Raw genomic sequence first — 115,343 nt, 5'->3', positions numbered from 1 at the left:
CTGCCTCGTCGCCATCGAGGAGCGCTACGCACGGCGGCTTTACAGTGTCGCGGCCACGAGCCAGATAGACCATGTACGGAATCGAATCAGCGCCACCACACGCGACAATCGTCACCTCGTTCAGATCGAGTCCACCGCCGAAGTCACCTGTGACGGCAAGGGCGGTCGATAGTCCCGCAAGCAATACCTGATCCGCCTGACCCTCAACGAAGAGGTTCTCCCCGCCTATGAAGGCGGTCTCCGCCACGTAGGCTCCGAGTGCCGATCGAAGCGGCTCATAGCGATTGTTTGCCGCATCGCGAACGACGCGTGTGCCTTCCGCTTCGACGCCCTTGTCGAGCACGCGAATGCGGTGCGGCGCATTCTTGTCGATGAGGAACGGGGAGTGGGTAACGTAGACAACCTGGCTCCCGTCACCGCCCGCTTCCGGTAGCGCATAGTCGTGAAGGATCCGTAGGAGATCTTGTTGCCCGATGCTCGAGAGGAAGGCGTCGGGCTCGTCCAGCAAGAGAAGATCCGGCTCTGCATGCCGAATGCGATGTGCGGCGAGCTGGACAAAGTAGCTAAGGAAGTACCTCAATCCTTGACTCCGCTCCTGAAAGGAGTACTTGGAGCCGGTGCGATCGCGAACCGTGAATGCGAGTTCGTGCTCGCGCGCTTCGACGAGCAGATCGAAGTCTCGATCCTGTGTCCACCACCGCTGGATGTTCAGGTTCTCCTTGATCGCTGAGTTCATCGCACCGATCAATGCCTCAACTTGCCCTTCGCGGCCGTCGGCGATCGCGCTTTGAAGCTCGCTGAATGCCTTCTCGTCGATTCCCGCGGCATCGACGAGAAGGCTCCTCGCGAGCTCATACTCGTCTCGCCGCCGCGCTTCGGCGGCGATGGCATCTGGATCTGGACTCTTCTGGAGGAAGCTCTGCAGGCTGGCAGGCAGCGACGTGAAGTCCATCGCTGGGAGCAGATTTGCGACCGTCGTCAGAATGGTTGCGCGCTTGCGCCGGTCATGGATCGGGGCCCGCGCAACGCCGGCAAGCTCCGCAATTGAAACGCTGTCAGGTATCGCGAGATTCGTCTTCAATTCATAGAACGTAGGAAGCGCCGACTCGAGACTTGCCAAGTCGGTCGCAGTCAGTTCGATGCGGTTGCCGTTGACGACCAAGAACGCCGGATCGGCACCGAGACGGTAGAGCTCGAATGTACCCGCGTCGGGGAGCCCCGAGATCGCGGGCAGATCGTCCGTCGGCTCAATTAGGAACTCACCGCCGAAGTGAGGGAGACGAAGCTCTCCGGCCTTGACCGAGTACAGCTCGCTGTGGCGGCAGAAGTCTGCCCGTTCGATGGGTGAGCCCGTCAAGAGTGCCTTGACCGCTGAGAGAAGCTGGCTCTTGCCGGATTCGTTGGCCCCGACGATTGCTGTGATCTCCTCATCGATCGGCACACGCACAAACGGGTACCACGGATCGATGTTGTCCCACGCGGGCCGCTCACGATTCTCCCGGCCCTTGCCTCATAGTCGTGATTGAACGACCGGAAAAACCGCACATCTAGCCTGGTCAGCCTCATCGGCGTAGCGCCTCTCCGCGCGTCAGACGCGCCCCGCGTCCGACGACCCCAAGTCGCCAGATCATTGAGATCAAGGATACGAAGAGCCTCCGACGTTGAGAGATGTCGTTGACCAGCGCGCAACGCGTCCACACCCGGCATGCGCCAGAGTTCCGTTACCGCTGCGTTACCGCCAGCCTTGTCCAGGCAAAGCAGAAGCCCCGCGATCCCAGTATTCCCAAGGGTTCGCGGGGCTTCGACGCTGGCGGTGACGGTGGGATTTGAACCCACGGTAGGGGGTTACCCTACACAACTTTTCGAGAGTTGCACCTTCGGCCGCTCGGACACGTCACCGTCGTCCAGTCTACGACACGCATCCGGATGCCGACGACCACCGCAGACCTAGCCGACGGCGATACGGAACCGGCGCCCGTTCACCTGCGTGGCCTCGATGCGCAGGAACACGTACTTCTCGGTCGGGTTCGCGCTGATCAAATCCAGGATGCCGGAGGCCTCGATCTCGTCGTCGGCATCCATCCGGGTCGCCACCCCGCGCAGGACCACGCTCCAGGCGACGCCGTCTTCCACGGCGTCCACCTCGAACGCGACGCGCGGATCGTGCGCGATGTCGACGAGCTTCGACCCCGGCGCCGACCTGACGAAGAGCGCATCGCCGTGCACGAGGTGGTTCACCGGGAACACGTCGGGTGCGCCGCCCGGGTCGAGCACGACGAGCCGGCCGTAGGCCGCATCGCGCAGCACGTCCCAGCACTCGGCGAGACGCAGCCCCTCGACGTCGGCCGACAGCGGCCGCCTGATCGGCGTGCTCATGCTCCTATCCTGCCCGCCCGCGGCGCCGGCGGCCAGTGGCCACCCACGACAATCCCCCCGCGGACCGCACGGGGGAACACCCCGTCGCCGATAGACCCGGCTCACGGTGATGGCCCCGGCATCCGCTCCCTGCAAGACTGGGGCCATGAGCGTGATCGAGAACTCGAAACTCACCGTCGTCGGCGCCGGAGGCGTCGGATCGTCCGTGGCGTACGCCGCACTCATCCGCGGCTCGGCGCGCCACGTCGCGCTGTACGACATCGACGCCGCCAAGACCACGGCGGAGGTGCTCGACCTCGCCCACGGCGCGCAGTTCACCGGGTCGAGCGACATCGTCGGCGGCGACGACATCTCGGTCGCGGCCGGCTCGCACGTCGTCGTGATCACCGCCGGCGCCAAGCAGAAGCCCGGCCAGACGCGGATCGAGCTTGCGAGCGTGAACGCCGGCATCCTCAAGGTCCTCATGCCGCGGCTGCTCGACGTCGCCCCGAACGCGACGTTCGTGCTCGTCACCAACCCCTGCGACGTGCTGACCGTGCTCGCGCACGAGGCGAGCGACCTGCCGTACCAGCGCATCTTCGCCTCGGGCACCGTGCTCGACACGTCGCGACTGCGCTGGATGATCGCCCAGCGCGCCGGCGTGTCGATCGCCAGCGTGCACGCCTACATCGTGGGCGAGCACGGCGACTCGCAGTTCCCGCTGTGGTCGCATGCGACGATCGGCACCGTCCCGATCCTCGACTGGGTGCCGCTGGACGGCCAGCCGAAGTTCACCGTCGATGAGCTCGACCGGATCGCGATCGACGTGCGCGACGCCGCCTACAAGGTCATCCTGGGCAAGGGCGCCACGAACTACGCGATCGGGCTGTCGAGCGCACGGATCGTCGAGGCGCTCCTCGGCGACGAGCACTCCGTCATGCCGGTGTCGACCGTGCTGAACGACTTCCACGGCGTCAGCGGCGTGGCCCTCTCGGTGCCGTCGGTCGTGTCGGCCGCGGGAGCCGAGCCGATCCGCGAGGTCGACTTCTCCGACCACGAGCTGGGCCTGTTCCGCCGCTCGGCCGACGCGCTGCGCGAGGTCGCCGACTCGCTGCGCTGACCTGCCTCGGTGGATGCCGGGCGCCGTCCGGTCCCCGGTTCGCCGGCCACAATCCGTCGCCGGCACCCGCACTTCGTGACAGGCGAATGGATGCCGGGCGGTCGGACCGGCGATGTCGGATGCCGCGACTAGCCTGGCTGCATGGCTTCCAAGCGCACCGCCACCACGAGCGCCTTCCGCTGCACGGAGTGCGGCTGGACGAGCGCGAAGTGGGTCGGGCGCTGCGGCGAGTGCCAGCAGTGGGGCACCGTCGTCGAGGCCGCGGCGCCGGCGCGCACCGTCGCGCCCCTGGCTCCGATCCGCTCGGCCCGGCCGATCACGCAGGTCGACACGCGCGAGACGCCGCGGCGCACCACCGGGGTGGGCGAGTTCGACCGGGTGCTCGGCGGCGGCATCGTCCCCGGGGCGGCCATCCTGCTCTCGGGTGAACCCGGCGTCGGCAAGTCGACCCTGCTGCTGGAGGTCGCCGCGCAGAGCGCCCGCGCCGGCCGCCGCGTGCTCTACGTCAGCGCCGAGGAGTCGCTCGGCCAGGTGCGCCTGCGCGCCGAGCGCACCGGTGCGCTGCACGACGAGCTGTTCCTCGCGAGCGAGACCGACCTCGCGACGATCCTCGGGCACGTCGACGAGACCGAGCCCGAGCTGCTGATCGTCGACTCGGTGCAGACGGTGGCATCCAGTCTCGTCGACGGCTCGCCGGGGCATCCGGGCCAGGTGCGCGAGGTGGCCTCGACCCTCATCCGTGTGGCCAAGGAGCGGAACCTCCCCGTCATCATCGTCGGGCACGTCACGAAAGACGGCCAGGTCGCCGGTCCCCGCGTGCTCGAGCACCTCGTCGACGTCGTCTGCCACTTCGAGGGCGACCGGCAGACCTCGCTGCGGTTCGTGCGCGCCCTGAAGAACCGGTTCGGTGCGACGGACGAGGTCGGATGCTTCGAGCAGACCAGCCGCGGCATCACCGAGGTGCCCGACCCCAGTGCGCTGTTCCTCGGGCACGGCTCCCTCGAACCCGGCACGTGCGTCACGATCGCCCTCGAGGGCCGGCGCGCGCTGCCGGTCGAGGTGCAGGCGCTGACCCTTCCGGGTGCCGGCCCCAACCCGCGCCGCATCGTCAGCGGCGTCGACGGCGCCCGGGTCGCCATGGTGCTCGCGGTGCTCGAGAAGCGCGCCGGCATCAAGGTCTCCGACCAGGACGTGTACGTGTCGACCGTCGGCGGCGTGCGGCTGACCGAGCCCGCGGCCGATCTCGCGATCGCGCTGGCCGTCGCCAGCGCCGTCACGGGCCGGGCGACGCCCCCGCAGCTCGTCGCGATCGGCGAGCTGAGCCTCGCCGGCGAGGTCCGCGCCGTCACGCAGCACGAGCAGCGCCGCACCGAGGCCGCGCGGCTGGGGTACCGCGCGATCGTCGACACGGCATCCCGGGATCTGAGGGGCGCGCTCCGCGACCTCCCGCGCCTGCACCCCGTGCGCAACGGCGACGAACCCGGGTTCTAGCCGGCGCCGCACCCGACGGCCCCGGCGACGACTCCCCCGTCGCCCCGTCACCTCCGTCGCCCCGTCACCTCCGTCGAGCGTCGCCCCGTCACCCGTCACCCCGTCGCCTGTCACCCCGCCGCCCCCGTCGCGAAAAACGGAAAAACCGCGAAAAACGGATGCGTGGGGCTCCCGGCATCCGTTTTTCGCGACATTTCCGTTTTTCGCGGCAGCACCGGAACCCGCGGAAAGGCGGGACCCGGAACACGGCAACCCCGGAACGGCGGGACCCGGAACACGGCAAAGCCGCAACACCGGAACCCGCGGAAACAGGGAAAGGGAGAGCTCTCCGATCCCCCCATTGGGGACTGGGAGAATCGAGAGGGCCCGTGCTCACTGGCCGATCAATGTCCGGTTTTTCGGGCCGCTGGGGAAAGGCTTCGATTCGCCGTTGCTAGGGACAACGGGGACTCGACCAGGAGCTTCTTCAAGGGTACGCACAATGCCTGCTTTTGTGCCTCTCAACTGATGAGAATGCTCTCAGAAACAGCAATATTGGAGCCTTCTCACAGACGGTCCCCGGCGTCAGCGCAACTCGAACATCGTGGTGTCCGCCGCCTGGATGCCGCCGATCGACACCGCCAGGTGGTAGTAGCCCGCCGTCGCCTGCGGGCGCGACGAATCGCACGTGTCCACCGACGAGCGCGTGCGGTCCCAGACGAGCGGCGTCACGCTCGACACCGTCTGTCCCGCCGCCAGCTGCACGACCTGATCGCTCGATTCCGACTGGCAGTCGGTCGAGCGCCACCACGTGTCGCTGCCGCTCGTGATGACGAACGCCTGCGTCGCGGTGCCGACATTGATCAGGCACGGAGCATCGGAGTGGTTCGACAGTGTGATGGACAGCTGGGGCAGCTCGCCGGCGCCGTACGAGTCCTTGTCGGTGACGGCGAGCACCGTGATCGACGAGGTGGAGCACGCGGCGACCGTCGCCTCGGTCCCGGTCGCCTCGGGCGTTTCCGCGGGGGCCGGCGATTCGGTGGCGGTGGGCGTCGGCGCGGGGGTCGTCGTCGTGGCGCGGGGGGATGCCGGGGGCTTCGCGGCATCCGCGGCCCCGTTCCACGGCTGCCAGATCGCCAGGGCGACCCCCGCGACGATCAGGAGCACGACGGTCAGCAGGAGCGCACGGCGACGCCGGTACACCGCCGCCGAATGGCGACGCCGACGCCTGGGAGTGCTCACGGGTCCAGGCTATGCCGCGGCATCCATCGCCTCGCCGTGACGCGCGGGCGGCCGCCCGACGCGGCCCGCTTCAGGCGAGGTGCTTGAGCATGCGGGTGTTGCCGAGGGTGTTCGGCTTGACGTGGGCGAGGTCGAGGAACTCGGCGACGCCCTCGTCGGGGCTGCGCAGCAGCTGCGAGTAGACGTCGGGGTCGACCACCTGTTCGCCGATGGGCGCGAAGCCGCGCCTCGTGAAGAAGTCGACCTCGAAGGTGAGGCAGAACAGGCGCGTGAGGCCCAGTTCGCGGGCGTTGCGCTCCAGCGCGCCGACGACGGCGCCGCCGACGCCGTGATGCAGCCACTCCTCGGCCACGATGAGGGTGCGGATCTCGCCGAGATCCTCCCACATGACGTGCAGCGCGCCGCAGCCGATGAGCTCTCCGCAGGTCTCGGCGACGACGAACTCCTGCACCGCCTCGAAGAGCGTCACGATCTCCTTGCCGAGCAGGATGCGGCGGCGCACCCAGGGTTCGAGCAGACCCAGGATGCCGCGCACGTCCGACGTGCGGGCCGGACGCACCGTGTACGAACTCACCGCACCACTGTATCCGCGGCGGTGCGGCGAGCCTGGCAGGTATGGCGTCGGGGCGTTTCATCTCGGCGCTGCGCGCCTCGCTCAACGACCGGCGCAGGCCGCCGTAATGCGCCCGCAACAGGGATGCACGATGCTGGACCCATGTCGATCAAGGTCGCGCTGGAGCACTACACCGGCTACGAGTTCGCGCACCCGGTGAACGTCGCCCCGCACGTGGTCCGGCTGCGCCCCGCCCCGCACTCGCGCACCCCCATCGAGGCGTACTCGCTCGACATCCAGCCGAAGAACCACTTCCTCAACTGGCAGCAGGATCCGTTCGGGAACTGGCTCGCGCGCATCGTCTTCCCCGAGAAGGTCGACCGGCTGGAGATCACCGTCGGCATCGTCGCCGACCTCAAGGTCATCAACCCGCTCGATTTCTTCATCGAGGAGTACGCCGAGCGCTTCCCCTTCTCGTACGACCCCGCCCTCGCGATCGACCTCGCACCGTACCTCCGGCCCACGGGCGACAGCGCCGGCGCCGCCCGGTGGCGCGAGAACCTCCCGCCCCTGCCCGGCGACGGCGTGCCGACGGTGCTGTTCCTGTCGCAGCTGAACAGCGCCGTGCACGACGCCGTGGCCTACTCGGTGCGGATGGAGCCGGGCGTGCAGACGCCCGACCACACGCTGGCCGCCGGCATCGGATCGTGCCGCGACAGCGCGTGGCTGCTGGTGAGCCTGCTGCGGCAGTACGGCCTCGCCGCCCGGTTCGTCTCGGGCTATCTCGTGCAGCTCGCGAGCGACCGGGAATCGCTCGACGGGCCGAGCGGGCCGGCGCAGGACTTCACCGATCTGCACGCCTGGGCCGAGGTGTTCATCCCGGGCGCGGGCTGGATCGGCCTCGACGCGACGAGCGCCCTGTTCGCCGGCGAGGGCCACATCCCGCTGTCGGCGACGCCGCATCCGTCCAGCGCCGCGCCCATCACCGGGGCGACCGATCCCGTCGAGGTGACGTTCTCGTTCCGCAACGAGGTCCGGCGCATCCACGAGGATCCGCGCACGACGAAGCCGTACACCGACGAGCAGTGGGCGCGCATCGACGCGGCCGGCGAACTCGTCGACGAGCACCTGCGCGCCGGCGACGTGCGGCTCACGCTCGGCGGCGAGCCGACCTTCGTCGCCCTCGATGACGCGACCGCCGCCGAGTGGAACACCGACGCCGACGGCCCGCACAAGCGCGAGCTGGCGAACCTGCTCGCCGAGCGCCTGCGCCAGACCTACGCCCCCGGCGGCATCGTCCACCGCGGGCAGGGCAAGTGGTACCCGGGCGAACCGCTGCCGCGCTGGAACATCGCCCTGCAGTGGCGCACCGACGGCGAGCCGCTGTGGCAGCATGCCGACCTCTTCGCCGACCCGTGGGCGGGGACGGATGCGAGGGATGCCGGTGCCGCGCGGGCGGAGGCCCTCGCCCGGCGCGTGACGGCCCTGCTCGGACTTCCCGAGGAACAGGTGCTCCCCGCCTACGAAGATCCGCTCGCGGCGCTCGCCGCCGAGCTCCGCCGCCCCGACGGCCCGAGGCCGGACGGCGAAGACCCGGGCGCCGCCGACGTCGCCGCCCTCGACGCCGCCGAGGCCGCGGCGGGCTTCGTGCTGCCGATCGTCACCGGCGAGGAGTGGTCGAGCCCGGCGTGGCGCTTCCGCCGGGGGCGGCTCGTGCTCGCCGCCGGCACGAGCCCGATCGGCCTGCGCCTTCCGCTGGATGCCGTCTCGTGGGTCGACCCGGAGTGGGAGGGCGAGCCGTCGTACCTCGAGTCCGGCCCGCCGCTGGCTCCCGGCATCCCGCGCGTCACCGTCACAGACCCTGCGGGAGCCCCGACGACGGCGCTCGCCTTCGAGGCCCGCGACGGCCACGTGCACGTCTTCCTGCCGCCGACGCAGCGGCTGGAGGACTACGCCGCGCTGCTACGCGTCGTCGAGGCCGCCGCGGTCGACGTCGGCACGACCCTCGTGCTGGAGGGCTACCCGCCGCCGCCGGATGCCCGGCTGACCCAGGTGGTCGTGACGCCCGACCCGGGCGTCATCGAGGTCAACGTGCAGCCCGCCTCGTCCTGGGCCGACCAGCGCGCGCTGACGTTCGACCTGTACGAGCAGGCCCGGCAGGCGCGGCTGTCGACCGAGAAGTTCGACCTCGACGGCACGCACACCGGCACCGGCGGCGGCAACCACATCACGCTCGGCGGTGCGACGCCCATCGACTCGCCGCTGCTGCGCCGGCCCGACCTGCTCGCGAGCCTCGTGACGTACTGGCAGCGGCATCCGTCGCTCTCGTACCTGTTCTCCGGGCGCTTCATCGGCCCCACCAGCCAGGCGCCGCGCTTCGACGAGGGGCGCCCCGAGGCGGTCTACGAGATGGAGATCGCGCTGCAGGAGATCCGGCGCCTCGCCGCCGAGACCGCCGAGCCGCGGCCCTGGCTCGTCGACCGGGCGCTGCGGCACCTGCTGACCGACCTCACCGGCAACACGCACCGCGCCGAGTTCTGCATCGACAAGCTGTACAGCCCCGACTCCAGCCGCGGGCGCCTGGGCCTGCTCGAACTGCGCGGGTTCGAGATGCCGCCGCATCCGCAGCTGGCGCTCGTGCAGGCACTGCTCGTGCGCGGGCTCGTCGCGATGTTCTGGGAGAAGCCGCTGATCGCGCCGCTCGTGCGCTGGGGCACGGCGCTGCACGAGGATTTCCTGCTCCCGCACGGCGCCCGGCGCGACATCGGCGAGGTCGTCGCCGACCTGCGCGCCCACGGCATCCCGTTCGAGGAGAGCTGGCTGGAGCCGTTCGTCGAGTTCCGCTTCCCGCGCATCGGCGTCACTCAGCTCACGCCGCAGCTCACGCTGGAGCTGCGGCAGGCCATCGAGCCGTGGCACGTGCTCGGCGAGGAGGCGACCGGCACCGGCACGGCGCGCTACGTCGACTCGTCGGTCGAGCGCGTGCAGGTGACGGTGGCGGGCGTCGACCCGGCGCGCCACCTCGTGGCCTGCAACGGCGTCGCGGTGCCGCTGAGCTCCACCGGCCGGCAGGGCGAGTACTACGCGGGCGTGCGCTACCGGGCGTGGCAGCCGTGGTCGGCGCTGCACCCGTCGATCGCGGTCCACGCGCCGCTCGTGTTCGAGGTCGTCGATGCGGATGCCGCCGCCTCGCTCGGCGGCGCGACCTACCACGTCGTGCACCCCGGAGGCCGCGCCTACGCGCATCCGCCGGTCAACGCGAACGAGGCCGAGGCGCGCCGGTCGGGCCGCTTCGCGCCACACGGCCACACACCCGGTAGGTTCGATGTGGCGGCGGCGCGCGAAGCGGGGGCGCGCGCAGCCACGACGGACTACCCCCGCACCCTCGACCTTCGGAGGGCCCCGCGGGCGTGAGTGTGCTCCGTGACTACGCCACGGCGGTGTCGCAGCCGACACTGCCGCTGTCCGTCGTGCCCGACACCGGCCGCTACGACGAGGTCGTCGGCGCCGACGGGGCGCTGCGGCCGGCCTGGCAGTCGCTGGCCTCGCTCGCGCTGGCGCTGACGCCGGAGGAGCTCGACCGCGTCGACGGCGAGATCACCCGCTTCCTCGCCGACGACGGGGTGTCGTACCTGCGCCCCGACTCGGGCGCGCAGCCGTGGCAGCTCGACCCCATGCCGCTCGTGATCGACGCGGCGAGCTGGGCGCGGCTCGACGTCGGGCTCGCGCAGCGGGCCGAGCTGCTGAACGCGATCCTCGTCGACCTCTACGGCCGGCAGACCCTGCTGCGCGAGCGGATCGTGCCGGCATCCATCGTGCTCGGGCACTCGGGGTTCGTGCGCTCGATCGCCCGCCCCAGCGCCTTCGACCCGCATCCGCTGGTGCTGTCCGCCGCCGACCTCGGGCGCGACGCGCAGGGCCAGTGGCATGTGCTCGCCGACCGCGTGCAGGCGCCGTCGGGGCTGGGGTTCGCGGCCGAGAACCGCCGGGTCATCTCGCAGGTGCTGCCCGACCTGTTCCAGGAGAGCAGCCTGCACCGCATCGACCCGTACTTCGCGGCGCTGCGCGCGGCGCTGCTGTCGTCGGTTCCCGAGGGCGTGACCGACCCGCGCGTCGTGATCATGTCGCCGGGCACGTTCAGCGAGACCGCGTTCGACCAGGCCTTCCTGGCGAACGCGCTCGGCTTCCCGCTCGTGCAGGGCAGCGACCTCGTCGTGCGCGACGGATGGGTCTGGATGAAACCGGCCCGCTGGCCCTCGCGCCCGCCGACCGATCGCATCGACGTCATCATCCGGCGGGTGGATGCCGAGTGGTGCGACCCCCTCGAACTGCGCGGCGACTCGCGACTGGGCGTCGCGGGTCTCTCCGAGGCGGTGCGCCGGGGCCGCGTGCGCATCGTCAACGGCCTGGGTGCGGGCGTGCTGGAAAATCCCGGGCTGCTGCCGTTCCTCGGCGCCGCGTGCGAGCGGCTGCTCGGCGAGCAGCTGCGGCTGCCCTCGGCGCCGACCTGGTGGTGCGGCGACCCCGACGCGCGGGAAAGCGTGCTCGCACGGCTGCGGGCCGGCGACCCGAGTCTCATCGTGCGCACGATCGACCAGCCCCGCAAGCTCTTCGCCTCGGTGCCGCCGGCCGAGCTCGCCGCCCGCATCGAGGCCGCACCGCACCGCTTCGTCGGGCAGGATCTGCTGTCGCTGTCGCAGGCCCCCGTGTGGCGTCCGGCCGGCGAGGCGTTCGCCCTGCCGCTGACGTTCCGGGCGTTCACGCTGCGCTACGGTTCGACCTACCGTCCGATGCTGGGGGGCCTTGCCACCGTGCGCGAGCACCCCGAAGCCCCGCCGCGCACGAAGGATGTGTGGGTGCTCAAGGCGGCCGTGGGCGACGCCGACCAGAACCTCGCCGAGATCACGACCCTCCCCACCGCCCGCACCGTGCCGACCCTTGCCCCCCGGGCGCTCGCGGACATGTTCTGGATCGGCCGCTACGCCGAACGCACCGAGGATCTGCTGCGGCTGGCGCTGACCGCCCAGGTCGAGGCCGACCAGCCCGGTGCGCACCGCGACGGGAGGATGGACGAGAGCGTCCGCACGCTGATGGGCGTGATCGCCCGGCTCGCGGGGTCCGGCCGGGCGGGCGGCGACCCCGAAGCCGAGTTCCGCGGTCTGCTGCTCGATGCCCACCGCCCCGGCACCGCCGCGCACTCCATCGCCCGGCTGCGCGTGGCGACCGAGGGCGTGCGCGACCAGCTCTCCGGCGACACGTGGCGCGTGTTCTCCAACATCGAGCGCGCCAGCCGCGCCCTGCGCAGTGCCCCGCATCCGCACCGCACGGCCGAGTCGGCCGGCCGCATGCTGGCGGCGATGCTCTCGCTCTACGGCATCACCGCCAATATGATCCGCGACAGCGGTTGGCACATGATCGAGGCGGGGCGATTCCTCGAACGCGGGCTGCAGCTCATGCACCTGCTGTCCGGGCTCGCCGAGCAGCGCGACGTGCGCGCCGAACGCGAGGTGCTCGAGGGTCTGCTGCTGTCGGCCGAGAGCGTCGTGACGTACCGCCGCCGCTACCGCGGGTCGCTGCGCGTCGCCGACGTCCTCGACCTGCTGCTGCTCGATCGCGAGAACCCGCGCTCGCTCGCGTTCGCCCTCGACGCGCTGCGCGGGCACCTCGCGGCGCTCCCGGCATCCACCGGGTCGACCCGGGCCGAGCGCCTGCTCGACCACCTCGCATCCGACGTCTTCGCCGCCGACCTCGCCGACCTGGGGCGGGTGCACGACGGGCGGCGTGCCGCACTGCAGGCGACGCTGGCCGACATCGCCGGCCGCCTCGAACAGCTCGCCCTCGCCGTCGACGAGCACCACTTCGCGAGCGGACCGCCGCCGGTGCCGCTGTCGGAGCTGTCACTGGTCGAACTCATGGAGGCCCGCGCATGAGCCGGTACCGCGTGTGGCACCGCACCGCGTACACGTACGCGAAGCCGGTGCAGGACAGCGTCGGCCTGTTCCACCTCGTGCCGCGGAACCTGCCGTGGCAGACCGTGTCGGACGCGGGCGTGACCGTCGACCCCGTGCCCGGCGATCTGTCTCCGGATACCGACTACTTCGGCAACGCCGCCACCTACTTCCACGTCACCGACCCGCACGACGAACTGTCGATCGTGGCGAGCAGCGACGTCGCGGTCTCGACGCCTGCGTACGATCCCGACGCGCTCGCGCAGCCGTGGGAGCTGGCCCGGCCGCTCGTGCACGGCGACCTCCCGGGAGCCTGGCGCGCGGCGGAGTTCGCACTGGAGTCGGCGCGGGTCGGGCACGTCGCCGCCGCGACCGCATACGCGGTGCCGTCGCTGACGCCGGGACGCCCCATCGGAGAGGCCGCGACCGACCTCATGCAGCGGATCTTCCGCGACTTCGACTACGACAAGACGGCGACCACCGTCACCAGCACCGTCGCCGACGCGATGCGGCGCCGCGCCGGGGTCTGCCAGGACTTCGCGCACGTCGCGCTGGCGTGCCTGCGCGGGCACGGCCTCGCCGCCCGGTACGTGTCGGGGTATCTCGCCACCCAGCCGCCGCCCGGCAAGGAGCGCGTGTTCGGCGCCGACGCCTCGCACGCGTGGCTCGCGGTGTGGCTGCCCGGCACCGACCAGTGGCTCGCCATCGACCCGACCAACGACCAGTGGGCGAACGACCGTTACGTCACGGTCGCCTGGGGCCGCGACTACGGCGACGTCTCGCCGGTCAAGGGCATCATCTACACGAAGGCGAAGAAGTCCACGCTGCGCGTGCAGGTCGACGTCGCGCCGCTCCCGGGCTGAGCCCGCGCCGGGGATGGCCGGGCGCGCGGGGGTGGCCCGGGGATGGCAGAGGTAGCCGGGGGTGGGCACGCACCAACTCCGCAGGATGCCGCGTACTCCGCATCCGGAACCGGTTTCAGTTGCGGAGTATGCGCACATCTGCGGAGTACGTGGGTGGCTGCGCGGGCTCCGGGCTCGCGCGCGTCCGCGCTCGCGGCGGCGCGGCGGGCGGCACTCGCGGGGCGGGCCAAGACTCACGCGGCGAGGTGGCACCCGGCGGCGATCGCCCGTTGGACGAGCCGCTCGACCTGTGCCCACTGGTGCACGATCTGCGCGTACGAGAACCGGAACACGGTGTAGCCGCGCAGACGGAGCTCGGCATCGTGGGCGATGTCCTTCGCCCGCTGCGCCGACGACGAGTGGTGCTCCCACCCGTCGATCTGGAGCACGAGCCGCTCGCCCACGAGCACGTCGACGGGCTTGCCGGCGATCCACACCTGCTGGCGCACCCGCACCCCCATCCGGCGCAGCGGCCGCACGACGAGCACCTCCAGCCCGGAGTCGGCGAGGCCCGTCGTCTCCTGTGCGAGCTCCGCCGCCGCGTTCGAGGTCCAGGGGATGGCGCGCAGGGCCTCCGGCGCGAGGCCCTCCGCGCGGGCGGCAGCCTCCCACAGCACGAGAGCCGTATCTCGTGGCAGGCACAGCGCGATGTGGGCGAGCGCGTCCTCGATCGAGCCGACCAGGGTCCGCTCCCCGGGCACGAGCGGCCGCGTCCAGTGCGCGACCCCCGGCCACGGTGAACGCGGACCCGTCGAGCCCGGCACGAAGTGCAGGTGCGGCCGGTCGTCCACGCCTTCCGGCATCCACCACCCTCGGTACCGGGCCAGGGTGACGCACGTGATCCGTCCGCCGCGCAGCGCGGCTTCGCGCAGGTCGGGCGGCGCCGACGGCGACGCGAACCAGCTCCGCCGCAGCACCTCCGCCCCGCCTGCGGCCACGAGCGCGCGCAATTGGCCGTTCGTGTAGCCGCTGCGCAGCACGTCGCTGCGGTGGACGATGCGGCCGTGCAGCTGCTCGCTCAGGTCGTGGAGGGTTCTTGGTGCCATTTCAGCATCCTCGCCCCCGGGCGACGCTCGTGGGCGCCCCAATGGCTGATCCGTGGACAGTTCGGGAAAACAGCCGGTTGGGGAGGAGGTTATGAACTCCGCAGGATGCCGCATACTCCGCATCCGAAGCCGCCTTCGGCTGCGGAGTACGCGCACGACTGCGGAGTACGTGCACGGCGCGGCGGTGCGAACCGCTGCACGGCGGACCCGTGCTGTGCGACGCTGGGCGGGTGAGAACCTACACGTGCCGCGTCTGCGCGAGCCCGCTCTACTTCGAGAACTCCGTCTGCGTCTCGTGCGGCACGGCGCTCGGGTACGCCCGCGCGGAGCGCGAGCTCGTCCCGGTGGATGCCGGGGGCACCTACACCGACCCCGGCGGCCTCGTCTGGCACGTGTGCCGCAACCTCAATCTCTCCGGCTGTGCGTGGCTGGCGCCGCTGGCCGGCGGCCAGTGCGCCGCGTGCGACCTCACCCGCATCCGGCCGGCCGACGACGACCCCGAGGGTCTTGCGGCGTTCCCCGTCGCCGAACGGGCCAAGCGCCACCTCATCGCCGAGCTCGACGGGCTCGGGTTCCCGGTGGTCGGCAAGGGCGAGGATCCGGCCGGCGGGCTGGCGTTCGACCTGCTGTCGTCGACGCGGCAGCAGGTGGTCATCGCGCACAGCGACGGCATCGTCACGATCGACCTCGCCGAGGGCGACGACTCGCACCGCGAGCGCATCCGCGCCCAGCTCGACGAGCCCTACCGCACGATGCTCGGGCACCTGCGCCACGAGGTCGGGCACTACTACCAGTGGCGGCTCGTGGAGAGCGACCCCGCCCTGCTCGCCCGCTCCCGGGAGCTGTTCGGCGACGAGCGCGCCGACTATCCGGCCGCAGTCGCACGCCACTACGCAGACGGCCCGCCGCCCGACTGGCCGCAGCGCCACATCTCGGCGTACGCGACGATGCATCCGTACGAGGACTTCGCCGAGACCTGGGCGCACTACCTGCACATCGTCGACACGGTCGAGACCGCCGTCGCGACGGGGCTGCTGCCGGCCACCGACGCGATCGGGTACCCGAGCTTCTCGGCGTTCGTCACCGACGTGTGGATCCCGCTGTCGACGGCGCTGAACCTCGTGAACCGCTCGATGGGCGCCGCCGACCTCTATCCGTTCGTGCTGCCCGCACCCGTGCGGGACAAGCTCGACTTCGTCGCATCGCTGCGGCCGGTGGCCGCCGGCGGCTGACGGCGTTTCGTCTGGGCCCTACGGGCCTCGCTCACCGACCGGCAGCCCCGCCCCGGTCGTTGAGCGAGCGAGCGCAGCGAGCGAGACGAAACGCCCGCAACGACAAGGGGACGGATGCCGCGGCATCCGTCCCCTTGTCGAAGAGCGCCTACGTCGTCGCGGCGATGTCGGGCGTCGCCTCGATCTCGCCCGCGGCGCCGACCCCCACCGCGACCTTCTCGCCGCGCGGGCCGTGCTCGAACACGAAGGCGCCGTTCTCGGCGTCGACCTTGACGTGGTCGCCGGCGACGAGCTCGCCGTGCAGGATGCGCTCGGACAGCTGATCCTCGACCTCGCGCTGCATGGCGCGGCGCAGGGGCCGGGCACCGAGGGTCGGGTCGAAACCGATCTCGATGAGGCGATCCTTGGCGGCATCCGTCAGCTCCACCGTCATGTCGCGGTCGAGCAGGCGCTCGGACAGGCGCTTGGTGAACAGGCCGACGATCTGGCGCAGCTCGTCCTTGTTCAGCTGCGGGAAGACGATGACGTCGTCGACACGGTTGAGGAACTCGGGCTTGAAGTGGCGCTTGAGCTCTTCGTCGACCTTGCCCTTCATCCGCTCGTACGTCGTCTGCGCGTTGCCCTCGACCTGGAACCCGACCGGGCCTCCGGCGATCGCCTGCGAACCGAGGTTGGTCGTCATGATGATGACGGTGTTCTTGAAGTCGATGACGCGGCCCTGACCGTCGGTCAGGCGCCCCTCTTCGAGGATCTGCAGCAGCGAGTTGAAGATGTCGGGGTGGGCCTTCTCGATCTCGTCGAACAGCACGACCGAGAACGGCTTGCGGCGCACCTTCTCGGTGAGCTGGCCGCCCTCTTCGAACCCGACGAACCCGGGAGGGGCGCCGAACAGGCGCGAGACGGTGTGCTTCTCGCCGAACTCGCTCATGTCGAGCGAGATGAGGGCGCCCTCGTCGTCGAACAGGAACTCGGCGAGCGCCTTGGCCAGCTCGGTCTTTCCGACGCCGGTGGGGCCGGCGAAGATGAACGAACCGCTCGGGCGCTTCGGGTCCTTCAGACCCGCACGCTGACGGCGGATCGTGCGGCTGAGCGCGGCGATCGCCTCTTCCTGTCCGATGACGCGCTGGTGCAGCGCCTTCTCCATGAAGACGAGGCGGCTCGTCTCCTCTTCCGTGAGCTTGAACACCGGGATGCCGGTGGCCTGCGCCAGCACCTCGGCGATGAGACCCTCGTCGACGACGGCGTGGCTGGCGACGTCGCCGGAGCGCCACTGCTTCTCCAGGCGCAGGCGCTCGGCGAGCAGCGACTTCTCCTCGTCGCGCAGCGACGCGGCCTTCTCGAAGTCCTGCTCTTCGCTGGCGCGCTCCTTCTGCTCGCGCACCGAGGCGATCTTCTCGTCGAACTCGCGCAGCTCGGGCGGGCTCGACAGGATCGACAGGCGTAGCCGCGCGCCCGCCTCGTCGATGAGGTCGATCGCCTTGTCGGGGAGGAACCGGTCGCTGATGTACCGGTCGGCGAGGTTCGCGGCGGCGACGATGGCGCCGTCGGTGATCTGCACCTTGTGGTGCGCCTCGTACCGGTCGCGCAGCCCCTTCAGGATGTTGATGGCGTGCGGCAGGCCCGGCTCGGCGACCTGGATCGGCTGGAAGCGGCGCTCCAGCGCGGCATCCTTCTCGAAGTGCTTGCGGTACTCGTCGAGGGTCGTGGCGCCGATGGTCTGCAGCTCGCCGCGGGCGAGGAGGGGCTTGAGGATGGATGCCGCGTCGATCGCGCCCTCGGCGGCGCCCGCACCGACGAGGGTGTGGATCTCGTCGATGAAGACGATGATGTCGCCGCGCGTGCGGATCTCCTTCGTGACCTTCTTCAGGCGCTCCTCGAAGTCGCCGCGGTAGCGGGAACCGGCGATGAGCGAGCCGAGGTCGAGCGAGTAGACCTGCTTGTCCTTCAGCGTCTCGGGCACGTCGCCCTTGACGATGGCCTGCGCGAGACCCTCGACGACGGCGGTCTTGCCGACGCCGGGCTCGCCGATGAGGACGGGGTTGTTCTTGGAGCGGCGGGAGAGGATCTGCATGACCCGCTCGATCTCCTTCTCGCGCCCGATGACCGGGTCGAGCTTGTTCTCGCGCGCGGCCTGGGTGAGGTTGCGTCCGAACTGGTCGAGCACGGCGGAGCCGCCCTGCGCACTGGCCTGCGCGTTCTGCTCGCCGGCGCCGGTCGCGACGCCCGCGGGTTCCTTGCCCTGGTAGCCGCTCAGCAGCTGGATGACCTGCTGGCGCACCTTGTTCAGGTCGGCGCCGAGCTTGACGAGCACCTGCGCGGCGACGCCCTCGCCCTCACGGATGAGGCCGAGCAGGATGTGCTCGGTGCCGATGTAGTTGTGGCCGAGCTGCAGGGCTTCGCGCAGGCTCAGCTCGAGCACCTTCTTGGCGCGCGGCGTGAAGGGGATGTGGCCGGTCGGCTGCTGCTGGCCCTGGCCGATGATGTCCTGCACCTGCTCGCGCACGGCATCCAGCGAGATGCCGAGGCTCTCCAGCGCCTTGGCGGCGACGCCCTCGCCCTCGTGGATGAGGCCGAGCAGAATGTGCTCGGTGCCGATGTAATTGTGGTTGAGCATCTTCGCCTCTTCTTGGGCGAGCACGACCACACGACGGGCACGGTCCGTGAATCTCTCGAACATCGTCGACTCCTCGGCTTTCCGGGCGCTGATCTTCTGCGCCTTATGTCGAGGGTAACGAGCCACGGATGCCGGCATGCCCGTGTTCGCCGTCGGCGTGACGCCCGGCCGGTCGTTGAGCGACGAGCGCAGCGAGGAGACGAAACGCAGCGCCCCACCCTTGACAGCATGCCGCGGCATCCATATCGCTTTTCGATAACAACGTTTATCGATATGGAGGATGCCGTGGTCACGACGCGGGCCGATCCCGATCCCGAGCCGAAGCACGCCGATCGTCGGCAGCGCGAGACGGAGGGTCTCGGATGAGCGCGGCGGTCGCAGTCGCGCGGCCGGGGGCGCTCGGCGGCATCCGGGTGGTGGGGTTGATCGTCGGGATCGTCGCGGCGGCGCTCGGGATCGGTGGCACGATCGTGACGATCATCGGGCCCAGCGTGGAACTGCTACCGGAGACCTCATTCGATGGCACCCGACTCATCTCGCTGCCCCTTCCGTTGCGGATCGTGCATGCCGCCTTCATCCTGCTCGCGCTGCTGACGGTCGCCGCGATGGCGCTGCTGCTCGCCGACCTCGCGGGCCGGGTCCGACGCGAGGTGCGCTTCGTCCCGGCGGTCTCGCGCACCGCGGCGGCGCTGGCGATCGTGCTCGGTGTGGGTTCGTGGCTCGCGCAGTCCGCGGCATCCATCGCGCGCTGGTCGGGGGTGCGCTACGACGAGGGCGTCGATCCCGCGACCGCGGATATGTCGACGCTCCCGATCGACTGGGTCGTCACCGCCCAGACGCTCGCTCCGAACTGGACGCTGCTGGGGCTTGCGATCGTGCTCGGCGTCCTCGCCTCCATCATCCGCGCGGGCGAACGGCTGCAGCGCGACACCGAGGGGCTCGTGTGAGTCCCGCCGACGAGGACGAAGCCACCGGCATCCACTGCCGGCTCGACGAACTGCTCGCCGAGCGCGGGATGACGCTCGCGCGGCTGTCCGAGCTGGTGGGGGTGTCGGTCGTCAACCTGTCGATCCTGAAGAACGACCGCGCGCGGGCGATCCGCTACTCGACGCTGTCGGCGATCTGCGGCGCCCTCGACTGCGAGGTCGGCGACCTGCTCACCCGCGCCCCCTGACCCGCGCCCCGTCGCCCCCCGCGCCCCGTCGCGGTTCGGTCGCGGCATTTTGCGGGTGCTGCGCCGACGCATCCGCAATCTGCCGCGACGGAACACAGGCGGCACGCACCGCACCCACCTCAGTCGCGGCAATGTGCGAGTGTCGGATGCCGGCACCCACAAAAAGCCGCGACCGAACATCGTGCGAACGCACGCGGCTCACCGCGAGGCCGCAGCGACGGCGAGACGTACGCGCTCCACGGTGCGCATGGGGTGAAGGAAGACACCCTTCTTCGTCACGCGGATGACGCGCCACCCGGCTTCGACGAGGCGGTCCATACGGGCGATGTCGGCATCCCACTGCGCAGGATCGGTGAGGTGGTACTCGCCCTCGTACTCGATCGCGATCCGCAGGTGCGGGTACGCCAGGTCGACCTGCCCGAGCCACTGGCCACCTTCGACGACGTCATAGTTCACCGCGGGCGCAGGCAGACCGGCATCCAGCAGGATCAGCCGCAACCAGGTCTCAGGGCGCGAGCGCGACCTGTCGCTGATCAGCGGCAGCGCCGCACGCAATCGGTCGATCCCGGTGCGACGACCCGCATCCATCGCCGCGCGCAGTTGCGCGATCGTGCCGAGCGGGGGTGCATCGTTCTCGTGCATGGGCACGCGGACGATCGCATCGCCGACGGCGACGAGGTCTTCGACCCTCGTCAGCACCCCGCCGAGCAGCGCCCAGGTGGTCGCCGGCGTGCACACCGCGAGCCCGGTGTCTGCATGCATCCGCGCGTGCGCCAGCTCGGGCCTGATCGCGTGAGCGTTGATTCCCTGACTCTCGGGCGCACGCCGCGGCCACGTCACGGCGACGTCGAGGGGGCGTCCGGCGACGACGCCATACGGCAGCGGAAGGTTCCAGATGACTGCGGCGGTGACGTGGCTGAAGAACTCGTTCTCGCTCATGCGATGCAGGTACTGGCGGGCACGCTCGAGCAGCATCGCCTCCGCGGTCTCCGGCGTCGGATCGGTCTTCAGGGTGCGCACGCCGTGAAACGGGGTGCACAGGTCGTCGGCACGTAGCCGCGATGGCGAGACGCCGACGTCGAATGCGGCACCGACGGAGAACGCGGCACCGAGTGAGCGGGGAAGGTCAGATCGCTGCATGCGCTCAGGATGCTCCACGCACGCGACGCGCGAGCCGCTATCCACAGGTCAACATCCAACGTGCGCGAAATCACCCCCTGGGGAGGAGGAGATGAACGCGCCGCCGCCGCCGTGCCGTCGCCACCGTGCCGCCGCCACCGCCGTGCCACCGCCGTGCCACCGCCGCCGTTCAGTCGCGGCAAATTGTGGGTGCCGCTGCAGCGCACCCACAGATTGCCGCGACTCAGCTGGGCCGAGCGCACCCCTCTCGTGTTCGGTCGCGGCATTCTGCGGATGCCCGACGCCGATACCCACAGAACGCCGCGACTGAACTGAAGGTGGTCAGGGGTTCGGCGAGGCTTGGGGCGTTTCGTCTCGCGGCTGCGCCGTCCGCTCAGCGCCCGGGGTGCCCGCAGGCGCGCTCAACGTCCGGGATGCCCGCGGGCGCGCTCAACGTCCGGGGGCGCCCGCTTCACGCCCGCGACCGCTCAACGCCCGGCGAGCGCGGCGCGGCGCGCTCGACGCCCGAGAACGCCCGAGAACCCCAACCCCAGAGCGGCCGCTACTGCAGGGCCGAGGTCAGCCGCGCGAGGTTGTCGAGCACCGTGGAGCGCAGCGGCTGCTGCATCCACTCCTCCAGCGTCAGCTCGCGCGAGTCGGCGCGGTACTGGTCTTCGACCGCGCGCAACTGCGCGACGAACTCCTCGCCGCGGACGAGCATCGACATCTCCATGTTCAGACCGAACGAGCGCATGTCCATGTTGCTCGACCCGATGACGGCGACCTCGTCGTCGATCGACATCGACTTGGAGTGCAGGATGTAGGGCCGCTGGTACATCCAGATTTTCACGCCCGCGCGCAGCAGCGCCTCGTAGTAGCTGCGCTGCGCGTGGTACACCATCGCCTGGTCGCCCTCTTCGGAGACGAACAGTTCGACATGGATGCCGCGCTGGCACGCCGTCTGGATCGACGTCAGCAGACCCTCGTCGGGCACGAAGTACGGGCTGACGATGATGATCTTGTGTTGCGCCGCGAACAGCAACCCCATGAACAGCTTGAGGTTGTTCTGGAACTCGAATCCGGGTCCGGAGGGGATGATCTGGCAGTCGAGGTCGCCCGTGCCGGGGTGCACGTCGAACAGCTCGCCGCCGGCGACGATCTCGTCGGTCTCGCTGTACCAATCGCTCAGGAAGACGGCATCCACCGATGCGACGACGGGACCGTCGATGCGCGCCATCATGTCCACCCAGTGCAGTCCGCGGCGGATGTTCTTCGGCAGGTTGTACGTGGAATCGGTCACGTTCTGCGACCCGGTGAAGGCCACCTCGCCGTCGACGACGAGGAGCTTGCGGTGGTTGCGCAGATCGGGCCGCTGATACTTCCCCTTCAGCGGCTGCACCGGCAGCATGAGGTGCCACTGCGCCCCCATCGCGTCGAGTCGGCGCAGCGTCTGCGTGTAGAACGGCTTGCCGCGGTTGGCCCAGTGGTCCAGGAGCACGCGGACGATCACGCCGCGGGATGCCGCATCCTCCAGCGCGGCGAAGAACCCTTCGGTGGCCTCGTCGGCCTGCAGGATGTAGAACTCGACATGCACGTAGCGCTGGGCCCCGCGGATCGCGGCGGCCATCGCGTCGAGGCTCTCCTGGTAGTCGGAGATGAGGGTGGCGCCGTTGTCGCCGGCCAGCGGCATGGCGCCGAGGTTGCGGTTCAGGCGCACGAGCGAGCGGAACCACTCCGGTGCGTTCGGGCGCAGCGTGCCGAACTCGAGCCCACGGCTGGTCTCGTGGATGTAGTCGTTGATGAGCTGCTGCTTCTTGCGGCGCTTGCGCGGCAGCCGCGGGTTGCCGATGAGCAGGAACAGCAGGACGCCGATATAGGGAATGAAGTAGATCGCCAGCAGCCATGCCGTCGCCGCCGTGGGCCGGCGGTTGCGCGGGACGATGATGATCGCCAGGATGCGGATCGTCAGGTCGACCAGCGCCAGCACGACGACCCACCAGGTCCACGTCCAGTCGACGGAGATGGTCAGCATCCGGCGCTCAGCCTCCCACGGGCGGCAGGCCGCGCTTGGCGCGCTCTTCGGCTTCGATCTTCGCGTAGGTGCGACGCTCAGTGCGGTCCATGCGCAGGATCGATCGGAGGATGAACGCGAACAGGCCGAACACGACGATCGTCGGCAGGATCGACCAGACGACGGCCAGCCAGTACGAGTCCATGGCTCCCATCGTACGCGGCGCGTCGGACACGGCTTCAACTCCTCCTCCCCAACCGGCCGATTTCGGAATCTCTCCACAGATCGGCCGATCCGGCTCCCACGCGGGGCGCCGACGCGCCAGGCTCGGCTCATGTCCACCATCGTTCGCGCCGCGGATGCCGCGCAGTTCCTGTCCCTCCTCCCCCAGCTCGTCGGATGCCGTCCCGCGCGAAGCCTCGTCGTCGTGCCGATGTCGGGCGCGCGAAGTCTCGGCGCGCTGCGCGTCGACCTGCCGCCGTCGGGCGTCGCCGACGCGACGGATGCCGTCGCTGCGACGGCCATCGGCATGGCCTGCCGCATCCCGCCGGTCGACGGGGTCGTCGTCGTGACCTACACGGATGCCGCCCTCGCCGACTCGCCGACACCGCATCGGGAACTCGTCGAGGCGGTCGCCTCCCGGGCGGAGGCGTGCGGGCTGACGGTGCGCGACGCCCTGATCGTCGCCGCCGACGGGTGGGGGTCGTACCTCGACGACGCGCCCGCGCGGCCGTTGAGCGAGGTGGAGGGCGAGCCGGCGCCGATCGGCGATCAGGTCTCGGGTGCTCGCCTTCCCGAGCCCGCGCCCGCCCGGCGCCGGGCGGTCGCGCAGGCACTGCGATCGCTGGAGTCGGCGCTGTCGGCGGTCTGCGGCATCCCGCCGAAGCCGGCCACGCGCGGCCGGGCGGGCGTCGGCCCGGAGCCGCGCATCGATCCGGCCGCGCTGCAGGCGGCGTGCCGGCTCGATGATCTGCCGTCGTTCTTCGAGGAGGTGCTGGGCTCCTCCCGCGCCGCGGCGACGACGGCCGCCGACGCGCGCCCGGAATCGGTCGACGCCGCGGCGCTGGCACCCATCGATGCCGCGGCGCTGGCGCCCATGGATGCCGCGGCGCTGGGCTGGTGCCTCGAGCGGCCGTCGCTGCGCGACGTCGCGATCGTGCAGTGGGCGAGCGACCTCTCCGGCGGCGACGAGGCGCTGGAGGCGCAGCGGCGCTGGGAGGACGGGGCGGAGTACCCGACCGATCTGGCCTCGGTGCTGTGGGGCGAGGGTCCGAAGCCGGATGCCGGTCGCCTCGAGCGCGCCCTGGAACTCGTGCGCGAGGTCGCCGCGCTCCTGCCGAAGCGTCGGCGGGCGGGCGCCCTCGCGGTGTGCGCCTGGCTGTCGTGGGCGCTCGGCCGCTCGTCGCACGCCGACCGCTACGCGGAGCACGCCCTGCACCTCGACCGCACGCAGGGGCTCGCCGACATCGTGCGCTCGTTCGTCGCGGCAGCCCACCTCCCCGACTGGGCGTTCACCCCGTGAGCCGGGTCAGTGGAGGAAGGCGAGCAGCAGGGCGACGGCGATGAACAGGATGCCGAACACGATGTCGATCGTGCGCTGGCCGCGCACCGTGCGCGAGAAGCGCCGGAACCCCTGCGCGGCGAGCGCGAAGAACCCCCACATCACGGCGACGTCGACCGCGACGACCGTGACCGCGACGGTGAGGTACTGCGGGAGGAGCGGATCGGCCGGCCGGATGAACTGCGGCAGGAACGCGAGGAAGAACACGATCGCCTTCGGGTTCAGCAGATTCACCCACAGCCCGCGCCGGAACATCGACCAGCGCGACTCGGCGCGCGCCCCACCCGCGGCCCCCGGGCTCGTCGCGGGGCCGTCGCCGGGCTCCCCGGCATCCCGCGCGTCGACGGGCTCGGCCGGCTCGGCGACCTCGGCGGCCACCGCCGGCCGGCGCAGGATCAGCCGCAGGCCCAGATACGCGAGGTACGCGGCGCCGCTGTAGCGGATGATCTCGAACAGCACGGGCGACGACGCCACGAGCACGCCGACGCCGAGCGCGACGATCGCGATGTGCACGATGAGGGCGGCCTGCTGGCCGAGAATCCCCCAGATCGCACGGCGGAATCCGTGGTTCAGCGCGTTGCCCATCGTGTTGATGGCGCCCGCGCCGGGCGTGAAGCTGATGACGACGCACGCGAGCAGCAGCGTGAGCCAGAGCGAGAACGACACGCTACTTGACGAGAGGGAAGAGGATCGTCTCCCGGATGCCGAGCCCCGTGATCGCCATGAGCAGGCGGTCGATGCCCATGCCCTGCCCACCCGTCGGCGGCATGCCGTGCTCGAGTGCGCGCAGGAACTCCTCGTCGATGCGCATCGCCTCCAGATCGCCGCGTGCGGCGAGCTTCGCCTGCTCGACGAACCGCTCGCGCTGGATGACCGGGTCGATCAGCTCCGAATATCCGGTCGCCAGCTCGAAGCCGCGCACGTAGAGATCCCACTTCTCCACGACCCCGGGGATCGAGCGGTGCTCACGCACGAGCGGGCTCGTGTCGATGGGGAAGTCCATGACGAAGGTCGGGCGCTCCAGCGTCGGCTTGACGAAGTGCTCCCACAGCTCCTCGACGAGCTTGCCGTGGGTGGGATGCGGCGGCAGTTCGACGCCCGCAGCCTCGGCCATCGCGACCAGGTCGGCGAACGGCGTGGCCGGCGAGACCTCGCGACCGGCGGCCTGCGACAGCGACCCGTACATCGACAGCCGCTCCCACTGGCCGCCGAGGTCGTAGACCGTGCCGTCGGCCCACGTGACGGTGGTCGAACCCGCCACGGCGATCGCGGCGTTCTGGACGAGCTCCTGCGTCAGGTCGGCCACACCCTGGTAGTCGGTGTACGCCTGGTAGAACTCGAGCATCGCAAACTCGGGGCTGTGCGTCGAGTCGGCGCCCTCGTTGCGGAAGTTGCGGTTGATCTCGAACACCCGGTCGATGCCGCCGACCACCGCCCGCTTGAGGAACAGCTCGGGCGCGATGCGCAGGTAGAGATCGGTGTCGAACGCGTTCGACCGGGTGACGAACGGGCGCGCCGACGCGCCCCCGTGCTGCACCTGCAGCATCGGCGTCTCCACCTCGACGAACCCGTGCGCGGCGAAGGTCTGGCGCAGGCTGGCGTTCACCTTCGCGCGAGCGCGCACCGTCTCCCGGGCCTGCTCGCGGACGATGAGGTCGAGAAAGCGCGAGCGCACGCGGCTCTCTTCGCTCAGCTCGGTGTACAGGTTCGGCAGCGGCAGCAGCGCCTTCGCCGCGATCGCCCAGTCGGCGACCATGATCGACAGCTCTCCGCGGCGGCTGGAGATCACCTCGCCGGAGACATACACGTGGTCGCCGAGGTCGACGAGGTCCTTCCAGCGCTGCAGCGACTCCTCGCCGACGGCGGCGAGCGACACCATCGCCTGGATGCGACTGCCGTCCCCCGACTGCAGGCTCGCGAAGCAGAGCTTGCCGGTGTTGCGGCTGAAGACGATGCGGCCCGCGACGGCGGCGGTGACACCGGTCTCGGCGCCGGCATCCAGGTCGGCGAAGCGCTCGCGCAACGCCGGGATGGTGTCGGTCACCGGAACCGCGACGGGGTACGCGCCACCCGCGGCATCCGTCCGCTCCGCGATGAGGCGCTCGCGCTTGGCCAGGCGCACGGCCTTCTGCTCGTGCGCCTCTTCGGCGGAGAGTTCAGGCTCGGGCGCCTCTGCGGCGGGCGCGGCGGTGTTCTCGGTCATGCGGGCGTGGCTCCTCGGATCGACGTCCCAGTTTATCGGCGGCCGCCCGCGCCCCCGCACCGGTCACGTACCTCGTTCAGTCGCGGCAACCTGCGGGTGCCAGACACCACAACCCACACATCGCCGCAACCGAACAAAGAGAGCCACCAGCCGACCCGACTCAGTCGCGGCATTCTGCGGGTGCCAGACACCACAACCCACACATCGCCGCGACCGAACAAAGAGAGCCACCCGCGCCCCCGCACCAGTCACATCCCCCGTTCAGTCGCGGCAACCTGCGGGTGCCAGACACCACAACCCACACATCGCCGCGACCGAACATAGAGGGCGACCAGCCGACCCGACTCAGTCGCGGCAACCTGCGGGTGATAGAAGCCGCGACCCACACTTCGCCGCGACCGAACAAGGAGAGCCACCCGCGCCCCCGCACCGGTCACGTACCCCGCTCAGTCGCGGCATTCTGCGGGTGCCAGACACCACGACCCACACATCGCCGCGACCGAACAAAGAGAGCCACCAGCCGAACCGACTCAGTCGCGGCAACCTGCGGGTGCCAGACACCACAACCCACACATCGCCGCGACCGAACATAGAGGGCGACCAGCCGACCCGACTCAGTCGCGGCATCCTGCGGGTGCCGGATGCCGCGACCCGCACTTTGCCGCGACCGAACCGGGCGTGGTGCGCTGAGGGGCTCAGGCGCCGGCGTCGGTCAGGGCGCGGTCGACGGTGGAGTGCACGAGCGCGGAGAGGTAGCGGCCGGGCTCCTCGACGCCGGCCCGACGCAGCAGGGCCGAGGCCTGGGCGACGATGGATGCCGAGAACTCGGTGGCCGTCGCGATCGCCTCGCCGTAGGCGGCGCGATCCGCTTCGGCGACGACGACGGGCTCGCAGCCGAGCTCGACGGCGAGCGCCTGTGCGATCGGCAGCACGGGGGCCGGCGCGGTCACGGCGGCGTACGACCCGCCCAGGGTGCGCAGGTCGATCGTCGTCCCGGTGAAGGCCATCGCCGGGTGCACCGCCAGCGGGATCGCGCCGCGGCGCGCGGCCGGCTCGAGCACCCCGGTGCCCCACGCCGCATCGGTGTGCAGCACGAGCTGGCCGATCTGCCAGCCGTCGACCTCCGCGAGCCCGGCCACGAGCCCGGGCAGCTCGTCGTGCGGCACGGCGAGCACGACCAGCTCGCTGCGGCGCAGCACCTCTTGCGCGTCGAGCACGGGTACGCCGGGGAGAATCGCCTCGACCCGATCGGGGTCGGACCCGCTCGTGATGCCGGTCAGCGCGTGCCCGGCCCCGGCGAGCGCCGCGCCGATGACCGGTCCGACGCGGCCCGCACCGATGATCCCGACGCCCAATCGCGCCGAGCCCTTCACGGTCGCACCTCGCCGGTTCCGGATGCCGATGCGCCGGGGACCGGCGAGGCATCACGCGCAGCCGACTCAGACGCGGTCAGCGACGGGGATGCGGTGGCCGCCGGCGACGGCGTGGAACCCGCCACCGCAACAGGCGCCGCGGCATCCGCCGCTGGTCCCGCCACGGCATCCGGCGCTGGTGCCTCCACCGCATCCGCCGCTGGTGCCGCCACGGCGTCCGCCGCCGGCCACGCCCCAGCATCCGGCGCCGCCCCTGCCCCCGCAACCCGCACAACGGGCGTCGGCGGCCCCGCATCCGCGGCATCCGGCGCAAGAGCAGCGCCCACGGCATCCGGCGCAAGCACCCCCTCCGGCGCGAGCGCCGCATCCTCGTCCCACCGGTGCGAACGGTCGGCGGCCGCGGCGCGCACCGCCCCGGCGGCGACCCGCTGCCACAGGGCGTACGCGTCGTCGCGGTCGAGCACTCCCAGCGCGCCGGACACCTGGCCGAGCACCGTGTGCCCGACGATCCCCGCCACGCGCAACGCGCGGGCGAGTAGCCCCTGCGACAGGCGCACCGACTGCAGTCGTGCGAGCGGGAGGATGACGAGGTCGCGGCGGAGCATTCCGCGCCGCAGCAGCAGGGCGTCGCGCGTGAGGAGGAAGCCGTTGCGCCGCCACGACAGCGGGCGCAGCCACCATGCGCGCCGCGGCGTCGTCGTGTACGGGTCGCGGTGCCACGCGATGCCGGCGGCCACGGCCCCAGCCCCAGCCCCAGTCGCAGCCCCAGCGCCAGCCGCAGCCCCAGCCCCAACCCCAGTCGCAGCCCCAACCCCAGTCGCAGCGCCAGCCCCAGTCGCAGCCCCAGCCCCAGCCCCAGCCCCAGCCCCAGTCGCAGCGCCAGCCCCAGCCCCAGCCCCAGCCCCAGACGCGGCGCCGGGAGCGGCATCCGACCCCACCCCGGAGCCCGCGCCGCGCGATCGCCCCGACCCGAGCAGACCCGGCACGATCAGTTCGCGCCACTGCGCCGCCGAGATGCTGGGCAGGAACAGCCCCAGCACGCGCTCCACATCGTCGCGGGTGCCGATGGGCAGCACCTCGGCCGCCTGCTGCGCCTGCGAGTCGCTGACGGAGCGGCCCGACAACCGGTTGACGCGGATCGCCCACCAGCCGAACGGCCGCCACAGCAGCGGCTGATGGATCTCGAACGCGTGCACGCGCCCCGGCGGCAGGATCTCGGTGATCGTCGTGAACAGCCCGAACGTGATGCGCACGCCCGCCGGCGTCGGCGCGATCGAATACCGCAGCGACCGGGTGATCTGCCGGAACCACAGCGCACCGAAACCGATGAGCATCGGGATGATCGAGAACAGCACCCACGGCGCGCCGAGGACCGAGCCGGCGATCATGACGCCGACCAGAAAGAGCAGCAGCAGCGTCGACCCCGACAGCAGCCGCGCCGCGACGAGCCGTCCCGGCGGGATGTGCACGACGGATGCCGGCTCCGCCACGGGCTGCTCGGCTCCCTCGATCAACCCCGTGATACCCGCGGCGACCGCGTCGGCGGCCGCGCGGGTCAGTGCGGCCGCCGACGGCGTCGCCGCACCGGCCGCCCGGGCACGGGCGAGCTGCCGGCCGGAGGCCAGCCGCAGGATGTCGGCGCGCACCGCCTCGGCATGGGCGGTCGAGAGGTACTCCAGCATGACGTTGGCGTCCAGGCCCGCCCCGACCACCTCGAGCTTGGCCGCACCGAGCAGCCGCGCGACCATGGGACGCGTGAGGTTGACGCCCTGCACGCGGTCGAGCGGGGCACGCCGGTGCGTGCGGAACAGGATGCCGCTGCGCACCTCGACGTCGTCGTCGGTGATGCGGAAGGTGTGGAACCGCCACGAGACGTAGAACGCCGCCAGCAGCACGAGCAGCACGCCGAGCACGACCAGCAGCGCCACGAGGATGAGGTTGTTCGCAACGACGAAGTCGACCGGATCGCCCTCGTACTCGTCCCAATCGGGAGCCTCTGCGCCGGTCAGCCCGGGGATCAGCCAGCCGATCACGCGGTCGCGCAGGTTCGCCACGACGATGCCGATGACGACCAGCAGGAACAGCCCGCCGCGCAGCACCGGCGTCAGCGGATGCAGCCGATGCCACTCCCCGTCGCTGAGTCGCGACCGCGCCTCGGGCGTTTCGTCTCGCGGCTGCGCCGCTCGCTCAACGACCGGAGGGATCGGCTGCGCCGCTCGCTCAACGACCGGGGGGCTCGGCTGCGCCGCTCGCTCAACGACCGGGGGCCCGGCCTCGCCGCCGTCGCTCATAGGCCCGTCCGCCGGGTCTCGGCGACGGCGATGAGGGTGTCGCGCAGTCGCTCGGCGGCCTGCTGGCTGAGCCCCGGGATGGTGACGCCGGTGGCCGCGGCGGCCGTCACGAGCTTGAGCTGTGCGATGCCGAAGCCCCGGTCGAGCGGGCCGTGCGTGATGTCGACGAGCTGCATCCGGCCGTATGGCACCGCCACCATCCGCTGCCACAGGATGCCGCGACGGAACACGAGATCGTCGGTGCGCAGCTGGTAGCCGATGGAGCGGGCCTGCCGCGGCAGGATCGCGAGGGTCCACCCGATGGCGACGATGGCGACGGCGGCCGGGATCCACACCCAGGTCTGGTGGAGCACGAGCCAGAGGATGAGCGCCGCCGCGATCACGACGAGAAGCAGGGCACCGTGGGAGATCAGCTGCACCGTGACGTATTTGCGCGAGATCTGCTGCCAGGCGCCGTCGAGCGGCAGGCGGTTCGCGCTGCGGGGCTCGAGGATCGCGCCGTAGGTGCCGGCATCCGGCGCGGGGTCACTCGTGATGGGAGAGTCCGAGTCCGGGCTCAGGGGGTCCGGGCTGTTCGTCATCGTCGTCCTTCCGAATCGTGCACAGGTGCTCGGCGACAAGTCCCGTCCCGACGAGCACGAGCCCGCCCACGATCGCCGCGATCACCGCACCCGCCGAGCCTAGCGAGGGGGCCACCGGCCTGGTGACGAGGAACACCAGCAGCCCCGTCGCGACACCCGCCACGATCGCCCCGACGATGCTCGACGCCTTCGCCAGCACCGCCACGCGCACGGCGCGGAACGGGTCGACGCGGCCGCCGCCGTCTCCCCGCGTCGCGCGGCGGATCGGCAGGGCGAACAGCACGAGCGCGATGCCCAGCAGCACGAGCAGCACCGGCAGCAGCACCGAGGGGGTGAACGTGGGGCGACCGGATGCCGTCAGCAGCTGATCGGCGCCGAATCCCACGAACGCGCCGACCGCGAAGCCGGCGACGAGCACCCCCGCTCCCGTCCGCTTCATGCGTCACCCGCTTCCGGGGCAGAGCGTAGCCGCGCGCGCAGCTCGGCGACCCGTCCGGCACCGGGCAGGACGGCGTCGGGGTCGAGCGCCAGCCACGGCGCGAGCACGAAGTCGCGCTCCGCGGCGCGCGGATGCGGCAGCGTCAGCACGGGGGTGTCGCTGCGCACGTCGCCGTACGCGATGAGGTCGAGGTCGAGGGTGCGGTCCTGCCAGCGGGCGTCGCCGGGCTGGCGCGCCGGCCGGCCGTGGCGCTGCTCGATGGCGTGCAGGTAGCCGAGCAGCACGGTGGGCGCGAGGCGGGTGGTGACGAGGGCGACGGTGTTGAGGTAGGCGGGGGCGGCAGCATCCGGTCCGTCGAGGGTGAGGGCGACGGTCTCGATGGGGTCGGCCGCGACGACGTTACTCGTCAGGGGCAGCCGGGCGAGGTCGTCGAGCGCGGCGGCGAGCGTCGCGGCCCGGTCGCCGAGGTTCGCGCCCAGCGCGACGACCGCGACCGTGTCGGCATGCGCGCGTCGCGGGGTCTCGCCATGGTAGCCCTGCGCGAGGCGGCGGTTCATTCCGCGCCCCCCTCGAAGCCCGCGAAGCCCGCGACGCGGTCGGCGGGGCGGGCAGCACGACGGACGGTGACCGAGACGTCGGCGAACGGCACCGCGATGGGCGCCTGCGGCTTGTGCACGGTCACGGCGACCATCCGCACGTCGCCGCGCGTGAGCAGGTCGTCGGCGATGCGCACGGCGAGCCGCTCGAGGAGGTTGACGGGGTCGCCCGCGACGATCTCGACGATGCGCTCGGCGACCTCGCCGTAGTGGATCGTGTCGGCGACGTCGTCGCTGGCCGCGGCGCGCTGCGTGCTGAGGAAGAGGGTCGCATCCACGACGAACTCCTGCCCGTCGTGGCGCTCCTGCTCGTACACGCCGTGGTAGCCGAACGCGCGCACGCCGGTCAGCGTGATCTCGTCCATGAAGTCCACCGTCACACCCCTCCCTCGGTCCAGGCGTTCCAGACCGCCAGAGCGTCGCGCGTCGCGGCCACGTCGTGCACGCGCACGCCCCAGGCCCCGGCCTGTGCGGCGAGCGCGCTCGTGACGGCGGTCGCGAGGTCGAGGCGCTGCTCGTCGGGCGCCGTGCCGGTGCCTTCCGCCAGCGTCTCGGACAGGAAGCGCTTGCGGCTCGCGCCCACGAGGACGCGCGGGCCGAGCGCGACGACGCGGTCGAGTGCGCGCAGCGCTTGCCAGTTCTGCGCGCCGCGCTTGCCGAACCCGATGCCCGGGTCGACGATGAGGCGGCTCGGCGGGATGCCGGCCGCCGCCGCCGCGCGGACACGGTCGCCCAGCTCGACGACGAGCTCGCGGGCGACGTCGGCGTACTCGGCCCGCGCGTACATGTCGGCCGAGGGCCCGCCAGTGCTGCAGGACGAGGTCGGCGTCGGACGCGGCCACCGTCGCCAGCATGCCGGGGTCGGCCTGCCCGCCCGACACGTCGTTGACGATGCGGGCGCCGGCGGCGATCGCGGCCGCCGCGGTCGCCGCGTTCATCGTGTCGACGCTGACGATCGCGCCGTCGGATGCCAGGGCCGCCACGACCGGCAGCACGCGCTCCTGCTCGAGCTCGACTGCGACGCGCTCGGCGCCCGGCCGCGTCGACTCGCCGCCGACGTCGACGATGCCGGCCCCCGCGGCGATCAGGGCGCGACCGTGGGCGATGGCGGCATCCGTCGTGGCGAACCGCCCGCCGTCGCTGAACGAGTCGGGCGTGACGTTGACGATGCCCATGATCACCGTCACGACGCCCTCCCGATGAGGAGCATGAGCTCGGCGCGCGCCGCGGGGTCGGCGAACGCGCCGCGGGCGGCGATCGTCACGGTCGCGGCGTCGAGCTGACGGCCGCCGCGCATCGTGACGCACTCGTGCACGGCGTCGAGCACGACGAGCACGCCGCGCGTGTCGAGGGCGCCGGCGATCGTGTCGGCGATCTGTTCGCCGAGCCGCTCCTGCACCTGCGGGCGGGCGGCGAGCACGTCGACGACCTTCGGCAGCGCGCCGAGACCCACGACCTGCTCGCCGGGGAGGTACGCGAGGTGCGCGCGACCGGCGAACGGCAGCAGGTGGTGCTCGCACACCGACCGGAACCGGATGTCGCGCAGCAGCACCGCCCCGGACGGCAGCGTGTCGGGCGCGGGCCCCGCGACACCGAGATGGTGTGCGCGAGGGGGGCGGCGGCATCCTCCCCCACCCCCGCGAAGAACTCGGTGTAGGCGTCGGCGACCCGCTGCGGGGTCGCCTTCAGGCCCGGGCGGTCGGGATCCTCCCCGATCGCCGCAAGCAGCTCCCGCACGGCGGCGGCGACGCGGTCACGATCGACGGACACGTGACGAGCCTATGCCGTCGGCGACTCACGCGGTGGCCGGACGGGCCTGACCGCTGGGGCGACGCTGCGAGGCCGGCGCGCCGGAGGGCTCGTTCTCGGCGGAGGCCGACGCGGCGAGCCCCGCCTCGTCCTGCCGGCGCGGCATGTCGATCGGCGGCAGCGTCGACACCGGGCGGTCGTCGCTGGAGAGCCACTGCGGACGCTCCGGGAGCTTGCGCACCTCGGTGAAGATCTCGGCGATCTCCAGGTGGTCGAGCGTCTCCTTCTCCAGCAGCGCCAGCGCGAGCTTGTCGAGGATGTCGCGGTTCGCGTTGAGCACCTCGTACGCCTCGTTGTGCGCCTGCTCGATGAGCGCGCGCACCTGCTGGTCGACGCGCTCGGCGACGCGCTCGCTGAAGTCGCGGCCGTGACCCATGTCGCGGCCCATGAACACCTCGCCCGACGACGAGCCGAGCTTGACCGGGCCGACGTCGGTGGTCATGCCGTACTCGGTCACCATCTTGCGGGCGATGCCGGTGGCCTTCTCGATGTCGTTGCTCGCGCCGGTGGTGGGGTCGTGGAAGACGATCTCCTCGGCGACGCGGCCGCCCATCGCCCACGCGAGCTGATCCTGCAGCTCGTTGCGGGTGACGGAGTACTTGTCCTCCAGCGGCATGACCATCGTGTAGCCGAGAGCCTTGCCGCGCGGCAGGATCGTGATCTTCGTCACCGGGTCGGAGTGGTTCATCGCCGCCGCCACGAGCGCGTGACCGCCCTCGTGGTAGGCCGTGATGAGCTTCTCCTTGTCCTTCATGACGCGCGTGCGGCGCTGGGGGCCGGCGATGACGCGGTCGATCGCCTCGTCGAGCGCGCGCATGTCGATCAGCTGCGCGTTCGAGCGCGCCGTCAGCAGCGCGGCCTCGTTGAGGACGTTGGCGAGGTCGGCGCCCGTGAAGCCCGGCGTCTTGCGCGCGATGACCTCGAGGTCGACGGATGCCGCGAGCGGCTTGCCCCGTCCGTGCACATCGAGGATGCGCTGGCGGCCCTTGAGGTCGGGGGCGTCGACGCCGATCTGCCGGTCGAAGCGGCCGGGGCGCAGCAGCGCCGGGTCGAGGATGTCGGGGCGGTTGGTCGCCGCGATGACGATGACCGACTCCTTCGGGTTGAAGCCGTCCATCTCGACGAGCATCTGGTTCAGCGTCTGCTCGCGCTCGTCGTGACCGCCGCCCATGCCGGCGCCGCGGTGGCGGCCGACGGCGTCGATCTCGTCGATGAAGATGATCGCCGGGGCGTTGTTCTTGGCCTCGTTGAACAGGTCACGCACGCGGCTCGCGCCGACGCCGACGAACATCTCCACGAAGTCCGAGCCCGAGATCGAGTAGAAGGGGACGCCCGCTTCGCCCGCGACGGCGCGCGCGAGCAGCGTCTTGCCGGTTCCGGGAGGGCCGTACAGCAGCACGCCCTTCGGGATGCGGGCACCGACGGCCTGGAACTTCGCGGGCTCCTTGAGGAAGTCCTTGATCTCCTGCATCTCCTCGATGGCCTCGTCGGCGCCGGCGACGTCGGCGAAGGTGACCGTCGGGGTCTCCTTCGTCACGAGCTTCGCGCGCGACTTGCCGAACTGCATCACCTTGCTGCTGCCGCCCTGCGCGGCGGAGAAGAAGAACCAGAACAGCAGCCCCAGCAACAGGATCGGGATGATGAGCGACAGGATGCTGTCCCAGATGGTCACGCGGGGGACGACGTCGTTGAAGCCGTCCTTGGGGTCGGCGGCATCCACCGCGGCGAGCACTTCGGCGGCGCGCGCGTCGACGTAGTAGAACTGCACCGACGAGGCGCCCTCGAACGGCGTCGACAGCTCCAGATCGACGCGCTGGTCGCCGTCGGTGTTGGTCACCTTGGTCACCGTCGTGCCCTTGAGAAGGGTCAGCCCCTCCTGCGTCGTGATCTGCTTCGCGCCGGTCAGCGTCGAGATCAGCGACAGGCCGACCATCAGCAGCACGCCGATGAGCAGCACGTACACGAACGGGTTGCGCGTGATCTTCTTGAGGTCCATGGTCCGTTCAGGCTACCCCGCGGGGCTTATGCGCGGTCTGTGCATTCGCCCACGGCGGAATGGGCCTACGAGTAGACGTGCGGGGCGAGCACGGCGACGTCGCGCAGGTTGCGGTACCGCTCGTCGAAGTCGAGGCCGTACCCCACGACGAAGTCGTTCGGGATGTCGAAGCCGACATAGCGGCAGTCGATCTCGACCTTGGCGGCATCCGGCTTGCGCAGGAGAGCGAGGATCTCGATGGATGCCGCCCCCCGCGACGCGAAGTTCTCCAGCAGCCAGCTGAGGGTCAGGCCCGAGTCGATGATGTCCTCGACGATGAGGACGTGCTTGCCGGTGAGGTCGGTGTCGAGGTCTTTGCGGATCTGCACGACGCCGCTCGACTTCGTGCCGGCGCCGTAGGAGGAGACGGCCATCCAGTCCATCGGCGCCTCGCGCGTGAGCGCGCGGGCGAAGTCGGACATCACCATGACGGCGCCTTTGAGCACACCGACCAGCAGCAGATCCTTGCCGGAATAGTCGGCCTCGACCTCGCGGGCGAGCTCGTCGAGCCGGTCCAGGATCTGGTCCTCGGTGACGAGGACGCTGGACAACTGGTCTGCGATGTCGGTCGCGCGCATGCACCGAGCCTAGCCGTGCGGGAGGGCCGGGGCAGGCAATATGCTGAGCGCCACGGGCAGAGCCGCCCGCGGAACCAGAGGGGGATCCATGTCCGGCATCGACGACATTCTCAAGAACCTGCCCATCGATCAGATCGCATCGCAGCTGGGGGTGGATGCCCAGACCGCTCGGACCGCGATCGAGCAAGGCGGCGGCGCCATCCTGAGCGGACTGCAGAAGAACGCGTCGACGAGCGAGGGCTCGGCGGCCATCGAGGCGGCGCTCGGCACGCACGCCGGGACGCTCGCCAACGGCGTCGACCTGAGCGCCGTCGACACCGCCGACGGCGAGAAGATCCTCGGGCACGTCTTCGGCGGCAACCAGCAGGAAGTCGCCAAGACCCTGACGAACGACTCGAAGACGGCGGGCATCGACTTCTCCCAGCTGCTGCCGATACTCGCCCCGATCGTCATGGGGATGCTCGCGAAGAACCAGGCGTCGAGCTCGTCTTCCGCGGGAGAGTCCTCGGGCGGCATCGGCGACCTCATCGGCGGGCTGCTGGGCGGCCTCGGCGGTCAGTCCTCGGGCGGATCCTCCGGCGGTTTCGACATCGGCGGCCTCATCGGGGGGCTGCTCGGCGGCAAGAAGTAGCGGCGTCAGCGGGCGACGAACTCGATCCGGATGCCGGCGCGCTGCGCCCGGCATCCGGGCAGGTCGATCGGCCCCTGACCGTGCCAGTCGGTGACCAGGCGCGCGACCTCGAGGGTCTGCGCGCGGGTGAGGCTCGCGCCGAACTCGCTCGCCACGACGTGGCGGATGATGCGGTGCCGCAGCGCGGGCGGGTTCGCGGCGAGCGCGGGCACCGAGACGGCGATGCCCGCCTCGGCCGGTTCCACGATGTCCTCGATGATCTCGTCGATCATCTCGGCGAAGGCCTGGCTGTCCTCGCGCAGCTGGTCGGCCGTGCGGGCGAGAGCCTCGGCGATGCCCGGGCCGAGTTCGGCCTCGAGCACCGGCATGACGTCCTGGCGCACGCGGACGCGCAGGTAGTGGCGGTCGAGGTTGTGCGGGTCGTCCCAGGGCGGCAGATCCTGCGCGACGCACGCGGCGCGGGTCGTCGCGCGCCGCGCCCCGAGCAGGGGGCGCACCCAGCGGATGCCGTCTTCTTCCCAGTCGGGCATCATGCCCGCAAGGCTCGCCGCACCCGACCCGCGCGCGAGGCCGAGCAGCACCGTCTCGGCCTGGTCGTCGAGGGTGTGCGCGAGGAGGATCGCGTGGGCCCCGGCATCCTGCGCCGCCTGCCGCAGTGCGGCGCGACGAGCGGTGCGTGCGGCCGCCTCGGGGCCGCCGTTGCCGCTGTCGGAGTCGACGCGCACCGCGATCGCACGAGCCGGCACCCCCAGCTGCTCGGCGGCCGCGACGGCGCGCGCCGCGACGTGATCCGACCCTGGCTGCAGGCCGTGGTCGATGACGACGGCCTGCGCCGCGATCCCGGCCGCCGGCGCCTCGAACGCGACCGCCGCGGTGAGGGCGAGCGAGTCGACGCCCCCGGAGAGCCCGATCACGACCGGTCCGTCGATGCCCGCGAGCGCGGTGCGCACGGCGCGGCGGATCTCGGCGACGGCGGGGTCGAGCGGCGGGCGGTGGTCCACGCCTCCACGCTACGCCCCGCCCGGCGGCGGGCCGCCCCGACTAGGCTGGACGACGGCTATTCCAGGACAGAAGGAGCACCACATGGGCGCATACGACGCCGTCATCGAGATCCCGCGCGGCAGCCGCGTGAAGTACGAGGTCGACCACGGCACCGGCCGGGTCTTCCTCGACCGCGTGCTGTTCACCCCGATGGGCTACCCGGCCAACTACGGCTTCTTCGAAGACACCCTGGGCGAAGACGGCGACCCGCTCGACGTGCTCCTGCTGCTCGACCGCGACCTGTACCCCGGCGTCATGGCGAAGGTGCGCCCGGTCGCCGTGCTGAAGATGCTCGACGAGGCCGGCGGCGACGACAAGGTCGTCGCCGTGCTCGCGAAGGATCCGCGCTGGGCGCACATCCAGGACGTGGGCGACCTCGACGAGTGGACCAAGGGCGAGATCGGCCACTTCTTCGAGCACTACAAGGATCTCGAGCCCGAGAAGTGGGTCAAGGTCGACCAGTGGGCCGACGCCGCCGAAGCCGAGCGCCTCGTCGCCGAGGCCTTCCAGCGCTTCCAGGACGAGGATCACCAGACCGCGACGCAGGGCGAGGGCCACGCGCCCAAGACCATCTGAACCGCCGAGGCTTCAGCGCAGAAGAGCGGATGCCACCGGCATCCGCTCTTCTCGTGTCAGTAGACGTTGATGCCGTGGCTGTACAGGACCGGGGCGGGGTCGATCCGCGTGCCCCCGGAGTACACCTCGAAGTGCAGGTGGCACCCGCTGGAGGCGCCGGTATTGCCGACGTACGCAATGACCTGGCCGGCGTTCACCCACTGCCCGTAGCTGACGTTGAAGCCGCCGGGGGCGATGTGGGCGTAACCGGTGATGATGCCGCCGCCGTGGTCGATCTTGACGTAGTTGCCCCACGAGTCGGCGTACGCGGCGAACACGACCGTGCCGGAGGCCGCGGCGTAGATCGGCGACCAGCAGGCCGCCGCGAAGTCGATGCCGCGGTGCCCGCTCGTGCAGTACCCGTTGCCGCAGATGGTGCCACGGTTGCCGAACCACGAGCTGATCCCGCCGGATGCCGGACGCACCCAGCCGCCGGTGCCGGCCTGTCCGCCACTGCCTCCGCCGCTCGCAGCCGCCGCGGCGGCCTCTTCGGCCGCACGCTGCGCCGCGGCGGCGCGCTCGGCGGCGAGCCGGGCCTGGCGCTCTTCTTCGGCCTTGCGTGCGGCTTCGACGCCGGCCTCGTAGTCGGCGACGGTCTTGGCGGTCTCGTCCTGCAGGGCGGCGAGCTGCGCCTGGAGGGTGCCGAGGTGCTCGGTCTGCAGGTCGAGGGCGGCCTGGGCGGCTGCGGCGGCATCCTGCGCCGCGATCATCTTCTTCTCGGCCTCCTTCTGCAGGCGGTCGCGCTCGTCGCGCGCGACGCTGGCCTGGTTGCTGAGGTTCTGTGCGTTGTCGCGCGCGCTGACGGCGTCGGCGTAGACGCCCCGGTTGGCTTCGACGAGACGGTCCATCGTGCCCAGGCGCGCGAGCAGATCGTCGGCGCTGGTGGCCGAGTCCGAGAAGAAGAGCTCCAGCGCGGCGTCGTCGCCGCCCGTGCGGTACTGCTGGGCGGCGAGGCGACCGAGCTTCTGTGCGGCCTCGTCGGCGCGCTGCTTCTCGGCGTCGGCCTGGGTCTGGAGGTCGGCAGCCTTGGCGGCGGCGTCCTCGAAGGCCTCCTGCGCGGCGGCGTACTCGCCGGCCAGGCGCACCGCCTCGGCCTGCTTGGCCACGACATCGGCCTGCAGCGCATCGATGAGGCCCTGGATGCGCGTCACCTCGTCGGCCTTGGCCGCCTCATTCGCCTTGGCGCGCTGGACGTCGTCCCACGAGGGGTAGTCGGCGGCGAATGCCGGGCTCACGGCGACGCCGAGGGCACCCAGACCGAGGATGCCGAGGCCTCCGAGCCCACCGAGCTGCAGCGCCTTGCGGCGGCTGAGGGGGGTGCGCGCCTTCTGCGCGGTCAGCGCCGCCAGCTCGCCGGGGGTCGGCGCGCAGCCGCAGTCTTCCGCATCGTTGCTCGGCACGTCACACCTCCGGGGTCAGGCTCGTCACATTGGCAACATCAGTCACAATAACAACATCCGGCCCGATCGGACAGTGCCTTGTCTGCGATCGGGACGTTCGCGCCGCGCCCGCTTGCGCAGGGCACGCCTCCGCCATCCTCACCCCGGATCGGGCGGGAGCCGGCATCCCACGCCCTCGATTTCCGATTTACCTGGATCATGCGTATGCTTGAGCGTCGGTAAGCGTGAGCCTCAGGGTTCGCTCGGCCCCATCGTTTAGCGGCCTAGGACGCCGCCCTTTCACGGCGGTAGCACGGGTTCGAATCCCGTTGGGGTCACCCTCCACAACTTCACATGCATGGCCCTGTAGCGCAGTTGGTTAGCGTGCCGCCCTGTCACGGCGGAGGTCGCGGGTTCAAGTCCCGTCAGGGTCGCTCCGAGCGACGGGCCCTTTCTTGTAGAGGGCCTTTCGTCTAGGACGCGGCGTTCTTGCTTTTGCGGATGCCGCGAGGCTCTGTAGCTCAGTTGGTAGAGCGCACGACTGAAAATCGTGAGGTCACGGGATCGACGCCCGTCGGAGCCACCACTAAATCCCCAGGTCAGCACCGGTAATGCTGGAGCTCTCACCCCCTCCGGATTGACATAGCCGATTCGCGGCCCAGAACGCCGACGCGGCAGCCGTCCCCCGGATCGCGGCATCATGCCGCGTGTCCGCGTAGACCTGAGTGACCGCGAGCGACGAGTGCCCAAGGATGGCTTGCACGTCCGGAGCCGACAGCCCCGCACGGAAGAACAACACCGCGGCCGTGTGCCGCAGATCGTGGAAGTGCAACGGCTCTTCACCCGGCGCGAACGTCTTGATACCGTCACGGATCGAGTCCCACCCGAGCGCTCGGCTCAGGTTGCGCGAAACGACGTGCCCACCCCGCGGACCGGGAAACAGGTAGTCATGCTCGCCGACGCCAACCATGGCCTCAGACACGACCGGCCGCAGCGGCTCCACAAGCGGCACCGCCCGCACCTTGCGGCCCTTGGTCGGCCCGACCGTCATCCGGCCACCGCGACCCGGCGACACCGTGCGCCGCACCTGGAGCACGCCCAGCTCGGCGTCAACGTCCGAGACCCGCAGCCCCGCGACCTCACCCAGTCGGCACCCCGTGTACAGCATCGCGAGCACGAACCGCCGATACGGCCCCGACGACGGCAGCGCCGCCACCAACCGCTCAATCTCGACCATGCTCAACGCCCGCCCAGCCGGGTCATACGGCACCAGTCGCACCCGCTCGATACCCGTGCACGGATTCGCGACCAACAAGCCCGCCTTCACCGCAGTGCGGCAGATCGCCGACAACGTCGCCAGCGCATCAACCCGCGTCGAATGCGCACCCGACCACGACGCAAACGCCAGCTCGACGTCCAGCGGCCGCAGATCACCGACCTCCCACGCACCGAAGGACGGCCCCACCCGCACCCGCCACGCCGCGAAGTACGAACGCGTCGTGCTCGGCGCCAGGCGGCTCAGTATCAGCTCCTGATACCGCGCCCACACATCAGCGACCGTCACCACGGGTTACGCACCCAACGACGCACCGCCGCCATAGCCTCACGCTCGCCAACCTCGCGACGGCCCAGCTCGGACAGCACCATGTCCCGCATGAGCATCGCCACGTCATGATCGAGCTGCCCCCGATCCTCATAGATCCCCAGCTCGAAACTCACAGCTCGACACCCGTCAACGCGAGGAAATCAGCCCGAGCCGACACCGGATTCTCGTAGGCGAACTCCGCACCGCCCGGCGACACGATCACCGCGCCAACCTCGAAAGCACCCACCATCACCGGCCGGTACACCCAACCGTCCGCCTCAACCGCGTACACCGCCACCTGCCGCCTCCCGTCACCGTATGCGTACGGAGACAGGCTAGCATCGAATGTCACCGTATGGGTACGGTGACAACTCGCGGCGTGGCGCGGCCGACAGATACCCTTGCGACATGAGCACGCACCAGGGCGCGCGGCCCGACCACCCCGAAGACGAAAACATGCTCGCCGGGGCCGACATCAGCCTCAACGACATCGCGCAGAGCTTCATCATGCTCGGCGAGCAGCTCCGCGAGATCGGCACCGCCGCCTACCGGCCCACGACCCGAGACGAGGCCGAGGCGTACTACTACGAGCAGGGCAGCGCATGGGAGGCCGACCGCCACCCCATCGCCGACCTCGTTGACGCCGACATGGCCCACGATGCCGAGCAAGAGCGCATCACACGGGCGCTCAGCGCGCTCCGCGGATACCGGAGCAGCTACTACTACTGGGAGCGCGTCGCCGTCGAGCACGCCACCGCCCGCGGATTCACGCAGCGCCGCATCGCCGCCCTTCTCGGCATCGGCGTGAACACGGTCAACAGGTGGAAGAACAACCCCGTAGCGACCAACGACGACGAGTCCTGATCGTGTCGGCTGACGCCGACGATCAGCGCCCAGCGTGACCGGCTCCCGAAATAATCCACACAGGATCAAGGCGGGCGGCAAGCCGCCCGCTGCTGCCGCCCTCCAGGCGCTGACGCGCCCTACGGTTGCCCTCGGACACGTTGCCGGTACCCGTTGACCGTCCATGCATCCCCGATGCGTGCGTTCGTTCCGGGGACGGGGCAGGGGCGCCCGTCGCCCGAGGCTCCGCCCGCCGTGGCGGGCTCCCGCCCTCGGGCATCCGGACATCCCCTACCCCGTCCCGCGGTCCCTTCCGCGCGCCACGGTGGCCCCTCGGCCCCGTCACCATGATGCGCGTCATACCCCGCGGATGCACAGGCAATCGTGGCACAGCGTCAACTGAGCCCCGGCCGGTGCGCCCTCCGCGGCAGCTCGGACACCGGCGTGAAGCGGCGGAATCTCGACCGTCCAGACCAACCACTCATCGACGCTGCCGACGAGCAGATGCGACGCGCCGCAGCACCCGCAGCCGATCCAGCGCCCGAAGGCATCGCAATACGCGGTCGGCGCCGAGCCCATCACGAGCCAGCCCCGTACACCGTGCGGCCGCCATGACGCCCCGACTGCGCCGCCCACGCCGCCACATCAGCGCGGGCGAACAGCCACGCGCCATTCTTCGCCGGGAGCTTGCCCACGGCCCGCAGGTTGCCCCGCCGCACCGCCACCACGATCCCGCCGCGCGTGTACCCGTACTCACGGGCGACCTGCGCCGTCGTCATCAGCTCCGCCAGCTCCACACCAGCCTCGATCTTGATCATGTCCTGTTCCTCTCTCTCACGGCCCGCCTGGACACAGCGCAGCCACTTCCTCACGAGCGGCAACCGCCGCCGACTCCATCACCGAGGCCTCACCCGGCCACCCGCGCGCCTCTCGCTCCGTGGGCGTCGCGCCGTTGAGCAGCCACCACAAGAACCGCTCCCGCCGCAGCCGCGTGCGCGTCAACCCCGTAAACGACCAGCCCGGCCGCGTCAGCGTCCGCCGCGACGCCGACACGACATGCCCGCGCGCCCCGTAGTTGCGATGCGCACGGCTCCCGCAGTAGCCGCCCTCACACAGCGCAGAGCAGCGCATCCGCTCCGCCGCCGCCCGCAACCGGTTCTGATGCGCGCTCACCGCGGCCGGTGCGGCAGCCGCGTCGAGCACCACGTCTTTCAGCGAGTAGTTCAACGCCTTCGCGATGTACCAGGCCCGCCGCTGAGCGTCACCGTCCGCGCGGATCGGCTGACAGTCGGTGCCCTCCTGCCCCCACTCGACCAGCGACCCGTCCACCTTCGACCAGGCGACCGCCGACGCCGCCCGCATCCGCACCGCCTCCGAGGTCGCCCGCTCGCGCAGCTCGACCCGCAGCAGCACATGGACGTGCAGCACCCCGCGCGCCTGCCACTCGCGGACCATGAAGAACTCAACGCTCTCCCACACGTCCCGCAGCCGCCTCACCGTGTTCGACCACAGCACGCCCGCATCCCGGTTCCAGGCCACCTGACCCGCGTAGTCATACGTCTCCGGGTCGATTGGCACGCCGCGCAGGCCCACGTCCTCGACCGTGTGCACGACACCGCACCGGCAGCGCTGCACGTTGCTCTCGGCCGACTTCGGCACCCGGTGCACCGCGCCGAACGACGGAGCCGTCAACGTGAGGAAGTAGAACGAGTACCGGCCCGCATCCCCGCCGACGATCCCCGACCTACCAATCGCGACCCAGTCGCCGTAGTAGATCGCAGCGCAGCCCGCGCAACGCGCCTTCGACCGCGACCCACACTTGACCGTGAAACCCAACGGTGTCTTGTACGGGTTCGAGCAGCCCCGCCCGATCACCCGCTGCCGAGCATCCCAATCGGGAGTGAACGGCCCTGCCTCCTGCTCGCAACGCATCGCCACGCCGACGCATCAACAGCACCACTGAAAATCGTGAGGTCACGGGATCGACGCCCGTCGGAGCCACACGGACCGTCGTTACAACGGTCCCAGAAACCCTCGCCTAGCTTCTACATGGCGGGGGTTTTGCTTTGCCCTGGTGAGGTCTGGTTTCGGGGTTTATCGGCCAGAAAGAGTGGATGGGTTCGGGCGTGTCAGCGTCCGCGGAGCCATCCTGAGCGGTGCCAGAGGCCTTCGCTCCGCTGCGGTCCGCGCGCTCCTCGGCCGCCGCCGCGAGACGCATTGATCAGGGACTGAACGACGTCGCCGCACTCATCGCGCGGCACGTGCCGGAATTCTCCCCGAGGGCCGAGTTCCATGCCGTCGACATCTTCCACGGGGAGTCCGACTGGGATGTCGTACCCGTCTGTGGCGGGTCAAGGCCTGCGATCTCGCCGCGAAAGTCATCGCAAGGTCCGGCGCAAAGTTCGTCTTTCGCGGCGTCGACATCCAGGCACAGCGCGACCCGAAGCTGGCGGAATTGGTGACGCTCGTCCACTGGGATGGCTTCACGATCGCCGAAGCGGGACTCCTGCAGGGCGTACCGGCATCCACCGCTCGGGGACGCTATCAGCGTGCCCGAGCTCGGCTCCTTGCACTGCTGTCCCCTTCGGTGGGGAACTGAACGCCCCTCACAGCGTTCCTCTCGGTCCTCCTCGCGAGGTCATGGCAAGAGGGCGGGGCCCGTCACCGGTGCTGTTCGTCCCAGAGACCATCGCGTACCCGTCGCTGTCGCTCTTCGGGCTGGGAGTAAGGGCGACACTGGCGGTGAACTTTCTCGCGCTGGATGCCGCGATCCGCCTCGTGGCCGCTAGCCGTCGACGTGTCGCCCGCCCGGTGCTCAGATCCCTCTGGCATTCGGGAGCGTGTGTCTCCTCGCCTCGTTGGATGGCGGCGCCGGGCGGTCGGGGTACCAGCTCGCGTCCGAGTTGGCGATGACCACGCACTATGCGGCGACCGTGATCGGCGCCGTTGCCACCGTCCGTCGGTTCATGGATGGCATGGGAACAACAAGGGTGGCCGCCGCCTGCCATACTCGCGGCGGTCGCCGCACTATCGGCACTGACGAATCCGCTCTACATCGGGTGGATAGCGGCTCCGGCTCTCATCGCGTTGGTGGTGGCATCCGGCCGTCCTTACGAGCGACGACTCACGATGACACTGTCCGGGGCGTTGATCGCCGGAACACTGCGTGGGGTAGTTCTCCGCATCCCGCTCGCGCCGTGGATCGTCGCCGACGACCGCAACTGCTTTCGCCCCGGGCGATGGAGCACATCCCTCACCTTCTACTCCGGGCTGATTCCGGAGACGCTGAACTCCCCCAGGGTCGTGCGTCCTTGTTAACCTGGGTCTTGTCGGTCGTTGCCGCCATCGCCGCGTTCACGCGGGGCCAGGCCGATGCCGCGCCCGTTGGACTCTGCGCTCGCCTCGCTCCAATTCTCACCCTGATCGGTGCAATCGCCAGGGGGACCGAGGCTCCGCGATACTTGCAGCCCTGGGCTTTCGCGCCCGGCAAAACTGGCAGCATCCGGGGCCACCCCGCCGCATCACCCCGAAACGTGACAAGAACGCGACGCCGACCCCCGGATACCCCAACCCCCGCCCCGCGAAACTGACAGCATCCGGGCCCATCCCGCCGCATCACCCCGAAACATGACAGGTACGCGACGCCGCCACCGGGATGCCCCAACCCCGCCCCGGCGAAACTGGCAGCATCCGGGGCCATCCCGCCGCATCACCCCGAAACATGACAGGTACGCGACGCCGCCACCGGGATGCCCCAACCCCGCCCCGGCGAAACTGGCAGCATCCGGGGCCATCCCGCCGCATCACCCCGAAACATGACAAGTGCACGACGCCGCCACCGGGATGCCCCAACCCCACCCCGGCGAAACTGGCAGCATCCGGGCCCACCCCGCCGCATCACCCCGAAACATGACAAGAACGTGCCGCCGACACCCGGATACCCCAACCCCCGCCCCGCGAAACTGGCAGCATCCGGGGCCATCCCGTGGGCATCACCCCGAAACGTGACAGGTACGCGACGGCGGGCTCGGCACGGGAGGTGGGAGACTCACGGCGCGCGCCACATGGCGGGCCGCGGGCGGCGACGTACGATGAAGGCGGCGCGCGACCCGGGGTGGGGCGGCGCCACGGATCGGGGAGTATCGGCATGGATACACGCTCGCGCGCGCACACGCGTCTCCGTGCGCTGACCGTCGGCGTCGCCATCACGGTCGCCGTCGCGCTGACCGCGTGCGCGCCGGAGCACGGCGACGCGGCATCGCAGGCGCCGACGCCCTCCACGCAGGCGCCCAGCCCGACGCCCACCCCGCTGACGCCGGCCGAGCAGTTGCTCGCGACCAGCGACGACCCGGCCGCGTGCGCGGTGTCGTTCACGATCGACGGCGCGACCGTCGATCCGCAGCTGCAGCACACCGACCGCCTGTACGACCGGCTGCCGATCCCGCGCGCCGACGGCCGCGTGTTCGCCGGCTGGTACACGGATGCCGCCACGGCGGCCGCGGCATCCGCAGACCCGACGGCGAATGCCGGCAACCCGGCCACCCGGATCAACGGCTCCGACCTCGTCGCGTGCACCGACCGCGAGGCGATGCTCTACGGCGCCTGGACCGCACCGGATGTCGTCCAGGCGACGGCGGCGCGCATCCCCATCCTCATGTACCACCAGTTCACCGACAAGCCCGGCGGCGAAGACGGCTGGCTGCGAGGCAACTATGCCTACATCGAGGACTACCGCGCCCAGATGCAGTACATCAAGGACAGCGCGTTCTACCTGCCGACGTGGGACGAGCTGGATGCCTTCATCGACGGCGCGCTGTACCTGCCCGACCATTCCGTGATCGTCACCGACGACGACGCCGACCCCACCTGGCTGACGATGGCGTCGCCGATCAACGAGCAGCTGCAGCTCATGGCCACCTCCTTCGACATCACCGGCGACGGCGCGGCGCCGCAGAACCGCTTCATCCTGCCGCGCTCGCACACCCACGGCATGCACGGGGCGGGCGCCAACGGCAAGGGGCTCATGGTCAACCTCACGCCCGAGGAGATCGCCGCCGACATGAACGCCTCGGTCGAGCAGCTGAAGACGGTCGGGGTCTCCGACATCGACGCACGCGAGGTCATGGCCTACCCCTTCGGCCACAACGACGAGCGTTCCCACGAGGGTCTGCGCCAGGCCGGGTTCGTGCTGGCCCGCACGATCGAGCAGGGCTACGTGCACGTCGGCAGCGACAAGCTCACGCTCCCCTGCATCCGCATCAACTACGGCATGGGCGTCGCCGACCTGAAGAAGCAGATCGGCTGAGCGCCGCAGGCGCCCGCCGGGGCTCACAGACGCAGCATCGGGGACTCACAGCAAGCGCCACGATCGCGGCGGCTACGCTGAGACGACTCGACCCGTAGAGCAAGCGAGCGCCCCACATGGATCTGTCCGTCATCGTTCCGACCTTCAACGAAGGTCCGAACATCGGCGAACTCGTGCGCCGCATCGGCGCGGCGCTCGACGACGCCGGCCCCGTCTCGTTCGAGGTGATCTTCGTCGACGACTCGACCGATGACACCCCGGTCATCATCCAGGCGGTGGCGGATACCGCCCCCTTCCCGGTCCGGCTCGTCCACCGCGACGACCCGGTCGCGGGCCTGGGCGGAGCGGTCGTCGAGGGTGTCCGCCTCGCCGCATCGCGGTGGTGCCTGATCATGGACGGCGACCTGCAGCACCCGCCGGAGGACATCCCGCGCCTGCTCGCCCGCGCCGGCCACGGCGATGTCGACGTCGTCGTCGCCTCGCGCTACGCCGCCGGCGGCACCTCGGGGGGTCTCGCCGACCGCACCCGCGTGGCCGTCTCGCGCGTCTCGACGCTGCTCACGAAGTCGATGTTCCCGCGCAAGCTGCACGGCTGCTCCGACCCGATGACGGGCTTCTTCCTCATCGACCGCGACGCCGTCGACCTCGACCAGCTGCACCCGCGCGGCTTCAAGATCCTGCTGGAGATGCTCGCTCGCCGCCAGCTGCGCATCGCCGAGGTGCCGTTCGCGTTCGCCGATCGGTTCGCGGGCGAGTCGAAGGCGTCGTTCACGCAGGGCATCCGGTTCCTGACCCAGCTGACGATGCTGCGCTTCGGCCGCATGTCGGCGTTCGCCCTCGTCGGCGGCGTCGGCGCCATCGCGAACCTCGTCATCATGTGGGGGCTCATCCGCCTGGGCATGGAGTACATCGTCGCCGCGGTCATCGCGAGCGAGCTGACGATCATCGGCAACTTCCTGCTGCTGGAGTACCTCGTCTTCGCCGACATGCGCGCCGAGTCGGGCCGGATGCGCTGGCGGTTCCTCAAGTCGTTCACGTTCAACAACGTCGAGGCGCTGGCGCGCATCCCGCTCATGGCCGTGCTGGTGGAAAGCGCGCACCTGCCGAGCATGCTCGCCGCCGCGCTGACCCTCGTCGCCGCGTTCGCCGTGCGCTTCGTGTTCCACGCGCTGGTCGTCTACGCCCCCCAGCGCGCGACGGTGGATGCCGCGGTCAGCGCCGGCGTCGCGCCAGAGGTGACAGCATCCGTCGCGGCATCCGTCGACGACGTCGAACCGGTGGGGCGCCGGCTCGACTCCTGACGCATCGGCAGAGCGCGACTACCCTGGAACCATGACCGACTCCGACCAGACCATCACGATGTTCGGCGCCCAGTGGTGCAGCGACTGCCGCCGCACCAAGGCGCAGCTCGACGGCCTCGGCATCGCCTACACGTACGTCGACCTCGAGGCCGATCCGGCCGCCGCCGACGTCGCGCGGGAGATCTCCGGCCGCACCAACATCCCCGTCGTCGTGTACCCCGACGCCACCCACCACGTCGAGCCGTCGAACGCCGACGTCGAGGCCAAGCTCCGCGCCCTCGCCCTCCTCTGACCCGCCGATGGCGTTCGGGGAGCGCACATGGTTCCCGAATCGGCGTTTTCGGAGCCATTCACGCTCCCCGAACGCCGGGATGAGCCGCCGTAAGCTGGGCGCATGGGGAGACTGACGCGGACCGCCGTCTCGACGTACGCGGTCGGCTCGATCGGCACCGGCGGCTTCGCGACGCTGCCGGGGCTCGTGCTCACGTACTACCTCACCGACAACCTCGGCGTGACGGCCCTGCTGGCGGGCGTCATCGTGACGGTCGCGAAGGTGTGGGACGTCGTCATCGACCCGGTCATCGGCGCGCTCTCCGACGCCGACCTCGCCCGGCACGGCTCGCGTCGGCGGCTCATGCTCGTCGGCGCCCTGTCGCTGCCGGTACTGTTCGCCCTCACCTTCGCCGTGCCCCCGGCGCTCGGACCCGCGGTGGGGGCGATCTGGGTGCTGATCGCCTTCCTGCTGACGGCCACGGCGTTCAGCCTGTTCCAGGTGCCCTACATCGCCCTGCCCGCCGAGCTCACCGACCGCTACGACGAGCGCACGCGCCTGCTCACGTGGCGCGTCGTCGTGCTGACGTTCGCGATCCTGCTGTTCGGCGCCGGCGGCCCGCTGCTGCGCAAGGCCACCGGCGACCCCACGACCGGATACCTCCTCATGGGCATCGTCGCGGGCGTCACGATCGGCCTCGGGATGCTGGTGTCCACCGCCGTCGCCCGCCACGGCCTGCGCACGCGCTCGGCCGCCACGAGCACCGCAGCCGACCCCGCCCGCCCCGAGCCCGGCACGAACGCCGGGGCGACGGGAGGCGGTATCCGGGACAACTTCCGCGCGGCCTTCGAGACGCTGCGCCGCAGCCAGCCGTTCCGCGCCCTGCTGCTGACGTTCGTGCTGCAGGCGCTCGCGACGGGGCTCATGCTCGCGGGCGCACAGTACCTCGCCACCTGGGTGCTGCGCTCCGAGGATGCCGTCACCCTCCTGTTCGTCGCCCTCATCGCGCCGGCCCTCGTCGCGGCGCCCGCGTGGGGCGTGCTGGCGCGCCGCATCGGCAAGGAGCGCGCCTTCGCGCTGGCGGGCCTGCTGTTCGCCGTCGCGGCACTGACCACCGTGGCCGCGCTGTGGGCGCCGGGCGACTGGATCTACGCGTCGGTCGCCGTCGCGGGCGTCGCGTACGCCGGCATGCAGTCGCTGCCGATGGCGATGCTCCCCGACGTCATCGGCCACGACGCGCGGCGGCACGGGCCGGGCCGGGCCGGCGCCTTCGGCGGCGTGTGGACGGCCGGCGAGACGACGGGCTTCGCGCTCGGCGCGACGGCCCTGGCGATCGTGCTCGCCGCGACCGGGTACGTCGAGCGCACGGCGGGTGCCGCGATCACCCAGCCGGATGCCGCCGTCACCGGCATCGTCCTCTCCTTCAGCGTGCTGCCGGCCGCGCTCGTGCTGCTGAGCCTCGTGCCGCTGGCCCGCTACCGCCTGCGCCGCGACGACATCGAGTAGCCCGGGGCATCCTGCTCGCCGTCACAAAGTGCCGCCTGAACCGGCAGATTGCGACAGGGGAACGGCGTTCGGTCACGAGCCCCTCATCCTTCGGTCGCGGCGAATTGCGGGTCACGGCGACGCGCACCCGCAAGATGCCGAGACTGAAACCGGCCCCTCATCCTTCGGTCGCGGCAAATTGCGGGTCACGGCGACGCCCACCCGCAGGATGCCGCGACTGAACCCCGCGACGGTACCCGCAACGGAGCGCTGCTCCGCTGCCACAAAGTGCCGCCGGAGCCGGCAGATTGCGACAGCGGAACCCAGCCGGTCACCGCGCCCAGCCGCGAAGGCGGCGACGGCCACGGCCTCACCACCGCGCGCGGGTGCGCCGTAAGCTGAGGTGTCCCCCTCGAAGGAGAGCGCCGTGGCATCCAGTGTGAAAACGAAGCCTGCCCCGAAGACCGTGGCGATCGCGCTGCCCGATCCGGTTCAGGCGTCCCTCGACGCGGCGATCGCGCAGTTGCAGACCGGCGCGCGCACCTGGAGCCTGCTCACCCGCGGCCAGCGCCGCACGCTGCTGCACCGGGTGCGCGTGGCGACGGCCGCCGTCGCCGCGGAATGGGCCGACGTCGCGGCGACCTCGAAGGGCCTGCCTCCGGGGCATCCGCTGCGCGGAGAGGAGTGGCTGTCGGGGCCGTACGCGGCCCTCGTCGCCCTCGACGCCTACGCCGACACACTCACGGCGCTCGCCCACGGGCGCTCGCCGTTGGCCGGCGCGACCTTCACGCGCGCGCCGGGCCAGCGCACCGCGGTGCACACGTCGCCGCTGAACGCGACCGACGCGCTGCTGCTGTCGGGGTACTCCACCGAGGTGTGGCTGACCCCGGGCGTGACGCCCGAGCAGGCGCAGCGCGAGGCGGGCCTCGGACAGCTCCACCCGTCCGAACCCGGCGGCGTCGGGCTGGTGCTCGGCGCGGGCAACGTCGCCTCCATCCCGTTCCTCGACGTGCTGTACGAGCTGCTGGCGTTCAACCGCGTCGTGATCCTCAAGGTGAACCCGACGCAGGATGCCCTCGTCCCGGTCTTCGAGCGCGCCCTCGCCCCGCTCATCGAACCCGGATTCCTGCGGATCGTCCGCGGCGACGGCGACGTCGGGGCGTATCTCACCCAGCATCCGTCGATCTCGCACGTGCACATCACGGGCTCGGCGGCGACGTTCCGGACGATCCTGTGGGGCGCCGGCTCGGAGGCCGCCGAACGCCGACGCGAGAACCGCCCGCTGCTGCACACGCCCATCTCGGCCGAGCTCGGCGGGGTCTCGCCCATCATCATCGTGCCGGGCACGTGGTCGAAGGCCGACCTGCGCTACCAGGCCGAACACGTCGTCACGATGCGGCTGTACAACAGCGGGCACAACTGCATCGCCGGTCAGGTGGTGCTGCTGTCGGAGGACTGGCCGCAGCGGGCGGACTTCCTCGCCGAGCTGCGCGCCGCCTACGACCGGGCGCCCTCGCGCACCGTCTGGTACCCGAACAGCCAGTCCCGACTCGACGCGGCGCGCGCCGACTATCCGGATGCCGCGTGGTGCGGCGGCGGCACGCGCGCGCTCATCGAGACCCCGGCATCCGGCGCCCGGTCGCTGGAGACGACGGAGTACTTCGCGCCCGTCCTGGGCGTGGTGACGCTGCAGGGCACGGGCCAGGAGTTCGTCGACGCGGCCGTCGCGCACGCCAACGAGCACCTGACCGGCACGCTCGGCGCCAACGTGCTGATCGACCCCGCGACGCAGGCCGCGCTCGGCCGCGACTTCGAGCGCGCGATCGCCGACCTGCGCTACGGCACGATCGCGATCAACGCGTGGACCGCGTTCGGGTTCCTCACGCCGACCGCGACGTGGGGCGCGTTCCCGGGCGGGACGATCCAGGATGCCCCGAGCGGCATCGGCGTCGTGCACAACGCGCTGCTGCTCGACCACGTCGAGCGCACCGTCGCGCGCGGGCCGTTCCGGCCGTTCCCGCGATCGGTCGGGTCGGCCGTGCGGGCGCGCGGGCTGTCGGTGCTGCCGAAGCCGCCGTGGTTCGTCACGTCGCGCACGGGGGCCGCGGTCTCGGAGGGCTTCACCCGGTTCCGCATCGACGGCGACTGGGCGAAGCTGTCGGTCGTGCTCGCGAAGGCGTTCGGCGCATGAGCGGGGCGCGACCGCGCGTCAGCGCCGGCGCCGTAGGGCGGGGCACCGACCTCGAGGCCGACTACATCGTCGTCGGGGCCGGTTCGGCGGGTGCGGCGCTGGCCGCACGGCTGAGCGAAGACCCCGCCGTCTCGGTGCTGCTGTTCGAGGCCGGGCCGGTCGACCGTGCGCTCGAGCTGCACGTGCCCGCGGCGTTCTCGACGCTGTTCCGCGGCGCATACGACTGGAACTACGACACCGTGCCGCAGAGCGAACTGGAGGGCCGCACGGTGTACTGGCCGCGCGGCAGGACGCTCGGCGGGTCGTCGTCGCTCAACGCGATGATGTGGGTGCGGGGCTTCGCCGCCGACTACGACGAGTGGGCGACGGTCGCCGGCGATGCCTGGTCGTGGCAGGGGCTCGAGCCCTACTTCCGCCGAGTCGAGGGGACGCAGGGTGCGACCGACCACGCCCACGGCACCGGCGGACCGCAGGCCATCGAGCCGCAGCGCGATCCGCGGCCGCACACGGCGGCCTTCCTGACGGCGGCGCGCGAGCTGGGGCATCCGGTCACGGCCCCGAATCTTCCCGCCGGCCAGGGATTCTCGCAGACCATGGTGACGCAGCACCGCGGCGCCCGCGCCTCGACCGCCGACGCGTACCTGCGCCCGGCGCGCCGCCGCGCCAACCTGCGGATCGTGACCGACGCGCTCGTGCGGCGCGTCACCTTCGACACCGCCTCCGGCACCGCGGGGGACGCGCCCCGCGCGACCGGCGTGTACGTCGACGTCGACGGCATCACGCGGCGGGCACGGGCGCGACGCGAGGTGATCCTGTGCGGCGGGGCGATCAACACGCCGCAGCTGTTGCTGCTGAGCGGCATCGGGCCGGCCGAGCAGCTGGCGGAGCACGGCATCCGGGTGCTCGTCGATGCGCCCGAGGTCGGGGCGAACCTGCAGGACCACCTCGTCGCGGGCCTCGCTCCCGCCGCGCAGGGCGGCACGCTGTACGGCGCGCAGAAGCCCGCGCAGCTCGCGCGCTACCTGTCCGCGCGGAGGGGGATGCTGACCTCGAACGTCGCCGAGGCCTACGGGTTCGTGCGCACCGCGGTCGCCTCCTCGTCGGGCATGGCCGACGGGCTGCCCAGTGGACTTCCCGATGTCGAGATCATCTTCGCCGCCGCGCCCTACGTCGGCGAAGGGCTCGTGCCGCTGCCCGCGGAGGGGATCACGGTCGGGGCGATCCTGCTGCGGCCGCGCAGCCGCGGCACGATCCGGCTCGCCTCGTCCGATCCGACGGATGCCGCCGTCATCGACCCGGCCTACCTCACCGACCCCGACGGGATCGATGCCGCGACCCTGCGCGCCGGGCTCGCCGAGTGCGAGCGGCTCCTCGCGACCGACGCGCTGCGCGCCGTCACGACGGGCGGCTGGGTGCAGCCTGCGGGCGGCGAGGCGATGACCGCCGACGAGCGCGACGAACTGTCGCTGCGGCGCTACGCGCACACGCTGTACCACCCGGTCGGCACGGCGCGGATGGGAGTGGATGCGGCATCCGTCGTCGACCCCGACCTGCGCGTGCGGGGGGTTCTCGGGCTGCGGGTGGCGGATGCCTCGGTCATGCCGACGATCATCCGCGGCCACACCAACGCCCCCGCGATCGTCATCGGCGAGGTCGCCGCGGACCTCGTCCGCGGCCCGCGCTGACCCGCCCGGCGGTTCGGCGGCTCCGCCGCCGCCGCGCGCTCGCGCCCCCGCACCGTCAACACTCAGTCGCGGCAAACTGCGAGTGCCCGGCACACGCACCCACAAAACGCCGCGACCGAACCTGGGGAGCATCCTCCCCGGGTCAGGCAGGCAGGTCAGCGCGCGCGGCGACCTGTGCCGTTGGGGCGGACGACCGAGCCGACCATGAGCTTGCCGCCGGTGCCGCCACTGTGGCCGGCGCGACGGCCCGCGGTGCGCGCGTTGCCGGATGCCGCGGGCTGCGCCTGGCGCTGGCCGTGAGCCTGGCCGCCCTGGCCGCCGCTCCCGCGCGCGTGCTCGACGCGGTGCTCACCGGCGGCGCCGGAACGCTGTCCGGCCGGGCGGCCCGAGCGATCCTGAGCCGGGCGGCCGGAGCGATCCGTGCGGGGCTGGCCGCCGCGGGCGGCATCCGAACCACGACCGCCGCCGCGGGCGGCATCCGAACCACGACCGCCGCCGCGGGCGGCATCCGAACCGCGACCGGTAGCGCCGGCCCGGCCGGCCTCGCCGCCGCGGCCCGAACCGCCGCGCCCCGAGCCACCCGCGTCGCGGGCGGCGCGCTTGCGCTGGGCGTTGGCGCCCTGGCTGCGACCGCCGCCGCGCGGCACCTCCGCCTTCGGCGCGGGAGCGACGTAGGGCGCCACCTCGCCGACCAGCTCCGTCACCGCAGGCGAACCGGCATCCACGGTCACCGGCACGGCCGCGATCGCGGCCTTGCGCAGCAGATCCTTGACGTCCTTCTCCTGACCGGGCAGCACGAGCGTCACGACCGAGCCCTCGGCGCCGGCGCGAGCGGTGCGGCCCGAGCGGTGCAGGTACGCCTTGTGCTCCATCGGCGGATCGACGTGGATCACCAGTTCGACATCGTCGACGTGCACGCCGCGAGCGGCCACGTCGGTGGCGACCAGGACGCGAGCCGCACCCGACGCGAATGCCGCGAGGTTGCGGTCGCGCTGCGGCTGCGACAGGTTGCCGTGCAGGTCGACCGACGGGATGCCCTGCGCCGTCAGCTGCTGCGCGAGCTTCTTGGCGTGGTGCTTCGTGCGCATGAACAGGATGCGTCGCGACGTGCCCGACGCGAGCGTGCGCACGAGCTCCTTCTTCGCGTCGACCGACGCGACGTGGAACACGTGGTGGGTCATTGCGGCCACCGGAGAGTGCGCCTCGTCGACGGAGTGCAGCACCTCGTTGCGCAGAAAGCGGCCGACGAGCTTGTCGACGCCGTTGTCCAGCGTGGCGCTGAACAGCATCCGCTGTCCGCCCTGCGGCGTCTTGTCGAGGATGCGCGTCACCGACGGCAAGAACCCGAGGTCGGCCATGTGGTCGGCCTCGTCGATGACGGTGATCTCGACGGCATCCAGCTTGACGAAGCCCTGCTGCATGAGGTCTTCGAGGCGACCCGGGCAGGCGACGACGATGTCGACACCGGCCTTCAGCGCCGCGACCTGGCGGTTCTGGTTGACGCCGCCGAAGATCGTCGTGGTCTTCAGGCCATAGGCCGCGGCGAGCGGCTCGAGGGTCGCGTTGATCTGCGTCGCCAGCTCGCGCGTGGGCGCGAGGACGAGACCGAGGATGCGGCCCGCGCGGCGCGATCCGCCGGCGAGGGCGCCGCCGAGGCGGGCGGCCATCGGGATCGAGAAGGCCAGGGTCTTGCCCGAGCCGGTCTTGCCGCGACCCAGCACGTCGCGGCCGGCGAGCGTGTCGGGCAGCGTGTCGACCTGGATCGGGAACGGGGTGGTCTTGCCGTCGGCGGCGAGCACGTCGACGAGCGGAGCGGGCAGGCCGAGCGTGCGGAAAGTCATGTCAGTCATGGGAGTGTTTCTGGGCAGGGATGCCCGGATCGGTGGCCTCTGCGCGGATGCGCACAGGGTCGCCGTACGAAGAATGTCAGCCGATCATCCGGTCGGGGCCGGGCGGCGAGGGAAGCGTTCTACGACGCGAGCGCACCGGAGTCGGTGCGGCAAGTACGTCCAGTCTAGCAGTCGGGGCGCACGAGCCCGACTGTCGAGGTCGGCCGAGTGGCAGCAGCGACCGGTCCCGCGTTGGTGTGCCCCAAAAGCAGGGTCAAATGGACCTGACCCCGCGCTTGCGGACACCGAACCCCATCTCACCCTGCTTTTGGTACGCGCGGCGGCCGTATCGAAGCGGTCAAGACCCCGACGCACCCGGCCGCGGGCTACGCGGCGAAGCGGTCGGTGGCCGCGCGCAGGGCGCGGGCGATGCCCGGCTCGGTCGCGGAGTGCGACGCGTCCGGCACGACGACGAACTCGGCCTCGGGCCACGCCCGGTGCAGATCCCACGCGGTCATGATCGGCGTGCACACGTCGTAGCGGCCCTGCACGATCACGGCCGGAATCTGCCGCAGCACCCCGACGTCCTCGATCAGCTGCCCCTGGCGGAACCAGCCCTCGTGCAGGAAGTAGTGGTTCTCGATGCGCGCGAAGGCGACGGCATCCGCCACCGCGGTCATGGATGCCACCAGCTCCGCATCCGGCAGCAGCGTCAGCGTCGCCGCCTCCCACGTCGTCCACGCCAGCGCCGCCGGCTCGTGCACCGCAGGGTCGGGGTCGGACAGCCGCCGGTGGTACGCCTCGATCATGCGCGAGCGCTCCAGCACGGGGATCGGTGCGAGGTAGTGCTCCCACAGGTCGGGGAACAGCGCCGACGCCCCGCCCTCGTAGAACCACTCCAGCTCATGCCGGCGCAGCGTGAAGATGCCGCGCAGCACGATCTCGGTGACGGCGTCGGGGTGCGACTGCGCGTAGGCCAGCGCCAGCGCCGACCCCCACGAGCCTCCGAACACCTGCCACCGCTCGACCCCGAGGTTGCGGCGCAGCAGCTCGAGGTCGGCGACGAGGTGCCACGTCGTGTTGTAGCGCAGGTCGGCGTCGTGCGCGCTGACGTGCGGCGTCGACTTGCCGCAGCCGCGCTGGTCGAACAGCACGATGCGATAGCGAGCCGGGTCGAAGAACCGCCGGTGCCACGGCGACGTCCCCGCGCCCGGGCCGCCGTGCAGGAACACGACCGGCTTGCCGTCGGGGTTGCCCGACTGCTCCCAGTAGATCCGCTGCCCGTCGCCGGCCAGCAGGTACCCCGTCTCGTACGGCTCGATCTCGGGGTACAGGATCTCGTCGAGGTGCGCCGGCCCGTTCACAGCTGGCTCCCCGAGACGGCGAAGGTGTCGCACGCGCCGAGCCCGGACTTATACCCGGTCGCGAACCAGCGCTGGCGCTGCTCGCTGGAGCCGTGCGTCCAGCTCTCCGGGTTGACGGAGCCGGACTGCTGCTGGATGTGGTCGTCGCCGACGGATGCCGCGGCGTTCAGCGCGTCGCGCAGCTGCGCTTCGGTGGGCTGCTGCAGGTAGGCGACGCCGTTGCCGTCGGTCACGGTGGCGGCATCGGCGATCCACGCGCCGGCGAAGCAGTCGGCCTGCAGCTCGGTGCGCACGCCGTTGCTCGCGGGCCCGGTGCCATTGCTCGGATACTGGTCCATGATCCCCATGATCTGCTGGATGTGGTGGCCCCATTCGTGCCCCACGACGTAGAGCTGGGCGAGGTTGCCGGCCTCGGCGCCGAACTGCGAGCGCAGCAGGTCGAAGAACGTGGGATCGATGTAGACCGTCTCCTCGGGCGGGCAGTAGAACGGCCCGGTCGCGTTCGATGCCGTGCCGCACGCGGTGGAGGTCTGCCCGTCGACGATGACCAGCTGCGGGGAACGGTAGTTCTGCACCTGCTGCTCCCAGTACCCGTCGAGCACGAGCTGGGCCGCGGCGATGCGGCAGTCGATGTTCGCGTTGGCGTCGGCGCCGGTCTCGCAGTTCGCGACCTCGGTGCCGGCGCCCTGCTGCGCGGTCTGCGTGCCGGCGTCGCCGCCGAGCAGGCTCGCGAAATCGCCGCCCGTGACGAGGTTGAGGATGATCACGACGATCGCGCCGAGACCGACGACACCGCCGCCGGCGACGGCGGTGGTCCGGCCGCGGCGCTTGGCGGTGTTCCCTCCGACATCGGCGTTGTTGTTGAAGGTCATGCGCTCACCGTATCGCGAGAGGCGCCCGTAGGCTGGGAAGATGGATGCCACGACCGTCACCGTGACCGGGGCCGGCGGCCAGATCGGCTACGCGCTGCTGTTCCGCATCGCCTCGGGGGCCATGCTCGGCCCCGATCGCCCGGTGCGCCTGCGGCTGCTGGAGATCCCGCAGGGTCTGCGGGCCGCCGAGGGGACGGCGCTCGAGCTGCAGGACTGCGCGTTCCCGCTCCTGCGGGGCGTCGAGATCACCGACGATCCGCGCACGGCGTTCGACGGCGCGAACGTCGCGATGCTCGTCGGCGCCCGCGCGCGCACCGCGGGGGTGGAACGCGCCGACCTCCTCGCGGCCAATGCGGGCATCTTCGGCCCGCAGGGCGCGGCGCTGAACGAGGTCGCCGCCGCCGATGTCCGCGTCGTCGTGGTGGGAAACCCCGCCAACACGAACGCGCTGATCGCCGCGGCATCCGCCCCCGACATCCCCGCCGACCGCTTCGGCGCCCTCACGCGGCTCGACCACGACCGGGCGCTCGCCCAGCTGGCGGCGAAGCTGCGGGTCGCGCCCGACCGCATCCGCGACGTCACGATCTGGGGCAACCATTCGGCGACGCAGTTCCCCGACGTCGCGCACGCGACCGTCGGCGGCCGGCCGGTGACCGAAGCGCTCGCCGAGGCGCTCGGCGGGACGGATGCCGCCGCCTCCTGGCTCGACGACGAGTTCATCCCGCGGGTGGCAAAGCGCGGGGCGGAGATCATCGCCGTGCGCGGCTCGTCGTCGGCGGCATCCGCCGCCAACGCCGCCGTCGCGCATGTCCGCGACGCCGTGCGCGGCACCGGCGACCGCGGCTGGACCAGCGCGGCTCTCGTCTCGCACGGCGAATACGGCGTGCCGGAGGGTCTCGTCTGCTCGTTCCCTGTGACAAGCGCCGGCCCCGTGACGAGCACCGGCGACGGCTACCGCATCGTCGAAGGGGTCCCGCTCGACGCCCGCGGCCGCGCCCGGCTGCAGGCCTCGGTCGACGAGCTGATCGCCGAGCGCGACGCGGTGCGGGCGCTGGGGGTGATCTGACGCCGATGGACATGCTGCTCGTCATCCTGATCGGCGTCGTCGCGGTCGCCGTCGTGACCGCGCTCGCGCAGAAGCTCGGCGTCGCCGGCCCCCTGCTGCTGGTCGCGCTGGGGCTCGTCGTCGGCCTCATGCCGTTCGTCGACGTGCCCGAGATCGACCCCGACCTGATCCTCGTCGGCGTCCTCCCGCCGCTGCTGTACGCCGCGGCCGTGCGGCTGCCGGCGATCGAGTTCCGCCGCGACCTCGCGCCGATCTCGGGGCTCGCGGTGCTGCTCGTGGTCATCACGGCGCTGATCCTCGGCTGGTTCTTCTCGCTCGTCATCCCCGACGTCGGATTCCCGCTCGGCGTCGCGCTCGGCGCCATCCTGAGCCCGACCGATGCCGTCGCCACCGGCATCACCAAGCGCCTCGGCATCTCGCCCCGCGTGACGACGATGCTCGAGGGCGAGAGCCTGCTCAACGACGCGACCGCCCTCGTGCTGCTGCGTACGGCGATCATCGCCGTCGCGGGGACGTTCGCCTTCGGCAGCGCGCTCGGCAGCTTCGTCTGGGCCGTCGTCATCGCCATCGTCATCGGCGGCGTCGTGGGGTTGGTCGCCATGCGGCTGCGCGCGTGGGTGCACAACTCGGCGGCGAGCACCGCGATCGCCTTCACGGTGCCGTTCCTGGCGTACCTGCCGACCGAGCATCTGGAGGGGTCGGGCCTGGTGGCCGCGGTGATCGCCGGCATCGTCGCCGGGCAGGGCGCCCAGAGGTGGCTGACGCCCGAACAGCGGCTGTCCGACGAGGTCGTCTGGCGCACCGTCGAGCTGGTGCTCGAGGGCGGCATCTTCCTCATCATGGGTCTCGAGCTCGACCAGATCGTCACCGATGTCGTGAGCCGCCACGAGGGCATCGTGCTGCCGACGCTCGTCGCGCTGACGGCGCTCGTGATCGTGCTCGCCGTGCGCGCCGGCTACGTCGCCTTCCTCCTGTGGCTCGGCCGCTATCGCGTCGGACGCATGGACCGCGAGCGCTACGAGGCGATGGATGCCCGGCTCGACGCCCTCGCCGAGCACGACTGGTCGCAGCCCAGCGAACGATTCGGCAAGACCGCGCACCCCTCGCCCGAGCGCACGCAGCGGCGCATCGGGTCGATGCGCACGCGCGTCAGCAGGGCGCTCGCCGACTTCGACTACTACCAGTCGACCCCGCTCGGCTGGAAGCACGGCACCGTCATCGTCTGGGCGGGCATGCGCGGCGTCGTCACGCTCGCCGCGGCGCAGACCCTGCCGCGCTCGATCGATGACCGGCCGATCCTCATCTACATCGCCTTCCTCGTGGCGCTCGTGAGCCTCATGCTGCAGGGGTTCACCCTGCCCTGGGTCGTGCGAAAGCTCGATCTGCACGACCCCGCCGACGCCGATGGCGACGGCGGCCAGCAGGCGAGGCTGGATGCCGAGCTGCAGACGGCCGCGGCATCCGCCATCGCGGCGGGCGACTTCCGCCGGCGCGACGGCACGGCGTTCGACCCCGCCGTGCTCGCACGGCTGAGCGCCCGCTACACGAAGCCGCCCACCGACGAGGACACCGCCTTCGCCCGCGACATGCTCGAACTGCGGCTCGCCGTCGTCGAGGCCCAGCGCACCCGGCTCACCGCCCTCAGCTCGGGCGGCACGTTCAGCAGCCACACCCTGCGCCACACCCTCGCCGAACTGGATGCCGAGCAGCTCAGCCTCGAACTGCGCCTGCGCGACTGAGGCCTGCGCCGATCGGCGCGGTGCGCGAGAATGGATGCCGTGACCACCGAGCCCCCCACCGACCGCAGCCCGGCCGACTACGCCGAGTCCGTCGCACTGCCCGCGACGACCGAGGCCGTGCCCACGGTCGTGTCGGGCACCGACTGGTGGGCGGCCCGGCCCGCCGGGTCGCGCCTGGTCGGGCTCGTGGTCGCCCGCGACGACCTGCCCAGCGTCATCGCGCAGCGCGACGCCCTGTCGCAGTTCGGCGTGCCGATCGAGGGGTTCCGGCATCCCGCCCCCGAGATCGGCGAGAGCTGGTCGGAGCGGCTCACGCGCCTGTTCGGGCGCCTGGCCTCGGGCGATGTCGTCGTGGTCGCCGACAAGCACGCCCTCGGCCGGACGGTCGACGAGGAGGCGCACGCCATCGCCGAGCTGCGGGGCCGCGGCATCATCGTGAAGGTGCTCGGCCACACCCGCTGACCCCACGGGGTTCGGTCGCGGCGATCTGCGGGTCCGACGTGAGCCCATCCGCACTTCGCCGCGACCGAATCGCGTCGGCGGCGCGGGTCAGGGGCCGTCGGGCTCCTGCGGTTCGTCCAGCAGCGGCAGGTCGTCGCGGGTCACGAGGCGCGAGGCGACGGCGTACTCCACGAGACGGGCGCGCCGGTTGGTCGCCGACGCCGTGACGCCGCCGCGCAGGCCCGGCACGCCCTGGCGGTCGAGCTTGTCGCAGACGTTGTCGAGCTTGCGGTTGAAGCGGGTGAGGCTCCAGCCGAGGCGCTGCGCCGCCGCCGCCGAGCTCGGCAGCTCGCTCATGCCGGTGCCGTCGCGGCGCAGCACGGGTTCGGCGAGCGCGACGACCAGCAGCCTCTGACTCGTCGTCATCGGCACCGCGCCGATGGTCGACAGGCCGCCGTCGTCGGGCGCGGGGCGGGTCTCGCGGAAGGCCGGCTGCGCCGTGTGCACCGACAGCTCGTACGTCGTCGGGCCGGCGCTGAACACGACCGTCGTGACGCCGAACACGAGGGGCAGCCGCGCGCCGGGGGCCAGCTGCGCCTGCACGCGTCCCTCGGTGTCGGTGACGGTCGCCGACAGGCGCGTGCCGATGTTGACGAGCCACCACAGGCCGCTGGACTGCTCGATCGACAGGAACTGCCGGTGCAGGAACCGGTTGTCGTCGATCGCGAAGTCGCCCTCGCGGCCGATCGTGAACCGCGCGCCGGCGGGGACCGTGACGTACTCGCCGGCGAACTCGACGGTCACGTCCGAACGGGATGCGCCCGCGGCGACCGCGCCCGGCGGCGGCACGGTGTCTTCGACGTCGGTCATGGCGTGCACCCCCGCACTTCGTCGCCCGCACCGCCGCCGGCCCGCCGGAGGGTGACGGCGATGCAGGTCTTGCCCGCGGCATCCATCGGGAGCGTCACGGTCGGCTCGCTCGTGGCGTCGGCCTGGCCGTCGCCGTCGAGCGTGTACGGATACCAGAGGTACGTGTCGCCGTCCTGCGGGTCGGGGTTGGTCCACGTGAAGACGGCGTCGGAGCCCTGCACGCTGCCGGTGAGGTCGGTCACGACCGGGACGAGGCCGTCGGTCGGGTCCTGCGGCGCGACGGATGCCGACTCCTCCGGCTCGGGCACGGGTGGCGCGAGCAGGCTCGCCGCCGTCGCGACACCCCCGACGACGAGCACGGCCGCCGCGACGCCGATCCACAGGCCGCGGCGGGAGCGCGGGGCGGCATCGGTGGCGGCCGGGGCGGGAGTCGCCCCGTCGCCGTGCGGGGGGATGCCGCCGACGAGGGGGGCGGCACCGGGGGTGGGAGCGGCGGTGGGAGCGGCGGTGGGAGCGGAGGATGCGGGCGCGCGGCGGATCGTCGCGGACGTGTCGTCGACGGGCGGGGCGGGGACCGCCGTGATGGGTGCATCGGGCGCGATCGAGACGGGGCCGCGCAGGACGGTCGGGACGTCGGCGGCCTCGACCGCGGCGTCGGCGGCGGCGGCATCCGTCCGCTCCCGGCGGTGGGTCGGGCCGGCGGCCGGCGCCGTCTGCGGCTCGATGCTGACGATGCCGCGGACGCGCGTGAGCTCGCCGTCGGGCTCTTCCGCGTCGTCGTCGTCGGGGGCGTCGTCGAGGATGTCGATCGGGGTGACGGAGTGCGCGAGCTCGATCTGCACGCGCTGCAGCGCGCGGGCGAAGGCGATCGCCGTTTCGAAGCGGTCGGCCGGCCGCTTGGCCATCGCGCGGTCGAGCACGGCCTGCAGGCTCGGCGGGGCATCGGGGCGATCGAGCGGCGGCACCGGCAGGGTCTCGATGCGCTCGATGAGGTCGGCGGCGCCGTTGCGGCCGCCGGGCTGCTCGAACGGCGAGCGGCCGGCCAGCAGCGTGTACACCGTCGCGCCGAGCCCGTAGACGTCGATGGCCACTCCCGAGACCGGTTCGTCGACGAACGCCTCGGGCGGCGACCAGGGGATCGACATCCCGGCCGACGACTCCGCCGCCCCGGCGGTCGTCGCGATGCCGAAGTCGGTCAGCGCCGGACGGTTATATTCCGTGACGAGAATATTCGCGGGCTTGATGTCGCGATGCAGGATGTCGGCGCGGTGCGCCGTCTCGACGGCCGCCGCGACCTGCACGCCGACGCGCAGCGCCTCGGCGACCGAGAACGCCGCGGCGCGCGAACGCGCCTGCAGATTCGGACGCGGACAGTACTCCATGACGAGGTACGGACGGCCGTCGTCGGCCACGCCCGCCTGGTGGATCGTGACGATCGCCGGATGCGTCGACAGCAGCGCCATGACGTTCGCTTCGGCGGCGAACTCGTCGGCGGCATCGCCGGCGAGACGGTCGGCGAGCAGCACCTTGACCGCCACCCGCCGGCGCGGCAGGTGCTGTTCGTACAGGTAGACGTCGGCGAAGCCGCCGGAGCCGAGGACGTCGAGGTACGTGAACCCGGCGAGCACGGGCGGCGGCGCGGGCGGCCGCCGGGCGGCGCTCACGGCAGATCCTCGAAGGTCACGGTGATGCCCTCGCCGATGTCGAGCGCGTCGCCGGAGATGACCAGCGTCGGCTCGTTCGGATGCAGGCGCACCGGCTCTTGGCCCCGGCGCAGCAGCACGGTGCCGTTGGTCGTGCCGAGATCGGAGACCAGCACGTGCTCACCCTCGGCACGGATCTCGACGTGACTGCGCGAGATGTCCTGCTCGGGGCTGTCGACCGCGACGAGCGTCGGCAGTTCCGCCGCCGACGCGCGGGTCGACTTCGGTCGCCGCCCGATGATCACCGGCCGCTCCAGCTCGACGACCCGGCCCGTCGACAGCACGATGCGTCCCCGCGCCGGCCGCCGCGGCGGCACGCTGTCGGTGGAGTCGTACCGTGGTCGGTCGCCGTGCCCCGCGCGCGTCTCACGCACCGAGGATGCCGCCACCGTCTCACCGTCGTGGTCGCCCAGCGGCGTCGGTGTCGGCACCGGCGTGGGCATCGGTGTCGGCGTGACGAGCGCGGGCGCCCCGGCATCCATCATCGGCGCGGCATCCATCGTCGCGATCACGGCGCGGCGGGCGACGGTCTGCCCCCACAGCAGTTCGTACTCATCCGGTGAGACTGGGGCGGTCGTGCCCTCGGTCGCCGTCTGGGCCGAGATCCAGGTGTCGTCCGAGGGGGCAGCCCTCGGGGACACCTCCGTCGCGTCGTCCACCACCGCGCCCGCGGCGTCGGCGGAACCAGCGTCGACATCCATCGAAAACAGGAGATCGTTCGGAGACAGGACGCTTTCGGGCTCCACCGTCCTGTTCTCGACGAATCTCCTGTTTTCGAGTGATGAGCTGGGGGCGGAGGGGGCGGAGGGGGCGGGGGTGGGGGCGAGGGATGCCGTCAGCAGCTCGGCGACGACGATGCCGCTGCGGAGGGGCAGCATGCCGTCGGTGCCATCGGAGGCACCGGCCGCTGAGTCGACACCGGCGCTGGGAGAGGCGTCGCCGCCGCTGGGCGTCGGGGAAGCGCCCTCGGCATCCGTCGGGGAAGCATCAGCGGCAGCCGGCGCGGGCGCGGCGACGGTGACGCCGGTGGCGGCGGGGAAGAAGCACTCGGTCCAGGTGGCGACGCCCTCGCCCGAGACGACGTGGGTCTGCGCGGCGTCCGTGACCTCGACGACGAGGGGGCCGCGCACCGTGACGCGGATGCCGGTGGCCTCCGCCGCGACCAGCGCGAACGGCGGGATGGCGGTGACCGCGGCGCCGAACGCCTCGAACACCTCGACCAGGGCGCCGATGCCCTCGCCGATCCGCTGCCACACGCTCTCGGTGGCGGCGTCGGAGACGTGCGGCGGGAGGAGGGCGACGGCATCCGCGTCGACAGCGAGCCGCCAGCCCGCCGCGCGGGAGGCGGCGGGGCGATAGCGCACCTGCAGCGAACCGGTCATCGGGTGCCTCCCGGGGTGCCGGCACGCGGGCGGGTGTCGCTGTCGGGCTCGTTGCGGCGGGCGCCGGCGGGCGCCGTGTCGAAGACGTCGTCGTGGCCGCCGACGGCGAGCGCATCGACCACGACGGCGGTGATGTTGTCGCGGCCGCCGCGCAGCAGCGCCGCGCGGATCAGGCGCTCCGCGGCCTCTTGCGGGTCGGGCTCGTCGGCGAGGATCTCGCGCAGCTGCTGCGCCGTCAGCTCGCCCGACAGCCCGTCGGAGCACACCAGGATGCGGTCGCCCACCTCCGCCGGCACCATCCAGTAGTCGGCCTGGCCGTCGCTTCCCGCACCGATCGCCCGGGTGATCTCGTTGCGGCGGCGGTCGGAGGCAGCGGCATCCCCCGTGAGCTCGCCGGCGTCGATGAGCTCTTGCACGACGGAGTGGTCGACGCTGATCTGCTCGAGCGCGCCGTGCGCGAAGCGGTAGGTGCGCGAATCGCCGACGTTGACGGTGAGCCAGTAGCCCGCGCCGCCGACATCGGCGATGACGACGCCGCTGAGGGTCGTGCCGGCCGCGCGGCCGTCGCTCGCGATCGCGTCGACGCGCGCCCGTGCCCGCCGCAGCGCGACCCGCATGTCGTCGATGCCGAGACTGTCTGCGCCGCACAGCCGGGCGAACTCGGCGACGACCGCCGCACTCGCCCGATCGCCGGCGTCGTGGCCGCCCATGCCGTCGGCGACGAGGAACAGGGGGGCCTCGGCGAGGAACGCGTCTTCGTTGACCTTGCGGCGCAGGCCCGTGTGGGTGAGGGCGCCGGCGCGCACCTCGATCGGAGCGCCGGTCATGGCGCCACCTCGATCACGACGTGCCGGTCGCCGAACTCCAGCACGTCGCCCATCCGCACGCGCGTGCGCTCACCCGGGACGAGGGGCTCGCGATGGATGCCGCGGCGCACGACGACACCGTTCGTCGAGTGCCGGTCGACGATCCACAGCACGCGTGCATCGCCGTCGGATCCGGGCACCAGCTCGAAGTGCGTCTTCGACAGCGACATGGTCTCGTCGCGGACGGGCACCACCATGGCGCCGGTCTCGGGGACGGGGTTGCGGCCGAAGAGCGTGCGGCCGTAGACGGCCTGGCGGGCGCCGTTGTCCCACGCGAGCCGCGCGAGCGGGCGCTCGCCGGTCGCGATGCGGGTCTGATCGACGCCGTCGATGATCGCGTCCCGGTCGCCCCGCGGGCCGAGACGGCGGGGACCTGGGGCCGGGGGCGGCTCAGGGGCGAACTCGGCAACCGCGGGCGGCTCGGCGGCGGGCGCGATCGTCGTGGGCACGGGCCGTTCCGGCGGTCGCGACTCGGAAGGTCGCCCCGGGTGGGTCACGCCGGGCACGAACGAGATGACGCCGTCCGTCGGCGCTGCCGGCGGTGCCGGCGGTGCCGGCGGTGCCGGGCTCGCGGTGCGCGGCGCGGGGAGCGGGGGGCGCGTGGGCAGCACCGTGTCGTCGAAGGATGCCGTCGTCAGCGCGGATGCCGCGCCGCCCGATACGACGCTGCCCGACCCGGAACCGCCCGGCGCAGAGATCGGCACGGCGCCGCCCGGCGCGGAGATCGGCACGGCGCCGCCCGGCGCGGAGACCGGCACGGCGCTGCCCGGTACGGAGACCGGCACGGGGCCGCCGGGCACGGCACCCGGCGCAGCGCCGCCGGCATCCCTCGCCACCGGGTTCCCCGGCTGCTGCCGAGGCTGTCCGTCGACGCCCGGCATCTCTGGGCGGTCCGGGCGATGACCGGCGACGTCGGGAGCGGCGGCGGAAGCAGCAGCCACGGCGGCAGCAGGAGCCGCGGGAGCACCCGCGACCCCGCGCCCGGCGACGTCGGTCATGACGGCGCCCGCGGCACGGTCGTGCCAGCCCCGCCGCCACGGCGAGGAGTCGAACAGCGGCGAGAACAGGCCGACGACGATCATCGAGCCGAGCGCCCACACCACGTTGCGCAAGAACGCGCGACCGAACCCGATCCGCTCGCCGGCATCCGCCGCGAGCCCCGCGCCCGGCCCGCCGACCGTCTCCCGTGCCAGCCGCAGCCCGAGGGCGCGCATCCCGATCGATCCAGCGCCGCCCTGCATCCACGTGAAGACGAGCAGCCAGCCGACTTCCACGAGGTAGGCGACGGCGACCACGACGTACCAGGACAGCCCGCCCTGCGTCGCGAGCGTGATCCCCCCGAGGATGCCGCCGACCAGCAGCACGATGCACACGGCGATCGCGGCGTCGATGACGTACGCCGCGGCGCGCCGGCCCAGCCGCGCCGGGCTCACGAGGCGGCCCCCGACCGGCCACGCCCCGAGCCGCGCCGCAGCGACCGCAGGCTGAGCCGCGCACGCAGGCGTTGCCACAGGGGTGTGGAGCCTCTCATTCCACCGACGATATCGTCCACCTCGGCCCAGAACGCGTCGACGTCCTCCGGCGCGGGGTCGCCCGGCCCGTACACCTCGACGTCGGCGCGGGTCGCGAGCGCGCTCACGCGGGGCTGATCGAACGCGACGCCCACGACGGCGGCGCTCTCCGCGCGGGTCGCCCCGGCGACGACCGGCGCGCGCAGGTCGACGGCCGAGTCGACGAGCTCGTCCCATCCGCCCGAGATGCGATCGGCGGTGCGCGGGGCGCCGCGGCGGCGCGCCCGGCGGGCGCCCTTGACGGCGCCCATCACGACGAACGGCGCGGCCAGCAGGGCCAGCACCCCGACCCCGATGCCCCCGTACAGCAGCACCGGTCCGAGCCAGTCGATGCCGTTCGCCTCCTCGTCCTCCTGGTCGCGGTCTTCCGCGATCGCGGGCGGCAGGTCGGCGGGCTCCTGCGCGGGCGGCGGCGGCTGCAGCACCTGCGGCTTGGGGTTGGCGCGGGGCTTCGTGTTCTGGTCGTTGGGGGTGTTATCCTCGTCGGGTGTGGGGTCGAACGGCACCCAGCCGTAGCCCTCGAACGCGATCTCCACCCACGCGTGCAGATTGTCGCCGGTCGCGGTGAAGACGCTGCCCGCCTGCTCCCCGGCATCCGGATGCCAGCCCATCACGACCCGGGCCGGCATCCCGAGCTGCGTCGCCATGAGCGCCATCGCGACGGCGTACTGCTCGTCGTCGCCGATGAGCTGGTCGCCGCCGAACAGCGCCGTGATGCGGTTCGCGCCGTGTCCGGAGAGGGAAATGACCTCGCCCTCGAGCCCGTGGCTGAAGAACCCGTCGGTGTGCAGCGCGCTCTCCAGCGCCCGCGCCCGCTCGATGGGGGTCTCGGCGTCGGCGACCGCCTTCGAGGCGAGGTCGGCGATCTTCTCCGGGATGCCGGACTGCTTCGGCATCTTCAGGGCGGCGAACGGGACGCCCGCCAGCGCGGCGTCGCTGGGCAGGTCGGGGATGACGGCGGTGAGCGTGTAGGCGTCGCCGCTGCGCAGCCCCGCCGCGGCGACGGCGGTGCCGGTGGCGTCGTTGAAGTGGGCGGTGCGGGCGAGGTCGGCCGCACGCGGCCCGTCGAACGCGAACTCGCGCGCGGCACCGACGTCGGGCACCCACACGCCGGTGAGGTCGCCGATCTCGACCCGCACGGTCGTGGTGGTCCCCTGCGCCTGCGGCGACATGTTGGAGCGGACGGGAGTGAACGCGCTCGACGAGCCGGCGCCGTCGTCGGCGACGTTGTAGACGATGCCGTTGTAGGCATCCATCGTCGCGAGCCGGATGCGGGCGTCCTCCGGCAGACCCGTCACGGTGAACAGGGTCGCGTCGGCGTCGTCGCGCACGTAGCGGCGGTAGGACTGCAGCGGGCTGGGGTACTGCGTGACGTCGAACGGCGGCACGACGACGTCGCGCAGGATGTAGCGCGGGCCGGGTGCCGCGACGGCGGCCGTGGCGGCGCCGGCACCCGCGGCGACGGCCAGCACGATGCCCCCGGCGACGAGCCGGCGGGTGCGCGAGCTGCGGACGGCGGCGTCGTCGGAGGCCCCGCCGACTCGACCCGCACGGCGGCGCGATCGTGATCCCACGCGCGGCGCAGCGCCAGCCACACCGTCGCGGCGACGGCGAGCACGATGCCCTGCACGAGGGGAGCGGCGGGCTGCGCGACGCCGAGCAGGATCGTCGCGACCAGCACGGCGAGCGCGGGGACCAGCGCCCACGCCGGCGGTCGCGCGCAGCGCGAGGGATGCCGTCAGCACCCCGCCGACGAGGGTCAGGATGAACGGCACGACGAGATGGCCGTCGCCCGCTGCGACCGGCGGCACGGTCGTCAGCAGCTGCTTCCACGACGTGACGACGCCGACGGCGAGCTGCCGCAGCGTGTCGAGCGTCGGGATGACGCCGAGGAGGGCCGTGTGCGGCAGCGCGAGGGCGCCGCCGCAGACGAAGTAGGCGCCGACGGTGGCTCCCGCCAGCGGCAGCACGCCCCCGCGCCGGCCGGCCCACGCGAGGGCGAGCCCCAGCGCGAGCCCGCCGAAACCCGCGACGAGGTACTGCGGGCCGTCGAAGCTCGGCGCGAAGCCGACGATCGACACCGACAGCAGCAGCGCCGCCGCGCCGAGGTCGAGCGCGAGGATGCGGGCGGGGCGGGCGCCCGATGCGGCGCTCATGCCAGCACCTTCCGCACGGCGCGCGGCAGCTGCTCCAGCGTCCCCAGCGTGACGACGTCGGCGTCGCCGATGCCCTTTAGCGCGGGCGCATCGACGCGGGTGTCGGCGACGACCGCCAGCACGCGCACCCCGAACGGCAGGCGGGAGCACGCGAGGCGCAGCTCGGCAGCATCCGTCTTCGAACCGGTGACGAGCACGACGACGGCCGCCTGCGGCGCGTGCGCCGCGACCGCCCCGGCGAGCGCGGCGATGCCGCCCTGCCGCGGACGCGAAGGGCCGAGCAGCGACAGCTCGTCGAGGAAGCGGCGGGCCGTCAGCGAGCGCAGCTGGCCGTGCTGCGTGCGCGCGTCGAGGATGCGCGCGTCGCGCAGCGCGCGCAGCCCCACCGATCCCGCGGTCGAGATAGCGAGCTCGAACTCCTCGGCATCCCGGTATTCGTCGGGATGCGTCGACAGCCCGACGACGAAGTGCGAGCGCCGGGTCTGTTCGTACTGCCGCACCATGACGGCGCCGATGCGGGCCGTCGACTTCCAGTGCACGTGCCGCAGGTCGTCGCCCGGCTGGTACTCGCGCAGCGCGTGGAACGACACGTCGTCGCGCGCGAGGTGCGGCACCGGCAGCCCCTCCAGGTCGCGCAGGTGGCCGAGCGACAGCCCGTCGAGCGAGGTCGTGCGGGGGTGCACGTACAGCTCGACGGCCTGACGGCGGTCGTGGGTGCGTTCGAACAGGCCCAGCGGGTCGCCGCGCCGCACACTCACCGGGCCCACCGACAGCACGCCGCGCGCCGACGTCGGAATCGCGAACAGCTCTTCGTGCACGGCGCCCGGCGCGAGCCGCGGCACCTGGAACACGCCGCGGCCGGGGCCTACCGGCAGCACGACCTCGGACGGGAGGATCGTGCGCGACGTGCCGTTGGTGAGCGTCAGGGCGCCGATGGCGCGTTCGCCGACGACGACATGCGTGCGGGTGAGGTCGAGCCCGACGTCGTAGGTCGTGCGCCCGAAGAGGAACGCCACGCTGAGCGCCAGCACGACGGTGACGACGACGGTGGCGATGAGCAGCTCGATCCAGCCGAACGCGAGGGCGAGCCACCACAGCACGGCGGATGCCGCGATCAGCACGGCGCCGAGCGGACGGATGACGGCGATGACGGAGCGCGCGACGCCCAGGCCCGCGCGCGCGACCGCGTCGACGCGGTCGCGTCGACGTTCGGCGGCCGCCTGCGGCGCGCTGCGCTCTGTCACCGCTGTCACTGCTGTCATCTCAGCTCTCGGCCCTCGCCAGGGGGGCGTCGACGGCGGCCAGCGCACGCTGCACCACGGTCTCGGCGGTGGTGCCGGAGAACTCCGCCTCGGGGTCGAGGACGAGCCGGTGCGCCCACACCGGCACCGCGAGCGCCTTGACGTCGTCGGGCACGACGAAGTGGCGCCCCTGAGCGGCGGCGTACACCTTGGCGATGCGGATCATCGAGATGGCGCCGCGCACCGAGACGCCCAGGCGGGTCGCCTCGGCCTCGCGGGTGGCGTCGACCAACTGCGCGGCGTAGCGGGCAACGGCGGCGTCGACGTGCGCCGTCGCGGCGAGATCGGCCATGTCGGCGACGGCGCCGGTCGTGATGACGGGGCTGAGATGCGACGACGGGTTGCGGTCGACGGCCCCGGCGAGGATGCGCTCGGCGACGGCCAGCGACGGGTAGCCGATCGAGGTCTTCAGCATGAAGCGGTCGAGCTGGGCCTCGGGCAGCTTGTACGTGCCGGACTGCTCGATGGGGTTCTGCGTCGCGATGACCAGGAACGGCCGGCCGACCTCGTGCGCGACGCCGTCGACGGTGACCCGCGACTCCTCCATGACCTCCAGCAGCGCCGACTGCGTCTTCGGCGAGGCGCGGTTGATCTCGTCGGCGAGCACGATCGAGGCGAACACGGGGCCGCGGTGGAACTCGAACCGGTGGTTCTGCTGGTCGTAGATCGTGACGCCGGTCACATCCGAGGGCAGCAGGTCGGGCGTGAACTGGATGCGGGTGCTCGTGCCCTGCACCGACGCGGCGAGCGCCTTCGCCAGGCTCGTCTTGCCGGTGCCGGGGGCATCCTCCAGCAGCACGTGCCCCTCGGCGAGCATCGCCGACAGCACGAGCCCCACGACCTCGCGCTTGCCCAGCAGCGCCTGGTCGACGTTGTCGACGAGGCGCGTGAAGGTATCGCGGAACCAGACCGCCTGTTCCGGGGTCATGCTCATTCGTCCACTCCTGTGTCTTTCTCTAATTCCCGCGCTTCCACCAGGTCTTCTCCGTGTCGACGGAATCGCCCCAGCCGATGACGTTCACCCACACGTCGTAGCCGTCGGCGCCCAGGCGGCACTCGATCTGCTTCGACCCGCTGCCGTCGAAGTTGACGGAGTGCCGCACGCTGAACTCGTCGCCCGAGCCTCCGCCGCCCAGGTCGCCGTGCGCGCACACGACGTCGTAGGTGCCGATGTTCGCGTCGCGCCAGTTCACGACGAAGTAGTAGCAGCCGTTGACGCAGGTGCCGGGGTACCTGTCGCCACGCGTGACCCAGATGCGCGGCTTCGGTTCTTCTGCCGAGGTCGCCGAATCGGATGCCGTCGTGGTCTGTCCGGCGGCGCTCGTGCGCACCGACAGGGTGCGCGTCGTGCTGTAGCCCACGGTGTAGCTCTCGTTGCCGTTCGCGGCGACCGTGCGCCAGCCGCGGCCGTCGCCGGTGTTGATCTCGGTCGTGATGTCGCGGCCGTTGCGGGCCGGCGAGGTCCACGTCATCGTGATGGTCGTGCCGCTGGCGGTGGCCTTGGCGGTCGGGTTGCCGATCGGGCCGTAGGGAGCCACCGAGGCCGACGCGTTCGATGGGCCACTCGCGAACGTCGAGCCGTCGACGGTCGAGACCGCGCGGACCCGGATCGTGTAGCTGCCGTTGTTGTCGACCTGGCCGTTTCCGGCCGTGCCGGCCCCGCCCGTGCCGCCGGCGACCCAGTCGCTGCGCCAGCCGGCGCCGTCGACGGAGTACTCGTAGCGCAGTTCGCCCGCCGTCGCGCCGCCCGTGGCGCCCGCCGTCCACGTCACGGCGACCTGGTTGTTGCCCGGCGTCGCACCGGTCACCGACGGCGCCCCGGGAGCGGTCACTCCGCGGCGGGGCGCCGACGAGTCGCTGTACGCGCCCCAGCCGGCCTTGTTCCGGGCGCGCACGTCGAACGTGTAGCTCGTCGTCGAGGTGTCGACGACGACGGCCTGGCTCGTCTGCCCGGCGGGCACCGCGATGCTCCGCACGACGGTCGAGCCCTGCGTGACGCGCAGCTCGTACCCCGAGATGGCGTCGCCGTTGTTCGCGGGCGCGACCCAGTCGACGCGGATCTGCGCCTGCGACCCGACCGGGTCGAGCAGCGCCGTCGTCGGGGCGCCCGCCGCCGACGGCGGCGCGGCCGGCACCATCGTCGCCGACCAGGGGCTGAACTCGCTCGGCTCGGGCGCGCGGTTGTGGGCGCGCACGCGCACCTGGTACGCGACGCCGTTCTCCAGCCCGTCCCACACGATGCTCGTGCCGGTCACGCCGGTCTTCTGCACGATGCCCGACGGCGGCGCGGGCGAGATCTCCAGCGTGTAGCTGTCCACCGGCGAGCCCTCCGTGCGCGGTGCGACCCACGACACCGTCAGGCTGCGGTCGCCGAAGTTCAGCGTCGGGGGCGCCGGGGTGTCGGGCCGCACGTCGGGGCGGGCGGTCTCCGACGGCAGGGACGGGTCGGAGACGCCGACCTGGTTCGTGGCCGTGACGACGAAGTTGTACTCGACGTTGTTCGTCAACCCGTCGAGGGTGCAGGTCGTCGAGGCGCACTGCTTCGTGTAGCCGCCGGCGACCGACGTGACGGTGTACCCGGTGATCGGCGACCCGTTGTCGATCGGCGGCGTCCACGACAGCACGACGGTGCGGCTCTGCACGCTGGAGACGACCGGCCTACCGGGGGCGGCCGGGCGGCCCTGCACCGTGATGCGGATGCGGCCCTCGACGGCACGGTCGGGATCGTCCGTGGCATCCATCACCTGGTAGCGGACCACGATGACGCCGACGTACGCCTTGTCGCTCGTGACCTCGACGCGGTCGCCGACGACCTGCACGCGCTCGGTGTCACCGCTCTCGACCACGGCCGACACGACCGTCAGCGGCTTGTCGGGGAAGGGGTTGACGTCGTTGGCGAGCACGGCGACCGACTCGGTCGCCCCCTGGTCGGAGCGGTCGATGACGTCGTCGTTGACGCTCGCCAGCGGCCGGGTGGATGCCGCCACCTCGACCGAGATCGTCGCCTCGGCGGGCGTGGTCTCGCCGTCGGAGGCGGTGACGGTGAGGAGGGCCCGCGTGCCCTTGGCGGTGTTCGCCGCCGCCGACACGGTGAGGGTCGTGCCGTCGACGGCTGCGGTCATCCCGAGGGGTGTCGAGCCGGTCAGCTGGAAGCGCAGCCTGCCCTGGTCTTCGGGGTCGGGGTCGGTCGCGAGGGCGGCGAGGTCGAGGGTGGATGCCTCTTCGCCCGGGGCGACGCTCATCGACGCGCCGACCATCGTGGGCGGCTGGTTGTCGGGCGGCAGCACCGTGATGGGGATCGTCAGCGTCGCCTTGCGGCCGGCCGGGTCGTCGGGGCCCTCGCCGTCGGTGACCTCGAACGTGAGGGCGTCGGTGCCGAAGTACCGGTCGGCCGAGGTGTAGACGAGCGTGTGCTGGTCGGAGAACAGCGGGGCGCCGTTGGCGTGCGCCGCGGTGACCTTGGCCGCCTCCGTGATGACGACGTCCTTGCCGCCGGCCGCGCGGACGTAGTCCTTCAGGGGCAGCTCGATCGTCTCGCCGCTTTTCACCTCGACGGCCGTGGTCGAGATGAGGCTCGGCGGCAGCGCGCTCAGCGCGGGCACCCGGATGAACGCCGACGCCGACTGGTCGTCGGCATCGGTGATGGTGTAGGTGATCAGCTGCGCCTCGTCGGTGAGGGTCACCCGCACGACGCCGTCGGCGCGCACCGTCGCCGTGCCCGCACCGGTGCCGAGCGTGACCGTGAGGGCGCTGCGCGTGCCGTCGGGGTCGTCGTCGTTGTCGAGCACGGCGACATCCGCGACGTTGTCGTCGTTCACGTCCTCGGCACGCACGCGGTCGTCGCGCGCGATCGGCCGCTCCAGCGGCACGTCCTCGTCGACCGTGATCTGCACGGTCGTCGTCGCCTTCAGGCCCCGCGAGTCGGTGATCGAGTACTGCAGCGAGGTGTTCATCTCGGCATCCGGAGCCGTGATGAGCAGGTACTTCCCGCTCGTCGTCGCCTGCAGGCCCGCCACGTCGGACAGGGTCACCGCGTTCGGCGCGAACCCGAACTCGTCGCCGTCGGGGTCGGAGTCGTTCTCGAGCACCGGCACCGCCACCTCGCGCCCCGGGCGCATGACGATCGCGTCGCGCACGGCGTACGGCGCCTGGTTGGTCGAGGCGGCGGGGGCGATGCCGACCTGGATCGGGGCGGTGCCCTCCTTGCCGAGCCGGTCGCGCACGCGGTAGGTGAACGAGTCGACGCCGACCGCGTCGCTGAACGCCTCGTAGACGAAGTGGTTCGCCCCGGTCTCCACGATGCGCCCCTTGGCCGGCGCGCTCGCGATGCCGATCAGCTCCACCGAGTCGCCGTCCTCGTCGATGCCGTCCAGCGGCACCGGGATCTCGACCTTCGTGCCGCTGAGGGTGCGCGCCGTGAGGTCGCGCGGGCGCGGAGCCGAGTCTGCCTCGTCGTTGCGCGGCAGGATCTGGATCGTGACGTACGCGGCGTCGTGCTGCCCGGTCGAATCGACCACCTGATACGTCGCGTAGACGGTCTTCGGCTCGTCGCCGGCGCGGAAGCGCAGCGTGTCCTCGGAGACGAACGCCTCGCCGTCGGCGGGGTCGATGAGCGGGGCGACGAGGTCGGGCTCGACGTGGATGACGTCGCCGTTCGGGTGGTAGTCGTTCTCCAGCACCGGGATCGTCACGACGTCGCCGGCGCGCACGACGACCTGATCGTCGCCGGCGACCGGCGGCCGCAGCCGCGAGGGGGCGGGCACGGGGATCACGACGATCTCTCCGTCTGCCGAGCGCGACCCGTTCGAGATCGTGTACCCGACGCGCACCTGCTGGTCGATCGAGGCGAGGTCGCTGATGCGGATCGTCTCGTGGCCGAGCACGGCGGCGGCGACGCCGGTGCCGGCATCCACCGTCACCGACTGCACGACGAGGATGCCGCCGGCCGGATCGGTGTCGTTGGACAGCACGTTCACGAGCACCTCGCCGCCGCTCGGCAGCAGCGCGATGTCGCGCACGGCGACCGGGGGCAGGTCTTCGTTCGACTCGGGCAGCACGTCGACGCGCACCAGTCCCGGCACCGAGTTCGGGCCCGCCGAGGCGAGGTACTGCACGTAGGAGGTGCCCGCGGCATCCGCCGTGAACGAGAACGTCTTGTCGGCGAAATCGGGCGTGATCGTGGCCCCCGCCACCTCGTCGACGCGCGTGAGGCGCAGCGGCTCGCTGCCCGAACTCGTGTCGTTGGTCAGCGGCGCCACCGTGATCGTGCGGCCGGCGCGGGTGACGACGTGGTCGGCGTTGGTGATCGGCGCGGTCGTGCCGAGCGGGCGGATGTCGTAGCGCGCCACGCCGGCGCCCTGCGCCGTGCCGTCGGAGACGATGATCGGCACGTCTTTGCGGCCCTGCACGCCGCCGATCGCGCGGTAGGTGATCTGCCCGTCGGAGGTGAAGTCGGCCTCGTCGCCGCCGTCCGGCGCGACGTCGAGCAGGAAGATGTCGTCGCCGTCGGGGTCGATCCAGTCGGGCAGCACGTTGTACGAGGCGGTGCCGCCGGATTCGACCGTGATGAGCGTCGTGCGCTTCTGCACCGGCGGCGCGTTGACGTCGTGGCCGTGCACGCTGAGGGTGACGGATGCCGTCGCCTCGCCGCCCCGCCCGTCTTCGACCGTGTACTCGAACGTCGTCGACCCGGTCGCGTCCTCGGGCACGGTGATCTGCAGCGCCGAGCCGTTGTAGATGGGTTCCACGGTGCCGAACCCGGGCACCCGCGAGACCGCCGCGACGAGCACGTCGCCGTCGGCGTCGGTGTCGTTGTCGAGCACGGGCAGCACCGTCGTGCGGCCGGGCCGGATGCCGTACTCGTCGTCCTGCGCGATCGGCGGCGTGTTGACGTCGGTGCGCTCGGGGAGGGTGGTCTGCACCGTCTCCTCGGTGGTCTCCTCTTCCTCGTCGCCCTCGCCCTCGGGCGGCGTGATGTCCTGCCAGTTGTCGACGCGCTGCATCGAATCCGACGCCATCCAGGCCGCGCCGCCGAACACGTCGTTCAGCACGACGACGTCGCGGTTCACGCGGAAGCGCAGGATGCTGGTCGGCTCGATGCCCGGCACGTCCTGGGCGACGTCGTCCTTCTCGCCCGGGCAGTCGCGCACGAACCGGCCCGATCCCGACCAGGCGCCGTAGGCGCAGCCGGCGACGAAGACGGGCTCGGCGGGCGTGCCCTTCGCCGCGGTGCCCGTGCCGATCTCGACCGGGTCGCCGCCGCCGACCGGCATCCGCAGGAGGCTCGTGGGGGTGGCGAGGGTGACGGAGTCGGCGGGGCCGGAGGGCTGCTGCAGCACCGCGTCGGGCGGCACGTCGACGCGCGAGCCGTCGCCGCCGTAGAGGGTGTTCGTGTCGCCGTCGAGCACGAACGCGGTCGTGCCGACGACCGTGATCGACAGGTCGTGGTCTTTCGCGACGCCCTCGAGGGTGCGCGCCGACTTCTCCACCGTGTCGCCGTCGCCGTCGGGGCCGAACGAGCGCAGCGTCGCGTCTTCGGCAGACACGGTGTACACGGTGCCGTCGACGCCCACGGCGACGCGGCCGTTCTTGCCGACGTCGGCGACCGGGTCGGCGCCCTGCACGCCGATGCCGCTGATCGCGGTGAACGGGCTCGTCCACAGCGACCCCGACGGCTCGAGCACGGCGACGGTTCCCGACCCCATCGACACCCGAGAGCCCGGGGCGAGGTCGGCCGAGTCGGAGAGGATGACGCGCGCCGGGTCGACGGAGGCGATGGACGAGCCGGTCGTGTCGACCACGAGCACGCGCGACCCGCTCTGCAGCAGGTCGTAGTCGGCATCCGTCGTGCGCAGTCCGCCGTCGAGCACGAGCGAGGAGTGGTTGAAGTGGCCCACGAGCAGGCTGGACTGCTTCGTCACCCACACGCCGTCGTCGTGCAGGTCGACCTCGGTGGTGGGCTTGCCTTCGTAGACGACGGCGAAGTACCCGACCGCGAGGGCCGCGACGGTGATGGCAGCGGTAGAGGCCAGCGCGCGCGGTCTGACGGCACGGGGTTTTCGGGCGCGAAGGCGCGAGCGAAGCCACGCAAGGGACTTCATGGTGGGCTCGGCTCCCCTCCGAACTCGTTGCGTGGCGTCGGGACCTGGTGCTGAAGCAGGCGCGCACGGTGGGCAGACCCCGCTAGCCTACGTCACCGCGCGGCCGTCCCGAAACGCGCCGCCCCCGCCCCCGCGCCCCGCGCGGCGCCCACCCCCGCGCGGCGCCCACCCCCTCGGGTTCAGTCGCGCCCGCGGGTTCAGTCGCGGCATCCTGCGGTTTCAGTCGCGGCAATCTGCGAGTTCAGTCGCGGCAATCTGCGGGTCAGCGACGGGCACACCCACAATTCACCGCGACCCAACCAACGAAGTACGTCGCGCCCGCAGCCCAGCCGCGGCCGCGGGTTCAGTCGCGGCAATCTGCGAGTCCCGAACGGCAGCACCCACAATTCGCCGCGACCCAACCAACGAGGTACGTCGCGCCCGCAGCCCAGTCACGGTTCAGTCGCGGCAATCTGCGGGTCAGCGGACGGCAGCACCCACAATTCGCCGCGACCCAACCAACGGGGCGCGTCGCGCCCGCCGTTCGGTCGCGGCAATCTGCGGGTCGGCGGCGCAGGCACCCGCAGGATGCCGCGACCGAAGGGGGCGGCGGGGATCCGACGCGCCGCGGGGCAGGCACGCGCCGCGGGGCAGGGACGCGCCGCGGGGCAGGGACGCGCGCGGGTCAGGCGCCGACGTAGGTGGCGAGGTGCTGGGCCGTCAGGGTGCCGCCCGCGGCGACGAGCGCGGCGGGGGTGCCCTCGAAGACGACGCGCCCCCCGTCGCGGCCGGCGCCGGGGCCGACGTCGATGATCCAGTCGGCGTGCGCCATGACGGCCTGGTGATGCTCGATGACGATGACGGAGTTGCCGGCATCCACGAGGCGGTCCAGCAGCGCGAGGAGCTTGTCGACGTCGGCGAGGTGGAGGCCGCTGGTCGGCTCGTCGAGCACGTAGATCGCAGCCGGCCCCGCCATCCCGATCGCGAGCTTCAGGCGCTGACGCTCACCGCCCGACAGGGTGTTCAGCGCCTGCCCGAGCGTGATGTAGCCGAGGCCGACGTCGACCATGCGCGACAGCGTCGTGTGCGCGGAGCTCTTCTTGGCGCCGGTGTCGAAGAACGCGAGGGCCTCCTCGGCCGACATCGCCAGCACCTCGGCGATGTTCTTGCCGTCGAGGGTGTACTCCAGGACGTCGTCGCTGAATCCGCTGCCTTCGCACAGCTCGCACCGGGTCTCGACCGTCTGGGTGAACCCGAGGTTCGTGATGATGACACCGAGCCCCCTGCACGCCGGGCACGCGCCCTCGGAGTTCGCGCTGAACAGCCCCGGCTTCACGCCGTTCGCCTTGGCGAAGGCGCTGCGGATCGTGTCGAGCAGGCCCGTGTAGGTCGCCGGGCTGCTGCGGCGCGACCCCTTGATCGGCGCCTGGTCGACCACGACGATCTCACCGTCTGCGTGGGATGCCGGCAGGCTCCCGTGGATGAGCGACGACTTGCCCGACCCGGCCACCCCCGTCACGACGGTGAGGATGCCGAGCGGCACATCGACGTCGACGTCCTGCAGGTTGTGCACGTTCGCGCCGCGGATCTGCAGCGCCGCCGTCGACGCCCGCACCGACGGCTTGAGCTGCGCGCGGTGGTCGAAGTGGCGGCCGGTCACGGTGTCGGAGGCGCGCAGCCCCGCGACATCCCCCTCGTAGCAGACCAGTCCGCCGGCCCGCCCCGCACCCGGCCCGAGGTCGACGACGTGGTCGGCGATCTGGATGACCTCGGGCTTGTGCTCGACGACGAGCACCGTGTTGCCCTTGTCGCGCAGCAGCTGCAGCAGGTCGTTCATCCGCTGGATGTCGTGCGGATGCAGTCCGGTCGTCGGCTCGTCGAAGACGTACGTGATGTCGGTGAGGCTCGAGCCGAGGTGGCGGATCATCTTCGCGCGCTGCGCCTCACCGCCCGACAGCGTGCCGCTGGCGCGATCGAGCGACAGGTAGCCGAGGCCGATCTCGACGAACGAGTCGAGCGTCTGGCGCAGCCCCGCCAGCAGCGGCGCGACCGACGGATCGTCGATGGATGCCACCCACGCGGCGAGATCGGTGATCTGCATGGCGGCGGCATCCGCGATGTTGACGCCGTCGATCCGCGACGAACGAGCCCCCTCGTTCAGTCGCGTGCCGTCGCATGCCGGGCACGGCATGAACTTCACGGCGCGGTCGACGAACGCCCGGATGTGGGGCTGCAGGCTGTCGCGGTCCTTCTGCAGCATCGACTTGGTGACCTTGGGCACGAGCCCCTCGTACGTCATGTTGATGCCGGCGATCTTCACCTTCGTCGGCTCCTTGTAAAGGAAGTCGTTCAGCTCCTGTGCGGTGTAGTCGGCGACGGCCTTGTCGGGGTCGACGAAGCCCGACTCGCTGAAGCCCTTCACCATCCAGCCGTCGGCGACGTAGCCGGGCACCGTGATGGCGCCCGCTCTGAGCGAGAGCGAGCGGTCGAGCAGCTCGTCGAGGTCGATGTCGCTGACCTGGCCGAGGCCCTCGCAGTCGGGGCACATGCCGCCGGTGATCTCGAACGAGCGGCGCTCCTTCTTGCCCTTGTTCTTGCCGACGGCAATCGTCACCGCACCGGCGCCCGAGATCGACGGGACGTTGAACGAGAACGCCTGCGGCGACCCCACGTGCGGCTGGCCGATGCGGCTGAACAGCAGCCGCAGCATCGCGTGCACGTCGGTCGCCGTGCCGACCGTCGAGCGGGCGTTGGCGCCCATGCGCTCCTGATCGACGACGATCGCCGGGCTGATGTTCTCCAGCGCGTCGACGTCGGGGCGGCTGAGCTGCCCCATGAACTGCTGCACGAACGTCGGGTAGGTCTCGTTGATGAGCCGCTGCGACTCGTTCGCGATCGTGCCGAACACGAGGCTCGACTTGCCCGACCCGCTCACGCCCGTGAAGACGGTCAGGCGCCGCTTCGGGATGTCGACGTCGATGCCCCGCAGGTTGTTCTCCCGTGCGCCGACGACGCGGATGAGGTCGTGGCTGTCGGCGACGTGGACGGATGCGGTGGGTTCGGGCATGCCCTCTAGTCTGCCGCCGCGGCGTCGCCCGCGCTTCTCCGATCCTGACCGCGTCGCGTCCGCCGGCGGCTCCCCCATCGTCGAGACCCACCGCGTGCGTCGAAACCCACGACCAGGGACGCGGTCTCGACGCACGGAGGCGGTCTCGGCGGGTTGGGGGGGTCGGCGGATGCCGCCGCGCCACGCGGGCGCGGCGGGGCGCGCCGGGGCGCTCGTCGGGGCGCGGCGGCGACGCGGCGTGCTCAGACGGCCAGGTGGCAGCCGGCGAGGTGGTCGTCGACCATGCCGGCCGACTGCATGAGGGCGTACATCGTGGTCGGCCCGACGAACCGGAAGCCCCGCTTCCGCAGCGCCTTCGACATCGCCTCGGATGCCGGCGTCACCGCCGCGACGTCCGCGAACACCCGCGGACGCGGCCGGGGATCGGACGGGGCGAACGACCACATCAGCGCGTCGAGCTCGCCCGGCGCCATCGCCTCGACCAGGCGGGCGTTGCCGATCGTCGCCTCGATCTTGGCGCGGTTGCGGATGATGCCGGCATCCGCCACCAGGCGTTCGACGTCGGCCGCGCCGAACTCGGCCACCGCCGCCGGCTCGAACCCCGCGAACACCTCGCGAAAGCGGGGGCGCTTGCGCAGGATCGTGATCCACGACAGCCCGGCCTGGAACCCTTCGAGGCTGAGCTTCTCGAACAGCGCGCGGTCGCCGTGCAGCGGGCGGCCCCACTCCTCGTCGTGGTAGCGGCGGTACTCCGCGTCGTCACCCACCCAGCCGCAACGCGCCACGCCGTCGGGGCCGATGCGCAGGTCTGTGATCATCGCCCCAGGCTAGCGGCGGGGTCCGACACGGGAAGGGCCGCGGCAAGAGAAAGGGGGCCGCGCCACCCGTTGCACGACCCCCTGGAAGGCAGGCCTGCATCCCCTCGAAGCCGAACGTGGGATGCCGCTTCCTGCCGTTGCGTGCAGTGCCTTCACTAGGTAAGTGTCCGCAGCGGCCGGATCCTTACACTCCGACCCCACTTTGTTATCATTTCGTGATAATCGGCGGGGTGGGGGCTACTTCTTCTTGAGCGACTTCTCCGACACCGGCGCCTCGCCCGCGGCGGCGAGCGCCGCATAGTAGGCGCGCGCCTCGTCCTGGCGCTCCTGCTCGCCGCCGAGGGCGATGGGCGCGCGGACGTGCTCGGGCGCGAGCTCGAACGCGTCGACGAGATCCTGCGCGTGCGGGCGCAGGCGCAGGCAGAGCCGGTCGATGTACCTCGAGACGGATGCCGCCCGCTGCGTCGACAGGCGCCCGTTGATGAGGTACCAGGCCAGGTGCTTCTCGACGAGGCTCAGCCCGAACAGGTCGCGCAGCCACGTCAGCACGTGCTTCGTGCCCGCGTCTTCGACCCCGGCGATGCCGTCGCTGAAGGCTTCCCACTGCAGCAGCTCGCCGTGCGCGCGGGCGGCCTCGATGAGCTCGGCCTGATTCGCGTTGAAGATCGCGGCGGCCTCGGCGGGCGACGCCTTCGCCGCCGGACGCAGCCGCCCGGCGATGTCCGACACCATCTGCTCCACGCGCCCCGCCAGCAGCTCGTGCTGGTGCTCGGCGCGCAGGCCGAGCTCGACCGAGCGCGCCGTCGAGCCGAGGTCGGCGACCGCCTGGCCGAGCCGACGCAGCCCCGCACCGTGGAAGACCTTGCCGGCGGTCTGCTTGGCGGCGAATCCGGCGAGTTTCGCGGCATCCGCCCCCGTGAACTGGCGGGCGAAGTCGGACAGCAGGCGCTTGCCGACCAGCTGCAGCAGCACGGTGTTGTCGCCCTCGAACGTGACGTAGACGTCGAGATCCTGGTGCAGGCCGACGAGGCGGTTCTCGGCCATGAAGCCGGCGCCCCCGCAGGCCTCGCGGCACTCCTGGACGGTGTCGAGCGCGTTCCACGTCGACAGGGGCTTCAGGGCCGCAGCGAGCGTCTCGAGGTCTTCGCGGTTCTCCGGGGTGTCTTCCCGGCCGCTGAACACGTCGTCGTACTTGCGCAGCAGCTCGTCGCCGGCGAAGAACTGCGCGTACACCTGTGCGAGGCGCGGCAGCAGGCGGCGCTGGTGCATGCCGTAGTCGAGCAGCACGACCTCGTCGGTGCCGGCGCCGGAGTCGAACTGGCGGCGCTGGTTCGCGTAGGTCACGGCGATGTCGAGGGCGAGCGCAGTGGCGGTCGTCGTCGCGCCGTCGAGCGAGACGCGGCCCTGCACGAGCGCCCCGAGCATCGTGAAGAAGCGCCGGCCGGGGCTCGGGATGTCGCTGGAGTAGGTGCCGTCGGCGGCGACGTCGCCGTAGCGGTTGAGCAGGTTGAACCGCGGGATGCGCACGTGCTCGAACGCGAGCCGTCCGTTGTCGATGCCGTTCAGCCCGCCCTTGACGCCGTCGTCTTCACTGCGGATGCCGGGCAGCATCGCGCCGTCCGCGTCGCGGATCGGCACGAAGAAGCAGTGCACGCCGTAGTTCACCCCATCGGTGATGAGCTGCGCGAACACCGTCGCGGCGCGCCCGTGCCGGGCGGCGTTGCCGAGGAACTCCTTCGTCGCCGCGCGGAACGGCGTGTGGATGACGAACTCCTCGGTCTCCGGGTCGTACGTGGCGGTCGTGCCGATCGCGGCGACATCCGAGCCGTGGCCCATCTCGGTCATGGCGAAGGCGCCCGGCATCCGCAGGTCGATGACGTCGGCCAGCCACGCGTCGTGGTGTTTCTCGGTGCCGAGCTGGTGGATCGCCGACCCGAACAGTCCCCACTGCACGCCCGACTTGATCTGCAGGCTCGGGTCGGCCAGCACCAGCTCCATGAATCCGGCGAGGTTGGCGCCGTTGTCCTCGTGGCCGCCGTACTTCTTCGGAAACGCGCGGCGCGACCCTCCGTGCTCGACGAGGAGGCGCAGCTGGCCGAGCACCCGCTCGCGATGCTCGTCCATCGGCTGTCCGTCGATGCGCCAGAACGCCGGATCCTTGATCATCTCTCGCGCCTCACGGCGGGTGTGCCCCCAGGTGCCCAGCAGCAGGTCGGTGACGGCGTCGACGTGGATGCGCGGATCGTGCGCCTCGTCGGCCGACTGCACCTCGTCGGGACGATGCGCGGCGGTGGGCGCCCCGCCGGCGGGCGTGCGCCGGTGGGTGGCGGGTCGCTTCTGGCGGATGGCCGCGTCGGTCATGGCATACCTTTCGGCAGTCGGGAAGATCGCTGCCGACGGTAGATCGCCTACAAGAAGAGTGCAAACCGATTGCACGGTGTCCATAACCGCGGGAGCCGGCGCGGCATCCCTCCTGTATGAGACCCACACCCACCGTATCTGACACGGAGTCTCATCGTGCGGACCTGATCAGGGGGGCTGCCCGTCGCCGAGCCGCCCGGCATCCGTCGCGGAATCGGATCAGACACGCAGAATCGGATGCCGGCGGCTCCGGCATCCGATTCTGCGATGACTTTCCGATTCTGCGAGCGGGCCGACACGACCGGGTCGGCGCGACCGGGCCAGCCCGATCCGGCCGGCGCGACCGGCCGCGGCGCCGCGTCAGAGCTCCAGGCCGTGGCCGAAGCGGAACAGCGGGTCGGCGGTGTCGAAGGGCACGTCGGGGCGCGACGCCTCGACCGCGGCCATCGACCGCGGGACGTCGAACGGCAGCTTGCCCTGGGCCCGCGCCGCACCGGTGAGCACGTCGAGCAGGGCGGCGGAGCTCGCGCCCCAGTTCGCCGTGAGGACGACGCCGGCCTCGGCGAACGGCGTGAGAATCGCCGGACGGTCCAGGAACACGTCGACGACCGTGGGAACGGATGCTGCCACCTCCTGCACGTGCGCGATCACCTCGGCCGGGAAGTCGAGCGAGCCGGAGTGGAAGAAGCTCTCGAACATCGACGGGCGCTGCTCGAACGGCGCCTGCAGCCGCAGCACCGCGATGTCGGCCTCGGCGGGGGTCGCGACGACGTCGCCGTACGCGGCGGCGGCCTCGGCGTCGATGCCCTCGACGTACAGCTTCGCGCCGCGGGCGAAGGGCACGGCATCCGTCGCAGTCAGCACCGTGATCGCCGCACGCTGGGCCGCGTCGCCCACCGCGCGGAACTCGGCCGAGCCGACGATCCGGTCGGCGGCCGCAACGTCGACGTAGGGGTTCTCGAACAGACCGAGCACGAACTTCTCGCGCAGCAGGCGCCGCGCCGAGACGTCGAGGCGGTCTTCGGCGACGACACCCGCACGCACGAGGTCGATGAGGATCTCGGTGCAGCGCTCGCCGCCGAACTGGTCGGCACCGGCATCCAGGATCTTCGCCATGCGCTCGGCCGGTGTGAGGTGCTCGACGCCCCAGGCGCGCGCCGGGAACGGGGTGCCCATGATCTGCGCGTCGCTGATCAGACCCCAGTCGGTGCAGACGATGCCGTCGAAGCCGTAGCGCTCGCGCAGCAGGCCCGTCAGCACCGTCTTGTTGAAGCCGAAGCCGACCTCCTCGTGCTCGGTGCCGATCGGCATGCCGTAGTACGGCATCACCTGGCTGACGCCGGCGGCGAAGGCCGCCTCGAACGGCTTCAGGTGCAGCTCGAACTGTCCCCCCGGGTACACCTGCTCGCGGCCGTACGCGAAGTGCGGGTCTTCGCCGTCTTTCTGCGGGCCGCCGCCGGGGAAGTGCTTGACCATCGCCGACACCGAGGTCGCACCCAGTTCATCGCCCTGGAACCCGCGGATGTAGGCGGCGCCCATCCGGCCCGACAGTTCGGCATCCTCACCGAACGTCTGCAGCTGACGCGCCCAGCGCGGCTCGGTCGCGAGGTCGACCTGGGGGTGCAGCGCGACCCGGATGCCGACGGCGGTGTACTCCTGCCGGGCGATGTCGCCGAACCGTTGCACGAGCGCCTCATCACGCGTGGCGGCCAGGCCGAGGGCGTCGGGCCACTGCGAGAACGGACCCGACAGCAGGGCCGCTCCGGGGTTCTCGGTGAACGAGTGGCGCGGATCGGTGGAGATCGTCACGGGGATGCCGAGCCGCGTGGATGCCGCCAGCTCCTGCAGCCGGTTGTGCCACTGCGCCGTCTCGCCGGCGGTGGGGGCCACGCTGAGCAGGTTGAAGTGGTTCATGTGCCGGACGTTGACGTACTCGTCGGTCGACGGCAGGCCGAAGCTGGGGTCGCCGGCGGAGAGCGTGCCGCCCTCGCCCATCGTGATCATGGTCTGGAAGAAGAGGCCGGCCTTCTCTTCCAGGGTCATCTGGTTCAGCAGGATGTCGACTCGTTCGTCGACCGGGAGGCTCGCATCGCGATAGCGGGTGTCGACCTCGGGCGTGGCGTCGTTGCTCATGCCGTCAGCATAAACCGAATGCAACTAGGTTTTCAACGCTCGGGGGCGGGGTGCGCCTCACTCCGCGGCGGCGATGACGGCGATGACCGCCTCGCCGTAGGCCTCGCGCTTCTTCGCGCCGATGCCCGTGATGCCCTCCAGCGCCGCGACCGAACGCGGTCGCCGGTCGGCGAGCGCGCGCAGCGTGGCGTCGTTGAACACGACATACGCGGGCACGTTCTGCTCCTTGGCGGTCGCGGCGCGCCACGCGCGCAGCGCCTCGAACAGGTCGCGGTCGGCATCGGCCACGGCATCCGTCGCTGCGGGCTTGCGCACCCGCGTCGTCCCGCCGCGGCCGAGCACATCGCGCCGCAACGGCACGGCGGCATCGCCGCGCAGCACCGCGGCCCCCTCCTCGCCGACCGCGAGCACGCCGTACTCACCCTGCGCGACGATGACGCCGCGCGCGAGCAGCTGGCGCACGACGCTGCGCCAGTCCTGGTCGCTGAGGTCGGCGCCCAGCCCGTAGGTGGTCAGCTTGTCGTGCCCCTGCGCGCGGATGCGGTCGGTCGAGGCTCCCCGCAGGATGTCGATCAGGTGCCCCGCGCCGAACGCCTGCCCGCGCTCGCGCTGCAGCCGCACGATGGTCGACAGCAGCTTCTGCGCGGGCACGAGCCCGTCCCACGTGTCGGGCGTGTCGAGGCACGTGTCGCAGTTGCCGCACGGCCCGGACTCCTGCCCGAAGTACGCCAGCAGGTTCTGCCGGCGGCACGACACCGTCTCGCACAGCGCGAGCATCGCGTCGAGGTGCTGGCCCATGCGCAGCTTGTATGCGCGGTCGCCCGGCGACTGATCGATGAGGCGCCGCTGCTGCACGACGTCGCCGAGGCCGTAGGCCATCCACGCGACAGCCGGGTCGCCGTCGCGGCCCGCGCGCCCGGTCTCCTGGTAGTACCCCTCGACCGACTTCGGCAGGTCGATGTGCGCGACGAAGCGCACGTCGGGCTTGTCGATGCCCATGCCGAACGCGATCGTCGCGACCATGACGACGCCGTCTTCGCGCAGGAAGCGCTCCTGATGCCGGGCGCGGATGCCGGCATCCAGCCCCGCGTGATACTCCAGGGCGTCGATCCCCTGCGTGCGCAGGTACTCGGCCGTCTGCTCGACCGATTTGCGGCTGAGGGCGTAGACGATACCGGCCACCGAACCGGTCGTTGAGCGAGGATCCGAGCCGAAACGGCGGATGAACTGCACCAGCTGCCGCCGCGGGTCGACCTTGGTCTCGATGCGGTACTGGATGTTCGGCCGGTCGAAGCTGGCGACGAAGTGGCGGGCATCGGGCAGACGCAGGCGCTCGGTCAGCTCTTTGTGGGTCGCGCGCGTCGCGGTGGCGGTGAGGGCCATGCGCGGCACCCCGGGGAACCGCTCGGCGAGATCGCCGAGCGCCAGGTAGTCGGGCCGGAAGTCGTGGCCCCACTGGCTGACGCAGTGCGCCTCGTCGACCGCGATGACGCTGAGCCGCCCGCGCTGCAGCAACTGGGTGGTCGCGGGCGCGCTGAGGCGCTCGGGCGCGACGTAGAGCAGGTCGAGTTCGCCGTTCAGGAACGCCCGCTCGACGCCCGCCCGCTCGGCCGGCGTCTGCGTCGAGTTGAGGTACGCGGCGGCCACGCCGTTGGCCAGGAGCGCGTCGACCTGGTCGTGCATGAGGGCGATGAGCGGACTGATCACGAGACCCGTGCCCGCGCGCACGAGCGCGGGCACCTGGTAGGTGATCGACTTGCCGCCGCCGGTCGGCATGAGCACGACGGCATCCCCGCCGGAGACCACGTGCGCGACGATCTCGGCCTGGTCGCCGCGGAACTCGTCGTATCCGAAGACCTCCTTCAGCACCGCCCTCGGATCGGCGCCGGTGCGGTCGGCAGCAGCAGCGCCATCTGCGGCATCCGGCTGCTGCGAAAAACGGAAATGTCGCGAAAAACGGATGCCGTCGCCCTCATCCGTCCGTTTTTCGGGATTTCTCCGGTTTTCGCGACCGGGTGCCGGGGCTGCGGGGGCGGATGCCGGCACCCCGACGGCATCCCGCGTCGCACGCGCGAGGGCCGCGCCGTAGCCGTCGAAGGCGGGATCGGGCGGCAGCGCCGCCTCGTCGTGTGGGTCGTCCGGCGGCACGAGGGAGTCGACGTCCCACGGGACATCGGCGTAGGGGTCGTCGCGGCTCACCCGGTCCACGATAGCCGCGGCATCCGACGTTGCCGACTGCTCACGGTCGGCGGCAGGGGCTGGTCACAGAACCGACGCGAGGTCGGTGCGGGCGAAGTCGTCGCCGACGTAGAGCAGCGGCTCGTCGCGTTCCTTGGCGAGCGCGTACGAGAAGCAGTCGCCGAAGTTCAGGCCGGCCTTGTGGCCCGATCCGCGCCCGAAATCGCGATACGCGGTGCGCGCGATCGCCGCCTGCGCTGCATCGACGGGAACGACCTCGGGGCCGATCGCTCTCAGGAGGGCGTCGAGGCGCGCGCTGGCCACGGGGTCTCGACGACCGTCGACGACGATCGTCGTCTCGACCAGCGTGCCCGCCGAGATCGCCACGTTCGGTGTCGCAAGCAGCGCGGCTCTGATCTCTTCAGCGCGCGGTTCGGCTCTCAGAACCGCGAGGATCGCGGATGAATCGATGATCACTTCGGCAGACCCATCTCGTCGTACAGATCGTCGGCGATCGCCCACAGGTCGACGCCTCGGAAGGCTTCCTGCGCGGCGCGGATCGCGTCGTCGATCCGTCGCCGGCGTTCCAGACGCTGCGAGTCCTCAGCCAGTTCGGCGAGCTTCGCGCGCACGGCGACCTCGACCGCGGACGTCTGGCTGACGCCGAGCGCGCTCGCCAGCTCCCGCACGGCCGCGTGCACGTCCTCGTTCTTGATGTTGAGGCTCATGGGAGACAGTCTACCCTGTTCTTCTACCATTCTCCCCGGTGGCTTCTCCGAATCCTGGCCAGCGCTGCGCCCTACAACCGCACGACCTCGGTCACCCGCACGACGGCGGCGCCCTCGGCGATGGATGCCGCGAGATCCACCTCGGCGCGGATGCGCCAGTCGTGATCTGCGGCCGGGTCGTCGATCGTCTGCTCGACGACCCATCGATCGGGCTGCTCTTCGATGGCGCACAGCCGCGGCGAGCGCGCCGAGCCACCGGTGAGGATCTCGTCGTGCTCGTCGTAGTAGGCATCGAGCGCGGCGGGCCAGTCGACGTCGGGGTCGAGCGCGACGAGGGCGTCGTCGTCTTGCAGCGCGGCCAGCTGCACGCGGCGGAACAGCTCGTTGCGCACGAGCACCGTGAACGCGCGGCGGTTGGCGAGGATCGACGGCGGCGCCGGCGGGACGACCACCGCGCCGCCTTCAGGGAGCACGACCGAGGGGTCGGTCAGCGCCGCCCACTCGTCGACGAGGCTGGAGTCCACCTGGCGCACCAGCTCGCCCAGCCACTCGATGATGTCCATCAGCTCATCGGTGCGCGCCTCGGCCGGCACGGTCTGGCGAATCGCCCGGTACGCGTCGGACAGGTATCGCAGCACCAGCCCCTCGCTGCGCTGCAACTGGTAGAAGGAGACATATTCCGCAAACGACATGGCCCGCTCGAACATGTCGCGCACGACCGACTTCGGGCTCAGCTCGAAGTCGCGCACCCACGGCTGGCTCGATGCGAACACCTCGAACGACTGCGCCAGCAGCTCGGCGAGCGGTCTCGGGTGGGTGACGTCCTCGAGCAGCGCCATCCGCTCGTCGTATTCGATGCCGTCGCGCTTCATCGCCGCGACGGCCTCGCCGCGCGCGCGGAACTCCTGCTGCGACAGAATCGCCCGCGGGTCATCCAGCGTCGCCTCGATGACGCTGACGACGTCGAGCGCGTAGTGCCCCGTCCCGACGACGGATGCCCCCTTCGCGTGCGCCGTCGCGTGCAAACTCCGCAGATCATCATCAACTCCGCAGGATTCCGGGGAATCTCTGCGGAGTTCGTGCACTTCTGCGGAGTTCGTGCGGATGCCGGGCACGTCGTCGTCGGGAGACAGCAGCTCGATCGCGGCGAGCGCGAACGGCGACAGCGGCTGATTGAGCGCGAAGTTCGGCTGCAGGTCGACCGTGAGCCGCACCTCCCTCTCGCGAAACCTCACAAATGTCCTGTTTTCGGCCCCAAAAGCGGACATTTCGGCCCCAGAAGCGGACATTTGCGAGGTTTCGCGGGGGGTGGTCGGGACGACCTCGACGATGCCGGCATCCACCAGGGTGCGGAAGATGGCGATCGCCCGGCGCGCCAGCTCGTACTTGCGCGCCCGCGGCTCGTGGTTGTCGAACACGAGCGACCGCACGTCGCCCCGCACGTCGCCGCCACGGCCGATGACGTTGATGAGCATCGCCGCGGTCAGCTTCAGCTGCGGCACGAGCGGCTCGGGCGGTGCGGCGATGAGCCGCTCGTACGAGCCCTCACCCCAGTTCACGACGCCGGTCGGCGCCTTCTTGCGCACGAGCTTCTTGCGTTTGGCCGGGTCGTCCCCCGCCTTCGCGAGGGCGACGGCGTTCTCGATCTCCCACTCCGGCGCCATCACGACGACATTGCCATGCGGGTCGAATCCGGCCCGCCCCGCCCGCCCGGCGACCTGGTGGAACTCGCGCGCCGTGAGCTGCCGCATCCGGATGCCGTCGTACTTGCTGAGCGCCGTGATCATGACGGTGCGGATCGGCACGTTGATGCCGACGCCGAGCGTGTCGGTGCCGCAGATCACCCGCAGCAGTCCCCGCTGCGCGAGGGTCTCGACGAGGCGACGATAGCGCGGCAGCATGCCGGCGTGATGTATGCCGATTCCGGCACGTACGAGCCGCGACAGCGTCTTGCCGAACCCGGTCGTGAAGCGGAACGCGCCGATCGCCTCGGCGATCTCGTCACGCTGCGCGCGTGTCGTGAGGGTGATGGATGCCAGAGCCTGCGCCCTCTCCAACGCCGCCGCCTGGGCGAAGTGCACGATGTAGACCGGCGCTTCACGCTCGTCGAGGAGCATCGTGAGCACCTCGTGCACCGGCCGCCGCTCGTACGAGAAGTGCAGGGGAACGGGTCGCTCCACCCCCGTGACGAGGGCGACGGGATGGCCGGTGCGCCGCTCGAGATCCTCGGCGATGGTCGTGACGTCGCCGAGCGTCGCCGACATCAGCAGAAACTGCGCGCGCGGCAACAGGAGCAACGGCACCTGCCACGCCCACCCCCGGTCGGGGTCGCCGTAGTAGTGGAATTCGTCCATCACGACCTGGTCCACTGGGCCCACGCGCCCGGAGGCTCCAGACGCCGCGTCAGCGGCGTCTGGAGTGGGCGTGGGGACGGCATCCGCACCCTGCCGCAGCGCGAGGTTCGCGAGGATCTCGGCCGTGCAGCACACGATCGGCGCATCCGGATTGACCGACGAGTCGCCGGTGACCATCCCGACGTTCTCGGCTCCGAACACGTCGATGAGCGCGAAGAACTTCTCGCTGACCAGGGCTTTGATCGGCGCCGTGTAATACGAGCGCCCTCCCGCGGCGAGGCACACGGCGTGCGCAGCGATCGCGACGAGCGACTTGCCGGTGCCGGTCGGCGTCGAGAGGATCACGTTGCTGCCCGACACCAGCTCCATCACGGCCTCGTCCTGCGCCGGGTACAGCGTGAGCCCCTGCGCGGCGGCCCAGCGGACGAAGCCGTCGTAGGCGGCATCCGCCGTCGCCCCCGCCGGGACGGCCTCGCGCAGCGACTCGGTCACCCCTCGAGTCTGCCAGGTGCGTCACCGGCGGCGGTTCGGCGGAGACCTGCGGCAGTCACCCCACACGCACGTCCTTGGCCTCGACCACGCGGCGGGCGGCCTCGTCGACGCGCGCCGCAAAGGCGGGGTCGGTCTGCGCCCGCGCCAGCACGGCGTCGTACATCTCCGGGAACACGCCGGGGTCGGCGGACACGAGCACGACATCCACGCCGGCGCTCAGCGCGAGCAGCGCGCGATCGGCGGGGCTCCACGCCTGCGTCGCCGCCGTGGCCGACACATCGTCGGTCATGACGACGCCGTCGAAGCCGACCCGGTCGCGCAGCAGCGCGACCACCGCGGGCGAGAACGCCGCCGGTGCGGACGGGTCGAGGTTCTGGTAGATCGCCGTCGACATCATGACGACGGAGGGTCCGGCTCGGGTCAGCGGCCGATAGACGGAGACGTCGGGGCCGTCGGCGGTGACCGTCGTATCCACGACCCCGGCGACCGTGTCGGCGTTGGCGGTGACGTGCCCGAGGCCCGGGAAGTGCTTGAAGACCGGCATGACCCCGGCAGCTCGCATTCCGGCCGCGAACGCGCCGGCCTTCGCGGCGACGGCCGCCTCGTCGTAGCCGTACTGCCGGCCGAGCGCCCCGATCGGCGGGTTGGAGAACCGCGCGTCGTGGCTCGTGACGAGATCGGCGACGGGCGCGAGGTTCATGTCGACGCCGGCCGCGGCGAGCTGAGCGCCCCACGTCGCGGCCTGCGCGCGCAACTGGTCGTCGGGCAGGTCAGCCTGCCGGATCGCGTACGGCATGTCGTCGAAGCCCGGGCCGCGCAGCACCTGCACCTCGCCGCCCTCCTGGTCGGTCGAGACCCACAGCCGGATGCCGCCGGTCGAGTCCGGGCCCACGAGCCCCGTGAACTGGGCCACGACGGCGGCGACGGCATCCGTCCCGGCTCCCGAACGCCCGTGCAGGAAGATGCTCCCCGCGTGCCGGTCGACGATGGCCGAGACGGTTGCCGGGGTGACGGCGTCGACGGCGGTCCCGACCATGAACAGCTGGCCGACGCGCTGCTCCAGGGTGAGCCCTGCGAGCGGGTCCGGCGTGGGCGTCGGGGTGGGGGTCGGCGTGGCGAGCGTGGTCGTGGTCGTCGGCGACGCGATCGGCGCCGGCTCGGGCGCGCAGCCGGGCAGCGCCGCCATCGTCAGCACCGCCGCCGCGGCGATCAGGAGGCGAGTGCTGCGCATGGCATCCATCCTCCCCCTGCGGCCCGCGCCGGTCACGTCCCTGGCGGAACACCGCGGGCCCCGCCTACGTTGGGACCAGCGACGAAGGGAGTCCGCATGTCCGACGAGGTCGAGGTCGTCCGCAACGATGCCGAGGGCCGCTACGAGGTGCTCGTCGACGGGGTCGTCGCCGGCTTCACCGAGTTCCGCGCCGACGAGGAAGGCCGGTTGGTCTTCCCGCACACCGAAGTGGATCCGGCGTACGGCGGGCGCGGGCTGGGCTCGACGCTCGTCGGCGGCGCGATGAAGGATGCCGCCGCGCGCGGCGAGACCGTCGTGCCGGTGTGCCCGTTCGTCGTCAAATACGTCGACACGCACGACGTGCCGGGCCTGAAGGTGCACCGGCGATCTTGACCCGGCCCGACGCCCGGCCGGAGTAGGGCGAGCGGGCGGACGAGGCACCCACGGTGCACGGGTACGCTGGGTCCGTGACCCGGAGCACAGTCCTGTCGACGCGCGTTCTGCTCGTGTGCGCCGCGATCGGCGTCGCGACGGGCATCGTCGGCGGCATCGCGGGTCTCGCGACCCCGGGTCTGCTCCTCGTTGCCCCGTTCGCCTACGGACTGCTGCTGGGCGTGCACGTGCTGCCGGGCATCATCGCGCAGGAGGTGCTGCGCCTGCCGCTGGTCGCGATCGTCACCCACGTCATGGCCGCGCTCGTGGCCAGCGCGTTCAACCCGGTGTGGGCGGGCCGCTTCATCGGGACGGCGCTGCTGTTCGGGGCGATCCAGGAGGGCGTGGCCGCGCTCACCCGCTACCGCGCGTGGGGGCCGTGGCGATTCTTCATCTCGGCGGTGGCGATCGGCATCCTGGTCGCGGTCGTCGTCTTCTTCGCGGCGCATCTGGGCGCGCTGCCGCCGTGGGGGCAGATCGCCTACCTCGTCCTGTCGGTGTGCGGCCCGATCGCGTGGACGGCGATCGGCCTGGGCATCGGCGCCGCGCTGCGCCGCGCCGGCGTCGCCCGCCCGCGCGCCTGACCCCCCGCCCCGCCGTCGCCCCCGCTGCGCAGCGAGACGGCATCCGTGCACCGAGACTGCAGCGAGCAACCGCTGTCTCGGTGCACCGATGCAGTCTCGCGGGAAGGCATCAGGGAGGTGCGGCTAGGTTGGAGGGGTGGATCCCGGGCCGTTGCTGCGCGTGCGGGAGCTGGGCATCCGGTACGAGGGGACGGATGCCGCCACCCCTGCCGCGGCATCCTTCGAGGTCGCGCGCGGCGAGGTCGTGCTGCTGCTCGGGCCCAGCGGAGCGGGCAAGTCGACGCTCGCGCTGGCGCTGAACGGCCTGATTCCGCACGCTGTGCCCGCCACCCTCACCGGCGCGGTTGCCGTCGACGGGCTCGACACCGCCACGACACCGGTCGCGATCCTGAGCACGCGCGTCGGCATGGTCTTCCAGGATCCCGATGCGCAGCTCGTCACGGGAACCCTGCTCGACGAGGTCGCCTTCGGGCCGGAGAATCTGCGGATGCCGGTCGACCAGGTCCTCACCCGCGCCGAGACGGCGCTGCGCCGTGTCGGCCTGTGGGAGCGGCGGCAGGAGAACCCCGACCACCTCAGCGGGGGCGGGCGACAGCGGCTCGCGATCGCCTGCGCGCTCGCGATGGATGCCCCGCTCCTCGTCCTCGACGAGCCCACCGCGAACCTCGACCCGCAGGGCATCGAGGAGGTCTATGCGGCACTCGCCGACCTCGTCGCCACCGGCGACCGGGCGATCGTGCTGGTGGAGCACAACCTCGACGCCGCCGTCGGCCTCACCGACCGCGTCGTCGTGCTCGACCACGACGGGCGCACGTACGCCGACGGCACCGTCGACGAGGTGCTGCGCGCCCGCGCCGACGAGTTGCACGCCCTCGGCGTCTGGCTTCCGGTGTCGGCTCTCGCGGCGCTGCGCCTGCGCGCCGCCGGCTGGACGCTCGACCCGTTGCCGCTCGACCCCGCCGAGCTTCGCGCGGCCGTGGAGGCCGCCGACGCCGCGGCGCATAACTCAGGCAGAATCGCGCCGGCGACCGTGCCGGAGGCGGCCTCGACCCCATCCAGCCTGAGTTATGACCCGATCATCCGGGTCCGCGGCCTGCGCACGCGACGCGGGCACGCCGAGATCCTGCACGGCATCGACCTCGACATCGCGGCGGGCGAGTTCATCGCGATCGTCGGCGCGAACGGCACGGGCAAGACGACGCTGCTGCAGTCGATCGCCGGGGTCGTCCCCGTGCCGAAGGGGCAGGTCCGGGTCGACGGCGTGGATGTCGCCCGCACCAGCCTGCGCGCGCTGTCGCGGCGGATCGGCTTCGTGTTCCAGAACCCCGAGCACCAGTTCATCGCGCCGACCGTGTACGAGGAGCTCGCCCACGGCCTGCGGCTGCAGAGGCTGCCCGAGCCCGAGGTGCGCGAGCGCGCGAGCGACGTGCTGCGCCGGTTCGGGCTGGCCGACAAGGCCGACGTGCACCCCTTTCTGCTGTCCGGCGGGCAGAAGCGGCGGCTGTCGGTGGGCACGGCGCTCGTCGCCGGCGCACCCGTCCTCGCCCTCGACGAACCCACCTTCGGGCAGGACCGCGCCCGCGCCGACGAGCTCATGCACCTGCTGCAGGAGCTCAACACCGCCGGCACCACCATCATCGTCGTGACCCACGACATGCAGCTGGTCGCCGAATACGCGCACCGCACGATCGTCCTGGGCGAGGGGCGCGTCACGATGGATGCCGCCACCTCCGACGTCTTCGCCTCCGAGGCCGCGCTGCGCGCCGCGGGACTGCGGATGCCGCCCCTGCGACGTGCGTTCGCGGGGTTGCAGCGGCATCCGCCGCTCGCGGGCGTGACGCGCCTTGCCGACCTGCCCGGCGCCGAGCCGGGAGCGACCCCGTGACCGCCGCCACCGACCCCTGGGCCGAGGTCGAAGCACGCGGGCGGTTCCTGTACGGCCTCAACCCCCTGGCGAAGTTCGCCGCCCCGATCCCGGCGATGGCGGTGTTGATCTTCGTGCGCGACCTCGCGACGCCGGCGGTGTTCCTGGCCCTCGCCGCGCTGCTTCTGCTGGTCGGTGCCCGGATCACCGCGCGGCTCGCCCTGCTCGTGTTCATCGCGCTGCCGGCCGGGGCAGCGGTCATCGGGCTGGCGATGTCGCTGTGGACCGACCCGGCGCTGGTCGACACCACCCCGGCCGTCCTCCGGCTCGGCGGCTGGACCCTCTACGCCGGAGCCATCGGGATCGGGATGGCGACCGGCATCCGGATCGCGGCGATCATCGCCCTCGCCCTCGTCGCGGGGCTCACGACCACGGGGCCCGACCTCGTGCGGGCGAGCGTGCAGCAGCTGCGGGTGCCGTACCGGGTCGGGTATACGGCGCTGGCGGCGTTCCGGTTCGTGCCGCGGTTCGCCTACGAGCTCGACGTCATCCGGCAGGCGCACCGCGTGCGCGGGTCGCACGGCGGCCGCGGGCCGTTCGCCGCCGTCGCGCGCTGGTGGGGGTACATCGTGCCGCTGCTGGCGGGCGCGATCCGGCATGCGGAGCGCGTGGCGCTCGCGATGGATGCCCGTGCCTTCGGCGCGTACCCCGACCGCACCGAGCGGCACCTCGTGCCGTGGCGCGCTCGCGACACGGTGTTCGTGCTGACGTTCTGGGCGGTCAGCGCCGTGGTGCTCGTCGTCCTCTTCCCGTGGAGCCCGCCCGGGGCATTCGCGTAAGCGCCCCACCGACATCCGAACGAAAGGATCCCCATGACCCGCTTCTCCGCGGTCGTCGCGCCCGCTTCCCGAAACGGCATCGGCTACTGGCGTGTGGGTGCCGTGTCTCCCGCGCCGAAGTCACAGCCGACTCAGCCCGAGGCGCACTGATGGGCCGGGTGAGCACCGCATACCTGCTGACGTGCGCGGCGATCGGCGTCGCCGGGGGTGTGCTGTTCTGGGGTGCGGGCTGGATCGCCACCGCCGTGTTCGCTGTAGCGCCGTTCGTCTCGGTCGCCGGCGCCGGGCTCTGGCTGCTGCCGTCCACGATCGCGCTGCGGTTGCTGGAGCGTCCCTTCGCGGGAATCCTCACGGGGGTGCTCGCGGGGCTCGTCGCCTTCCCGTTCCTCGCGGCCGCGGTGTGGTGGGGGTTCATGGCGGAGCTCGCGTTTCTCGTGGTGCTCTACCGATTCTGGCGCACGTGGCAGTACTGGGCGGGTGCGGTAGTCGTGGGCATCGTCTACCCGGTGGCGGCGGCGCAGTCGTTCGACCTGTGGGCGATGACGCCGGTCGCGGTCGTCGGGTTCTTCGCCCTGACGCTCGCGTCGTGCCTCGCGGGCGTGGGCCTCGGCGTGCTGGTCGCCGACCGGCTGCGCGCCGCGGGCGTCGCCCGGCTGGCGCGCCGCCGGCGCTGAGTCCGTCCGCGATGTCCGAGCCCCGCGATAGCTTCGCACCATGAACACGACGACATGGCATGGACTCTCAGTGGAGGGGGCCGGCAATGGGACCTGACTTCCTGCAGCGCTTCTTCAAGCTGACGCTCGACAACGTCTACCGCTTCACGTGCAGCCTGCTGTTCGTGGTCGCCGTCAGCGCCCATCTGAGGCACGTGTCGCCGGTGACGCAGTTGGGGTCGCTGCTCGATTGGCTCGCGATCCCGTCCGCGTGGCTGACCACGGTCGGCGCGTGGGTCGATGACCGGCAATCGGTCGTGGGCTTCTTCGCGGCGCTCGTGCTGTGCATCGCCCTCGCGTTCGCCGCGGCGAACGACTGGCACAGTCGCTCCGGATCGACGGCGCTCCTGTGCACGGCGACGCTCACCCAGGTCGGGATGGCAGACGAGCTGATCGCAGTCACCCTCTCCCTCGTCGCGGGGCTCGCCGTGGTGACGGTCACGGTGGCCTTCGTCGCCCGGCGATGGGGATGGGGCATGCCGGAGTGGACGGCATCCGCCTGGGGAACGCTCTGGAACGTGCTCCTCACTCTCGGTCTCGCGGCGCTCTCCCTGCTGTCACCGCTCGGCTGGCTCATCTCGCAGGAGCGCCACGACGTCCGCGGCACGCGCAGCAACCCGCTGGTCGTCGAGCAGGTCGGGCGCGCCGGACCGTCCGGTGCTGTCGGCAGGTAGCGAGCGGGACGTCAGGCGCCGGCCGGAACCGTCCGGCCGCGGCGGAGCCCGTTCAGTGACCGACAGGGAGATCAACCCTCGGGCTCGGGATGGAAGAACGCATCCCAATCCCCGAACTCCGGAATCGCAAACCAGTTCGCCGAAACATCCACGTTGCGAAACTCCCGCGTCTCCACCTCAGAAGGCTGACCAAACCCGTGATGTATGACCTGGTCCTCTTTCGCGTAACCGTCCGGGCGGAAATCCATGCTCACGTGGGCCGAGCAGTCCACCCGGTCGTAGAACCGGTCCTCATCCGGATACACGTACCAGGTCATGCCTCCGAGGAAGACCCGGCTCTCATCCCCGACATACGGCGTAGGTTTGGGCGGATCGTAATACGCGCCCCACACATACGAAGCATCGATCGAACCCCGCGACCCCAGCTTGCCCAACTCAATACCGTTCGCACGCGGGCACATCTGCAAGTACGCGCGCGGACGATCCTCCCCCGGCTCCAACAACACGATCCCGAACCAATCACTACGATTCACCGCATTCAACGCATACCGAGCAGCCGCCTCCTCGACCGTCAACTCGGTACTGAACAACCCCCACCGCTTCTTCGGATGCTCAGGCCCGCCCCCACCTTGTCGGTATAGATATAACGCCGCATCATGATGCCCCTCGCAACACACGGCGCCCAAGAGCACCCGACCAGCAGACCCTCACGATCATGTCAGCCCTCAGGCTCAGGATGGAAAAACGCATCCCAATCACCGAACTCCGGAATCGCAAACCAGTTCGCCGAAACATCCACGTTACGGAACTCCCGCGTCTCCACATCGGAAGGCTGACCAAACCCACGACGCGTAACCTGGTCTTCTTTCGCGTAACCATCAGGGCGGAAATCCATGCTCACGTGACCGTTTGACTCATTCCTGCGGAGGAAACGCTCATCCGTCGAATACGCGTACCAGGTCATGCCCCCGAGGAAGACCCGGCTCTCATCCCCGACATACGGCGTAGGTTTGGGCGGATCGTAATACGCGCCCCACACATACGAAGCATCGATCGACCCCTGCAGCCCGAGCTTATGCAACACCACGCCGTTCGCACGCGGGCACATCTGCAAGTACGCGTGTGGCCGATCCTCCCCCGGCTCCAACAACACGATCCCGAACCAATCGCTGCGGTTCACCGCATTCAACGCATACCGAGCCTCAGCCTCCTCCGGCGTGAGCTCGGTGCTGAACAACCCCCACCGCTTCTTCGGATGCTCCGGCCCCGCCCCCACCTTGTCGGTGTAGATGTAACGCTGCATCATGATGCCTCTAGTAATACACGGCGCCCAGGAGCACCCGACCAGCACACGAACAAAGCAGCAGCAAGACCATCCGAACCCGTTCAGTGACCGATGACGCCCTGGAAATCAACCATCATCCGGATCGCCGTCAACGTACCCCGATCAGGTCAACCCTCAGGCTCAGGATGGAAGAACGCATCCCAATCCCCGAACTCCGGAATCGCAAACCAGTTCGCCGAAACATCCACGTTACGGAACTCCCGCGTCTCCACATCAGAAGGCTGACCGAACCCATGATGTATGACCTGGTCCTCTTTCGCGTAACCGTCCGGTTCGAAATCCATGCTCACGTGGGCCGGGCAGTCCACCCGATCGTAGAACCGGTCCTCATCCGGATACGCGTACCAGATCATGGTGCCGAGGAAGACCTTGCTCTCATCCCCGACATACGGCGCGGGTGTGGGTGGATCGTAGTAGGCGCCCCACACATACGCGGCATCGATCGAACCCTGCGGCCCGAGCTTATGCAACACCACGCCGTTCGCACGCGGGCACATCTGCAAGTACGCGTGCGGCCGGTCCTCGCCCGGCTCCAGCAGCACGATCCCGAACCAATCGCTGCGGTTCACCGCATTCAACGCATACCGAGCCTCAGCCTCCTCCGGCGTGAGCTCGGTGCTGAACAACCCCCACCGCTTCTTCGGATGCTCCGGCCCCGCCCCCACCTTGTCCGTATAGATATAACGCCGCATCATGATGCCTCTAGTAATACACGACGCCCAAGAGCACCCGACCAGCAGACCCTCAACCCTCAGGCTCAGGATGGAAGAACGCCTCCCAATCCCCGAACTCCGGAATCGCAAACCAATTCGCCGAAACATCCACGTTACGGAACTCCCGCGTCTCCACATCGGAAGGCTGACCAAACCCACGACGCGTAACCTGGTCTTCTTTCGCGTAACCGTCAGGACGGAACTCCATGTTCACGTGGCCCAGAGACTGTACCCGATCATAAAACCGACTCTCGTCGGGGTATGCGTGCCACGTCATCCCCCCAAGGAAGACCCGGTCCGCATCGCCTTCATAGGGTTGCAGATCTGCTGGTGCGTAGTAAGCACCCCAACTGTACGCCGCCTCAATCGAACCATGCGGCCCCAGCTTGTCGAGTTCCACGCCGTTCGCACGCGGGCACATCTGCAAGTACGCGCGCGGACGATCCTCCCCCGGCTCCAACAACACGATCCCGAACCAATCACTACGATTCACCGCATTCAACGCATACCGAGCAGCCGCCTCCTCGACCGTCAACTCGGTGCTGAACAGCCCCCACCGCTTCTTCGGATGCTCCGGCCCCGCCCCGACCTTGTCGGTATAGATATAACGCTGCGTCATGATGCCTCTAGTTATACATGGTGCCCAGGACATCCCGGATCAGCACCCGCGGCTCCTTACCATTGGCGTGATCGATGATCGCCTGCGGCACTGGACCGTTCTGCACGGGTACCTCCAGTATCGGAGTCCCCCGCAACTCACCTCCGCCGCTGATCGGAGTACCGGGTGCGTACTTGCTCAGTATCTCGTCGATGTAAGATTTCGCGGTCTCCGGTCGAACACTGTCGAGTTGCGTGTTCTTGCGCGAGACGATCTCGTCCCCAGGGAGATACGAGTCCAGCCGCTTGCCGTTGCCGAGCGTGACCTCGTTCTGCGGATAGCGATGGCGGTTCTGGTAGTTGAACTGATCTCCCTCGGCCATGCGTCGACGCCAGAACGGGAGATCCTTGCGATCGAGGCGGTCATTCAGCCACTGCGGATTGAGGCTCCGAACGATCGGAGGATTGCCTGACGGCCCCTCAAACGTGTCGAGGTCGCGCACTCCCGTGCGATCGCCGGTCTTCTTGGTCTTGAGCTTGACGATCACGTCTTTGATCGGACGCAGATTCACCGGCACGTCATCGAGTGCGCGGATGATGGGCCGAACGATGTCTCCCGCATTCCCCATCGCTCAGGCTCCCGTGATGTTCAGGCCGGAAAGATCGGCGCCGAGCCGATCGATCAGCGTCTCGATATCGTCGGCATACATCCCGAGTTCACCCTCGGCCTGCTCCAACGCCTCCAGATCCGCATAGAGCTCGTCCGAATCGCCCACCACCGCCTCAACCATCGGCGCATCCAGCGCCCCCGCGATCCATCCCGGGATCTGTTCGGCCAGCGGCTCGACAACCATCGGCAGCACCTGGTTCAGAGCCTGCTCCACCGCGATGTCCACGGCCGCGTTGAGCAGCTTCTTCTTGAGCAACAGCATCGGCCCGGCACCCACCGCGGTGATCGGGTTCGTCAACATCGCGACCAACACAGCCAGCGTGGACGTGATATCCGCGATCACCTTGACCTTCAGACCCAGCACCACGGCCGCTGCAACATCCATCCCCGGACGCACCGGCTCCATCGCATCCAGCAACCGCTGCAGATTCTGCGAACGATTCGTGTTCCACGCCGCCACGAACGCCGGCCCCGCCTGGCCCCGCATCGCCGCCGCCAGATCACCGTTGACCTTCCGGTCGACCGCCTGCAGACGCCCTTCCAGCTCGTCCCGGAACGTACCGACGATCTCTCCACCCCGACGAAGCTCGTCCTCGTCGATGTCTGGCCAATCGAAGCCGAGCTTCTCCATCACCCAGATCAACTCATCCGGCAACATCATCCCCACGGCGACACCTCCTCAAGAGACTCTAGAGACCCGGGCTTCACACCGCGATGGGGAGAACCACCCATGCGGCGGTACCGCGGCTTCGTACCTCACGCGTGAGTCGTGTCGAACGGCGATCATCGCGGGGTGTTCCGTCACCGCCTCCCTCGTGGCGGTGAAGACGACACGTCGGGAGTCGCCCGGCAAGTCGACCTGCCGAGTGCGGGCTTGCACACCGTCGTACAAGAGGTCGGGGAGTATCGCTACCGCGCTGCCATCTCGATGAGCAGAACGTGCGCCTGGCGTCAGTTTGATGGGTGCTCGGTGCGACCGAATCGACCGGAGAAAGCCGCAGACCGCAATTCGCCGCATCAAGGGCATCCCACAGCAGCGCCGCCGACTCGGTCCGCATAGACATCTACCGCCTCACCGAATGCCCGCTTCGCAAAATACGGATTGCGCACCGCCGTTGCCCAATCATGCCTTCTACGCATACCGAGCCGTTGATCGTCGAGCAGGTCGTGCACGCCGCGCCGACTGGTGCGGCCCGGGGTAGCCGGTAGCCCGAGCGATAAGTCAGGTGTCAGCCGGAGAAGCATGCCCCCGGTGTGGCCAGTGCGCCGACCAGAAGACGATCAGGCCGCCGACGGGAATCGCGAGGATGACGGCACTCCAGATCAGTCTCGCAACGAGGGGGAGTCTGGTCATTCGGACGGCACGAACGACGGAGGCAACGACGAGCCCGAGGTAGAGCAGGCTCGCGACGAGCACCCAGAGATGCGGCCCGCTCAAAGCATCAGCCATGTCACATCGCCACCAGGCACCTCGGTGTACGCGGCGTCGAGAGTGACGCAGGCATTCGCGAGGCTCATGCTCAGGATGCTACTCGCACGCGACCGCGTCCGGCGACGCGTGCGAATACCGGAGCAGCCCGATCTCCCGCAGCGCTGGAACCCTATTGACCGAGTGCGACGTCCGTCCCGGATGCTAACGTGCGACGCATGCGTGCCAGCACCAGGAAGCTGACCGGCCTCACCGCCGGCCTCGTGCTGATTGTGCCGCTGGCCTCGTGCACGGCAACGGCCCCGGCCGACGCGGGGCAGGAGAACACACCTTCCACTACACCTCGTGCGGTTGCGCAGGCGACCGTTCCAAGCACCGCTGCGACCGGCGAAGTTCTTCCCGGCCGCACGCACGTCTGCACCACCGACGCGCGCTACGACGCCTACAAGGTCGACGGCGGGGAATGGCAATGGTCCATGACGGGATCTCGAATGGATGCTGGTCCCGGCGATCACGCGACCTGCACCGCGAACGACGACCTCACCGAGTATGTCGTCGCGCCCGGCGACACGTTCACGGGCATCGGCGAGCGGTTCTGCATCGACTACGTTCAGCTGGCGATGATCAACCGCCGGGATTCTTTCGAGCTCTCCACTGGCGAGACCATCCGCCTGTTCCCCGATGGCCCCGCTGCGGACTACTTCAGCGACCCTGATGCGTGAGCGTGACTGCCGCAAGGGACCGAAACATGAAGCGACTTCTCACGTCCACCGCTGCATTCACGTTGCTCGTCATGCTTACCGGATGCGCCGGGGACGTGAGATCGACGGAATCTGCAGTCACCTCGCCGCAAACCCTCGGATCATCCACAGAACCCCGGTCAGAGCCACCCACCGACATTGCGGCACCGCCTGACGCGGACGTCGTGCTGTCGCCGTCGTGGGTGTTCGATGTGGCCGACGCGCACGAACTCGCACGCCACTCGGAAGTCGTCGTCGATGTCGAAGTGGTATCGGTTGCCGATCGCGGCGTGTTCCTCAGCCCTGGTGACCCCTATCCGTACACCGCCATCCAGGTTCGAGCAGTCGACACGATCAAGGGGAACACAGACAAGGTGCCCGAGTTCAGCGTCTACATCGCGGGCGGCACGGTGACGTTGCAGCAGGTGTTCGAGGCTTCTACGAAAGAGACGAACGAGAAGCGAGGCTTGACCAACCTCACGCAGGCCGAGCGCGAGAAGCTGACCGAGACCTACGCCATCGAGAGGGCGTACGCCACACTCAGCGCGGGAACGCGGTATGTGCTCGCCTTGAATCACGCTGAGGACGGCTCCTACCTCGTGAACGGAGCCGGCTACGGAGTCTTCAGCGTCGACGGAGACAAGATCGTCAACGTCGCCACGACGTCGTCGCACAAGCGCGAGGATCTCGCCGGCTGACCTCGCAGGAACGGCACGACGCGCAGCAGCCCGCTGGTCGTCGAACAAGTCGGCCGCGTCGGGCCGTCCGGTGCTGCCAGCGGGTAGCGGGTAGCAGGTAAGCCGACACGCCGTCGCCGTGGTCGCAGAGTCAGAGCGAGAGATGGACGCGTAGCGCCTCGTCGATCCCGCCCATGAGTTCGGCCGGAACCCAGCCGATCGGCGCCACGATCCGCTCGGCCGCCACGGTGCGTACCTGCTCGGCCTGGGCTTTCGAATCTTGCGGCAGACCGGTTTCGACAGCGGGCAACCGTACCTGAAACGGATGCACGACGTTCACGTTCGACGTCAACGGCACGACGGTGACAGTCCCGCGACCGCTGCGCGACGTGATCGCATTGGCCGCGTTGTTGCTCACGATGACGGCCGGTCGAGTCTTCGCGGCCTCTGACCCCACTGCGGGATCGAGCGATACCGTCACGATCTGTCCGCGTCGCAGCAGCGGGATGGATGCGCCGATCACGCCGACGCGAGTCCGTCCGCGACGGCGGTGTCCCAGGCGGACTCGTCCCACTCGCCATATGCCTCGGCGTACGCATCAGCGAGGCGGCTCTCGCGCAGGAGACGAACGGCATCCTGTACCGCCGCCGACCGGGACGAGTACCGGCCAGAAATGGTCTCACGGTCAAGGAACGCAATGTCGGCGTCATCGAGGCTGAGGCTGACCTTGGCGTGACTCATGGCAACATCCTACTTTCTTGCTACCGACGCTGCTACGGCGTCTGTCACGGGCTCATGGCATCTATCGGCGACTGAACGCGCTACCGCTTGCCGACGATCTGGCGGCTCACGATGTCGCGCATGATCTCGTTCGTGCCGCCGTAGATGCGGTGCACCCGGGCATCGAGGAAGGCGCGGGCGATGGGGTACTCCGTGATGTAGCCGTAGCCGCCGTGCAGCTGCACGCCGACATCCAGCAGCTCCCATTCGCGGTCGGTGGCCCAGAACTTCACCTTCGCCGCTTCCTCGGGAGTGAGCTTCTTGTCCTTGTAGAGCAGCATCGCGCGGTCGATGTACGCCCACATGACATCCACCGTCGTCGCCATGTCTGCCAGGCGGAAGCGGGTGTTCTGGAAATCGGCGATGGGCTGCCCGAACGCCTCCCGGCTCAGGGTGTAGTCGCGCGTCCACACGAACGCCGCCTCGCCGGCCGCGGCGGCGGCGACGCCGATCGACAGGCGCTCCAGCGGCAGGTTCATCATGAGCTGCACGAAGCCCTGGCCCTCGGCTCCGCCGATGAGGTTCTCGTCGGGCACGAACACGTCGGTGAACGACAGTTCGGCGGTATCCCAGCCGTGGAAGCCCATCTTCTCGAGCTTCTTGCTGTGGTCGAAGCCCTCCATCCCGTCCTCGAGGATCAGCAGGCTGAACGCATCCGGCCGGTTCCCCTCACCCGTCTTGACGAACGTGACGACCATGTCGGCCGTCTTGCCCGACGAGATGAACGTCTTCGCCCCGTTGACGAGGTAGCCGCCGTCGACCTTCTTCGCCGTCGTCTTGATGCCGCGCAGGTCGCTGCCGGCCCCCGGCTCGGTCATCGCGAGCGCGCCGAGGATCTCGCCGGTCGCCATCCCGGGCAGCCACTTCTCCTTCTGCGCCGGCGTGCCCATGTGCACGATGTACGGGATGGCGAGGTCGTCCTGGATGCCGAGCGCCCCCGCGAGCGACCCGAGCCCGGCGCCGACGGTCTCCTCCAGCACGATCGCGCGGAAGCGGTAGTCCTGCAGCATGCCGGCGCCGCCGAACTCCTCCGGCACCGACAGCCCGATGATGCCGGCCTCGCCCGCCGCGAGCATCGTCGCGCGGTCGACCTCGCCCGCGGCATCCCACTGCTTGCGCTTGTCTTCGGTGGCGTAGCGCTTGATGAACTCCTTGACGACGTCGCGGAACGCCTCGTGATCCTCGTCGTAGATGTCGCGTTCCATGGTGCGCCGTCCTCTCGTCCTCGAGCCTCGATGGATGCCACGTGGCATCCCACTGTGGCATTGCATCCCAGCATCCATGGTACTGGGTTTCACCGGTGCGTGTCAGTAGTCCGGCGCCGGGGGCAGGCCGAAGAAGTCCTCGAGGGTGTGGAATCCGCCGTCGTGGTACGCCTGGGCGAGCTCGGGGCCGAGGTAGCGGATGTGCCACGGCTCCCACTCGTAGCCGGTCGTGCCGGTGTAGCCGTCTTCGTAGCGGACGATGAAGCCGAACCGCCACGCGTTGGCGGCGACCCAGTCGGCCTGGGTGGTGCCGCCGAAGCCCTCGAGGCCGCTGCATCCGCCGCTGCTGCAGGCCTCGAGGTCGATCGCGAGACCGGTCTGGTGCTCGCTGAAGCCGGCCCGCGCGCTCTGCAGGTCTGCTCCGGCCTCGCCGAGCGAAAGGACGTACCCGTTGTGGATGCGCTGCTGCGAGGAGTACGAGCGATACGTGCTGTTGATGGCGACCTCGCCGGCGCCCTCCGCGACGCTCGCGGCGGCGAGTTGCGCGAGCGCGGCCGCGGCATCGGCGCGCACCGATCCGCCGGACACCTGCCGGATGCCCTCCGGCGTCACGAGCGAATCGGGCACGTAGTCGACCGGGGTGAGCGGACGCTGCTTGTTGACGACGACCCACGTGCGGCGACCCTCCGCGAGGTCGATGCACGGCGCCGTGCCGCCGGCGACCGCCGCGCGCAACGCCGCCGCCCCGCCGAACGCCGCGATCACGTCGGCGTCGGTGCCCCCGGCGATCGCCGCGGCGACGGCGGGGTCGTCGCACGACGCCGCCGTCACCCCGGTCTGCGCCGGGGCCGGGATGGCGGTCGCAGCCGGCGCGTCGGGAAGCGGCGGCGCCTGTTGCGCACCGTCCGTCGTGCGGTGATCGGCGCCGACGTGCGGCCCCGCGAGTGCGGCCGTCACGGCCACGGCGCCGCCCGCCACCAGGACGACTGCGGCGACGACGGCGAACCAGCGCCCGAGCAGCCGCGCCCGGGCGACGCGCGCATGCTGCGCATGCTCACCGGCCGCCGCGGCGTCCGCCGCGCGACGCGCAGCGCGGCGCGACGTCGGGTTCGTCAGCGGGTCGGAGTCCGGCACCCGCCCATTGTCCCCCGCGATCCTCCGGATTCCCCGCTACCGAGACCCCCTCTTGCGTAAGTTTCGTATTTATGTTCTGATATTTGCATGCGCTGGTACGGACAAACAATCGATCGGGAAAATCCCGCTGCGCTGCCCGGACTCGAGCAGATGTCTGGTCTCGTGCGCTCGGTCTCGACGCCGGAGTTTCAGGGCATGACCTTCCACGAGGTGCTCGCGAAGTCTGCGCTGAACCACGTGCCCGCCTCGTCGGCGATGCCCTTCGACTGGACGATCAACCCTTACCGAGGCTGCAGTCATGCCTGTGTTTATTGTTTCGCGCGCAACACGCACACCTACCTCGACCTCGATGCCGGGCATGACTTCGACAGCCAGATCGTCGTGAAGGTCAATGTCGCCGAGGTGCTGCGGCGCGAACTGGCCGCGCCGCAGTGGCAGCGCGAAACCGTCTTCCCTCGGCACCAACACCGACCCGTATCAGCGCGCCGAGGGCAGGTACCGTCTCATGCCGGAGATCATCGCGGCGCTCGCGAGCAGCGGCACGCCGTTCTCGGTGCTGACCAAGGGCACGCTGCTGCGCCGCGATCTGCCGTTGCTGCAGGATGCCGCGGCATCCGTGCCCGTGTCGCTCGCGATGTCGGTCGCGATCTTCGACGACGCGCTGCAGGCGCTCGTCGAGCCCGGCACCCCGCACGCCGCGGCGCGGCTCGACACCGTGCGTGCGGCAACCGAGGCGGGGTTCGGCGTGACGGTGTTCCTCATGCCGATCCTGCCGCACCTGACGGAAGCGCCCGACCAGCTCGACGACGCCGTGCGCCGGATCGCGGATGCCGGGGCCGCGCGCATCGTTTTCGGCGCGCTGCACCTGCGGCCCGGAGCGAAACAGTGGTTCCTCGCGTGGCTGGAACGCGCGCGACCCGAGCTGATGCCGCTGTATCGCGGACTGTATCCGGGCGCCGCCGTGACGGCGCCCGTCGGCTATCGACGTCTGCTCGCCGCCCGCGTGCGGCCGCTGCTGCGGCGCCATGGCCTTGCCGGGCGGCCCGACGAGGACGTCGGACCTCGGCGTGCGCGGCCGAGTCCGATCATCACGACCGCACGCGGCCGCGCCGCCGAGACCCTGTTCTGATCAGGCGTCGGGGGTGGCCAGCTGGCGACCGGCGAGCTCCTCGAGCAGGTCGTCGCCGGGGCGGACGTCTTCGAACGGCGCGTCGATCTCGGCGCGCTCGAGCATCTCGGTCATGCGGCGGCGGCGCTGGCGCGTGATGAGCGTCACGACGGTGCCGCTGCGCCCCGCGCGACCGGTGCGGCCCGAGCGGTGCAGGTACGTCTTGTACTCGTCGGGCGCGTCGGCCTGGATCACGAGATCGATGTCGTCGACATGGATGCCGCGGGCCGCGACATCCGTCGCCACCAGCACGTTGACGCGCCCTGAGGTCAGCCGCTCCAGGTTGCGCGTGCGCTTGGCCTGGTTGAGGTCGCCGTGCAGGGCGACGGCGTGGATGCCCTCGTCGTCGAACTGCTCGGCGAGCATCTCGGCGTAGGCGCGCGTGCGGGCGAAGACGAGCGTTCTGCCGTCGCGGTCGACGAGCGATGCGAGGATGTCGGCCTTGTCGCGGTGGTCGATCACGAGCACGCGGTGCTCGATCGTGCCCGAGTCCTGGTCTTCGCCGGCGACCTCGTAGACGGCCGGCTCGACGAGGAACTCGTCGACGAGGGCCGCGACCTCGCGGTCGAGCGTGGCCGAGAAGAGCAGCTTCTGCGCGCCATCCTCCACGAGGCGGAGGATGCGCTGCATCGGCTCGAGGAAGCCGAGCTCGCTCATGTGGTCGGCCTCGTCGAGCACGACGATGCGCACCTCGGAGAGGTCGAGCTTGCCCTGCTCGATGAGATCCTCGATGCGGCCGGGGGTGCCGATGATGATGTCGACGCCCTTCTTCAGCGCACCCACCTGGCGCGCCTGCGGCACGCCGCCGTAGATCTGCGTCGTGAACAGGCCCACGCTGCGGGCGATCGGCTGAATGGTGCGGTCGATCTGCAGCGCGAGCTCGCGGGTGGGGGCGAGCACGAGCGCCTTCGGCGACCGGCCGAATTCGCGACGCTGACCGGCCTGGCTACGCAGGATCGATTCGACCAGCGGTGCGCCGAACGCGATCGTCTTGCCCGAACCGGTGCGGCCGCGGGCGAGCACGTCCTTGCCCTCGAGAATCGGCGGGACCGTGGCGGCCTGGATCGGGAACGGCGTCTCGGCGCCGAGGTCGGCGAGCGTGCGGACGATGTTGTCGCCGAGCCCGAGGCTGCCGAAGGTCACCCCGGCGACCTCTTCGGCCTGCACGGCCTCGGCCTGCAGCTTCTCGTGCACGACGTCGACGTGCTCCTCGAACGCGCGCGCCTTCGTGTCCGCATTCTCCCCACGCCCCCTCCACGCGTCGCCGGCGCGCCGCGCGGAGCCTCCGGGCGCGTGGGCCCAATCGGAGCGGTTGCCGGCGGAGGGGGCACCGGCCGGACGGCGGTCGCGGTCTCCGTAGCGGTCGCGATCGTCGCGGCGCGGGCGGTCGTCGTAGCTGCGCGCGGGCCGGTCGTCGTAGCCGCGGCGGGTGCCGGACGTTGAGCGAGCCGCAGGCGAGACGAAACGCTCCGTGCGGTTGGCATCACGGTTGGTCGCCGCGTTTCGTCTCGGGCGCTCCGCGCCCTCGCTCAACGACCGAGAGGAGCGCACGCCGTCGCGGGAGGACGAATCGCCGTACTCGCGACGCGGGCGGTCGTCGTCACGACGCGGACGGTCGTCGAACGAGCGGGCGGGGCGGTCGCCGTACTCGCGGCGCGGACGGTCGTCATCGCGACGCGGACGGTCGTCGCGGAACGACGGACGGGCATCACCGAAGGTGCGACGGTCGTCGCGGGGCTGACGTTCGCCGCGGGGCTGGTCGTAGCTGCGAGCCGGGCGGTCGCCGTACGAGCGGGCCGGACGGTCATCGTACGAGCGCGCGGGACGGTCGCCGTACTCCCGGCGCGGACGGTCGTCATCGCGGCGCGGACGGTCGTCGAAGCTGCGGGCGGGACGGTCGTCGCGACGCGGGCGGTCGTCGAACGAGCGGGCAGGACGGTCGCCGTACTCCCGACGCGGACGGTCGTCGAAGCTGCGGGCGGGACGGTCGTCGCGACGCGGGCGGTCGTCGCGCGCGTGGGTCCGGATGCCGCGAGCCTCGTCGCGGCCGGCCCGCTCCTGCGCGGTCCAGCGCTGCTTCTTCGCGGGTGCCTCCGCCGGGGCCTCGGCGGCGCGGTATCCGCGGTGGCCCGGGCTCTTGCTGCCGGGCGTGCCGGCGGACGACTGTCCGGGGCGGCGCTTGGCGTCCTGGTAGGAGGTCTTCTTGCCGTAGCGCGGCTCGAAGTTCTGGGCGCGGCCGCCGGCCGGCTTCTTGTTCTTGGGCATGGGAGTGTCCTTCTGGGTTGTCTCGTGCGAGAACAGCACTCCACTTCGCGCATGCGAGCGCGGCCGCACACGCGGCGAGGAGTTACCCGGACATCCGTCGGCCGGGGGCCATTCACAGTGATGGTCGTCGGAGCGGATTCGCTCCCACCATCGGCCCCCTAGGACTCACAAGGGACTCACACACCCCTCCGCGCACGCGCGGTGTCCAGAGCCGACCACCCCACTGTACCGGTCGAGTCTGTGAACCCGCCCGGCATCCCCACCCGTTCACCGGCATCCCCCCTGCTCACCGGCATCCCCACCTGTTCACCGGCATCCCCACCTGTTCAGTCGCGGCGTTTTGCGAGTGTGTCGGCCGACGACCCGCAAATCGCCGCGACCGAACGGGCGCCGGACGTCACAGCGGGCGCCACAATGGGAGCCATGACCGCAGCACTCGACCCCACCGGCCGGCAATTCGCCCTCATCTCGGCCGACGGCCGCGTCACGGCGACGATCACCCAGGTCGGGGCCGCGCTGCGCGCCCTCACCGTCGCCGGCGTCGGTCTGGTTCCGCCGTATCCCGCCGGCACGGCGACGCCGAGCGCCTCGGGCATCGTGCTCGTGCCGTGGCCCAACCGCGTCCGCGACGGCCGCTGGAACGACGACGGCACGCCGCGCCAGCTCGCCATCACCGAACCCGCGCTCGGCAACGCCTCCCACGGCCTGCTGCGATTCGCGCCCTACGAGCAGGAGACGACACCGCCCGAGACGACGGATGCCGTCACCCTGGTCGCGCGCATCTTCCCGCAGACCGGATACCCCTACCTCCTCGACACCCGCGTGACATATGCCGTGACCGGCATGGGCATCGACGTGACCCACGAGATCACGAATGCCGGCGCGGGAGAGGCACCCGTCGCGGTGGGCGCCCACCCGTTCCTGTTCATCGAGTCCGCACCGACGGCCGAGCTCGTGATCGCGGCATCCGGAGCCACCGCGTTCACGACCGACGCGCAGAAGATCCCCGTCTCGGAAGCCCCCGTCGAGGCGACCAACGACCTGAGGGCGGGCCGGCGCCTGGGCGATCTCGCGCTCGACACCGCCTATACACGGCTCGAGCGCGATCCCGATGGCCGCAGCCGTACGACCCTGACCGCCCCCGACGGTCGCGCGGTCACGCTGTGGCAGAGCGAGGGCTTCGACTACGTACAGGTCTTCACGACCGATCGCTATCCCGGGCAGCCGCTCGCCGTCGCGGTCGAGCCGATGACCGCGCCCGCCGACGCCTTCAACTCCGGGCGGGGACTGCGCCGCCTCGTTCCCGGCGAATCGTGGACTCTGCAGTGGGGAGTCTCGTTCGCGACATCGTGACCCGCGGGGTATGTATCAGCAACCGGCATCGTGCGCAAGAAACAGAATTATCTGAACGCATACAGGTGACTCAAAAATTTTACATTGCGTTCCTCCAGAAATCCCGTAGTGTGGTCCTAGATGAAAGGATTCTAATGACGTTGCACCCCCCGGCAATCGTCGTAGCCGACTCCCCCCGCCCGGCCGACATTGTGTACGAACGGCTCTCGTCCCCCCAGACCGAGATCACCGCACCGGCACTGCGCGGCCTGCTGCTCAGCACCCCCCTTACTGTCGCAGCATGGGCATTCATCATCTGGGTGTCAGTAGGCTCCCCCGGCCTCTGATCCCGCTCTCCTCCCCCCGGAGAACCCACGGGCTCGGGGAGGGTGGCTGACCCGAACAGCTCCCCTCCCCGCCCGATCCCCCGCGCCCCGTCCCCCGCGAAACCTCACAAATGTCGCGCTTTGGCCGGCACAGCACGGCGTGTCGCGGACATTTGCGAGGTTTCGCGGGTAACAGGGGTAACGGGGTGACGGGGGCAGCGGGGCTGAGGCGGATCAGTGGGCGCGCAGCGCCCGGCGCGAGACGGGCGCGGATGCCGCGGCACCCGCATCGGGCGCAGCATCCGGCCCGCCGGCAGAACCGTCCGGGCCCGCATCTGCCGCCGCGTCGCCACCGCGTCGCGCGACGCGGCGCTCACGCGCCCCCTCGACGAGGTTGTACAGGGTCGGCAGCACGAGCAGGGTCAGCACGGTCGACGAGATGAGCCCGCCGATCACGACGATCGCGAGCGGCTGCGAGATGAACCCGCCATGACCGGTGATGCCGAGCGCCATCGGCGTGAGCGCGAAGATCGTCGCGAGCGCCGTCATGAGAATCGGGCGCAGGCGGCGCGCGCCACCGGCGACCGTCGCGTCGTGCGCCGACAGGCCCTTCGACCGGTACTGGTTGACGAGGTCGACGAGCACGATCGCGTTGGTCACGACGATGCCGATGAGCATCAGCACGCCGATCAGCGACGCGACGCCCAGCGGCACCCCGGTCACGATCTGCAGCAGGATGGCACCGGTCGCCGCGAACGGCACCGACACGAGCAGCAGCAGCGGCTGACGCAGCGACTTGAAGGTCGCCACCATGACGATGTAGACGATGAGGATCGCGGCGAGCATCGCGAGACCGAGCTGGCCGAAGGCATCCTGCTGCTGAGTCAGCACGCCGCCGATCGACGCCTTCGCGCCGGTGGGCAGCGCGACGTCTTCGAGCGCCGCCATGACCGTCGCCGACGCGGCGTTGAGGTCGTCGGTCGACGGGCTCACCGTCACGGTCGCGGTGCGGTGCCCGCGCTGGGTCGTGATCGACGTCGGGCCCTGGCTCTGCTCGACGGTCGCGACCGCGTCGAGGCGGATCATGCCGGCCGACGACGGGATCTCCATCGCCCTGAGCTCGTCGATCGTGCCGGGGACGGATGCCGCCTGCAGATACACCGTCAGCGCCGTGCCGTCGATCTCCACCGAGCCGGCGCCGGTGGGCTGCATCGTGTTCGACACGAGGGCGCCCACGGCGCCCTCCGACAGCCCGAGCGCCGCGGCCTTGCCGCGATCGACGGTGACGGCGACGTAGGGCAGCGACGCCGACAGGTTCGAGGTGACCTGGCCGATGTCGTCCTTGCCGTCGAGGGACGTGACGACGGCATCCGTCGCCTGCTGCAGCGCGTCGGCGGAAGGTGCGGTGACGTCGACCTCGATGTCGCTCGAGCCGAAGCCGCCCTGCGCCGCCGAGACCGTGACGGTGCCGACGTCGTCGAGCTGCGCGAGCGCCGCGGTGACGTCGCCCCGGACGGCGAGCTGGTCGGCATCCGGGTCGGTCGTGATGGAGTAGGTGATGCCCCCGGCCCCGCCGCTGAACGCGTCGCGCAGCGCCGAACCGCTCGAGCCGATCGAGGTCTGCACGGTCTCGATGCCGTCGACGCCGAGCAGCACCTTCTCGACCTTCTG

89 protein-coding genes, 4 tRNA genes and 3 pseudogenes (1 of these 96 cut by a window edge) are annotated in these 115,343 nt (G+C 71.1%); 35 read left to right on the top strand and 61 right to left on the bottom strand.

Annotation, left to right across the window (positions count from 1 at the left end; all coding sequences use genetic code 11):
* Window positions 1-1,808: 1,808 nt before the first annotated feature.
* Together QM720_RS06620 and QM720_RS06615 are read right to left on the bottom strand one after the other, a co-directional pair.
* A tRNA-Ser gene (locus tag QM720_RS06620) sits at window positions 1,809-1,899 on the bottom strand.
* Window positions 1,900-1,947: 48 nt separating this feature from the next.
* Window positions 1,948-2,376 carry a pyridoxamine 5'-phosphate oxidase family protein gene (locus tag QM720_RS06615; protein ID WP_415125346.1) on the bottom strand — a complete coding sequence of 143 codons (429 nt, stop codon included), beginning with the start codon at window positions 2,374-2,376 and terminating at the stop codon, window positions 1,948-1,950.
* 145 nt (window positions 2,377-2,521) lie between these two features.
* Here QM720_RS06615 and QM720_RS06610 point away from each other — a divergent pair, with 145 nt between their 5' ends.
* Both QM720_RS06610 and radA read left to right on the top strand, forming a co-directional pair.
* The gene (locus QM720_RS06610) at window positions 2,522-3,475 is read left to right on the top strand and encodes an L-lactate dehydrogenase (protein ID WP_415125345.1); all 954 of its coding nucleotides are present in this window, start codon (window positions 2,522-2,524) and stop codon (window positions 3,473-3,475) included.
* A gap of 141 nt (window positions 3,476-3,616) precedes the next feature.
* Complete coding sequence (gene radA / locus QM720_RS06605) at window positions 3,617-4,966, top strand: DNA repair protein RadA (protein ID WP_415125344.1); 1,350 nt, start codon at window positions 3,617-3,619, stop codon at window positions 4,964-4,966.
* Window positions 4,967-5,530: 564 nt separating this feature from the next.
* Here the strand turns inward: radA and QM720_RS06600 are convergent.
* Window positions 5,531-6,187 (bottom strand): hypothetical protein, encoded by a 657-nt coding sequence (locus QM720_RS06600; RefSeq protein ID WP_415125343.1) that lies wholly within the window; start codon window positions 6,185-6,187, stop codon window positions 5,531-5,533.
* Window positions 6,188-6,257: 70 nt separating this feature from the next.
* Complete coding sequence (locus QM720_RS06595; protein WP_415125342.1) at window positions 6,258-6,761, bottom strand: amino-acid N-acetyltransferase; 504 nt, start codon at window positions 6,759-6,761, stop codon at window positions 6,258-6,260.
* Window positions 6,762-6,902: 141 nt separating this feature from the next.
* On the opposite strand from QM720_RS06595, the gene QM720_RS06590 reads away from it, so the two are divergent.
* From QM720_RS06590 to QM720_RS06580, 3 genes are read left to right on the top strand one after another with little or no spacing between them, the layout of a single operon-like run.
* Window positions 6,903-10,154 carry a DUF2126 domain-containing protein gene (locus QM720_RS06590; protein ID WP_415125341.1) on the top strand — a complete coding sequence of 1,084 codons (3,252 nt, stop codon included), beginning with the start codon at window positions 6,903-6,905 and terminating at the stop codon, window positions 10,152-10,154.
* The gene (locus QM720_RS06585) at window positions 10,151-12,670 is read left to right on the top strand and encodes a circularly permuted type 2 ATP-grasp protein (RefSeq protein WP_415125340.1); all 2,520 of its coding nucleotides are present in this window, start codon (window positions 10,151-10,153) and stop codon (window positions 12,668-12,670) included. The genes QM720_RS06590 and QM720_RS06585 overlap by 4 nt, the downstream gene beginning before the upstream one ends.
* A complete protein-coding gene (locus QM720_RS06580; protein ID WP_415125339.1) occupies window positions 12,667-13,551 on the top strand; it encodes a transglutaminase family protein in 885 nt (294 codons plus the stop codon). The genes QM720_RS06585 and QM720_RS06580 overlap by 4 nt, the downstream gene beginning before the upstream one ends.
* Before the next feature lie 233 nt (window positions 13,552-13,784).
* Here the strand turns inward: QM720_RS06580 and QM720_RS06575 are convergent, their stop codons facing one another.
* On the bottom strand, window positions 13,785-14,636 hold the full coding sequence (locus QM720_RS06575; protein WP_415125338.1) for an endonuclease domain-containing protein: 852 nt from the start codon (window positions 14,634-14,636) through the stop codon (window positions 13,785-13,787).
* Between the two features lie 230 nt (window positions 14,637-14,866).
* Between QM720_RS06575 and QM720_RS06570 the strand changes: the two genes are divergently transcribed.
* On the top strand, window positions 14,867-15,868 hold the full coding sequence (locus QM720_RS06570) for a putative zinc-binding metallopeptidase (RefSeq protein WP_415125337.1): 1,002 nt from the start codon (window positions 14,867-14,869) through the stop codon (window positions 15,866-15,868).
* Window positions 15,869-16,016: 148 nt separating this feature from the next.
* Here QM720_RS06570 and QM720_RS06565 read toward each other — a convergent pair whose 3' ends face one another.
* Window positions 16,017-18,545 (bottom strand): ATP-dependent Clp protease ATP-binding subunit, encoded by a 2,529-nt coding sequence (locus QM720_RS06565; protein WP_415127833.1) that lies wholly within the window; start codon window positions 18,543-18,545, stop codon window positions 16,017-16,019.
* A 299-nt stretch (window positions 18,546-18,844) separates the two neighbouring features.
* On the opposite strand from QM720_RS06565, the gene QM720_RS06560 reads away from it, so the two are divergent.
* Together QM720_RS06560 and QM720_RS06555 are read left to right on the top strand one after the other, a co-directional pair.
* The gene (locus tag QM720_RS06560) at window positions 18,845-19,429 is read left to right on the top strand and encodes a hypothetical protein (protein ID WP_415125336.1); all 585 of its coding nucleotides are present in this window, start codon (window positions 18,845-18,847) and stop codon (window positions 19,427-19,429) included.
* A complete protein-coding gene (locus QM720_RS06555) occupies window positions 19,426-19,656 on the top strand; it encodes a helix-turn-helix domain-containing protein (RefSeq protein ID WP_415125335.1) in 231 nt (76 codons plus the stop codon). Before QM720_RS06560 ends, QM720_RS06555 begins: the two co-directional genes overlap by 4 nt.
* 198 nt (window positions 19,657-19,854) lie before the next feature.
* Here the strand turns inward: QM720_RS06555 and QM720_RS06550 are convergent, their stop codons facing one another.
* The 3 genes from QM720_RS06550 to QM720_RS06540 all read right to left on the bottom strand — a co-directional run bounded on the left by QM720_RS06550 (window position 19,855) and on the right by QM720_RS06540 (window position 22,991).
* The gene (locus tag QM720_RS06550) at window positions 19,855-20,796 is read right to left on the bottom strand and encodes an endonuclease domain-containing protein (protein ID WP_415125334.1); all 942 of its coding nucleotides are present in this window, start codon (window positions 20,794-20,796) and stop codon (window positions 19,855-19,857) included.
* Window positions 20,797-21,337: 541 nt separating this feature from the next.
* Window positions 21,338-22,807, bottom strand: coding sequence for a cardiolipin synthase (gene cls, locus QM720_RS06545; RefSeq protein ID WP_415125333.1), 1,470 nt, complete (start codon window positions 22,805-22,807; stop codon window positions 21,338-21,340).
* 7 nt (window positions 22,808-22,814) lie between these two features.
* A complete protein-coding gene (locus tag QM720_RS06540) occupies window positions 22,815-22,991 on the bottom strand; it encodes a hypothetical protein (protein ID WP_415125332.1) in 177 nt (58 codons plus the stop codon).
* 129 nt (window positions 22,992-23,120) lie between these two features.
* Here QM720_RS06540 and QM720_RS06535 point away from each other — a divergent pair, with 129 nt between their 5' ends.
* Window positions 23,121-24,308: a DUF4192 family protein gene (locus QM720_RS06535; protein ID WP_415125331.1), complete on the top strand. Its 1,188-nt coding sequence runs from the start codon at window positions 23,121-23,123 to the stop codon at window positions 24,306-24,308.
* 6 nt (window positions 24,309-24,314) lie between these two features.
* On the opposite strand, the gene QM720_RS06530 is transcribed toward QM720_RS06535, so the two are convergent.
* The 12 genes and pseudogenes from QM720_RS06530 to hpt all read right to left on the bottom strand — a co-directional run bounded on the left by QM720_RS06530 (window position 24,315) and on the right by hpt (window position 36,252).
* Complete coding sequence (locus QM720_RS06530) at window positions 24,315-25,013, bottom strand: LysE family transporter (protein ID WP_415125330.1); 699 nt, start codon at window positions 25,011-25,013, stop codon at window positions 24,315-24,317.
* Window position 25,014: 1 nt separating this feature from the next.
* The gene (gene lysS / locus QM720_RS06525; protein ID WP_415125329.1) at window positions 25,015-26,550 is read right to left on the bottom strand and encodes a lysine--tRNA ligase; all 1,536 of its coding nucleotides are present in this window, start codon (window positions 26,548-26,550) and stop codon (window positions 25,015-25,017) included.
* Between the two features lie 695 nt (window positions 26,551-27,245).
* The gene (locus tag QM720_RS06520; protein ID WP_415125328.1) at window positions 27,246-27,923 is read right to left on the bottom strand and encodes a DUF2520 domain-containing protein; all 678 of its coding nucleotides are present in this window, start codon (window positions 27,921-27,923) and stop codon (window positions 27,246-27,248) included.
* Window positions 27,920-30,214, bottom strand: a complete 2,295-nt coding sequence (locus QM720_RS06515; RefSeq protein ID WP_415125327.1) for a PH domain-containing protein — start codon at window positions 30,212-30,214, stop codon at window positions 27,920-27,922. The genes QM720_RS06520 and QM720_RS06515 overlap by 4 nt, the downstream gene beginning before the upstream one ends.
* Window positions 30,211-30,795, bottom strand: coding sequence for a PH domain-containing protein (locus QM720_RS06510; RefSeq protein WP_415125326.1), 585 nt, complete (start codon window positions 30,793-30,795; stop codon window positions 30,211-30,213). Before QM720_RS06510 ends, QM720_RS06515 begins: the two co-directional genes overlap by 4 nt.
* Window positions 30,740-31,234, bottom strand: a complete 495-nt coding sequence (locus QM720_RS06505; protein WP_415125325.1) for a DUF3180 domain-containing protein — start codon at window positions 31,232-31,234, stop codon at window positions 30,740-30,742. Before QM720_RS06505 ends, QM720_RS06510 begins: the two co-directional genes overlap by 56 nt.
* A complete protein-coding gene (gene folK / locus QM720_RS06500; protein WP_415125324.1) occupies window positions 31,231-31,791 on the bottom strand; it encodes a 2-amino-4-hydroxy-6-hydroxymethyldihydropteridine diphosphokinase in 561 nt (186 codons plus the stop codon). The genes QM720_RS06505 and folK overlap by 4 nt, the downstream gene beginning before the upstream one ends.
* Window positions 31,788-32,210 carry a dihydroneopterin aldolase gene (gene folB, locus QM720_RS06495; RefSeq protein ID WP_415125323.1) on the bottom strand — a complete coding sequence of 141 codons (423 nt, stop codon included), beginning with the start codon at window positions 32,208-32,210 and terminating at the stop codon, window positions 31,788-31,790. The genes folK and folB overlap by 4 nt, the downstream gene beginning before the upstream one ends.
* Window positions 32,207-33,017 (bottom strand): annotated as a pseudogene (gene folP / locus QM720_RS06490) (dihydropteroate synthase). Before folP ends, folB begins: the two are co-directional and overlap by 4 nt.
* Window positions 33,014-33,600, bottom strand: a pseudogene (folE, locus tag QM720_RS06485) (GTP cyclohydrolase I). Before folE ends, folP begins: the two co-directional pseudogenes overlap by 4 nt.
* Before the next feature lie 25 nt (window positions 33,601-33,625).
* On the bottom strand, window positions 33,626-35,635 hold the full coding sequence (ftsH, locus tag QM720_RS06480; RefSeq protein WP_415125322.1) for an ATP-dependent zinc metalloprotease FtsH: 2,010 nt from the start codon (window positions 35,633-35,635) through the stop codon (window positions 33,626-33,628).
* Window positions 35,636-35,700: 65 nt separating this feature from the next.
* A complete protein-coding gene (hpt, locus tag QM720_RS06475; RefSeq protein WP_415125321.1) occupies window positions 35,701-36,252 on the bottom strand; it encodes a hypoxanthine phosphoribosyltransferase in 552 nt (183 codons plus the stop codon).
* A gap of 88 nt (window positions 36,253-36,340) precedes the next feature.
* Here hpt and QM720_RS06470 point away from each other — a divergent pair, with 88 nt between their 5' ends.
* Complete coding sequence (locus QM720_RS06470; protein ID WP_415125320.1) at window positions 36,341-36,883, top strand: DUF937 domain-containing protein; 543 nt, start codon at window positions 36,341-36,343, stop codon at window positions 36,881-36,883.
* Between the two features lie 5 nt (window positions 36,884-36,888).
* On the opposite strand, the gene tilS is transcribed toward QM720_RS06470, so the two are convergent.
* Window positions 36,889-37,884: a tRNA lysidine(34) synthetase TilS gene (gene tilS, locus QM720_RS06465; protein WP_415125319.1), complete on the bottom strand. Its 996-nt coding sequence runs from the start codon at window positions 37,882-37,884 to the stop codon at window positions 36,889-36,891.
* Window positions 37,885-37,966: 82 nt separating this feature from the next.
* Between tilS and QM720_RS06460 the strand changes: the two genes are divergently transcribed.
* Window positions 37,967-38,500, top strand: coding sequence for an inorganic diphosphatase (locus tag QM720_RS06460; protein WP_415125318.1), 534 nt, complete (start codon window positions 37,967-37,969; stop codon window positions 38,498-38,500).
* Between the two features lie 56 nt (window positions 38,501-38,556).
* Here the strand turns inward: QM720_RS06460 and QM720_RS06455 are convergent, their stop codons facing one another.
* Complete coding sequence (locus tag QM720_RS06455) at window positions 38,557-39,939, bottom strand: peptidoglycan DD-metalloendopeptidase family protein (protein ID WP_415125317.1); 1,383 nt, start codon at window positions 39,937-39,939, stop codon at window positions 38,557-38,559.
* 244 nt (window positions 39,940-40,183) lie between these two features.
* On the opposite strand from QM720_RS06455, the gene QM720_RS06450 reads away from it, so the two are divergent.
* The 3 genes from QM720_RS06450 (at window position 40,184) to QM720_RS06440 (ending at window position 40,504) form a co-directional block, all read left to right on the top strand.
* Window positions 40,184-40,256, top strand: a tRNA-Glu gene (locus QM720_RS06450).
* 22 nt (window positions 40,257-40,278) lie between these two features.
* Window positions 40,279-40,352 (top strand) — tRNA-Asp (locus QM720_RS06445).
* Window positions 40,353-40,428: 76 nt separating this feature from the next.
* A tRNA-Phe gene (locus QM720_RS06440) sits at window positions 40,429-40,504 on the top strand.
* Here QM720_RS06440 and QM720_RS06435 read toward each other — a convergent pair.
* From QM720_RS06435 to QM720_RS06425, 3 genes are read right to left on the bottom strand one after another with little or no spacing between them, the layout of a single operon-like run.
* Window positions 40,505-41,485 carry a tyrosine-type recombinase/integrase gene (locus tag QM720_RS06435; RefSeq protein ID WP_415125316.1) on the bottom strand — a complete coding sequence of 327 codons (981 nt, stop codon included), beginning with the start codon at window positions 41,483-41,485 and terminating at the stop codon, window positions 40,505-40,507.
* The gene (locus QM720_RS06430; protein WP_415125315.1) at window positions 41,479-41,637 is read right to left on the bottom strand and encodes a hypothetical protein; all 159 of its coding nucleotides are present in this window, start codon (window positions 41,635-41,637) and stop codon (window positions 41,479-41,481) included. Before QM720_RS06430 ends, QM720_RS06435 begins: the two co-directional genes overlap by 7 nt.
* Entirely contained in the window at window positions 41,634-41,801 is a 168-nt protein-coding gene (locus QM720_RS06425; RefSeq protein WP_415125314.1) for a hypothetical protein, read from the bottom strand. The genes QM720_RS06430 and QM720_RS06425 overlap by 4 nt, the downstream gene beginning before the upstream one ends.
* 110 nt (window positions 41,802-41,911) lie before the next feature.
* Here QM720_RS06425 and QM720_RS06420 point away from each other — a divergent pair, with 110 nt between their 5' ends.
* Window positions 41,912-42,367, top strand: a complete 456-nt coding sequence (locus QM720_RS06420; protein WP_415125313.1) for a helix-turn-helix domain-containing protein — start codon at window positions 41,912-41,914, stop codon at window positions 42,365-42,367.
* Between the two features lie 557 nt (window positions 42,368-42,924).
* On the opposite strand, the gene QM720_RS06415 is transcribed toward QM720_RS06420, so the two are convergent.
* Both QM720_RS06415 and QM720_RS06410 read right to left on the bottom strand, forming a co-directional pair.
* Entirely contained in the window at window positions 42,925-43,164 is a 240-nt protein-coding gene (locus QM720_RS06415; RefSeq protein ID WP_415125312.1) for a helix-turn-helix domain-containing protein, read from the bottom strand.
* A gap of 16 nt (window positions 43,165-43,180) precedes the next feature.
* Window positions 43,181-44,182, bottom strand: coding sequence for a replication initiator (locus QM720_RS06410; RefSeq protein WP_415125311.1), 1,002 nt, complete (start codon window positions 44,180-44,182; stop codon window positions 43,181-43,183).
* 433 nt (window positions 44,183-44,615) lie between these two features.
* Between QM720_RS06410 and QM720_RS06405 the strand changes: the two genes are divergently transcribed.
* The 7 genes from QM720_RS06405 to QM720_RS06375 all read left to right on the top strand — a co-directional run bounded on the left by QM720_RS06405 (window position 44,616) and on the right by QM720_RS06375 (window position 54,584).
* Window positions 44,616-44,945 (top strand): sigma factor-like helix-turn-helix DNA-binding protein, encoded by a 330-nt coding sequence (locus QM720_RS06405; protein ID WP_415127831.1) that lies wholly within the window; start codon window positions 44,616-44,618, stop codon window positions 44,943-44,945.
* 1,548 nt (window positions 44,946-46,493) lie between these two features.
* Window positions 46,494-47,651: a xylanase gene (locus QM720_RS06400; protein WP_415125310.1), complete on the top strand. Its 1,158-nt coding sequence runs from the start codon at window positions 46,494-46,496 to the stop codon at window positions 47,649-47,651.
* Between the two features lie 116 nt (window positions 47,652-47,767).
* On the top strand, window positions 47,768-48,952 hold the full coding sequence (locus QM720_RS06395; protein WP_415125309.1) for a glycosyltransferase: 1,185 nt from the start codon (window positions 47,768-47,770) through the stop codon (window positions 48,950-48,952).
* 31 nt (window positions 48,953-48,983) lie between these two features.
* Complete coding sequence (locus QM720_RS06390; protein WP_415125308.1) at window positions 48,984-49,244, top strand: glutaredoxin family protein; 261 nt, start codon at window positions 48,984-48,986, stop codon at window positions 49,242-49,244.
* 102 nt (window positions 49,245-49,346) lie between these two features.
* Window positions 49,347-50,729: an MFS transporter gene (locus QM720_RS06385; RefSeq protein ID WP_415125307.1), complete on the top strand. Its 1,383-nt coding sequence runs from the start codon at window positions 49,347-49,349 to the stop codon at window positions 50,727-50,729.
* Between the two features lie 406 nt (window positions 50,730-51,135).
* The gene (locus tag QM720_RS06380) at window positions 51,136-52,899 is read left to right on the top strand and encodes an aldehyde dehydrogenase family protein (protein WP_415125306.1); all 1,764 of its coding nucleotides are present in this window, start codon (window positions 51,136-51,138) and stop codon (window positions 52,897-52,899) included.
* Window positions 52,896-54,584, top strand: a complete 1,689-nt coding sequence (locus QM720_RS06375; RefSeq protein ID WP_415125305.1) for a GMC family oxidoreductase — start codon at window positions 52,896-52,898, stop codon at window positions 54,582-54,584. Before QM720_RS06380 ends, QM720_RS06375 begins: the two co-directional genes overlap by 4 nt.
* 155 nt (window positions 54,585-54,739) lie before the next feature.
* On the opposite strand, the gene QM720_RS06370 is transcribed toward QM720_RS06375, so the two are convergent.
* From QM720_RS06370 to QM720_RS06360, 3 genes are all read right to left on the bottom strand, one after another.
* Window positions 54,740-56,434: a DEAD/DEAH box helicase gene (locus QM720_RS06370; RefSeq protein ID WP_415125304.1), complete on the bottom strand. Its 1,695-nt coding sequence runs from the start codon at window positions 56,432-56,434 to the stop codon at window positions 54,740-54,742.
* A gap of 365 nt (window positions 56,435-56,799) precedes the next feature.
* Entirely contained in the window at window positions 56,800-57,777 is a 978-nt protein-coding gene (gene pip / locus QM720_RS06365) for a prolyl aminopeptidase (RefSeq protein ID WP_415125303.1), read from the bottom strand.
* On the bottom strand, window positions 57,774-58,649 hold the full coding sequence (locus QM720_RS06360) for a neutral zinc metallopeptidase (RefSeq protein WP_415125302.1): 876 nt from the start codon (window positions 58,647-58,649) through the stop codon (window positions 57,774-57,776). The genes pip and QM720_RS06360 overlap by 4 nt, the downstream gene beginning before the upstream one ends.
* A 40-nt stretch (window positions 58,650-58,689) precedes the next feature.
* Here QM720_RS06360 and QM720_RS06355 point away from each other — a divergent pair, with 40 nt between their 5' ends.
* The 3 genes from QM720_RS06355 to QM720_RS06345 are packed head-to-tail and all read left to right on the top strand — an operon-like array spanning window position 58,690 to window position 61,916.
* Window positions 58,690-59,715 (top strand): malate dehydrogenase, encoded by a 1,026-nt coding sequence (locus QM720_RS06355; protein ID WP_415125301.1) that lies wholly within the window; start codon window positions 58,690-58,692, stop codon window positions 59,713-59,715.
* Window positions 59,716-59,720: 5 nt separating this feature from the next.
* The gene (locus tag QM720_RS06350; protein ID WP_415125300.1) at window positions 59,721-61,454 is read left to right on the top strand and encodes a cation:proton antiporter; all 1,734 of its coding nucleotides are present in this window, start codon (window positions 59,721-59,723) and stop codon (window positions 61,452-61,454) included.
* Window positions 61,455-61,484: 30 nt separating this feature from the next.
* Window positions 61,485-61,916 carry a dehydrogenase gene (locus QM720_RS06345; RefSeq protein WP_415125299.1) on the top strand — a complete coding sequence of 144 codons (432 nt, stop codon included), beginning with the start codon at window positions 61,485-61,487 and terminating at the stop codon, window positions 61,914-61,916.
* Between the two features lie 87 nt (window positions 61,917-62,003).
* Here QM720_RS06345 and QM720_RS06340 read toward each other — a convergent pair whose 3' ends face one another.
* The 18 genes from QM720_RS06340 to QM720_RS06255 all read right to left on the bottom strand — a co-directional run bounded on the left by QM720_RS06340 (window position 62,004) and on the right by QM720_RS06255 (window position 94,185).
* Window positions 62,004-62,765 carry a hypothetical protein gene (locus QM720_RS06340; protein WP_415125298.1) on the bottom strand — a complete coding sequence of 254 codons (762 nt, stop codon included), beginning with the start codon at window positions 62,763-62,765 and terminating at the stop codon, window positions 62,004-62,006.
* Window positions 62,762-64,429 (bottom strand): serine/threonine-protein kinase, encoded by a 1,668-nt coding sequence (locus QM720_RS06335; RefSeq protein ID WP_415125297.1) that lies wholly within the window; start codon window positions 64,427-64,429, stop codon window positions 62,762-62,764. The genes QM720_RS06340 and QM720_RS06335 overlap by 4 nt, the downstream gene beginning before the upstream one ends.
* On the bottom strand, window positions 64,426-65,850 hold the full coding sequence (locus QM720_RS06330) for an FHA domain-containing protein (protein ID WP_415125296.1): 1,425 nt from the start codon (window positions 65,848-65,850) through the stop codon (window positions 64,426-64,428). Before QM720_RS06330 ends, QM720_RS06335 begins: the two co-directional genes overlap by 4 nt.
* Window positions 65,847-66,677 carry a PP2C family protein-serine/threonine phosphatase gene (locus QM720_RS06325; RefSeq protein WP_415125295.1) on the bottom strand — a complete coding sequence of 277 codons (831 nt, stop codon included), beginning with the start codon at window positions 66,675-66,677 and terminating at the stop codon, window positions 65,847-65,849. The genes QM720_RS06330 and QM720_RS06325 overlap by 4 nt, the downstream gene beginning before the upstream one ends.
* Window positions 66,674-68,149 carry an RDD family protein gene (locus QM720_RS06320; RefSeq protein WP_415125294.1) on the bottom strand — a complete coding sequence of 492 codons (1,476 nt, stop codon included), beginning with the start codon at window positions 68,147-68,149 and terminating at the stop codon, window positions 66,674-66,676. The genes QM720_RS06325 and QM720_RS06320 overlap by 4 nt, the downstream gene beginning before the upstream one ends.
* On the bottom strand, window positions 68,146-70,443 hold the full coding sequence (locus tag QM720_RS06315; protein WP_415125293.1) for a transglutaminase-like domain-containing protein: 2,298 nt from the start codon (window positions 70,441-70,443) through the stop codon (window positions 68,146-68,148). The genes QM720_RS06320 and QM720_RS06315 overlap by 4 nt, the downstream gene beginning before the upstream one ends.
* A complete protein-coding gene (locus QM720_RS06310; RefSeq protein ID WP_415125292.1) occupies window positions 70,440-71,687 on the bottom strand; it encodes a DUF58 domain-containing protein in 1,248 nt (415 codons plus the stop codon). Before QM720_RS06310 ends, QM720_RS06315 begins: the two co-directional genes overlap by 4 nt.
* Window positions 71,688-71,706: 19 nt before the next feature.
* Window positions 71,707-72,678 (bottom strand): AAA family ATPase, encoded by a 972-nt coding sequence (locus tag QM720_RS06305; RefSeq protein WP_415125291.1) that lies wholly within the window; start codon window positions 72,676-72,678, stop codon window positions 71,707-71,709.
* Window positions 72,679-72,700: 22 nt separating this feature from the next.
* Window positions 72,701-78,844: an Ig-like domain-containing protein gene (locus QM720_RS06300; protein ID WP_415125290.1), complete on the bottom strand. Its 6,144-nt coding sequence runs from the start codon at window positions 78,842-78,844 to the stop codon at window positions 72,701-72,703.
* 664 nt (window positions 78,845-79,508) lie between these two features.
* Entirely contained in the window at window positions 79,509-81,890 is a 2,382-nt protein-coding gene (locus QM720_RS06295) for an ATP-binding cassette domain-containing protein (RefSeq protein ID WP_415125289.1), read from the bottom strand.
* Between the two features lie 242 nt (window positions 81,891-82,132).
* A complete protein-coding gene (locus tag QM720_RS06290; RefSeq protein WP_415125288.1) occupies window positions 82,133-82,708 on the bottom strand; it encodes a DNA-3-methyladenine glycosylase I in 576 nt (191 codons plus the stop codon).
* 237 nt (window positions 82,709-82,945) lie between these two features.
* Window positions 82,946-85,069, bottom strand: a complete 2,124-nt coding sequence (locus QM720_RS06285) for an acyl-CoA dehydrogenase (RefSeq protein WP_415125287.1) — start codon at window positions 85,067-85,069, stop codon at window positions 82,946-82,948.
* Between the two features lie 360 nt (window positions 85,070-85,429).
* On the bottom strand, window positions 85,430-87,202 hold the full coding sequence (locus QM720_RS06280) for a glycoside hydrolase family 3 protein (protein ID WP_415125286.1): 1,773 nt from the start codon (window positions 87,200-87,202) through the stop codon (window positions 85,430-85,432).
* A 57-nt stretch (window positions 87,203-87,259) separates the two neighbouring features.
* Window positions 87,260-89,410: a DNA helicase RecQ gene (recQ, locus tag QM720_RS06275; protein WP_415125285.1), complete on the bottom strand. Its 2,151-nt coding sequence runs from the start codon at window positions 89,408-89,410 to the stop codon at window positions 87,260-87,262.
* Between the two features lie 54 nt (window positions 89,411-89,464).
* Window positions 89,465-89,857: a type II toxin-antitoxin system VapC family toxin gene (locus QM720_RS06270; RefSeq protein WP_415125284.1), complete on the bottom strand. Its 393-nt coding sequence runs from the start codon at window positions 89,855-89,857 to the stop codon at window positions 89,465-89,467.
* Window positions 89,854-90,108: a type II toxin-antitoxin system VapB family antitoxin gene (locus tag QM720_RS06265; RefSeq protein ID WP_415125283.1), complete on the bottom strand. Its 255-nt coding sequence runs from the start codon at window positions 90,106-90,108 to the stop codon at window positions 89,854-89,856. The genes QM720_RS06270 and QM720_RS06265 overlap by 4 nt, the downstream gene beginning before the upstream one ends.
* Before the next feature lie 71 nt (window positions 90,109-90,179).
* Window positions 90,180-92,954 carry a DEAD/DEAH box helicase gene (locus tag QM720_RS06260; RefSeq protein ID WP_415125282.1) on the bottom strand — a complete coding sequence of 925 codons (2,775 nt, stop codon included), beginning with the start codon at window positions 92,952-92,954 and terminating at the stop codon, window positions 90,180-90,182.
* A 55-nt stretch (window positions 92,955-93,009) separates the two neighbouring features.
* On the bottom strand, window positions 93,010-94,185 hold the full coding sequence (locus tag QM720_RS06255) for a glycoside hydrolase family 3 N-terminal domain-containing protein (RefSeq protein WP_415125281.1): 1,176 nt from the start codon (window positions 94,183-94,185) through the stop codon (window positions 93,010-93,012).
* A gap of 96 nt (window positions 94,186-94,281) precedes the next feature.
* Here QM720_RS06255 and QM720_RS06250 point away from each other — a divergent pair, with 96 nt between their 5' ends.
* The 6 genes from QM720_RS06250 to QM720_RS06225 all read left to right on the top strand — a co-directional run bounded on the left by QM720_RS06250 (window position 94,282) and on the right by QM720_RS06225 (window position 99,291).
* Window positions 94,282-94,578: a GNAT family N-acetyltransferase gene (locus QM720_RS06250; protein WP_415125280.1), complete on the top strand. Its 297-nt coding sequence runs from the start codon at window positions 94,282-94,284 to the stop codon at window positions 94,576-94,578.
* A gap of 74 nt (window positions 94,579-94,652) precedes the next feature.
* Entirely contained in the window at window positions 94,653-95,201 is a 549-nt protein-coding gene (locus tag QM720_RS06245) for an ECF transporter S component (protein WP_415125279.1), read from the top strand.
* A 136-nt stretch (window positions 95,202-95,337) separates the two neighbouring features.
* A complete protein-coding gene (locus QM720_RS06240) occupies window positions 95,338-97,086 on the top strand; it encodes an ABC transporter ATP-binding protein (protein ID WP_415125278.1) in 1,749 nt (582 codons plus the stop codon).
* The gene (locus tag QM720_RS06235) at window positions 97,083-97,904 is read left to right on the top strand and encodes an energy-coupling factor transporter transmembrane component T family protein (protein ID WP_415125277.1); all 822 of its coding nucleotides are present in this window, start codon (window positions 97,083-97,085) and stop codon (window positions 97,902-97,904) included. Before QM720_RS06240 ends, QM720_RS06235 begins: the two co-directional genes overlap by 4 nt.
* A 149-nt stretch (window positions 97,905-98,053) precedes the next feature.
* Window positions 98,054-98,578, top strand: coding sequence for an ECF transporter S component (locus QM720_RS06230; protein ID WP_415125276.1), 525 nt, complete (start codon window positions 98,054-98,056; stop codon window positions 98,576-98,578).
* An 86-nt stretch (window positions 98,579-98,664) separates the two neighbouring features.
* A complete protein-coding gene (locus QM720_RS06225) occupies window positions 98,665-99,291 on the top strand; it encodes a hypothetical protein (protein WP_415125275.1) in 627 nt (208 codons plus the stop codon).
* Between the two features lie 71 nt (window positions 99,292-99,362).
* On the opposite strand, the gene QM720_RS06220 is transcribed toward QM720_RS06225, so the two are convergent.
* The 6 genes from QM720_RS06220 to QM720_RS06195 form a co-directional block, all read right to left on the bottom strand.
* Entirely contained in the window at window positions 99,363-99,866 is a 504-nt protein-coding gene (locus tag QM720_RS06220; RefSeq protein ID WP_415125274.1) for a hypothetical protein, read from the bottom strand.
* A gap of 143 nt (window positions 99,867-100,009) precedes the next feature.
* Window positions 100,010-100,597 carry a hypothetical protein gene (locus QM720_RS06215; protein ID WP_415125273.1) on the bottom strand — a complete coding sequence of 196 codons (588 nt, stop codon included), beginning with the start codon at window positions 100,595-100,597 and terminating at the stop codon, window positions 100,010-100,012.
* Window positions 100,598-100,743: 146 nt separating this feature from the next.
* Window positions 100,744-101,331, bottom strand: a complete 588-nt coding sequence (locus QM720_RS06210) for a hypothetical protein (protein WP_415125272.1) — start codon at window positions 101,329-101,331, stop codon at window positions 100,744-100,746.
* A 49-nt stretch (window positions 101,332-101,380) separates the two neighbouring features.
* The gene (locus QM720_RS06205; RefSeq protein WP_415125271.1) at window positions 101,381-101,968 is read right to left on the bottom strand and encodes a hypothetical protein; all 588 of its coding nucleotides are present in this window, start codon (window positions 101,966-101,968) and stop codon (window positions 101,381-101,383) included.
* Between the two features lie 7 nt (window positions 101,969-101,975).
* Entirely contained in the window at window positions 101,976-102,575 is a 600-nt protein-coding gene (locus QM720_RS06200) for a hypothetical protein (protein ID WP_415125270.1), read from the bottom strand.
* A 3-nt stretch (window positions 102,576-102,578) separates the two neighbouring features.
* A complete protein-coding gene (locus QM720_RS06195) occupies window positions 102,579-103,277 on the bottom strand; it encodes a hypothetical protein (RefSeq protein WP_415127829.1) in 699 nt (232 codons plus the stop codon).
* A 986-nt stretch (window positions 103,278-104,263) separates the two neighbouring features.
* Here QM720_RS06195 and QM720_RS06190 point away from each other — a divergent pair.
* Together QM720_RS06190 and QM720_RS06185 are read left to right on the top strand one after the other, a co-directional pair.
* On the top strand, window positions 104,264-104,767 hold the full coding sequence (locus QM720_RS06190; RefSeq protein ID WP_415125269.1) for a hypothetical protein: 504 nt from the start codon (window positions 104,264-104,266) through the stop codon (window positions 104,765-104,767).
* 203 nt (window positions 104,768-104,970) lie between these two features.
* Window positions 104,971-105,483 carry a hypothetical protein gene (locus QM720_RS06185; RefSeq protein ID WP_415125268.1) on the top strand — a complete coding sequence of 171 codons (513 nt, stop codon included), beginning with the start codon at window positions 104,971-104,973 and terminating at the stop codon, window positions 105,481-105,483.
* A gap of 130 nt (window positions 105,484-105,613) precedes the next feature.
* Here the strand turns inward: QM720_RS06185 and QM720_RS06180 are convergent, their stop codons facing one another.
* The 4 genes from QM720_RS06180 to QM720_RS06165 all read right to left on the bottom strand — a co-directional run bounded on the left by QM720_RS06180 (window position 105,614) and on the right by QM720_RS06165 (window position 108,581).
* Window positions 105,614-105,985 (bottom strand): type II toxin-antitoxin system PemK/MazF family toxin, encoded by a 372-nt coding sequence (locus QM720_RS06180; RefSeq protein WP_415125267.1) that lies wholly within the window; start codon window positions 105,983-105,985, stop codon window positions 105,614-105,616.
* Entirely contained in the window at window positions 105,982-106,203 is a 222-nt protein-coding gene (locus QM720_RS06175) for a ribbon-helix-helix domain-containing protein (protein ID WP_415125266.1), read from the bottom strand. Before QM720_RS06175 ends, QM720_RS06180 begins: the two co-directional genes overlap by 4 nt.
* 80 nt (window positions 106,204-106,283) lie before the next feature.
* Entirely contained in the window at window positions 106,284-107,447 is a 1,164-nt protein-coding gene (locus tag QM720_RS06170; RefSeq protein WP_415125265.1) for an acyl-CoA dehydrogenase family protein, read from the bottom strand.
* 102 nt (window positions 107,448-107,549) lie between these two features.
* Complete coding sequence (locus tag QM720_RS06165) at window positions 107,550-108,581, bottom strand: M15 family metallopeptidase (RefSeq protein WP_415125264.1); 1,032 nt, start codon at window positions 108,579-108,581, stop codon at window positions 107,550-107,552.
* A gap of 87 nt (window positions 108,582-108,668) precedes the next feature.
* On the opposite strand from QM720_RS06165, the pseudogene QM720_RS06160 reads away from it, so the two are divergent.
* Window positions 108,669-109,710, top strand: a pseudogene (locus QM720_RS06160) (Rv2578c family radical SAM protein).
* Here QM720_RS06160 and QM720_RS06155 read toward each other — a convergent pair.
* Window positions 109,711-112,014: a DEAD/DEAH box helicase gene (locus tag QM720_RS06155; RefSeq protein ID WP_415125263.1), complete on the bottom strand. Its 2,304-nt coding sequence runs from the start codon at window positions 112,012-112,014 to the stop codon at window positions 109,711-109,713.
* A 423-nt stretch (window positions 112,015-112,437) separates the two neighbouring features.
* Here QM720_RS06155 and QM720_RS06150 point away from each other — a divergent pair, with 423 nt between their 5' ends.
* On the top strand, window positions 112,438-113,367 hold the full coding sequence (locus QM720_RS06150) for an aldose 1-epimerase family protein (RefSeq protein WP_415125262.1): 930 nt from the start codon (window positions 112,438-112,440) through the stop codon (window positions 113,365-113,367).
* A gap of 539 nt (window positions 113,368-113,906) precedes the next feature.
* On the opposite strand, the gene QM720_RS06145 is transcribed toward QM720_RS06150, so the two are convergent.
* Window positions 113,907-115,343 carry the final stretch of an efflux RND transporter permease subunit gene (locus QM720_RS06145; RefSeq protein ID WP_415125261.1) on the bottom strand. It continues 1,761 nt past the right edge of the window, so the window shows 1,437 of its 3,198 coding nt (coding positions 1,762-3,198); the start codon falls outside the window, past its right edge; its stop codon occupies window positions 113,907-113,909.

The sequence above is a fragment of the Microbacterium sp. genome, assembly GCF_047602155.1.
Taxonomy (GTDB): Bacteria; Actinomycetota; Actinomycetes; order Actinomycetales; family Microbacteriaceae; genus Microbacterium.
Note: the sequence above shows the minus strand (reverse complement) of the source record. Positions and strands in the feature narration are given on the sequence as shown.

What these genes read in the sequence shown, in the direction of transcription:
- QM720_RS06355 (WP_415125301.1), top strand. Translation starts at nt 58,690, where the DNA reads ATGGATGCCACGACCGTCACCGTGACCGGGGCCGGCGGCCAGATCGGC.
- QM720_RS06535 (WP_415125331.1), top strand. Translation starts at nt 23,121, where the DNA reads ATGTCCACCATCGTTCGCGCCGCGGATGCCGCGCAGTTCCTGTCCCTC.
- QM720_RS06505 (WP_415125325.1), bottom strand. Translation starts at nt 31,234, where the DNA reads ATGAAGCGGACGGGAGCGGGGGTGCTCGTCGCCGGCTTCGCGGTCGGC.
- QM720_RS06385 (WP_415125307.1), top strand. Translation starts at nt 49,347, where the DNA reads ATGGGGAGACTGACGCGGACCGCCGTCTCGACGTACGCGGTCGGCTCG.
- hpt (WP_415125321.1), bottom strand. Translation starts at nt 36,252, where the DNA reads ATGCGCGCGACCGACATCGCAGACCAGTTGTCCAGCGTCCTCGTCACC.
- QM720_RS06470 (WP_415125320.1), top strand. Translation starts at nt 36,341, where the DNA reads ATGTCCGGCATCGACGACATTCTCAAGAACCTGCCCATCGATCAGATC.
- QM720_RS06400 (WP_415125310.1), top strand. Translation starts at nt 46,494, where the DNA reads ATGGATACACGCTCGCGCGCGCACACGCGTCTCCGTGCGCTGACCGTC.
- QM720_RS06250 (WP_415125280.1), top strand. Translation starts at nt 94,282, where the DNA reads ATGTCCGACGAGGTCGAGGTCGTCCGCAACGATGCCGAGGGCCGCTAC.
- QM720_RS06150 (WP_415125262.1), top strand. Translation starts at nt 112,438, where the DNA reads ATGACCGCAGCACTCGACCCCACCGGCCGGCAATTCGCCCTCATCTCG.
- QM720_RS06590 (WP_415125341.1), top strand. Translation starts at nt 6,903, where the DNA reads ATGTCGATCAAGGTCGCGCTGGAGCACTACACCGGCTACGAGTTCGCG.
- QM720_RS06315 (WP_415125293.1), bottom strand. Translation starts at nt 70,443, where the DNA reads ATGAGCGCCGCATCGGGCGCCCGCCCCGCCCGCATCCTCGCGCTCGAC.
- QM720_RS06210 (WP_415125272.1), bottom strand. Translation starts at nt 101,331, where the DNA reads ATGATGCGGCGTTATATCTATACGGACAAGGTGGGGGCGGGGCCGGAG.
- QM720_RS06575 (WP_415125338.1), bottom strand. Translation starts at nt 14,636, where the DNA reads ATGGCACCAAGAACCCTCCACGACCTGAGCGAGCAGCTGCACGGCCGC.
- QM720_RS06290 (WP_415125288.1), bottom strand. Translation starts at nt 82,708, where the DNA reads ATGATCACAGACCTGCGCATCGGCCCCGACGGCGTGGCGCGTTGCGGC.
- QM720_RS06280 (WP_415125286.1), bottom strand. Translation starts at nt 87,202, where the DNA reads ATGAGCAACGACGCCACGCCCGAGGTCGACACCCGCTATCGCGATGCG.
- QM720_RS06615 (WP_415125346.1), bottom strand. Translation starts at nt 2,376, where the DNA reads ATGAGCACGCCGATCAGGCGGCCGCTGTCGGCCGACGTCGAGGGGCTG.
- QM720_RS06195 (WP_415127829.1), bottom strand. Translation starts at nt 103,277, where the DNA reads ATGATGTTGCCGGATGAGTTGATCTGGGTGATGGAGAAGCTCGGCTTC.
- QM720_RS06375 (WP_415125305.1), top strand. Translation starts at nt 52,896, where the DNA reads ATGAGCGGGGCGCGACCGCGCGTCAGCGCCGGCGCCGTAGGGCGGGGC.
- QM720_RS06230 (WP_415125276.1), top strand. Translation starts at nt 98,054, where the DNA reads ATGGGCCGGGTGAGCACCGCATACCTGCTGACGTGCGCGGCGATCGGC.
- QM720_RS06565 (WP_415127833.1), bottom strand. Translation starts at nt 18,545, where the DNA reads ATGTTCGAGAGATTCACGGACCGTGCCCGTCGTGTGGTCGTGCTCGCC.
- QM720_RS06370 (WP_415125304.1), bottom strand. Translation starts at nt 56,434, where the DNA reads ATGACTGACATGACTTTCCGCACGCTCGGCCTGCCCGCTCCGCTCGTC.
- QM720_RS06325 (WP_415125295.1), bottom strand. Translation starts at nt 66,677, where the DNA reads ATGACCGGCGCTCCGATCGAGGTGCGCGCCGGCGCCCTCACCCACACG.
- QM720_RS06190 (WP_415125269.1), top strand. Translation starts at nt 104,264, where the DNA reads ATGCGTGCCAGCACCAGGAAGCTGACCGGCCTCACCGCCGGCCTCGTG.
- folK (WP_415125324.1), bottom strand. Translation starts at nt 31,791, where the DNA reads ATGAACCGCCGCCTCGCGCAGGGCTACCATGGCGAGACCCCGCGACGC.
- ftsH (WP_415125322.1), bottom strand. Translation starts at nt 35,635, where the DNA reads ATGGACCTCAAGAAGATCACGCGCAACCCGTTCGTGTACGTGCTGCTC.
- QM720_RS06225 (WP_415125275.1), top strand. Translation starts at nt 98,665, where the DNA reads ATGGGACCTGACTTCCTGCAGCGCTTCTTCAAGCTGACGCTCGACAAC.
- QM720_RS06515 (WP_415125327.1), bottom strand. Translation starts at nt 30,214, where the DNA reads ATGAGCGACGGCGGCGAGGCCGGGCCCCCGGTCGTTGAGCGAGCGGCG.
- QM720_RS06155 (WP_415125263.1), bottom strand. Translation starts at nt 112,014, where the DNA reads ATGCCCAAGAACAAGAAGCCGGCCGGCGGCCGCGCCCAGAACTTCGAG.
- QM720_RS06360 (WP_415125302.1), bottom strand. Translation starts at nt 58,649, where the DNA reads ATGACCTTCAACAACAACGCCGATGTCGGAGGGAACACCGCCAAGCGC.
- QM720_RS06300 (WP_415125290.1), bottom strand. Translation starts at nt 78,844, where the DNA reads ATGAAGTCCCTTGCGTGGCTTCGCTCGCGCCTTCGCGCCCGAAAACCC.
- QM720_RS06285 (WP_415125287.1), bottom strand. Translation starts at nt 85,069, where the DNA reads ATGACCGACGCGGCCATCCGCCAGAAGCGACCCGCCACCCACCGGCGC.
- QM720_RS06395 (WP_415125309.1), top strand. Translation starts at nt 47,768, where the DNA reads ATGGATCTGTCCGTCATCGTTCCGACCTTCAACGAAGGTCCGAACATC.
- QM720_RS06390 (WP_415125308.1), top strand. Translation starts at nt 48,984, where the DNA reads ATGACCGACTCCGACCAGACCATCACGATGTTCGGCGCCCAGTGGTGC.
- lysS (WP_415125329.1), bottom strand. Translation starts at nt 26,550, where the DNA reads ATGACCGAGAACACCGCCGCGCCCGCCGCAGAGGCGCCCGAGCCTGAA.
- QM720_RS06540 (WP_415125332.1), bottom strand. Translation starts at nt 22,991, where the DNA reads ATGGACTCGTACTGGCTGGCCGTCGTCTGGTCGATCCTGCCGACGATC.
- QM720_RS06305 (WP_415125291.1), bottom strand. Translation starts at nt 72,678, where the DNA reads ATGAGCATGACCCCGGAACAGGCGGTCTGGTTCCGCGATACCTTCACG.
- cls (WP_415125333.1), bottom strand. Translation starts at nt 22,807, where the DNA reads ATGCTGACCATCTCCGTCGACTGGACGTGGACCTGGTGGGTCGTCGTG.
- QM720_RS06215 (WP_415125273.1), bottom strand. Translation starts at nt 100,597, where the DNA reads ATGATGCAGCGTTACATCTACACCGACAAGGTGGGGGCGGGGCCGGAG.
- QM720_RS06200 (WP_415125270.1), bottom strand. Translation starts at nt 102,575, where the DNA reads ATGGGGAATGCGGGAGACATCGTTCGGCCCATCATCCGCGCACTCGAT.
- QM720_RS06345 (WP_415125299.1), top strand. Translation starts at nt 61,485, where the DNA reads ATGGATGCCGTGACCACCGAGCCCCCCACCGACCGCAGCCCGGCCGAC.
- QM720_RS06550 (WP_415125334.1), bottom strand. Translation starts at nt 20,796, where the DNA reads ATGCAGCGATCTGACCTTCCCCGCTCACTCGGTGCCGCGTTCTCCGTC.
- QM720_RS06460 (WP_415125318.1), top strand. Translation starts at nt 37,967, where the DNA reads ATGGGCGCATACGACGCCGTCATCGAGATCCCGCGCGGCAGCCGCGTG.
- radA (WP_415125344.1), top strand. Translation starts at nt 3,617, where the DNA reads ATGGCTTCCAAGCGCACCGCCACCACGAGCGCCTTCCGCTGCACGGAG.
- QM720_RS06610 (WP_415125345.1), top strand. Translation starts at nt 2,522, where the DNA reads ATGAGCGTGATCGAGAACTCGAAACTCACCGTCGTCGGCGCCGGAGGC.
- QM720_RS06340 (WP_415125298.1), bottom strand. Translation starts at nt 62,765, where the DNA reads ATGACCGACGTCGAAGACACCGTGCCGCCGCCGGGCGCGGTCGCCGCG.
- QM720_RS06175 (WP_415125266.1), bottom strand. Translation starts at nt 106,203, where the DNA reads ATGAGTCACGCCAAGGTCAGCCTCAGCCTCGATGACGCCGACATTGCG.
- QM720_RS06350 (WP_415125300.1), top strand. Translation starts at nt 59,721, where the DNA reads ATGGACATGCTGCTCGTCATCCTGATCGGCGTCGTCGCGGTCGCCGTC.
- QM720_RS06560 (WP_415125336.1), top strand. Translation starts at nt 18,845, where the DNA reads ATGAGCGCGGCGGTCGCAGTCGCGCGGCCGGGGGCGCTCGGCGGCATC.
- QM720_RS06205 (WP_415125271.1), bottom strand. Translation starts at nt 101,968, where the DNA reads ATGACGCAGCGTTATATCTATACCGACAAGGTCGGGGCGGGGCCGGAG.
- QM720_RS06295 (WP_415125289.1), bottom strand. Translation starts at nt 81,890, where the DNA reads ATGCCCGAACCCACCGCATCCGTCCACGTCGCCGACAGCCACGACCTC.
- QM720_RS06415 (WP_415125312.1), bottom strand. Translation starts at nt 43,164, where the DNA reads ATGATCAAGATCGAGGCTGGTGTGGAGCTGGCGGAGCTGATGACGACG.
- QM720_RS06330 (WP_415125296.1), bottom strand. Translation starts at nt 65,850, where the DNA reads ATGACCGGTTCGCTGCAGGTGCGCTATCGCCCCGCCGCCTCCCGCGCG.
- QM720_RS06170 (WP_415125265.1), bottom strand. Translation starts at nt 107,447, where the DNA reads ATGGAACGCGACATCTACGACGAGGATCACGAGGCGTTCCGCGACGTC.
- QM720_RS06420 (WP_415125313.1), top strand. Translation starts at nt 41,912, where the DNA reads ATGAGCACGCACCAGGGCGCGCGGCCCGACCACCCCGAAGACGAAAAC.
- QM720_RS06265 (WP_415125283.1), bottom strand. Translation starts at nt 90,108, where the DNA reads ATGAGCCTCAACATCAAGAACGAGGACGTGCACGCGGCCGTGCGGGAG.
- QM720_RS06255 (WP_415125281.1), bottom strand. Translation starts at nt 94,185, where the DNA reads ATGCGCAGCACTCGCCTCCTGATCGCCGCGGCGGCGGTGCTGACGATG.
- QM720_RS06580 (WP_415125339.1), top strand. Translation starts at nt 12,667, where the DNA reads ATGAGCCGGTACCGCGTGTGGCACCGCACCGCGTACACGTACGCGAAG.
- QM720_RS06510 (WP_415125326.1), bottom strand. Translation starts at nt 30,795, where the DNA reads ATGACGAACAGCCCGGACCCCCTGAGCCCGGACTCGGACTCTCCCATC.